This window comes from Streptomyces durhamensis (assembly GCF_000725475.1).
In the GTDB taxonomy this organism is placed as follows: Bacteria; Actinomycetota; Actinomycetes; order Streptomycetales; family Streptomycetaceae; genus Streptomyces; species Streptomyces filipinensis.
The window spans coordinates 1-96,355 of sequence record NZ_JNXR01000028.1 but is presented as its reverse complement, the minus strand read 5'-3'; the positions used below and the strand labels follow the sequence as shown (position 1 = coordinate 96,355).

General features: G+C 71.0%; 89 protein-coding genes and 1 pseudogene. 54 read left to right on the top strand and 36 right to left on the bottom strand.

Going from position 1 to position 96,355, the window contains the following annotated elements; genetic code table 11:
- From IO33_RS0133275 to IO33_RS0133155, 25 genes are all read left to right on the top strand, one after another.
- On the top strand, positions 1 to 261 hold a 261-nt coding region (locus tag IO33_RS0133275; RefSeq protein ID WP_031171958.1), incomplete at its 5' end, for a DALR anticodon-binding domain-containing protein.
- A gap of 53 nt (positions 262 to 314) precedes the next feature.
- Positions 315 to 1,706, top strand: a complete 1,392-nt coding sequence (lysA, locus tag IO33_RS0133270; protein WP_031171956.1) for a diaminopimelate decarboxylase — start codon at positions 315 to 317, stop codon at positions 1,704 to 1,706.
- A gap of 146 nt (positions 1,707 to 1,852) precedes the next feature.
- Positions 1,853 to 3,145 (top strand): homoserine dehydrogenase, encoded by a 1,293-nt coding sequence (locus IO33_RS0133265; RefSeq protein ID WP_031171955.1) that lies wholly within the window; start codon positions 1,853 to 1,855, stop codon positions 3,143 to 3,145.
- A gap of 6 nt (positions 3,146 to 3,151) precedes the next feature.
- Complete coding sequence (gene thrC / locus IO33_RS0133260; RefSeq protein ID WP_031171954.1) at positions 3,152 to 4,210, top strand: threonine synthase; 1,059 nt, start codon at positions 3,152 to 3,154, stop codon at positions 4,208 to 4,210.
- A 282-nt stretch (positions 4,211 to 4,492) separates the two neighbouring features.
- A complete protein-coding gene (gene thrB, locus IO33_RS0133255; protein ID WP_031171952.1) occupies positions 4,493 to 5,410 on the top strand; it encodes a homoserine kinase in 918 nt (305 codons plus the stop codon).
- Positions 5,411 to 5,814: 404 nt separating this feature from the next.
- Positions 5,815 to 7,797, top strand: a complete 1,983-nt coding sequence (gene rho, locus IO33_RS0133250; RefSeq protein WP_031171950.1) for a transcription termination factor Rho — start codon at positions 5,815 to 5,817, stop codon at positions 7,795 to 7,797.
- A gap of 149 nt (positions 7,798 to 7,946) precedes the next feature.
- A complete protein-coding gene (locus tag IO33_RS0133245; RefSeq protein WP_031171948.1) occupies positions 7,947 to 9,731 on the top strand; it encodes a trypsin-like serine protease in 1,785 nt (594 codons plus the stop codon).
- A 197-nt stretch (positions 9,732 to 9,928) separates the two neighbouring features.
- Positions 9,929 to 11,065 (top strand): LCP family protein, encoded by a 1,137-nt coding sequence (locus tag IO33_RS0133240; protein WP_031171946.1) that lies wholly within the window; start codon positions 9,929 to 9,931, stop codon positions 11,063 to 11,065.
- Between the two features lie 168 nt (positions 11,066 to 11,233).
- Positions 11,234 to 11,455, top strand: coding sequence for a 50S ribosomal protein L31 (gene rpmE / locus IO33_RS0133235; RefSeq protein WP_030740744.1), 222 nt, complete (start codon positions 11,234 to 11,236; stop codon positions 11,453 to 11,455).
- 109 nt (positions 11,456 to 11,564) lie between these two features.
- On the top strand, positions 11,565 to 12,632 hold the full coding sequence (gene prfA / locus IO33_RS0133230; RefSeq protein WP_031171942.1) for a peptide chain release factor 1: 1,068 nt from the start codon (positions 11,565 to 11,567) through the stop codon (positions 12,630 to 12,632).
- A 51-nt stretch (positions 12,633 to 12,683) separates the two neighbouring features.
- Entirely contained in the window at positions 12,684 to 13,529 is an 846-nt protein-coding gene (gene prmC / locus IO33_RS0133225; protein WP_031171939.1) for a peptide chain release factor N(5)-glutamine methyltransferase, read from the top strand.
- A gap of 61 nt (positions 13,530 to 13,590) precedes the next feature.
- Positions 13,591 to 14,238 carry an L-threonylcarbamoyladenylate synthase gene (locus IO33_RS0133220; RefSeq protein WP_031171937.1) on the top strand — a complete coding sequence of 216 codons (648 nt, stop codon included), beginning with the start codon at positions 13,591 to 13,593 and terminating at the stop codon, positions 14,236 to 14,238.
- Positions 14,235 to 14,915 carry an arsenate reductase/protein-tyrosine-phosphatase family protein gene (locus IO33_RS0133215; RefSeq protein ID WP_031171935.1) on the top strand — a complete coding sequence of 227 codons (681 nt, stop codon included), beginning with the start codon at positions 14,235 to 14,237 and terminating at the stop codon, positions 14,913 to 14,915. The genes IO33_RS0133220 and IO33_RS0133215 overlap by 4 nt, the downstream gene beginning before the upstream one ends.
- A 107-nt stretch (positions 14,916 to 15,022) precedes the next feature.
- The gene (locus tag IO33_RS0133210; RefSeq protein WP_031171932.1) at positions 15,023 to 16,261 is read left to right on the top strand and encodes a serine hydroxymethyltransferase; all 1,239 of its coding nucleotides are present in this window, start codon (positions 15,023 to 15,025) and stop codon (positions 16,259 to 16,261) included.
- Between the two features lie 150 nt (positions 16,262 to 16,411).
- Positions 16,412 to 17,734, top strand: coding sequence for an MraY family glycosyltransferase (locus tag IO33_RS0133205; RefSeq protein ID WP_031171930.1), 1,323 nt, complete (start codon positions 16,412 to 16,414; stop codon positions 17,732 to 17,734).
- Between the two features lie 302 nt (positions 17,735 to 18,036).
- Positions 18,037 to 18,474, top strand: coding sequence for a Cg1360 family ATP-synthase-associated protein (locus IO33_RS0133200; RefSeq protein ID WP_031171928.1), 438 nt, complete (start codon positions 18,037 to 18,039; stop codon positions 18,472 to 18,474).
- A 207-nt stretch (positions 18,475 to 18,681) separates the two neighbouring features.
- The gene (gene atpB, locus IO33_RS0133195) at positions 18,682 to 19,518 is read left to right on the top strand and encodes a F0F1 ATP synthase subunit A (RefSeq protein WP_483414657.1); all 837 of its coding nucleotides are present in this window, start codon (positions 18,682 to 18,684) and stop codon (positions 19,516 to 19,518) included.
- 76 nt (positions 19,519 to 19,594) lie between these two features.
- A complete protein-coding gene (gene atpE, locus IO33_RS0133190) occupies positions 19,595 to 19,840 on the top strand; it encodes an ATP synthase F0 subunit C (RefSeq protein WP_031171923.1) in 246 nt (81 codons plus the stop codon).
- Between the two features lie 39 nt (positions 19,841 to 19,879).
- Positions 19,880 to 20,431, top strand: a complete 552-nt coding sequence (locus IO33_RS0133185) for a F0F1 ATP synthase subunit B (RefSeq protein ID WP_031171919.1) — start codon at positions 19,880 to 19,882, stop codon at positions 20,429 to 20,431.
- Positions 20,428 to 21,243: a F0F1 ATP synthase subunit delta gene (locus tag IO33_RS0133180; RefSeq protein WP_031171917.1), complete on the top strand. Its 816-nt coding sequence runs from the start codon at positions 20,428 to 20,430 to the stop codon at positions 21,241 to 21,243. The genes IO33_RS0133185 and IO33_RS0133180 overlap by 4 nt, the downstream gene beginning before the upstream one ends.
- A 140-nt stretch (positions 21,244 to 21,383) precedes the next feature.
- The gene (gene atpA / locus IO33_RS0133175; RefSeq protein WP_031171915.1) at positions 21,384 to 22,976 is read left to right on the top strand and encodes a F0F1 ATP synthase subunit alpha; all 1,593 of its coding nucleotides are present in this window, start codon (positions 21,384 to 21,386) and stop codon (positions 22,974 to 22,976) included.
- Positions 22,977 to 22,997: 21 nt separating this feature from the next.
- Positions 22,998 to 23,915: a F0F1 ATP synthase subunit gamma gene (locus IO33_RS0133170; RefSeq protein ID WP_031171913.1), complete on the top strand. Its 918-nt coding sequence runs from the start codon at positions 22,998 to 23,000 to the stop codon at positions 23,913 to 23,915.
- Positions 23,915 to 25,351 (top strand): F0F1 ATP synthase subunit beta, encoded by a 1,437-nt coding sequence (atpD, locus tag IO33_RS0133165; protein ID WP_031171911.1) that lies wholly within the window; start codon positions 23,915 to 23,917, stop codon positions 25,349 to 25,351. The genes IO33_RS0133170 and atpD overlap by 1 nt, the downstream gene beginning before the upstream one ends.
- A gap of 118 nt (positions 25,352 to 25,469) precedes the next feature.
- Positions 25,470 to 25,844 carry a F0F1 ATP synthase subunit epsilon gene (locus IO33_RS0133160; protein WP_031171909.1) on the top strand — a complete coding sequence of 125 codons (375 nt, stop codon included), beginning with the start codon at positions 25,470 to 25,472 and terminating at the stop codon, positions 25,842 to 25,844.
- 145 nt (positions 25,845 to 25,989) lie between these two features.
- Entirely contained in the window at positions 25,990 to 26,436 is a 447-nt protein-coding gene (locus tag IO33_RS0133155) for a DUF2550 domain-containing protein (protein WP_031171908.1), read from the top strand.
- Positions 26,437 to 26,508: 72 nt separating this feature from the next.
- Here the strand turns inward: IO33_RS0133155 and IO33_RS0133150 are convergent, their stop codons facing one another.
- The 3 genes from IO33_RS0133150 to IO33_RS0133140 all read right to left on the bottom strand — a co-directional run bounded on the left by IO33_RS0133150 (position 26,509) and on the right by IO33_RS0133140 (position 30,297).
- A complete protein-coding gene (locus IO33_RS0133150; protein WP_031171906.1) occupies positions 26,509 to 28,329 on the bottom strand; it encodes a glycoside hydrolase family 18 chitinase in 1,821 nt (606 codons plus the stop codon).
- Positions 28,330 to 28,462: 133 nt separating this feature from the next.
- Entirely contained in the window at positions 28,463 to 29,104 is a 642-nt protein-coding gene (locus IO33_RS0133145) for a response regulator (protein ID WP_031171904.1), read from the bottom strand.
- Positions 29,101 to 30,297, bottom strand: coding sequence for a sensor histidine kinase (locus tag IO33_RS0133140; RefSeq protein ID WP_031171903.1), 1,197 nt, complete (start codon positions 30,295 to 30,297; stop codon positions 29,101 to 29,103). Before IO33_RS0133140 ends, IO33_RS0133145 begins: the two co-directional genes overlap by 4 nt.
- Before the next feature lie 151 nt (positions 30,298 to 30,448).
- Between IO33_RS0133140 and IO33_RS0133135 the strand changes: the two genes are divergently transcribed.
- Positions 30,449 to 30,982 carry a hypothetical protein gene (locus IO33_RS0133135; protein WP_031171901.1) on the top strand — a complete coding sequence of 178 codons (534 nt, stop codon included), beginning with the start codon at positions 30,449 to 30,451 and terminating at the stop codon, positions 30,980 to 30,982.
- Here IO33_RS0133135 and IO33_RS0133130 read toward each other — a convergent pair.
- From IO33_RS0133130 to IO33_RS0133120, 3 genes are read right to left on the bottom strand one after another with little or no spacing between them, the layout of a single operon-like run.
- Positions 30,979 to 31,551 carry a cob(I)yrinic acid a,c-diamide adenosyltransferase gene (locus IO33_RS0133130; RefSeq protein ID WP_031171899.1) on the bottom strand — a complete coding sequence of 191 codons (573 nt, stop codon included), beginning with the start codon at positions 31,549 to 31,551 and terminating at the stop codon, positions 30,979 to 30,981. The two genes, IO33_RS0133135 and IO33_RS0133130, sit on opposite strands and share 4 nt — an antisense overlap.
- 13 nt (positions 31,552 to 31,564) lie before the next feature.
- Positions 31,565 to 32,314, bottom strand: coding sequence for an ABC transporter permease (locus IO33_RS0133125; protein WP_031171896.1), 750 nt, complete (start codon positions 32,312 to 32,314; stop codon positions 31,565 to 31,567).
- Positions 32,315 to 32,334: 20 nt separating this feature from the next.
- Entirely contained in the window at positions 32,335 to 33,120 is a 786-nt protein-coding gene (locus IO33_RS0133120) for an ABC transporter ATP-binding protein (RefSeq protein ID WP_031171895.1), read from the bottom strand.
- Positions 33,121 to 33,216: 96 nt separating this feature from the next.
- Between IO33_RS0133120 and IO33_RS0133115 the strand changes: the two genes are divergently transcribed.
- From IO33_RS0133115 to IO33_RS0133100, 4 genes are all read left to right on the top strand, one after another.
- Entirely contained in the window at positions 33,217 to 33,858 is a 642-nt protein-coding gene (locus IO33_RS0133115) for a TetR/AcrR family transcriptional regulator (RefSeq protein ID WP_031171892.1), read from the top strand.
- 203 nt (positions 33,859 to 34,061) lie between these two features.
- Positions 34,062 to 34,910, top strand: coding sequence for a 3-hydroxyacyl-CoA dehydrogenase family protein (locus IO33_RS0133110; RefSeq protein ID WP_031171890.1), 849 nt, complete (start codon positions 34,062 to 34,064; stop codon positions 34,908 to 34,910).
- Positions 34,911 to 35,102: 192 nt separating this feature from the next.
- Complete coding sequence (locus IO33_RS0133105) at positions 35,103 to 35,426, top strand: STAS domain-containing protein (RefSeq protein WP_031171888.1); 324 nt, start codon at positions 35,103 to 35,105, stop codon at positions 35,424 to 35,426.
- Between the two features lie 300 nt (positions 35,427 to 35,726).
- Positions 35,727 to 38,147 (top strand): ATP-binding protein, encoded by a 2,421-nt coding sequence (locus tag IO33_RS0133100; RefSeq protein WP_031171885.1) that lies wholly within the window; start codon positions 35,727 to 35,729, stop codon positions 38,145 to 38,147.
- Positions 38,148 to 38,202: 55 nt separating this feature from the next.
- On the opposite strand, the gene nucS is transcribed toward IO33_RS0133100, so the two are convergent.
- The gene (nucS, locus tag IO33_RS0133095; RefSeq protein ID WP_031171882.1) at positions 38,203 to 38,874 is read right to left on the bottom strand and encodes an endonuclease NucS; all 672 of its coding nucleotides are present in this window, start codon (positions 38,872 to 38,874) and stop codon (positions 38,203 to 38,205) included.
- A gap of 276 nt (positions 38,875 to 39,150) precedes the next feature.
- On the opposite strand from nucS, the gene IO33_RS0133090 reads away from it, so the two are divergent.
- Positions 39,151 to 39,543 (top strand): SCO5389 family protein, encoded by a 393-nt coding sequence (locus tag IO33_RS0133090; RefSeq protein WP_031171880.1) that lies wholly within the window; start codon positions 39,151 to 39,153, stop codon positions 39,541 to 39,543.
- Between the two features lie 117 nt (positions 39,544 to 39,660).
- On the opposite strand, the gene IO33_RS0133085 is transcribed toward IO33_RS0133090, so the two are convergent.
- A complete protein-coding gene (locus tag IO33_RS0133085; protein WP_031171878.1) occupies positions 39,661 to 40,689 on the bottom strand; it encodes an LLM class flavin-dependent oxidoreductase in 1,029 nt (342 codons plus the stop codon).
- A gap of 221 nt (positions 40,690 to 40,910) precedes the next feature.
- On the opposite strand from IO33_RS0133085, the gene IO33_RS0133080 reads away from it, so the two are divergent.
- On the top strand, positions 40,911 to 41,243 hold the full coding sequence (locus tag IO33_RS0133080; RefSeq protein WP_031171876.1) for a hypothetical protein: 333 nt from the start codon (positions 40,911 to 40,913) through the stop codon (positions 41,241 to 41,243).
- 13 nt (positions 41,244 to 41,256) lie between these two features.
- Here IO33_RS0133080 and IO33_RS0133075 read toward each other — a convergent pair whose 3' ends face one another.
- The 7 genes from IO33_RS0133075 to mce all read right to left on the bottom strand — a co-directional run bounded on the left by IO33_RS0133075 (position 41,257) and on the right by mce (position 51,176).
- The gene (locus IO33_RS0133075) at positions 41,257 to 42,138 is read right to left on the bottom strand and encodes an ABC transporter permease (protein WP_031171874.1); all 882 of its coding nucleotides are present in this window, start codon (positions 42,136 to 42,138) and stop codon (positions 41,257 to 41,259) included.
- Positions 42,135 to 43,487, bottom strand: a complete 1,353-nt coding sequence (locus IO33_RS0133070; protein WP_031171872.1) for an ABC transporter ATP-binding protein — start codon at positions 43,485 to 43,487, stop codon at positions 42,135 to 42,137. The genes IO33_RS0133075 and IO33_RS0133070 overlap by 4 nt, the downstream gene beginning before the upstream one ends.
- 131 nt (positions 43,488 to 43,618) lie before the next feature.
- Positions 43,619 to 44,392 carry an ABC transporter permease gene (locus IO33_RS0133065; protein WP_031171870.1) on the bottom strand — a complete coding sequence of 258 codons (774 nt, stop codon included), beginning with the start codon at positions 44,390 to 44,392 and terminating at the stop codon, positions 43,619 to 43,621.
- A complete protein-coding gene (locus IO33_RS0133060) occupies positions 44,392 to 45,348 on the bottom strand; it encodes an ABC transporter ATP-binding protein (RefSeq protein WP_031171867.1) in 957 nt (318 codons plus the stop codon). The genes IO33_RS0133065 and IO33_RS0133060 overlap by 1 nt, the downstream gene beginning before the upstream one ends.
- A gap of 116 nt (positions 45,349 to 45,464) precedes the next feature.
- Positions 45,465 to 46,400, bottom strand: coding sequence for a coiled-coil domain-containing protein (locus tag IO33_RS0133055; protein WP_031171865.1), 936 nt, complete (start codon positions 46,398 to 46,400; stop codon positions 45,465 to 45,467).
- A gap of 182 nt (positions 46,401 to 46,582) precedes the next feature.
- Positions 46,583 to 50,530, bottom strand: coding sequence for a polarized growth protein Scy (scy, locus tag IO33_RS0133050; RefSeq protein ID WP_031171863.1), 3,948 nt, complete (start codon positions 50,528 to 50,530; stop codon positions 46,583 to 46,585).
- Positions 50,531 to 50,735: 205 nt separating this feature from the next.
- Entirely contained in the window at positions 50,736 to 51,176 is a 441-nt protein-coding gene (mce, locus tag IO33_RS0133045) for a methylmalonyl-CoA epimerase (RefSeq protein WP_031171862.1), read from the bottom strand.
- A gap of 150 nt (positions 51,177 to 51,326) precedes the next feature.
- On the opposite strand from mce, the gene IO33_RS0133040 reads away from it, so the two are divergent.
- The 3 genes from IO33_RS0133040 (at position 51,327) to IO33_RS0133030 (ending at position 54,920) form a co-directional block, all read left to right on the top strand.
- Positions 51,327 to 52,526, top strand: a complete 1,200-nt coding sequence (locus IO33_RS0133040) for an acetyl-CoA C-acetyltransferase (protein ID WP_031171861.1) — start codon at positions 51,327 to 51,329, stop codon at positions 52,524 to 52,526.
- 51 nt (positions 52,527 to 52,577) lie between these two features.
- A complete protein-coding gene (gene meaB / locus IO33_RS0133035) occupies positions 52,578 to 53,534 on the top strand; it encodes a methylmalonyl Co-A mutase-associated GTPase MeaB (protein WP_031171859.1) in 957 nt (318 codons plus the stop codon).
- A gap of 147 nt (positions 53,535 to 53,681) precedes the next feature.
- On the top strand, positions 53,682 to 54,920 hold the full coding sequence (locus IO33_RS0133030; protein WP_031171857.1) for an MFS transporter: 1,239 nt from the start codon (positions 53,682 to 53,684) through the stop codon (positions 54,918 to 54,920).
- 145 nt (positions 54,921 to 55,065) lie between these two features.
- On the opposite strand, the gene IO33_RS0133025 is transcribed toward IO33_RS0133030, so the two are convergent.
- From IO33_RS0133025 to IO33_RS0133010, 4 genes are all read right to left on the bottom strand, one after another.
- A complete protein-coding gene (locus IO33_RS0133025; protein WP_031171854.1) occupies positions 55,066 to 55,542 on the bottom strand; it encodes a MarR family winged helix-turn-helix transcriptional regulator in 477 nt (158 codons plus the stop codon).
- A 92-nt stretch (positions 55,543 to 55,634) separates the two neighbouring features.
- On the bottom strand, positions 55,635 to 56,435 hold the full coding sequence (locus tag IO33_RS0133020) for an AIM24 family protein (protein WP_031171852.1): 801 nt from the start codon (positions 56,433 to 56,435) through the stop codon (positions 55,635 to 55,637).
- Positions 56,436 to 56,449: 14 nt separating this feature from the next.
- Complete coding sequence (locus IO33_RS0133015; protein WP_031171850.1) at positions 56,450 to 57,100, bottom strand: AIM24 family protein; 651 nt, start codon at positions 57,098 to 57,100, stop codon at positions 56,450 to 56,452.
- Between the two features lie 2 nt (positions 57,101 to 57,102).
- The gene (locus tag IO33_RS0133010) at positions 57,103 to 57,735 is read right to left on the bottom strand and encodes an AIM24 family protein (RefSeq protein ID WP_031171848.1); all 633 of its coding nucleotides are present in this window, start codon (positions 57,733 to 57,735) and stop codon (positions 57,103 to 57,105) included.
- A 181-nt stretch (positions 57,736 to 57,916) separates the two neighbouring features.
- Here IO33_RS0133010 and IO33_RS0133005 point away from each other — a divergent pair, with 181 nt between their 5' ends.
- Together IO33_RS0133005 and IO33_RS0133000 are read left to right on the top strand one after the other, a co-directional pair.
- Positions 57,917 to 58,267, top strand: a complete 351-nt coding sequence (locus IO33_RS0133005; RefSeq protein ID WP_031171846.1) for a DUF3817 domain-containing protein — start codon at positions 57,917 to 57,919, stop codon at positions 58,265 to 58,267.
- Positions 58,264 to 58,554: an MTH1187 family thiamine-binding protein gene (locus IO33_RS0133000; RefSeq protein ID WP_031171845.1), complete on the top strand. Its 291-nt coding sequence runs from the start codon at positions 58,264 to 58,266 to the stop codon at positions 58,552 to 58,554. The genes IO33_RS0133005 and IO33_RS0133000 overlap by 4 nt, the downstream gene beginning before the upstream one ends.
- On the opposite strand, the gene IO33_RS0132995 is transcribed toward IO33_RS0133000, so the two are convergent.
- Positions 58,514 to 59,548, bottom strand: a complete 1,035-nt coding sequence (locus tag IO33_RS0132995; RefSeq protein ID WP_078963996.1) for an ArsR/SmtB family transcription factor — start codon at positions 59,546 to 59,548, stop codon at positions 58,514 to 58,516. The two genes, IO33_RS0133000 and IO33_RS0132995, sit on opposite strands and share 41 nt — an antisense overlap.
- 77 nt (positions 59,549 to 59,625) lie before the next feature.
- Here IO33_RS0132995 and IO33_RS0132990 point away from each other — a divergent pair, with 77 nt between their 5' ends.
- The 4 genes from IO33_RS0132990 to icmA all read left to right on the top strand — a co-directional run bounded on the left by IO33_RS0132990 (position 59,626) and on the right by icmA (position 63,561).
- Positions 59,626 to 60,864 (top strand): MFS transporter, encoded by a 1,239-nt coding sequence (locus IO33_RS0132990; RefSeq protein WP_031171839.1) that lies wholly within the window; start codon positions 59,626 to 59,628, stop codon positions 60,862 to 60,864.
- A gap of 11 nt (positions 60,865 to 60,875) precedes the next feature.
- Positions 60,876 to 61,385: a MarR family winged helix-turn-helix transcriptional regulator gene (locus tag IO33_RS0132985; protein WP_031171837.1), complete on the top strand. Its 510-nt coding sequence runs from the start codon at positions 60,876 to 60,878 to the stop codon at positions 61,383 to 61,385.
- A 43-nt stretch (positions 61,386 to 61,428) separates the two neighbouring features.
- Complete coding sequence (locus IO33_RS0132980; RefSeq protein ID WP_031171835.1) at positions 61,429 to 61,767, top strand: DUF3817 domain-containing protein; 339 nt, start codon at positions 61,429 to 61,431, stop codon at positions 61,765 to 61,767.
- A gap of 93 nt (positions 61,768 to 61,860) precedes the next feature.
- Positions 61,861 to 63,561, top strand: a complete 1,701-nt coding sequence (gene icmA / locus IO33_RS0132975) for a coenzyme B12-dependent isobutyryl-CoA mutase large subunit (RefSeq protein WP_031171832.1) — start codon at positions 61,861 to 61,863, stop codon at positions 63,559 to 63,561.
- On the opposite strand, the gene IO33_RS0132970 is transcribed toward icmA, so the two are convergent.
- Complete coding sequence (locus tag IO33_RS0132970) at positions 63,558 to 64,238, bottom strand: TetR/AcrR family transcriptional regulator (RefSeq protein ID WP_051927111.1); 681 nt, start codon at positions 64,236 to 64,238, stop codon at positions 63,558 to 63,560. The two genes, icmA and IO33_RS0132970, sit on opposite strands and share 4 nt — an antisense overlap.
- A 211-nt stretch (positions 64,239 to 64,449) precedes the next feature.
- Between IO33_RS0132970 and IO33_RS0132965 the strand changes: the two genes are divergently transcribed.
- The 4 genes from IO33_RS0132965 to IO33_RS0132950 all read left to right on the top strand — a co-directional run bounded on the left by IO33_RS0132965 (position 64,450) and on the right by IO33_RS0132950 (position 68,766).
- A complete protein-coding gene (locus tag IO33_RS0132965) occupies positions 64,450 to 65,418 on the top strand; it encodes a tetratricopeptide repeat protein (protein ID WP_031171826.1) in 969 nt (322 codons plus the stop codon).
- Positions 65,419 to 66,040: 622 nt separating this feature from the next.
- Entirely contained in the window at positions 66,041 to 66,679 is a 639-nt protein-coding gene (locus IO33_RS0132960; RefSeq protein WP_031171824.1) for a DUF6230 family protein, read from the top strand.
- 115 nt (positions 66,680 to 66,794) lie between these two features.
- Positions 66,795 to 67,382, top strand: coding sequence for a DUF6114 domain-containing protein (locus tag IO33_RS0132955; RefSeq protein ID WP_031171822.1), 588 nt, complete (start codon positions 66,795 to 66,797; stop codon positions 67,380 to 67,382).
- Positions 67,372 to 68,766 (top strand): hypothetical protein, encoded by a 1,395-nt coding sequence (locus IO33_RS0132950; protein ID WP_031171820.1) that lies wholly within the window; start codon positions 67,372 to 67,374, stop codon positions 68,764 to 68,766. The genes IO33_RS0132955 and IO33_RS0132950 overlap by 11 nt, the downstream gene beginning before the upstream one ends.
- 98 nt (positions 68,767 to 68,864) lie before the next feature.
- Here IO33_RS0132950 and pyk read toward each other — a convergent pair whose 3' ends face one another.
- The 3 genes from pyk to pta all read right to left on the bottom strand — a co-directional run bounded on the left by pyk (position 68,865) and on the right by pta (position 73,684).
- Complete coding sequence (pyk, locus tag IO33_RS0132945) at positions 68,865 to 70,292, bottom strand: pyruvate kinase (RefSeq protein WP_031171818.1); 1,428 nt, start codon at positions 70,290 to 70,292, stop codon at positions 68,865 to 68,867.
- 84 nt (positions 70,293 to 70,376) lie between these two features.
- Positions 70,377 to 71,585, bottom strand: coding sequence for an acetate kinase (locus IO33_RS0132940; RefSeq protein ID WP_031171816.1), 1,209 nt, complete (start codon positions 71,583 to 71,585; stop codon positions 70,377 to 70,379).
- A 23-nt stretch (positions 71,586 to 71,608) separates the two neighbouring features.
- On the bottom strand, positions 71,609 to 73,684 hold the full coding sequence (pta, locus tag IO33_RS0132935; protein WP_031171814.1) for a phosphate acetyltransferase: 2,076 nt from the start codon (positions 73,682 to 73,684) through the stop codon (positions 71,609 to 71,611).
- 192 nt (positions 73,685 to 73,876) lie between these two features.
- Between pta and IO33_RS0132930 the strand changes: the two genes are divergently transcribed.
- Positions 73,877 to 74,902 carry an ATP-dependent 6-phosphofructokinase gene (locus tag IO33_RS0132930; RefSeq protein ID WP_031171812.1) on the top strand — a complete coding sequence of 342 codons (1,026 nt, stop codon included), beginning with the start codon at positions 73,877 to 73,879 and terminating at the stop codon, positions 74,900 to 74,902.
- On the opposite strand, the gene IO33_RS0132925 is transcribed toward IO33_RS0132930, so the two are convergent.
- The 6 genes from IO33_RS0132925 to IO33_RS0132900 all read right to left on the bottom strand — a co-directional run bounded on the left by IO33_RS0132925 (position 74,899) and on the right by IO33_RS0132900 (position 81,232).
- The gene (locus IO33_RS0132925) at positions 74,899 to 75,606 is read right to left on the bottom strand and encodes a hypothetical protein (protein WP_031171811.1); all 708 of its coding nucleotides are present in this window, start codon (positions 75,604 to 75,606) and stop codon (positions 74,899 to 74,901) included. The genes IO33_RS0132930 and IO33_RS0132925 overlap by 4 nt on opposite strands.
- A 140-nt stretch (positions 75,607 to 75,746) precedes the next feature.
- Complete coding sequence (locus tag IO33_RS0132920; RefSeq protein WP_031171809.1) at positions 75,747 to 76,574, bottom strand: carbohydrate ABC transporter permease; 828 nt, start codon at positions 76,572 to 76,574, stop codon at positions 75,747 to 75,749.
- Positions 76,574 to 77,437, bottom strand: a complete 864-nt coding sequence (locus IO33_RS0132915; RefSeq protein ID WP_031171807.1) for a carbohydrate ABC transporter permease — start codon at positions 77,435 to 77,437, stop codon at positions 76,574 to 76,576. Before IO33_RS0132915 ends, IO33_RS0132920 begins: the two co-directional genes overlap by 1 nt.
- The gene (locus tag IO33_RS0132910) at positions 77,434 to 78,807 is read right to left on the bottom strand and encodes an extracellular solute-binding protein (protein ID WP_107069446.1); all 1,374 of its coding nucleotides are present in this window, start codon (positions 78,805 to 78,807) and stop codon (positions 77,434 to 77,436) included. The genes IO33_RS0132915 and IO33_RS0132910 overlap by 4 nt, the downstream gene beginning before the upstream one ends.
- Before the next feature lie 104 nt (positions 78,808 to 78,911).
- Complete coding sequence (locus tag IO33_RS0132905) at positions 78,912 to 79,604, bottom strand: response regulator (RefSeq protein WP_031171803.1); 693 nt, start codon at positions 79,602 to 79,604, stop codon at positions 78,912 to 78,914.
- Positions 79,601 to 81,232: an ATP-binding protein gene (locus tag IO33_RS0132900; protein ID WP_031171802.1), complete on the bottom strand. Its 1,632-nt coding sequence runs from the start codon at positions 81,230 to 81,232 to the stop codon at positions 79,601 to 79,603. Before IO33_RS0132900 ends, IO33_RS0132905 begins: the two co-directional genes overlap by 4 nt.
- A 154-nt stretch (positions 81,233 to 81,386) precedes the next feature.
- On the opposite strand from IO33_RS0132900, the gene IO33_RS0132895 reads away from it, so the two are divergent.
- A complete protein-coding gene (locus IO33_RS0132895; RefSeq protein ID WP_031171800.1) occupies positions 81,387 to 82,775 on the top strand; it encodes a cation:dicarboxylate symporter family transporter in 1,389 nt (462 codons plus the stop codon).
- Positions 82,776 to 82,891: 116 nt separating this feature from the next.
- On the opposite strand, the gene IO33_RS0132890 is transcribed toward IO33_RS0132895, so the two are convergent.
- A complete protein-coding gene (locus tag IO33_RS0132890) occupies positions 82,892 to 83,509 on the bottom strand; it encodes a TetR/AcrR family transcriptional regulator (protein WP_031171798.1) in 618 nt (205 codons plus the stop codon).
- A 132-nt stretch (positions 83,510 to 83,641) separates the two neighbouring features.
- Between IO33_RS0132890 and IO33_RS0132885 the strand changes: the two genes are divergently transcribed.
- Positions 83,642 to 85,324: an MFS transporter gene (locus IO33_RS0132885; RefSeq protein WP_031171796.1), complete on the top strand. Its 1,683-nt coding sequence runs from the start codon at positions 83,642 to 83,644 to the stop codon at positions 85,322 to 85,324.
- A 112-nt stretch (positions 85,325 to 85,436) separates the two neighbouring features.
- On the top strand, positions 85,437 to 86,201 hold the full coding sequence (locus tag IO33_RS0132880) for a DUF2127 domain-containing protein (RefSeq protein ID WP_031171794.1): 765 nt from the start codon (positions 85,437 to 85,439) through the stop codon (positions 86,199 to 86,201).
- Between the two features lie 21 nt (positions 86,202 to 86,222).
- Here IO33_RS0132880 and IO33_RS0132875 read toward each other — a convergent pair whose 3' ends face one another.
- A complete protein-coding gene (locus IO33_RS0132875; protein ID WP_031171792.1) occupies positions 86,223 to 87,116 on the bottom strand; it encodes an aldo/keto reductase in 894 nt (297 codons plus the stop codon).
- Position 87,117: 1 nt separating this feature from the next.
- Positions 87,118 to 88,026: an NAD-dependent epimerase/dehydratase family protein gene (locus IO33_RS0132870; RefSeq protein ID WP_037686609.1), complete on the bottom strand. Its 909-nt coding sequence runs from the start codon at positions 88,024 to 88,026 to the stop codon at positions 87,118 to 87,120.
- Positions 88,027 to 88,071: 45 nt separating this feature from the next.
- Here IO33_RS0132870 and IO33_RS0132865 point away from each other — a divergent pair, with 45 nt between their 5' ends.
- The 5 genes from IO33_RS0132865 (at position 88,072) to IO33_RS0132845 (ending at position 92,534) form a co-directional block, all read left to right on the top strand.
- Complete coding sequence (locus IO33_RS0132865) at positions 88,072 to 88,587, top strand: Lrp/AsnC family transcriptional regulator (RefSeq protein ID WP_031171789.1); 516 nt, start codon at positions 88,072 to 88,074, stop codon at positions 88,585 to 88,587.
- 54 nt (positions 88,588 to 88,641) lie between these two features.
- On the top strand, positions 88,642 to 89,070 hold the full coding sequence (locus IO33_RS0132860; protein WP_031171787.1) for a MerR family transcriptional regulator: 429 nt from the start codon (positions 88,642 to 88,644) through the stop codon (positions 89,068 to 89,070).
- Positions 89,067 to 89,399 carry a thioredoxin gene (trxA, locus tag IO33_RS0132855; RefSeq protein ID WP_031171785.1) on the top strand — a complete coding sequence of 111 codons (333 nt, stop codon included), beginning with the start codon at positions 89,067 to 89,069 and terminating at the stop codon, positions 89,397 to 89,399. Before IO33_RS0132860 ends, trxA begins: the two co-directional genes overlap by 4 nt.
- A gap of 119 nt (positions 89,400 to 89,518) precedes the next feature.
- Entirely contained in the window at positions 89,519 to 91,816 is a 2,298-nt protein-coding gene (locus IO33_RS0132850) for a HelD family protein (protein WP_107069445.1), read from the top strand.
- A gap of 235 nt (positions 91,817 to 92,051) precedes the next feature.
- The gene (locus tag IO33_RS0132845; RefSeq protein ID WP_051927110.1) at positions 92,052 to 92,534 is read left to right on the top strand and encodes a CAP domain-containing protein; all 483 of its coding nucleotides are present in this window, start codon (positions 92,052 to 92,054) and stop codon (positions 92,532 to 92,534) included.
- 12 nt (positions 92,535 to 92,546) lie between these two features.
- On the opposite strand, the pseudogene glgB reads toward IO33_RS0132845, so the two are convergent.
- From glgB to IO33_RS44670, 3 genes and pseudogenes are all read right to left on the bottom strand, one after another.
- A pseudogene (gene glgB / locus IO33_RS44675) lies at positions 92,547 to 94,627 on the bottom strand (1,4-alpha-glucan branching enzyme).
- Positions 94,628 to 94,643: 16 nt separating this feature from the next.
- On the bottom strand, positions 94,644 to 96,017 hold the full coding sequence (locus tag IO33_RS0132835) for a maltokinase N-terminal cap-like domain-containing protein (protein WP_031171781.1): 1,374 nt from the start codon (positions 96,015 to 96,017) through the stop codon (positions 94,644 to 94,646).
- A gap of 91 nt (positions 96,018 to 96,108) precedes the next feature.
- Positions 96,109 to 96,355: alpha-glucosidase C-terminal domain-containing protein (locus IO33_RS44670; protein ID WP_037686591.1), on the bottom strand; the 247-nt coding region annotated here is incomplete at its 5' end.

Sequence of the window (96,355 nt, the reverse complement as noted above, 5' to 3'; positions counted from 1 at the left end):
CCCCAGCCCCCCCTAGGCCCCCTCGCCGATTACCCCCGCGTTCTCGCCGCGGCCGCCATCCACCGTGCCCCGGACCGGCTTGCCCGGCATCTCGTCACCGTCGCCGATGCCGTGCTGCCCTTCCTGCCCTGCGTGCTTCCCTGCGGTGAGGAGAAACCCTCGGCCGCCCACCGTGCCCGGCTCGCCCTTGCCGAAGCCGCCGGGACGGTGCTGGCCGGCGGCCTGTCCCTGCTCGGCATCGACGCACCCGAACACCTCTGAGGGCCCGGTGCACCGCCGCCCCGGAGAGAGACAGAGAGTCTGAGAGTCACGTCATGAGCCGTTCCGCCCACCCCGCCGGACCCCGTCACGCCGACGTCCTGCCCGAGGGGCACTACTCCGCGCCGCCCGCCGACCTCAACGTCCTCGACCAGAAGGTCTGGGCCCAGACCGTCGCGCGCGACGCCGACGGGGTCCTCACGGTCGGCGGCGTCGACGTCACCCGGCTCGCCGAGCTGTACGGCACGCCCGCCTACATCCTCGACGAGGCCGACTTCCGCGCCCGCGCGCGCGCCTGGCGTACCGCCTTCGGGGCCGACGCCGACGTGTTCTACGCCGGCAAGGCTTTCCTGTCCCGTGCCGTCGTGCGGTGGCTGAGCGAGGAGGGGCTGAACCTGGACGTCTGCTCCGGTGGCGAGCTGGCGACCGCCCTGTCCGCCGGGATGCCCGCCGAGCGCATCGCCTTCCACGGCAACAACAAGTCGGTGGACGAGATCGAGCGGGCCGTGCGCGCCGGTGTCGGGCGGATCGTGCTCGACTCCTTCCAGGAGATCGTGCGGGTGGCGCACATCGCGGAGTCCCTGGGCAAGCGGCAGAAGGTCCAGATCCGGATCACCGTCGGCGTCGAGGCTCATACGCACGAGTTCATCGCCACCGCCCACGAAGACCAGAAGTTCGGGATTCCGCTCGCCGGCGGGCAGGCCGCCGAGGCGGTGCGGCGGGCGCTTCAGCTCGACGGGCTGGAACTGATCGGCATTCACAGCCACATCGGGTCGCAGATCTTCGACATGTCCGGCTTCGAGGTCGCCGCCCACCGCGTCGTCGGGCTGCTCCGGGAGATCCGGGACGAGCACGGCGTCGAACTGCCCGAGATCGACCTCGGCGGCGGGCTCGGGATCGCCTACACCAGCGCCGATGATCCCCGTGAGCCGCATGAGATCGCCAAGGCGCTCACCGAGATCGTGAGTCGCGAGTGCGACGCCGCCAAGCTGCGTACGCCCCGGATCTCCGTCGAGCCCGGGCGGGCCATCGTCGGTCCGACCGCCTTCACGCTCTACGAGGTCGGCACCGTCAAGCCGCTCGACGGGCTGCGGACGTACGTGTCGGTCGACGGGGGTATGTCCGACAACATCCGGACCGCTCTGTACGACGCCGAGTACAGCGTCGCCCTCGTCTCGCGCACCAGTGACGCCGAGCCGATGCTCGCGCGTGTCGTCGGCAAGCACTGCGAGAGCGGGGACATCGTGGTCAAGGACGCGTTCCTGCCCGCCGACCTGGCACCGGGTGACCTGATCGCCGTACCGGCCACCGGCGCGTACTGCAGGTCCATGGCCAGCAACTACAACCATGTGCTCCGGCCGCCCGTCGTCGCCGTGAAGGACGGCGAGGCCCGGGTGATCGTCCGGCGTGAGACGGAGGAGGACCTCCTGCGTCTCGACGTCGGGTGACCGCGGGAGCCCCGGGGCGGAAGATCTCCGGTCTGCCACCCCTGTACAAATGAAATAGATGTCTCACGATCCGGACGAAGGGTAGAAACTCCCGTCCGGTGAGTGAGACTGGTCCAACCGTAGACGGTATGAGGAAACGAGGTCGGATGATGCGTACGCGTCCGCTGAAGGTGGCGCTGCTGGGCTGTGGAGTGGTCGGCTCAGAGGTGGCGCGCATCATGACGACGCACGCCGACGACCTCGCCGCCAGGATCGGCGCCCCGGTCGAGCTCGCCGGGGTCGCCGTACGGCGGCCGTCCAGGGTGCGTGAGGGCATTCCGGCGGAGCTCGTCACTACCGACGCCACGGCCCTCGTCAAACGCGGGGACATCGACGTCGTCGTGGAGGTGATCGGGGGGATCGAACCCGCCCGTTCCCTCATCACCGCCGCGTTCGAGCACGGGGCCTCCGTCGTCTCCGCCAACAAGGCCCTGCTCGCCCAGGACGGCGCCGCCCTGCACGCCGCGGCGGAGGAGAACAACAAGGACCTCTACTACGAGGCCGCCGTCGCCGGTGCCATCCCGCTGATCCGCCCGCTGCGCGAGTCCCTCGCCGGCGACAAGGTCAACCGGGTGCTGGGGATCGTCAACGGCACCACCAACTTCATCCTCGACAAGATGGACTCCACGGGCGCCGGCTACCAGGAGGCCCTGGACGAGGCCACCGCGCTCGGGTACGCGGAGGCCGATCCGACCGCCGACGTCGAGGGGTTCGACGCCGCCGCCAAGGCCGCCATCCTCGCCGGGATCGCCTTCCACACGCGGGTGCGGCTGGACGACGTCTACCGCGAGGGCATGACCGAGGTCACCGCGGCCGACTTCCGCTCGGCCAAGGAGATGGGCTGCACCATCAAGCTGCTCGCCATCTGCGAGCGCTCCAAGGACGGGGCGTCCGTCACCGCGCGGGTGCACCCCGCGATGATTCCGCTGACCCACCCGCTCGCCTCCGTGCGCGGCGCGTACAACGCCGTCTTCGTGGAGTCGGACGCCGCCGGTCAGCTGATGTTCTACGGCCCCGGCGCCGGCGGTTCGCCGACCGCCTCGGCCGTGCTCGGCGACCTCGTCGCCGTCTGCCGCAACCGACTCAACGGCGCAACGGGGCCCGGTGAGTCGGCGTACGCCGCCCTGCCGGTCTCGCCGATGGGCGAGGTCGTCACGCGCTACCACATCAGCCTCGACGTCGCGGACAAACCGGGTGTTCTCGCCCAGGTCGCGACCGTGTTCGCCGAGCACGGGGTGTCGATCGATACGGTGCGCCAGCAGGGCAAGGACGGCGAGGCCTCCCTCGTCGTCGTCACCCACCGCGCGTCCGACGCCTCCCTCACCGGGACCGTCGAGGCGCTGCGCAAGCTCGACACCGTGCGGGGTGTCGCCAGCATCATGCGGGTTGAAGGAGAGTAACCAGCAATGACTCACCAGTGGCGCGGAATCATCGAGGAGTACCGGGACAGGCTGCCGGTATCCGACACCACGCCGGTCGTGACGCTCCGCGAGGGCGGCACGCCCCTCGTGCCCGCGCAGGTGCTCTCCGAGCGCACGGGCTGTGAGGTCCACCTGAAGGTGGAGGGGGCCAACCCCACCGGCTCCTTCAAGGACCGTGGCATGACCATGGCCATCTCGAAGGCCAAGGAGGAGGGGGCGAAGGCGGTCATCTGCGCCTCCACCGGCAACACGTCCGCCTCCGCCGCCGCCTACGCGGTGCGGGCCGGCATGGTTTCGGCCGTTCTCGTGCCGCAGGGCAAGATCGCGCTCGGCAAGATGGGCCAGGCCCTCGTGCACGGCGCGAAGATCCTCCAGGTCGACGGCAACTTCGACGACTGCCTCACCCTCGCCCGCTCGCTGAGCGAGAACTACCCGGTGGCGCTGGTCAATTCGGTCAACCCGGTGCGTATCGAGGGCCAGAAGACGGCCGCCTTCGAGATCGTGGACATGCTCGGCGACGCGCCCGACATCCACCTCCTCCCGGTCGGCAATGCGGGCAACATCACCGCCTACTGGAAGGGCTACCGGGAGTACGCCGCCGACGGCATCGCCACGAAGACCCCTCGCATGTGGGGCTTCCAGGCCTCCGGCAGCGCCCCGATCGTGCGCGGTGAGGTCGTCAAGGACCCCTCGACCATCGCCACCGCCATCCGCATCGGCAACCCGGCCTCCTGGCAGTACGCCCTCGCCGCGCGCGACGAGTCCGGTGGCGCCATCGACGAGGTGACGGACCGTGAAATCCTGCGCGCCTACCGCCTGTTGGCCGCGCAGGAGGGCGTCTTCGTGGAGCCCGCCTCCGCCGCCTCCGTGGCCGGTCTGCTCAAGGCCGCCGAGCAGGGCAGGGTCGACCCGGGCCAGAAGATCGTCTGCACGGTCACCGGCAACGGTCTGAAGGACCCCGACTGGGCTGTCGCCGGCGCCCCGCAGCCCGTCACCGTGCCGGTCGACGCGGCCGCCGCGGCCGAGCGCCTCGGCCTCGCCTGACGGTCCCGTCCGCCGCTGACAGGCGGAGATCCCTGTGGAGGGTGCACAGGGGGCTTACGACACGCATCGTGCGCCTCCTGTGCGCCCTATGTCGCCACAGAACCTTCCTTCGATAGGCTGTACTGAACCCGCCCACCGCATATGCCCTCGCGTGTGGCACGGGGCCGCGCCGTCTCCGCGCCCCGACGGGTCTTCGTACGTCATCGGATGTCCACCGGGTGGCCGTCGAACTCGATCGATCACCACTCGACAGTCACGCAGCTCAAGGAGAGTCAACGAGCGATGGCCGGTCCAGCGTTCCGCGCCGCCGCCGTCCGGGTGCGCGTTCCCGCCACCAGCGCCAATCTCGGCCCGGGCTTCGACGCCCTCGGCCTGGCGCTGGGGCTCTACGACGACGTGGTCGTCCGGGTGGCCGACACCGGGCTGCACATCGACATCGCGGGGGAGGGCGGCGAGACCCTTCCGCGTGACGAGTCTCACCTGCTCGTCCGCTCCCTGCGCACCGCCTTCGATCTGCTGGGCGGCCAGCCCCGCGGCCTGGAAATCGTCTGCGCCAACCGCATTCCGCACGGCCGCGGCCTGGGCTCCTCCTCCGCCGCCATCTGCGCCGGCATCGTCGCCGCCCGCGCCGTGACCATAGGCGGCGAGGCCCGTCTGGACGACGCGGCACTGCTGGAACTGGCCACCGAGATCGAAGGCCATCCGGACAACGTGGCCGCGTGTCTGCTCGGCGGCTTCACCCTGTCCTGGATGGAGGCCGGCGCCGCCCGGGCGATCAGGATGGAGCCGAACGATTCCATCGTTCCGGTGGTTTTCGTGCCCGGAAAGCCGGTTCTCACCGAGACCGCGCGCGGTCTGCTGCCGCGCACCGTGCCGCACGTCGACGCCGCCGTCAACGCGGGCCGTGCCGCCCTGCTCGTCGAGGCCCTCACCCGGCGCCCCGAGCTGCTGCTGCCCGCCACGGAGGACCGCCTCCACCAGGAGTACCGGGCCCCGGCCATGCCGGAGAGCACGGCGCTGGTGCAGCGGCTGCGCGCGGAGGGCGTCCCGGCCGTCATCTCGGGCGCCGGACCCACCGTCATGGCCCTCGCCGACGCCGGCACCGCCGACAAGGTGGAGGCCCTGGCCGGCACCGACTGGGCCGCCAACCGGCTGAGCCTGGACCTGCGGGGAGCGAGCGTGCTGCCGCTTGCGACCTGACACACGGTTGCCGGATTTGGAGAGGGGGAATGTTTGTTGGATCCGGTAGTGTTAATCTCAAGTCTGCACCCGACCCCACCATGGCGAGGTGCCTCGTGTCCCAGTCCGGGACAGACATTCTTCCGGGAGCCTCCCACGCCACTCCGTGTTCCGTGCGCCGTACCTGGGCAGTACGTCGTATGCGGACACTGAGCGGGCCGCCGGGCACGCTCCGGAATCGGTGCTACCACGCCACGTGACACTGGGTGCCACGGCTCGCGGAAGCGCCAATCACCGTACATTTCTTCCGCCGCTTTGGCGGACCACCGCCCCGGCACGGTTCACGGAAGACAGGACCGTAGCCGGACAGCACAACCGGTCGCCGAGCCAGACAGGCCGACGTCCGCTCCAGGGAAGGACCCTTCGTGAGCGACACCACCGATCTGATGGGCGCACGTGTCGAGGAGACCGCTGCCGCGCCCGCCACGGACGCCTCCGCGCCTGCCACCGGTGCCGGCTCCCGGCGGCGCCGTGGTACCGGCCTCGAGGGCATGGTGCTGGCCGAGCTGCAGCAGGTCGCCTCGGGCCTCGGTATCAGGGGCACCGCGCGGATGCGCAAGAGCCAGCTGATCGAGGTCATCAAGGAGGCGCAGGCCGCCGGGGGCGCCGCCCCCAAGGCCGAGGCCACCACCGAGACCAAGCCCAAGCGCCGCGCCACCTCCAAGGCCCGTACGGGTGAGGCCGCCGTCGACGGCGAGAAGAAGGCCGAGGCCCCCGCCGAGCAGGCCGTGGCCCAGCAGCAGATCGAGATCCCCGGCCAGCCGGCCTCCGACGACGCCCCGACCGAGCGCCGTCGCCGCCGCGCCACCGCCGAGGCCGGCAGCCCCGCCGCGAGCGGCGCCGAGACGATCGCCGCCGAGGCGAAGACCGAGTCCAAGGCCGAGACGCCCGCGCAGCAGGGCGAGGCCAAGGGCGACGCCGGTGACGGCGAGGGCCGCGGCCGCCGGGACCGCCGCGAGCGCGGCCGTGACCGCGACCGTGACCGCCGTGGCAAGGGCGACGACCAGCAGGGCGGCGGCCGTCAGGACCGTCAGGACCGTCAGCAGCAGGGTCAGCAGCAGGGCGGCGGCCGTCAGGACCGCAACGCCGGCCCGCAGGACGACGACGACTTCGAGGGCGGCCGTCGTGGCCGTCGCGGCCGCTACCGCGACCGCCGTGGCCGCCGTGGCCGCGACGACATGGCAGTCGAGCCGCAGCTCGCCGAGGACGACGTCCTGATCCCGGTCGCGGGCATCCTGGACATCCTCGACAACTACGCCTTCATCCGGACCTCCGGTTACCTGCCGGGTCCGAACGACGTGTACGTCTCCCTCGCCCAGGTCCGCAAGAACGGCCTGCGCAAGGGTGACCACATCACCGGTGCGGTCCGCCAGCCGAAGGAGGGCGAGCGCCGCGAGAAGTTCAACGCGCTGGTCCGCCTCGACTCCGTCAACGGCATGGCGCCCGAACACGGCCGTGGCCGCCCGGAGTTCAACAAGCTGACCCCGCTCTACCCGCAGGACCGCCTCCGCCTGGAGACGGACCCGGGCGTGCTCACCACCCGCATCATCGACCTGGTCTCGCCGATCGGTAAGGGCCAGCGCGGTCTGATCGTGGCCCCGCCGAAGACCGGTAAGACCATGATCATGCAGGCGATCGCCAACGCGATCACGCACAACAACCCCGAGTGCCACCTGATGGTCGTCCTCGTCGACGAGCGTCCCGAAGAGGTCACCGACATGCAGCGGTCGGTGAAGGGCGAGGTCATCTCCTCGACCTTCGACCGTCCGGCCGAGGACCACACGACGGTCGCCGAGCTCGCCATCGAGCGCGCCAAGCGGCTCGTCGAGCTGGGGCACGACGTGGTGGTGCTTCTCGACTCCATCACGCGTCTGGGCCGTGCCTACAACCTGGCCGCGCCTGCTTCCGGCCGCATCCTGTCCGGTGGTGTCGACTCGACCGCCCTGTACCCGCCGAAGCGGTTCTTCGGCGCGGCCCGGAACATCGAGGACGGCGGCTCGCTGACCATCCTCGCCACCGCGCTGGTGGACACCGGGTCCCGCATGGACGAGGTGATCTTCGAGGAGTTCAAGGGCACCGGCAACATGGAGCTCAAGCTCGACCGGAAGCTCGCCGACAAGCGCATCTTCCCGGCGGTGGACGTGGACGCGTCCGGTACCCGTAAGGAAGAGATCCTGCTCGGCAACGAGGAGCTGGCCGTCGTCTGGAAGCTCCGCCGTGTCCTGCACGCGCTGGACCAGCAGCAGGCGATCGAGCTCCTGCTGGACAAGATGAAGCAGACCAAGTCGAACGTCGAGTTCCTGATGCAGATTCAGAAGACGACGCCGACGCCGGGTAACGGCGACTAGTCGAAGGGGACTTCCCCGCCGCGCCCCCGGGTCGCCGAGGCCGCCCCCCGTCCGTAAGTGACGGGGGGCGGCCTTTTGGCGCTGAGAGGTACGGGAACGCACCACGCGCCCCTTCCCTCACCTCTCCCCCTGGGGGTCCTCCCTTGCTCATGCCCCTGCCCGGGCGGCACAGACGGCGTATACGTGTCGGCCTGCCCCTCGCCGCGGCCGGTGTCGCCGCCGCCGTGACCGCCGCGCTGCTGACGGCCTCCGCCGGTGCCGCCACCGCGCTGCCGAAACCGGCCGGCAGCCCCGTCGTCAGTCAGCCGTCCCAGGCCACCCTGGCGCAGCGCATCGCCGGGGCCGACCGCACCAGCGCGCCGACGACGAGCGGCAGCCCGTCGCCCGTCTCGCCGAAGGTCGTCGGCGGCAACGAGACCACCATCTCCGCGGCGCCCTGGATGGCCCAGCTCTGGTACGACGACGACAAGGGCACCGCCGACACCAGCGACGACGTGGGCTTCTTCTGCGGCGGCTCGGTCGTGTCGCCGACGAAGATCCTCACCGCGGCGCACTGCGTCAAGGGCTACGACTGGAACAAGCACGGCGCCGTCGTCACGGGCACCGACCAGCTGCCCACCACCGGCTCCGGCGGCTCCGCGGACCTGCACGGCGGCCAGGCCACGGGGGTCCTGCGCCAGTGGAACCACCCGTCGTACAGCGCGACGGCCATCGACAACGACATCGCCGTCCTCACCCTGGACGTCCCGGTCAGCGCCCCGCCGATCCGGATGACCACGTCCGGCGACACCGCCTCCTACGCCGGCGGTACCAGCGCCACCGTCTACGGCTGGGGCCGCACCAGCTCCACCAGCGACGACATCTCCCAGACGCTGGAGACCGGCACGCTGACCCTGCACGCCGACAGCACCTGTACGGGGGTCTACGGCAGCGAGTACGTCGCGGGGCACATGGTCTGCGCGGGCACGCAGTCCGGCAGTGACACCGGTACCCGGGCGAGCTGCAACGGCGACTCCGGCGGGCCGCTCGTGGTGGGCGGCCGGATCGTCGGCGTCGTCTCCTGGGGCGTGAAGGATTGTGTGGAGAAGGGCTACTACAGCGTCTTCACCAAGGTCTCCACGTACGTCGGCGCCGCCTACCCGCAGATCGACGACACCAACCTGAGCGCCGGTGACGGCAAGGCCGACCTCTTCGTGCGCAGCTCCTCCACGAAGACCGGCTACGAGAAGGACTCCACCGGCAGCTCGTTCGGCGCCCGGACCTCGCTGGGCGACTGGAGCGGCACCGACCTGGTGCTCCAGGCCGACCTCGACCGCGACGGCTACCAGGACTTCGTCTACCGGGTCAGCTCGGCCGGTGACGTGTACTGGGACCACTTCGTCCTCAACAGCGCCCGCACCGACGGGTCATGGGCCACGACGAAGATCTTCGGCGGCTGGGGGACCCGCAAGCGGATCGTCGTCGCGGGCGACCTCACCGGCGACTACAAGCCCGATGTGCTCTCCGTCGACTCGGGCGGCACGATGTGGCTGTACCCGGGCAACGGCAACGGCACCTTCGGCTCGCGGGTCGAGGTCGGCACCGGCTGGAACCAGTACGACTCGGTGCGCGGACACGGGGACCTGACCGGCGACGGCAAGGCCGACCTGCTCGCCCGCCAGGCCGGCACCGACGACCTGTACCTGTACAAGGGCACCGGCAGGTCCGGCTCGGGCGCCTTCTCCGCCCGGATCAAGGTGCGCAGCGCCTGGACCGGCTACGACGCCTTCGACGCGGTCGGCGACGTCAGCGGCGACGGCAGGGCCGACTTCCTGGCCCGCACCCCGGGCGGCACCCTGTATCTGTACAAGGGCACCGGAAAGGCCACAAGCGAGATCTTTGCCACAAGGATCTCGGCCGGAACCGGCTTCCAGGCGTACGACATCTGGGGCTGAAACCGCAGGTGAGCGCGGTCCGCTCGCACGGAGTGACTACACAGGGTGCCCATCGCCGTACGCGATGGGCACTTTTGCGTCGTGCAACTCTTTCCCGAGTTTCTCCGTCTGACCCTGCGGAGCGACGATGGAGCGGTACCGACCGCGCCTGACCCTGAAAGCAGGGGGTATCCGACCGACGAGACCTAGGAGCGATGTTGTCCGCCCAGACCACGCCGGAGCCCGTCATACCCGAGCCGGGCGCGACCGGTTCCCGCACGCGAGGCAAGGGCCGCCGCCGCAAGGCCCGCAGCAAGGGCCGCAAGGCCCTGCTGGCCACGGCCTGGACGGCCGCGGGTGTGGTGGTGCTGGGGGGCACGGGCGTCGGGTACCTGTACTTCAAGCTCAACGGCAACCTCAAGAGCGTGGACATCGACCAGGCCCTCGGCAACGACCGGCCCTCGAAGATCGACAACGGCTCCGAGAACATCCTGGTCCTCGGCTCGGACACCCGCTCCGGCTCCAACAAGAAGCTCGGCGGCGGTGTCGACGACGGCAGCGCCCGCTCCGACACGGCGATGATCGTCCACGTCTACGAGGGCCACAAGAAGGCCAGCGTGGTCTCCGTCCCGCGGGACACCCTGATCGACCGGCCCCGGTGCACCGACACCAAGGGCACGACGCACCCGGCCGCGTCCGGCGTGATGTTCAACGAGGCCTACGGCACCGGCGGCGCGGCCTGCGCGGTGAAGACCGTCGAGTCGATCACCGGTATCCGCATGGACCACTACCTGGAGGTCGACTTCGCGGGCTTCCAGAAGCTGATCGACGACCTCGGCGGAGTCCCGGTCACCACGACCAAGCGCATCGACGACCCGCAGAGCCATCTGAAGCTGCCGGCCGGCACCCACACCCTGAGCGGGCAGCAGGCCCTCGGTCTGGTCCGCACCCGGCACGGCGTCGGCGACGGCTCCGACCTGGGCCGGATCCAGCTCCAGCAGGCCTTCGTCAAGGCGCTGATCAACCAGGTCAAGCACGTCGGCGTCTTCACCAGCCCGAAGAAGCTGTACGACCTGGCCGACACCGCCACCAAGACCGTCACCACCGACTCCGAGATCGGCTCGGTCAACTCCCTGATCGACTTCGCCAACGGTCTCAAGGGCATCGGCCCCAAGAAGATGACCATGGTCACCATGCCGGTCGAGTACGACCCGGCCAACCCCAACCGGGTCCTGATGCAGAAGGCGAAGGCCCAGCTGGTGTGGGACGCCCTGAAGAACGACCGCCCGATCCCGAAGTCGGCCACAAAGGGCACGGCCACGGGCGAGGCCAAGGGCGTGGTGGACGCGCCGTGAGGGGCGCGGAGCCGTACCGGTATGCGGCTCACCCGCGGGAATAGAACATCCGCACCCCTGGTTTGGGTGGATGGCCCCAGTCCTGGCAGACTGGTACGTCGGCTCCGGTTCACGTTCCCGCATCCCGCGGCAGCGACCCGGCGCCCTCCCGAAATCCTAGGAGACACCTTGAAGCGCGACATCCACCCCGCGTACGTCGAGACGCAGGTCAGCTGCACCTGCGGCGCGTCGTTCACCACCCGCAGCACCATCGAGTCCGGCACCATCCGGGCCGAGGTCTGCTCCGAGTGCCACCCGTTCTACACGGGCAAGCAGAAGATCCTCGACACCGGTGGCCGTGTGGCCCGCTTCGAGGCCCGCTTCGGCAAGGCCGCCGGCTCCAAGAAGTAGCGAGCCCCATTTCGCCGGTCCACGGCCGCACGCCCCCGCTTCGGGCGTGCGCCGGGACCGGCGTTTTTGGTCGCCCGCCAGCCCTTCACCCGCAGTACAGGAGCCCAAGATGTTCGAGGCCGTCGACGAACTCGTCGCCGAACACGCCGATCTGGAGAAGAAGCTCGCCGATCCGTCGGTCCACGCCGACCAGGCGAACGCGCGCAAGCTGAACAAGCGCTACGCCGAGCTCACCCCGATCGTCGCCACGTACCGCTCCTGGAAGCAGACCGGCGACGACACGGAGACCGCGCGCGAGCTTGCCGCCGAGGACCCCGACTTCGCGGCCGAGGTCAAGGAGCTGGAGAAGCAGCGCGAGGAGCTGACCGAGCGCCTGCGCTTCCTGCTGATCCCGCGCGACCCGAGTGACGACAAGGACGTCATCCTGGAGATCAAGGCGGGCGCGGGCGGCGACGAGTCGGCGCTGTTCGCCGGCGACCTGCTGCGCATGTACCTGCGCTACGCCGAGCGCGCCGGCTGGAAGACCGAGATCATCGACGCCACCGAGTCCGAGCTGGGCGGCTACAAGGACGTCCAGGTCGCGGTGAAGGCCCGCGGCCAGCTCGAACCCGGCCAGGGCGTGTGGGCGCGGCTGAAGTACGAGGGCGGTGTGCACCGCGTGCAGCGCGTGCCGGCCACCGAGTCCCAGGGCCGTATCCACACCTCGGCCGCCGGTGTCCTCGTCACCCCCGAGGCCGAGGAGGTGGACGTGGAGATCAACCCGAACGACCTGCGGATCGACGTCTACCGCTCCTCCGGCCCGGGCGGCCAGTCCGTCAACACCACCGACTCCGCGGTGCGCATCACGCACCTTCCGACCGGTGTCGTCGCCTCCTGCCAGAACGAGAAGAGCCAGTTGCAGAACAAGGAGCAGGCTCTGCGTATCCTGCGCTCCAGGCTGCTCGCGGCGGCGCAGGAGGAGGCCGAGCGGGAGGCCGCCGACGCCCGCCGCAGCCAGGTCCGCACGGTCGACCGCTCCGAGAAGATCCGCACCTACAACTTCCCGGAGAACCGCATCTCGGACCACCGCGTCGGCTTCAAGGCGTACAACCTGGACCAGGTCCTGGACGGCGACCTCGACCCGGTGATCCAGGCCTGCGTCGACGCCGACTCGGCGGCGAAGCTGGCGGCCGCGTAAGACACGTACGCACGTACGAACACGAGTACGAGTACGACACGGAGGACTCGCGTGAACCTGCTGCTCGCGGAGGTGGCCCAGGCCACCCAGCGGCTGGCCGACGCCGGCGTGCCCTCGCCGCGCACCGACGCGGAGGAGCTCGCCGCGTTCGTGCACGGCGTGAAGCGCGGTGAACTGCACTCCGTGAAGGACGCGGACTTCGACGCCCGGTACTGGGAGGTCATCGCCCGGCGCGAACAGCGCGAGCCGCTGCAGCACATCACCGGGCGGGCCTACTTCCGCTACCTGGAGCTGCAGGTCGGGCCGGGCGTCTTCGTACCGCGCCCGGAGACCGAGTCCGTGGTCGGCTGGGCCATAGACGCCGTGCGCGCCATGGACGTGGTCGAGCCGTGCATCGTCGACCTGTGCACCGGCTCCGGCGCCATCGCGCTGGCCCTCGCCCAGGAGGTCCCGCGCTCGCGCGTGCACGCCGTGGAGCTCTCCGAGGACGCCCTGGTGTGGACCCGCAAGAACGTGGCGGGCTCCAGGGTGGACCTGCGCCAGGGCGACGCCCTGACCGCCTTCCCGGACCTCGACGGCCAGGTCGACCTGGTCATCTCCAACCCGCCGTACATCCCGCTCACCGAGTGGGAGTACGTCGCCCCGGAGGCCCGCGACTACGACCCCGAGCTGGCGCTGTTCTCGGGCGAGGACGGCCTCGACCTGATCCGGGGCATCGAGCGCACCGCGCACCGCCTCCTGCGCCCCGGCGGGGTCGTCGTGATCGAGCACGCCGACACCCAGGGCGGCCAGGTGCCGTGGATCTTCACCGAGGAACGGGGCTGGGCCGACGCGGCCGACCACCCCGACCTCAACAACCGCCCCCGGTTCGCGACCGCCCGCAAGGCGCTGCCGTGACCGCCCCGACGGCAGTGATTGCCGAAGCCCCGCATTCCGTGTACGAGGAGGCCCGCTAGACATGGCACGGCGATACGACACCAACGACGCGACCGACCGCGCGACGGGTCTGCGCGAGGCCGCGTCCGCCGTCCGCCGGGGCGAGCTGGTGGTGCTGCCGACCGACACGGTGTACGGCATCGGCGCCGACGCGTTCTCCTCGGAGGCCGTCGCCGACCTGCTGGCCGCCAAGGGCCGGGGCCGCAACATGCCCACCCCTGTCCTGATCGGCTCCCCGAACACCCTGCACGGCCTTGTCACGGACTTCTCCGAGCTGGCCTGGGAACTGGTCGACGCCTTCTGGCCGGGCGCCCTCACGCTGGTCGCCAAGCACCAGCCGTCCCTGCAGTGGGACCTGGGCGACACCCGGGGCACGGTGGCCGTCCGCATGCCCCTGCACCCGGTCGCGATCGAGCTGCTGACCGAGGTCGGCCCGATGGCCGTCTCCTCCGCCAACCTCACCGGGCACCCGGCGCCGGAGGACTGCGACGCCGCGCAGGAGATGCTCGGCGACTCCGTCTCCGTCTACCTGGACGGCGGTCCGACCCCCGGCAACGTCCCGTCCTCCATCGTCGACGTCAGCGGCCGGGTGCCGGTCCTGCTGCGTGAGGGCGCGCTGTCGCCGGAGGAGCTGCGCAAGGTCGTACCCGACCTCGAGGTGGCGAATTGACGGCCCCTGAGGCGGGGCGTGGCATAGGCAACGGGGAGCGCACGGCGGAGATCACGACGACGTTCGTCGGGCTCCCGCGCGACAGCTTCCGCATCCTCCACGTCAGCACCGGCAATGTGTGCCGCTCGCCCATCACCGAGCGGCTGACCCGGCATTTCGTCGCCGAGCGGCTCGGCGTGCTCGGCGGCGGGCTGATCGTGGAGAGCGCGGGCACCTGGGGCCACGAGGGCGCACCGATGGAGGCCAACGCGGAGACCGTGCTGGCCGAGTTCGGCGCGGACACCTCCGGCTTCGTCGGCCGGGAGCTGCTGGACGAGCACGTGATCATGGCCGACCTGGTGCTGACCGCGACCCGTGACCACCGCGCCCAGGTCATCTCCATGGGCCACTCGGCGGGCCTGCGCACCTTCACGCTGAAGGAGTTCACCCGCCTGGTCCGCGCGATAGACCCCGCCACGCTGCCGCCCCTGGAGGACGGGGTGGTCGCGCGGGCGCGTGCGCTGGTGCGCGCCGCGGCGGCTCTACGCGGGTGGCTGCTCGCGCCCACGGCCGAGGCGGACGAGGTGTACGACCCCTACGGCGCGCCGCTGCCGTTCTTCCGCTCCGTCGGCGACGAGATACACCAGGCGCTGGACCCGGTGGTGACGGCGCTGACGGGGATCGCGGCGCGGGCGTAGGCCCGCCCGGCAGCCCCCGCGTCCCCATGCGGCCCCATGACCGGGCGTACCGGACATACCCGGCCTACATTGGGAACACGTCACCACCGACCGTCCGGGAGCCCGTCATGTCGGTCACCCCTACCCTCGAGACCGACGTCCTGCGGCGGCAGGACCCGGCGATGGCCGAGCTCCTGCTCGCGGAACGCGACCGGCAGTCGACCACGCTGCAGCTGATCGCCGCCGAGAACTTCTGCTCCCCGGCCGTGCTCGCCGCCCTCGGGTCGCCGCTCGCCAACAAGTACGCCGAGGGCTACCCCGGCGCCCGGCACCACGGCGGCTGCGAGATCGTCGACGTCGCCGAACGCGCCGCCATCGACCGGGCCAGGGAACTCTTCGGCGCCGAACACGCCAACGTCCAGTCCCACTCGGGCTCTTCGGCCGTCCTGGCCGCCTACGCGGCCCTGCTGCGCCCCGGGGACACCGTCCTCGCCCTCGGCCTGCCCTACGGCGGCCACCTCACCCACGGCTCGCCCGCGAACTTCTCCGGCCGCTGGTTCGACTTCGTGGGGTACGGGGTGGACGCCGAGACCGGGCTCGTCGACCACGACCAGGTGCGGCACCTGGCCCTGGGCCACCGGCCCAAGGCGATCGTCTGCGGCTCCATCGCCTATCCCCGGCACTTCGACTACGCCTTCTTCCGCGAGGTCGCCGACGAGGTCGGGGCCTACCTGATCGCGGATGCCGCCCATCCGATCGGGCTGGTCGCCGGCGGAGCGGCGCCGAATCCGGTGCCGTACGCCGACATCGTGTGCGCGACCACGCACAAGGTGCTGCGCGGGCCGCGCGGCGGGATGATCCTGTGCGGGAGCGATCTGGCCGAGCGCGTCGACCGGGCGGTGTTCCCGTTCACCCAGGGCGGTGCGCAGATGCACACCATCGCCGCGAAGGCCGTCGCGTTCGGCGAGGCGGCAACCCCGGCGTTCGCCGCGTACGCCCATCAGGTGGTCGCGAACGCGCGGGTGCTGGCCGGTCACCTGGCCGCCGAGGGCCTCGCCGTCATCACCGGCGGCACGGACACCCACCTGATCACCGCCGACCCCGCCCCGCTCGGCGTGGACGGCCGCACGGCACGCGGCCGGCTCGCCGCCGCCGGGATCGTACTGGACTGCTGTGCGCTGCCGCACGGCGACGGCCGCGGGCTGCGGCTGGGCACGGCGGCGGTGACCACGCAGGGCATGGGGGAGGCGGAGATGGTGCGGATCGCGGCGCTGATGGCGGCCGTGCTGCGCGGCGAGAGCGACCCGGCCCCGGCGCGGGACGAGGTGCGCGCGCTGACCGCCGGTTTTCCGCCGTATCCGGGCTGAACGGGGGTAGGCGGGTCTCGTACATCCGGATGTGGGCCGTGGTCCACAGCCGCCCGTGCAACCATCGTGGCTACCCGGAAGTCCCCATCCGTATACGTGCATCGCTAGGGTGTGGGGCTGTGATGGCCAGCGAGACCTGTGGGGAAGCCCGTGCGTGAATACCTGCTGACGCTCTGTGTCACGGCCGCGGTGACGTATCTGCTGACAGGGCCGGTACGCAAGTTCGCGATCGTGGCCGGGGCGATGCCGGAGATCCGGGCGCGTGACGTGCACCGGGAACCCACTCCGCGCCTCGGCGGTATCGCCATGTTCTTCGGCCTGTGCGCGGGCCTGCTGGTCGCGGACCACCTGACCAACCTCAACGAGGTCTTCGCGAAGTCGAACGAGCCGCGGGCGCTGCTCTCCGGCGCGGCCCTGATCTGGCTGATCGGCGTCCTGGACGACAAGTTCGAGATCGACGCGCTGATCAAGCTGGGCGGCCAGATGATCGCCGCGGGTGTGATGGTCGTCCAGGGTCTGACGATCCTGTGGCTGCCCATCCCCGGCGTCGGCAACGTGGCGCTGACCCAGTGGCAGGGCACGCTGCTGACCGTCGCGCTCGTCGTCATCACGATCAACGCGGTGAACTTCGTGGACGGCCTCGACGGTCTCGCGGCCGGCATGGTCTGCATCGCCGCGGCCGCGTTCTTCCTGTACGCCTACCGCGTCTGGGTGTCGTACGGCATCGAGGCCGCCGCCCCCGCCACGCTGTTCGCGGCCATCCTGATGGGCATGTGCCTGGGCTTCCTGCCCCACAACATGCATCCCGCGCGGATCTTCATGGGCGACTCCGGCTCCATGCTGATCGGCCTGGTGCTGGCCGCCGGCGCGATCTCGATCACCGGCCAGCTCGACCCGGACGCGCTGAACCTGTACGCGGGTTCGGAGAAGGCCGCGGTGCACCAGACGGTGCCGGTGTACATCCCGCTGCTGCTCCCGCTGACGATCATCGCGGTGCCCGCGGCGGACCTGGTCCTGGCGATCGTCCGCCGTACCTGGCGCGGCCAGTCGCCGTTCGCCGCGGACCGCGGGCATCTGCACCACCGCCTGCTGGAGATCGGCCACTCGCACAGCCGGGCCGTGCTGATCATGTACTTCTGGTCGGCGCTGATCGCCTTCGGGACGCTGGCGTACTCGGTCAACTCCGCGTCGATGTGGATCGTGCTCGGTGTGGTGTTCCTCAGCGCGATCGGTCTGATCCTGCTGCTGCTCCCGCGCTTCACCCCGCGTGTGCCGGTGTGGGCGCAGCGGTTCGTGCCGCCGCGCTACCGCCGCCGGCGCGCTGCCGTGCAGGGCGCCGCCGTGGCCGCGGAGGCGGCTGCGCCGGAGGTGGCGCGGGAGACCGGGGAACGGGCCCCTGTCACCGCCGGAGTGGCGGGCGTCAACGGAGCGACCGCCATCGGCCCCCGATCGCGTTTCCTTGATCGCGGCTAAGCCGGTCAAGGTAAGAATCTGACGAGAGCATTGCCAACTCGTGGGGGTGCAAAGCTCCCAATACCAGACAAGTGGGCGCGGTTTTTGCACAGACGGGCACTGTCACTCTCATGTGTGACAGCAAGCACACCTAGCAGGTAAAGACCTCATCAAATAGTTTGTGATACGGTTCACGAGAACCCCGGATAGAGCCGAAGGATCTGAGTGCGACGGTCCATTGGTGTGAGGTCTCGATCACTCAGCCCGGGACTACGCTCGTCCATGACGACACCCTGCCCCCTTGTGAAAGCGGAGTTGCCGCCATGCCGTCCAAAGACGCCCGGAACCTTCTGCAGATCGCTGTGCCCACAGCGGCTGCGGGTGCGATCGCCGTCGCCGTGAGCGCCGCGGTCGCGGGGGGCAAGGGTGCGCTCGGCGCGGCCGTCGGCACGGTGCTGGCCATCCTGTTCATGGGTATCGGCCTGTACGTGCTGCAGTGGACGGCAAAAACGCTCCCGCAGCTGTTCCAGATGATGGGGCTGATGCTCTACGTCGCCCAGCTGCTGCTCCTCCTGATCTTCGTCGCCGTCTTCAAGGACACCTCTCTCTTCAATCCGAAGACGTTCGCCGTGTCGCTCGTCGTCGCGACCGTCGTATGGATGGCCGCGCAGGCTCGTGCGCATCTGAAGGCCAAGATCTTCTACATCGATCCGGACTCGGAGAAGAGCGAGAAGCCCGAGAAGACAGGGCCGTCGTCGTGAGGGGTAGGGGCGGGATAAAGGCTTGTGAGATCTCCTGCTATCGTCCGGTGCCAACTGCGGCATCGCGGGCGCGGGCATCTGAGCTGACGCCTGCTCGATCGCGAGGCTCGATGCCCCCCAGCCGCCCCCACATCCGTAACACCAGTCCGGTGCCGATCCGCGGCCGTGTGCCGCGCCGACACAACGAGGTTGCCGTACCCATGCGTCATGCCGAAGGAGCCCGCGGTGAGTGCTGACCAGACCCAGCTCGCCTTCGACTGGAGTTGTCGGATCATGTCCGACAACGGGTGCGGTTTCCCGGCCCCGGGCCTGCAGTCCTTCCTCTTCAAGCCATTGGTCACGGTCGGCGGCTTCGAGTTCAACAAGGTGATGCTGCTCGCGCTCATCACCACCGTGCTCGTCATCGGCTTCTTCTGGGCCGCCTTCGGCAAGGCCAAGGTCGTCCCGGGCAAGCTGCAGATGATCGGCGAGGCCGGCTACGACTTCGTGCGCCGCGGCATCGTGTACGAGACCCTCGGCAAGCGGGAGGGCGAGAAGTACGTCCCGCTCATGGTCTCGCTGTTCTTCTTCATCTGGATCATGAACATCTGGTCCGTGATCCCGCTGGCCCAGTTCCCGGTGGCCTCGGTCATCGCCTTCCCGGCGGTGCTGGCTGCGCTCGTCTACGTCACCTGGGTCGTGCTCACCTTCAAGAAGCACGGCTTCGTCGGCTTCTTCAAGAACGTCACGGGCTACGACAAGTCGCTGGGCGGCGTGCTGCCGCTCGTCATGGTCATCGAGTTCTTCTCGAACCTGCTGGTCCGGCCGTTCACGCACGCGGTGCGACTCTTCGCCAACATGTTCGCCGGTCACCTGATGCTGGTCATGTTCACCGTGGCCTCCTGGTACCTCCTGAACAGCTGGCTGATCGTGGGCGCCGGCGTCTCCTTCGTGATGACGATGGCCATGATCCTCTTCGAGCTCTTCGTCCAGGCCGTCCAGGCATACGTCTTCGTGCTGCTGGCCTGCTCCTACATTCAGGGCGCTCTCGCCGAGCACCACTGAGCCGTACCACCCCGCCAACCCCCAGACGTCCGGTGGCCAACCCCCACCGGTCCAGTAAAGAGAAGGAAGAACCGGCATGTCCGCTCTCCAGACCCTTGCCGCCACCGCTGGTGTCCACGGTTCCCTCGGCTCCATCGGCTACGGTCTCGCCGCGATCGGCCCCGGCATCGGCGTCGGCATCATCTTCGGTAACGGCACCCAGGCGCTGGCCCGTCAGCCCGAGGCGGCCGGTCTGATCCGTGCCAACCAGATCCTGGGCTTCGCGTTCTGTGAGGCGCTCGCCCTCATCGGCATCGTTATGCCGTTCGTGTTCGGTCGGTAATCAACCACCCACCGACACGTTTCGACGAAAGGCACTGATGTGATCGCCAACCTGGCACAGCTGGCGGCCGAGGAGACCGAGCAGAACCCGCTCATCCCGGCCGGTCCCGAGCTGCTCGTCGGCACCATCGCCTTCGCCATCGTGTTCTTCTTCTTCTGGAAGAAGCTGCTTCCGAACATCAACAAGGTTCTGGAGGAGCGCCGCGAACACATCGAAGGCGGCATCGAAGAAGCCGAGCGCATGAAGGTCGAGGCCCAGGGCGTCCTGGAGCAGTACAAGGCCCAGCTCGCCGAGGCACGGCACGAGGCCGCGCGTCTGCGCCAGGAGGCGCAGGAGCAGGGTGCCGCGCTCATCGCCGAGATGCGGGCCGAGGGCCAGCGGCAGCGCGAGGAGATCGTCACCGCCGGTCACGCCCAGATCGAGGCCGACCGCAAGGTCGCCGCGTCCGCACTGCGTCAGGACGTCGGCAAGCTCGCCACCGAACTGGCCGGCAAGCTCGTCGGCGAGTCCCTTGAGGACCACGCCCGGCAGAGCCGTGTGATCGACCGCTTCCTCGACGAGCTCGAGGAGAAGGCCGAGGCCACGCGATGAACGGAGCGAGCCGCGAGGCCCTGGCAGCCGCACGGGAGCGTCTCGACGCGCTGACGGACTCCACGTCCGTGGACGCCGTGTCGCTCGCCGACGAGCTGGCGGCCGTCACCGCGCTGCTCGACCGCGAGGCCGGCCTGCGCCGGGTCCTCACCGACCCGGCGCAGCCCGCAGAGGCCAAGGCGCAGCTGGTGGAGCGTCTGATCGGTGGACAGGTCAGCGGTGCCACCGCCGACCTGGTGGCCGGCATGGCACGCACGCGCTGGTCGCAGTCCCGCGACCTGGTCGACGCGCTGGAGGAGCTGGCGAGCATCGCCGACCTCACCGCCGCGGAGAAGACGGGCACGCTCGACGACGTCGAGGACGAGCTGTTCCGGTTCGGCCGGATCGTCGCCTCGAACACCGAGCTGCGCGCCGCGCTCACCGACCGCGCCGCCGGCGGCCAGGCCAAGACCGAGCTGCTGCACCAGCTGCTGGGCGGACGGGCCAAGCCCGCCACCGAGCGTCTGGTCGCGCGCCTCGTGACCGCGCCGCGGGGACGTAGCCTGGAAGCGGGACTGGAGTCCCTGTCCAAGCTCGCCGCCGAGCGCCGGGACCGTCTGGTGGCGATCGTCACCTCGGCGGTGCCGCTGAGTGACCCGCAGAAGCAGCGCCTGGGTGACGCCCTCGCGAAGCTCTACGGCCGCCGGATGCACCTCAACCTGGACGTGGACCCCGACGTGATCGGCGGGATCCGGGTACAGGTCGGCGACGAGGTCATCAACGGCTCCCTCGCGGACCGTTTGGACGACGCCGCCCGCCGCATGGCGAGCTAGCAGTAACTCGACCGTTCGAGAAAAGCAGTACGTAATTACGGCCCTGGTTGGGCCGTGCAGAGGATTCACCTCTTACAGGGGGGAGTCCCCATCCCCCCCAAGTGAAACTTCGGGCCCAACAAGGAGAGCAGGGAACCCAGATGGCGGAGCTCACGATCCGGCCGGAGGAGATCCGGGACGCGCTGGAGAACTTTGTCCAGTCGTACAAGCCGGACGCGGCCTCGCGCGAGGAGGTCGGTACGGTCACCCTTGCCGGCGACGGCATCGCGAAGATCGAGGGTCTTCCCTCGGCCATGGCCAACGAACTGCTGAAGTTCGAGGACGGCACCCTCGGCCTCGCCCTCAACCTCGAGGAGCGCGAGATCGGTGCCATCGTCCTCGGTGAGTTCAGCGGCATCGAGGAGGGTCAGCCGGTGCAGCGCACCGGTGAGGTCCTCTCCGTCGCGGTCGGCGAGGGCTACCTCGGCCGTGTCGTCGACCCGCTCGGCAACCCGATCGACGGCCTCGGCGAGATCGAGACGTCCGGCCGCCGCGCCCTCGAGCTGCAGGCCCCCACGGTCATGCAGCGCAAGTCGGTGCACGAGCCGATGGAGACCGGCTACAAGGCCGTCGACGCGATGACCCCGATCGGCCGTGGTCAGCGTCAGCTGATCATCGGTGACCGCCAGACCGGCAAGACCGCCCTGGCCGTCGACACGATCATCAACCAGCGCGACAACTGGCGCACCGGCGACCCGAAGAAGCAGGTCCGCTGCATCTACGTCGCCATCGGCCAGAAGGGCTCCACCATCGCCGGCGTGCGCCGCGCGCTGGAGGAGAACGGCGCCCTGGAGTACACGACCATCGTCGCCGCCCCGGCGTCCGACCCGGCCGGCTTCAAGTACCTGGCGCCGTACACCGGTTCGGCCATCGGTCAGCAGTGGATGTACGAGGGCAAGCACGTCCTCATCATCTTCGACGACCTGTCGAAGCAGGCCGACGCCTACCGCGCCGTGTCCCTGCTGCTGCGCCGCCCGCCGGGCCGTGAGGCCTACCCGGGTGACGTCTTCTACCTGCACTCCCGGCTGCTGGAGCGCTGCGCCAAGCTCTCCGACGACATGGGTGCCGGTTCGATGACCGGTCTGCCGATCGTCGAGACCAAGGCCAACGACGTCTCGGCGTTCATCCCGACCAACGTCATCTCCATCACCGACGGCCAGTGCTTCCTGGAGTCGGACCTGTTCAACGCCGGTCAGCGTCCCGCGCTGAACGTCGGTATCTCCGTCTCCCGAGTCGGTGGTTCCGCCCAGCACAAGGCGATGCGCCAGGTCTCCGGCCGCCTGCGTGTGGACCTCGCCCAGTTCCGTGAGCTGGAGGCGTTCGCCGCCTTCGGTTCCGACCTGGACGCGGCCTCCAAGGCCCAGCTGGAGCGCGGTTCGCGCATGGTCGAGCTGCTCAAGCAGGACCAGTACCAGCCGATGGCCACCGAGGACCAGGTCGTCTCCGTCTGGGCCGGCACCAACGGCCGCATGGACGACGTGCCGGTCGCCGACATCCGCCGCTTCGAGAAGGAACTGATCGACTTCCTGCACCGGAAGCACCAGGGCCTGATGACCTCCATCAAGGAGGGCGCGAAGATGTCGAACGACACGATCCAGGCGATCGACGACGCGGTGGCCGAGTTCAAGAAGCAGTTCGAGACCTCGGACGGCAAGCTGCTCGGCGAGGACGTTCCTGCCGCTGCCGCCAAGTGACGTAAGGAAGGGACCTGACTCATGGGAGCCCAGCTCCGGGTCTACAAGCGTCGCATCCGATCCGTCAGCGCGACCAAGAAGATCACCAAGGCGATGGAGATGATCGCCGCCTCGCGCGTCGTCAAGGCGCAGCGCAAGGTGGCGGCCTCCACGCCCTACGCGACCGAGCTGACGCGCGCGGTCACGGCGGTCGGCACCGGTTCGAACACCAAGCACCCGCTCACCACGGAGACGGAGAACCCGACCCGTGCCGCGGTCCTGCTCCTCACGAGCGACCGCGGCCTGGCCGGCGCCTTCAACTCCAACGCCATCAAGACGGCGGAGCAGCTGACCGAGCGCCTGGAGCGCGACGGTAAGCAGGTCGACACGTACATCGTCGGCCGCCGCGGTGTCGCCCACTACAACTTCCGCGAGCGCAAGATCGCGGAGTCGTTCACGGGCTTCACCGACGAGCCGTCGTACGCGGACGCCAAGAAGGTCGCGGCGCCCCTGATCGAGGCGATCGAGAAGGACACGGCCGAGGGTGGTGTGGATGAACTCCACATCGTCTTCACCGAGTTCGTCTCGATGATGACGCAGACGGCGCTGGACGCCCGGCTGCTGCCGCTGCGCCTCGAAGAGGTCGCCGAGGAGGTTCACCCCAAGGGTGAGATCCTCCCGCTGTACGACTTCGAGCCGTCGGCGGAGGACGTCCTCGACGCCCTGCTGCCGCGCTATGTGGAGAGCCGGATCTACAACGCGCTGCTCCAGTCGGCCGCTTCGAAGCACGCCGCCACGCGGCGCGCGATGAAGTCGGCCACCGACAACGCGGGCGAGCTGATCAACACGCTCTCCCGTCTTGCCAACGCGGCCCGCCAGGCCGAAATCACCCAGGAAATCAGCGAGATCGTCGGTGGCGCGAGCGCCCTGGCCGACGCGACCGCGGGGAGTGACCGATAATGACCACCACTGTTGAGACCGCGACGGCTACGGGCCGCGTCGCCCGGGTCATCGGCCCGGTCGTCGACGTGGAGTTCCCCGTCGACGCGATGCCGGAGATCTACAACGCCCTGCACGTCGAGGTCGCCGACCCGGCGAACGCGGGCGAGAAGAAGACGCTGACCCTGGAGGTCGCCCAGCACCTGGGTGACGGCCTGGTCCGCACCATCTCCATGCAGCCGACCGACGGTCTGGTCCGCCAGGCCGCGGTGACGGACACCGGCAACTCCATCACGGTGCCCGTCGGCGACTTCACCAAGGGCAAGGTGTTCAACACCCTCGGTGAGGTGCTGAACGTCGACGAGCAGTACGAGGGCGAGCGCTGGGGCATCCACCGCAAGGCGCCGAACTTCGACGAGCTCGAGTCGAAGACCGAGATGTTCGAGACCGGCGTCAAGGTCATCGACCTGCTGACCCCGTACGTCAAGGGCGGCAAGATCGGCCTGTTCGGCGGCGCCGGCGTCGGCAAGACGGTGCTCATCCAGGAGATGATCTACCGTGTCGCCAACAACCACGACGGTGTCTCCGTGTTCGCCGGTGTCGGTGAGCGCACCCGTGAGGGCAACGACCTGATCGAGGAGATGTCGGACTCCGGCGTCATCGACAAGACCGCGCTGGTCTTCGGTCAGATGGACGAGCCCCCGGGCACCCGTCTGCGCGTCGCGCTGGCCGGCCTCACCATGGCCGAGTACTTCCGTGACGTCCAGAAGCAGGACGTGCTGTTCTTCATCGACAACATCTTCCGCTTCACGCAGGCCGGTTCCGAGGTCTCCACGCTGCTCGGCCGTATGCCGTCCGCGGTGGGTTACCAGCCGAACCTGGCCGACGAGATGGGCCTCCTGCAGGAGCGCATCACGTCGACCCGCGGTCACTCGATCACCTCGATGCAGGCGATCTACGTCCCCGCGGACGACCTGACCGACCCGGCCCCGGCCACCACGTTCGCCCACCTCGACGCGACGACGGTTCTGTCCCGTCCGATCTCCGAGAAGGGCATCTACCCGGCCGTGGACCCGCTGGACTCCACGTCCCGCATCCTGGACCCGCGCTACATCGCGGCGGATCACTACAACGCGGCCATGCGCGTGAAGACGATCCTCCAGAAGTACAAGGACCTCCAGGACATCATCGCGATCCTCGGTATCGACGAGCTCGGCGAGGAGGACAAGCTCGTCGTCCACCGTGCCCGTCGTGTGGAGCGCTTCCTGTCCCAGAACACCCACGTCGCCAAGCAGTTCACCGGCGTGGACGGCTCGGACGTGCCGCTCGACGAGTCGATCGCGGCGTTCAACGCCATCTGCGACGGCGAGTACGACCACTTCCCGGAGCAGGCGTTCTTCATGTGCGGTGGTCTTGAGGACCTGAAGAACAACGCCAAGGAGCTGGGCGTCTCCTGACTCCAGGCACCTGCCTGAGTCGTGAGGGGGCGGGTCCGTCCCGCCCCCTCTCCCACGCCCTTTAGAATTGACCCCAACACCCGGCAGAACCGCCGGGTGGTGACCCGAGGAGCCACTCTTGGCTGCTGAGCTGCACGTCGAGCTGGTCGCCGCCGACCGCCAGGTCTGGTCCGGCGAGGCCACCCTGGTCGTCGCGCGCACCACGTCCGGCGACATCGGCGTCATGCCCGGTCACCAGCCGCTGCTCGGTGTGCTGGAGTCGGGCCCGGTGACCATCCGGACGAGTGACGGTGGAACGGTCGTCGCCGCGGTGCACGGCGGTTTCATCTCGTTCGCGGACAACAAGCTGTCGCTGCTGGCCGAGATCGCCGAGCTGTCGGACGAGATCGATGTCCAGCGCACGGAGCGGGAGCTGGAGCGCGCGAAGGCGGAGGGCGACGCCGCCGCCGAGCGTCGCGCGGACGTCCGCCTCCGCGCGGCGGCGGCGCGCTGAGTCCAGCGCGCGGTATGACGTCACTCAGCCGCGGCCGGCCCGGAGCAATCCGGTGCCGGTCGCGGCTGAGGCAGATGTAGGTGTTTTTTCCGTTTCATTACGAAGTCACAGAAGCAGTTCCTAGGAGACGAGGAGGTCGGTGCCGATGGTCCTCGCTCTGACTGTGTGCGGGATCGTGGTCGCGCTCGTGGTGGTGGGACTGTTTCTGTTCGGCCTGCGCCGCAGACTCATCCAGCGCTCCGGCGGGACCTTCGACTGTTCCCTGCGCTGGGACGTGGCCGAGAAACCGGACGCCAACGGCAAGGGCTGGTCCTACGGCGTCGCCCGCTACAACGGTGACCGCATCGAGTGGTACCGCGTCTTCTCCTACGCCTTCCGCCCGCGCCGCACCCTGGAGCGCGCCGCCATCGAGGTGGCCGGCCGCCGGCTGCCCGAGGGCGAGGAGGAACTGGCGCTGCTCTCCGACGCGGTGGTCCTCGCCTGTACCCATCGGGGCACGCGCCTCGAACTCGCCATGAGCGAAGACGCGCTGACCGGATTCCTCGCGTGGCTGGAGGCAGCCCCGCCCGGACAGCGAGTGAACGTGGCGTAGCCACCTTCACTCGCTGGGTGGGGGTCCCCCGGACGGAGTCCGGGGGAGTGTCAACGTCGCTCGGCGGCTCTTCTACAGGTTGCTGCTGATGGCGTTCACCAGTTCACCGTTGCTGGTGTCGCCGCTGAACTCCCAGAAGAACGCGCCGCCGAGCCCCTGGGACCTGGCCCAGCTCATCTTCCCGGCGATGGTCGACGGGGTGTCGTACGACCACCAGTTGCTGCCGCAGTGGGCGTACGCGGTGCCCGCGACGGTGCCGGTGACCGGGCAGGACGACTTCAGGACCTTGTAGTCCTCGATGCCCTGCTCGTAGGTGCCGGCCGCGGGACCCGTGGCCGTGCCGCCCGGGGCGTCCTGGGTGACGCCGGTCCAGCCGCGGCCGTAGAGGCCGATGCCGATGAGCAGCTTGGAGGCGGGGACCCCGGCCGACCTGTACTTGGCGATCGCGTCGGCCGTGTCGAAGCCGGCCTTCGGGATGCCGTTGTACGAGGTGAGCGGGGAGTGCGGGGCGGTCGGGCCCTGCGCGTCCCAGGCGCCGAAGAAGTCGTACGACATCACGTTGTACCAGTCGGCGTACTGGGCGGCACCGGCGTAGTCCGCGGCCTCGATCTTTCCGCCGGAGGAGCCGTCGGCGGTGACCGCGGCGGTGACCAGGGCCTTGGAGCCGAACTTGGCGCGCAGTGCGGCCAGCACGTTCTTGAAGGCCGCCGCCCCGCTGGTGTCGCAGGACAGGCCGCAGGCGTTCGGGTACTCCCAGTCGATGTCGATGCCGTCGAAGACGTCGGCCCAGCGCGGGTCCTCGACCAGGTTGTAGCAGGACTGGGCGAACGCGGTCGGGTTGGCCGCGGCCTGGGCGAAGCCGCCGGACCAGGTCCAGCCGCCGAAGGACCACAGGACCTTGATGTTCGGGTACTTGGCCTTCAGCTCTCGCAGCTGGTTGAAGTTGCCGCGCAGCGGCTGGTCCCAGGTGTCGGCGACGCCGCTCACCGACTGGTCGGCGGTGAAGGCCTTGTCGTAGTCGGCGTAGGAGTCGCCGATGGCGCACTGGCCGCCCGTGACGTTGCCGAAGGCGTAGTTGATGTGTGTGATCTTCGCGGCGGAGCCGGAGGTCACCAGGTTCTTGACGTTGTAGTTGCGGCCGTAGATGCCCCACTCGGTGAAGTAGCCGAGTTTGACCTTGTCGCCGCTGGGCGGGGGAGTGGTGCCGCCGCCGGTGGTGTGCACCTTGACCGCGCCGCTGACCGGGCCGGTCTGGTCGGCGGTGTCGCGGGCCTGCACGGTGTAGGAGTAGTCGGTGCCGGCGGTCAGGCCGCTGTCGGTGTACGAGGTCGTCGTCACCGTGCCGACGACCTTGCCGTCGCGCAGGACGTCGTAGTTCTTCACGCCCTTGTCGTCGGTGGCCGCGCTCCAGGACAGCTTCGCCGAGGTGTCGGTGATGTCCGAGGCGGCCGGGGTGCCGGGCGCGGAGGGCGCGGCGTCACCGGGGGCCGTCGTACCGTCGCAGCTGTCGCCGTTCAGCGTGCAGTGGGACGGGGAGCCGGGGCCCGAGCCGTTGAAGCCGAAGGAGACGGAGGCGCCGGGGGCGATGGTGCCGTTGTAGGACTTGTTCTTGGCGGTCCAGTGGTTCCCTGAGTGGGTGACGTCGGCGTCCCAGGCGGAGGTGACGGACGTACCGGAGGGGAAGTCCCACTCGACGGTCCAGGAACTGATGCCGCTGGTGCCGCTGTTCTTGATGGTCCACTGGCCGCCGAAGCCGGTTCCCCAGTCGCTGGTCTTGGTGAAGCTCGCCGTCGTGTCGGCCGCGGCCTGGGCGGGGCCCGCGAGGCCGACGAGGCCGGCCAGGGGGAGCAGCAGGGTGGCGAGGCCTGCCGCGGCTCTGTGTCTGAAGCGCATGCTGCGCCTCCTCGGTAGGGAGGGGTGTCAGGGACGGCGTGGGCATGACTGAGCCTCCACGCCCACGGTGCTGCGAGAGTAGAAAGGTCTGGACCACAGGTCAATAGGTCTGGACCAGTTGTCCGGTGGCTCGCTAGATCCCCAACTCCTGCGCGAGGACGGCCGCTTGGACCCGGCTGCGCAGCCCCAGCTTGGCCAGCAGCCGGCTGACGTGGGTCTTCACCGTGCCCTCGGCCATCCGCAACCGCTCGGCGATCTCGGCGTTCGCCAACCCCTGGCCGACGCAGGACAGCACCTCCCGTTCGCGCCGGGTCAGCGGTTCCAGCACGGCCGGATCGGCCTTCGTCTCCCGTGCCGGACCGGCCGCGAACTCGGCGATCAGCCGCCGGGTCACCGCCGGCGCGACGACGCCCTCGCCGCGCGCCACCGTCCGCACCGCCTCCAGCAGATCCCGCGCCTCGGTGTTCTTCAGCAGAAACCCGGCCGCCCCGGCCCGCAGCGCCCCGAACACGTACTCGTCCAGGTCGAAGGTGGTCAGCACGAGCACGTCCGCGACCCCCTCCGCCACGATCTGCCGGGTCGCCGACACCCCGTCCAGACGCGGCATCTGCACGTCCATCAGCACCAGGTCCGGCCGCAGCTCCCGGGCCAGCTGCACCGCCCGCTCCCCGTCCGCCGCCTCCCCGGCCACCTCGATGTCGGGCGCGCTGCGCAGGATCAGGACGAGCCCGGCGCGGACGGCTGACTGGTCCTCGGCGACCAGGACACGGATCACGAGGGCTCTCCTTCGGTTGCTTCGTCTGCGGTGCCTTTGGTGAGCGGAAGCCGGGCGCGTACGGCCCACACGCCGTTCTCGGGACCGGCCAGGAAGCCGCCGCCGAGCAGGCCCGCCCGTTCCCGCATCCCGGTGAGCCCGGATCCCGAGCCGGGGGCGCGCGGGGTGTCACCGGGCCGGTAGGGGCTCGTGACCTCCACGTGCAGGGTGCCGTCGGCCTGCCGCACGGTGACCCCGACCGGGCCCGGCGCCGCGTGCTTGAGCGCGTTGGTCAGCGACTCCTGCACGATCCGGTAGGCGGCCAGCTCCACCGGAGCCGGCACCCGCCCGTGCCCGGCGTCCAGGCGCACGTCCAGACCGTTGGCGCGGGCGCCCCCGACCAGGGCGGCGAGGCCGTCGAGCGTCGGTGTGGCGGCCGGCTCCAGATCACCGCCGCTGTCCCGCAGGATGCCGATCAGCCGCCGCATCTCGGCCAGCCCCGCCACGCTGTTCTCCCGGATCACCGCCAGGGCGTCCCGGGAGGTCCGCGGCTCGTCGAGGGACAGCGCGGCCGTGGAGTGGATGGCGATCGCGGACAGGTGGTTGGCCACCATGTCGTGCAACTCCCGTGCCATCCGCGCCCGTTCGGCGGTCACCGCCTGGGTGCGGTCCATCTCGGCGAGCAGCGCGGTCTGTTCCGCCCGCAGCCGGGCGGCCTCGGCCGCGTCCCGGTGGTCGCGCACCAGCGAGCCGGTCGCGGCGGGCGCGAGCGCGACCACACCGATGCCGACACCGATCAGCAGTGCCTGCGGATCGCGCCACAGGGCGGCCGGTACGACCCCGCCGAGCACCGTCAGCATCCCGGTGATCCAGGGGATACGGCGGGCGGAGGCCGGGGTGCCGTACAGGACGGCCGCGTACACCAGGTCGGTGTACAGCACGACGGTGACGACGTTGCCGAGGGTCACCGTGTCCAGGGCCAGCGCGAGCGTGCCGACCAGCAGACCGGTGCGGGGCCGGGTGCGGCGCAGCGGCTCGCACGCGACCGTCACCGCCAGCGGCACCAGCGGGGCCCAGGGCGCCGCCCACAGCACGAGCGGGTCCGTGGGCACCCGCGGGTGGAGGCCGAGCGCCCACAGCAGCACTCCGCCGAGCAGTCCGCCCACGGCGATCCGCATGTCGTCGCGGTGGGGGCGGGGGAGTGCGAGGGTCATGTCCCCATCCAACACGGCCCGCGGGCGGCCCGCGTGCTCCCGGGGCAGGGTCCTGGACTGCAACTTTCGCTTACGCCCGGTTCGCCCGCGCCGACGATGATCCGCGCCCCGGCCGCCGGGAGGCTTGAGGGGTGAAGGAGGGGAGTGAACCATGATCGTCGGGCTGATCATCGCCTGTGAGGTGGCGTTCTGGGTCCTGCTGGCGGGCGGACTGACCTTCCGCTACGCGCTGCGCATGCCCCGCACCGGCCTCGCGCTGCTGCTGTGCGAGCCGCTGCTGGAACTCGTGCTGTTCGTGGTGACCGCGGTCGACCTCAAGCACGGGGCCGCACCCGACTGGCGCCACGGGCTGGCCGCCGTCTACATCGGGTTCACCGTCGGCCTCGGCCACTCCACGATCAAGTGGGCGGACGCCTGGGTGGCCCACCGCTTCGCCGGCGGTCCCCCGCCGCCCCGGCGCCCGGAGCACGGCACCGCCCGCACCGTCCACGAGTGGAAGGTCGCCGGCCGCTGGATCCTGGCCTGCGTGGTCGGTGCCGCGCTGCTCCAGGCCGCCGTCTGGTACGTGGGCGACGGCCGGAACACCGACCCCCTGCGGGCCTGGCAGCTCCGGCTGCTCGCGGTGCTCGGCATCAACGTGCTGATCGGGCTCAGCTACACGCTGTTCCCCAAGCGCGCACGCTAACGCTCGCCGCCCGGCACCCACAGCACGTCGCCGGTCTCCGTGTTCGCCACCCTGGCCAGGATGAACAGCAGATCGGACAGCCGGTTGAGGTAGGTCGCGGTGAGCGGGTTCATCGTCTCGCCGTGGGCCTCAAGGGCCGTCCAGGTGGCGCGCTCGGCCCGGCGTACGACCGTGCAGGCCTGGTGCAGCAGGGCCGCGCCCGGGGTGCCGCCGGGCAGGATGAAGGAGCGCAGCTTCTCCAGCCGCTCGTTGAACCGGTCGCAGTCCGCCTCCAGCTTGTCGACGTAGAACTGCTCCACCCGCAGCGGCGGGAACTCCGGGTTGTCCACCACCGGCGTCGACAGGTCCGCACCCACGTCGAACAGGTCGTTCTGGACGCGGGTGAGGACCGCGACGACCTCCGCCTCCAGGCCGCCCAGCGCGATCGCGGTGCCGATCACCGCGTTCGCCTCGTTGGCGTCCGCGTAGGCGGAGATCCGCAGGTCCGTCTTGGGCACCCGGCTCATGTCCCCGAGGCTGGTGGTGCCCTTGTCGCCGGTCCTGGTGTAGATACGCGTCAGATTGACCATGTGGCCAGCGTAGTTACGCCCCGGCCGTCCGGAACACCCGTGTGCCCACCATCACGGTCAGCGCGGCGAAGCCGACGGCGACGAGGACGCCGTAGAGCATGTGCGCGGTGGCGTAGTGGCCGACGTACGCGTCGCGCACCGCGTCCACCAGGTAGCGGAACGGCACGAAGTGCGACAGCACGTTCAGCCAGGCGGGCGCCAGGGTCATCGGCAGCATCAGGCCGGACAGCAGCATCGAGGGCATCGACACCATGTTGATCAGCGGACCGAACTCCTGCGGGGTGCGGACCTTCATGCCGAGCGCGTACGACAGCGAGGCCAGCGACAGCGTCAGCAGGGCGACGAACCCGAAGCCGATCAGGATGCCCGCGAGCGGCGCGCGCAGGCCCATCACCAGCGCGGCCCCCACCAGCAGCACCGCCTGGAAGACGAACACCGTGGCGTCCCGCAGCACCCTGCCGAGCAGCAGGGCGAGCCGGCTGACCGGGGTCACCCGCATCCGCTCCAGCACCCCCTGCCCCTTCTCGATGATGACCGTGAACCCGGCGAACAGGGCGCCGAACAGGCCGAGTTGGAGCAGCAGGCCCGGTACGAGCACCTGCCAGGAGCTGCCCGCGCCGCCGAGCGGCAGACCGGTGAGCAGCGGCCCGAAGAAGAGCAGGTAGAGCAGGGGAGTGAGCACGCCGAAGAGCAGGGCGAAACGGGAGCGCAGGGACTGGCGGAGATAACGGCCGTAGATGAGGGCCGTGTCGTGAAGAAGCATGGGTGTGGATCCCTCTGCGGCTATACGGCGACGGGGGCGGTGTCGGCCGGGGCGGGCCCGCGGCCGGTGACGGCGAGGAAGGTGTCCTGCAGCGAGGCGTCGATCGAGCCGCCGTAGGCGAGTTTCAGCGCGCTCGGGGTGCCCTCGGCGGCGACCGTGCCCTGGTCGACGATCACCAGACGGTCGGCGAGGGCGTCGGCCTCGTCCAGGTAGTGGGTGGTCAGGAAGACGGTCGTGCCGTGGTCGTCGCGCAGCCGGCGGACCAGGTCCCACAGGTCGGCGCGGCTGCCCGGGTCGAGGCCGGTGGTCGGCTCGTCCAGGAACAGCACCTTCGGCCGGTGGGTGAGCGCCATCGCGATGTCCAGCCGCCGGCGCTGACCGCCGGACAGGGCCCCGGCCCTGCGATCGAGGAACCCGGTGAGGTCCAGCTCCCGCGCCAGCTGCTCGGCGCGCTCGACGGCCGCGTCCTTCGACAGCCGGTACATCCGCCCCTGGGTGACCAGCTCCTCCCGCACGGTGATCTGCGGATCGACCCCGCCGGACTGGGCGACGTACCCGCTCACCGCGCGCACCCCGGCCGGATCCGCCGCCAGGTCGTGCCCGGCGACGGTGGCCGCGCCGCCGGTCGGCCTCAGCAGGGTCGTGAGCATCCGCAGGGTGGTCGTCTTGCCGGCGCCGTTGGGTCCGAGGAAGCCGAGGATCTCGCCCTCCTGGACGGCGAGGTCGATGCCGCGCACCGCCTGCACGGGCCCGGTCCTGGTCTGGAAGGTGCGGGCGAGTCCCGCCGCGCTGATGACTGCTGCCATGCCCACAGAAAAACAGAGTCCCTGAATTTTTGCAACGTCACCAAATTTTGGCTTCCATCAACTTTTCACGACCTCCAGCGAAGTTAGGATGCGGGCATGGCAGAGGGGCTCAGGGAGCGGAAGAAGCGGCAGACCCGGCAGTACATCTCGGATGTCGCCACGGGCCTGTTCGTCGAGCGAGGCTTCGACGCGGTGACGGTCGCGGAGATCGCCGAGGCGGCGAACGTCTCCGTGAACACCGTCTACAACTACTTCCCGGCCAAGGAGGACCTCTTCTTCGACCGCTCCGCCGGGGTCGTCGACCGGCTCGCCCGCTGGGTCCGGGGCCGCCCCGAGGGAGAGTCGGCCGCCGCCGCGGTCATCCGGGAACTGCGCGAGGAGGTCGAGGCCGTCTCCCCCCGGGTCGGCCTGCTCCCCGGATACGCCGCCTTCATGAAGGTCATCGAGGAGGCCCCCGCCCTGCGCTCCCGCCTGTGGGCCCTCGCCCAGGAGGTCCAGGCCCACCTGGAAGAGGCCCTGCGCGAGGAGACCGGCGCGGCCCCCGACGACGAACTGCCTCATCTGATGGCGGGTCAGATCGGCTGGATCCACAGCACGGTCGTCGCGGTCATCGGGCGCGAGATGGTCAAGGGGCGCGAACCGCGCGAAGTATCCCGAGAGGTCCTGGCGCTGCTGGACGACATCGAGGACTTGTTGGCGGAAAAGGTCCTGAACTACGCCGTCCGAGCCGCCGGCTGACGGTTTCCGGCCAGGCCCGGCGACGCCGGCGCCGACGGGTCCACGGAGCGTCAACCGGCGCGACCCCAGAAGGAATCGAGACGTGACACGCGTCTCACGCCCTGAGACGCGTGACACGCGTTACTTCCCGCTCACTCAGCGCCGCCGGAGCGCTATGGTCCGCCGGAGAAGCAGACTTGGAGCGCGTTCAAAGGGGAGTCGGAGTGGCACGGAAGCTTGCGGTCATCGGGGCCGGGCTCATGGGATCCGGTATCGCTCAGGTCGCCGCGCAGGCGGGCTGGGATGTCGTCCTGCGTGACGTCACCGACGAGGCGCTCAAGCGTGGCACCGACGGCATCAAGGCCTCGTACGACAAGTTCGTCAGCAAGGGGAAGATGGAGGCGCACGACGCCGGCGTCTCCCTGGCCCGCATCACCGCGACCACCGACCTGGACGCCGCCGCCGACGCCGACGTCGTCGTGGAGGCCGTCTTCGAGAAGCTGGAGGTCAAGCACGAGATCTTCCGCACGCTCGACAAGATCGTGAAGTCGGACGCGGTGCTCGCCTCCAACACCTCCGCCATCCCGATCACCAAGATCGCGGCGGTCACCGAGCGCCCCGAGCGGGTCGTCGGCGTCCACTTCTTCTCGCCGGTGCCGATGATGCAGCTCGTCGAGCTGGTCCGGGGCTACAAGACCAGCGACGAAACCCTCGCCACCGCCCGGGAGTTCGCCGAGTCCGTCGGCAAGACCTGCATCGTCGTCAACCGGGATGTCGCCGGGTTCGTGACGACCCGGCTCATCTCCGCCCTCGTCGTGGAGGCGACCAAGCTCTACGAGTCCGGCGTCGCCACCGCCGAGGACATCGACCTGGCCTGCAAGCTGGGCTTCGGTCACGCCATGGGCCCGCTCGCCACCGCCGACCTCACCGGCGTGGACATCCTGCTGCACGCCACCGGCAACATCTACACGGAGTCCCAGGACGAGAAGTTCGCCCCGCCGGAGCTGATGCGCCGGATGGTGGACGCCGGTGACATCGGCCGCAAGAGCGGGCAGGGCTTCTACAAGTACTGAGAACCAGCCGTGCCAAGTGCGGAGACCCGCCCGTACGCACGCAACGCCGGACATTCACCCCGGGAACATCACCCCCCGGGGTGAATTCGGTATCGGTTCGCTTACAAGCAGCAACCGCACCACCACTCACGCAGTCAGACGGTGCACAGCACCGTCACCGAGTACGCCAACCGCACTCAACGGGGAGCGCTTATGTACATCAGGGGCGACCATGCCGAGCTGGTCGTCGGGGGCCGCCTCGACGTCCGGAGCGCGGCGGACGCCCGTACGGCCCTGCACTCGGCCGTCGACGACGGAGTCGGCGATCTGGTGCTCGACCTGTCCGAACTGGACTCCTGGGACGCCACCGGACTCGGGGTGATCATGGGCGCCCATCGGCGGGCCGGCCGCTGCGGTCGCCGTCTGGTGCTGCGCGGTGTTCCGCCGCAGATGCAGCGCCTGCTGGTGGCCACCCGGCTGCACCGCATCCTCGCCATCGAGGGCGGGATCGGGGTCGAGTCGCTGCCCCGGGTGTGACCCGCCGGCCGGACGGGGTGCAACGCCGCGAGCGGGTGGGAAAGGGGCGACGGGGGAGACCCGGGCGCAGCCGCCGAAGCGCACGTCGGGGGCAATCCTCACCGGACTGTGACGTCTCGGACCGCACGGCACCCCGCCCTGTCGGAGATACTGACCGAAGGTTTAGGGTTCGGTCGCCCGCCGCCTCGCAACCCTCGACCGAGCGGGCCCGGACCAGAAGCGACAGCGCGGTGCGACAAGGCCGGGAGGGGCCGGAATCCGGGCACACGACGCTTTTGGGGGTTTGAACCCATGGAACCCATGGACCCGATCGACCGGGGACCCGAGGAGCACGGCCAGGCGGCGAGCCGCCGCCCGCCCCGGGAATCCCTCACCTCCGACTTCGGTCAGAGCGCGCCCGCGCTCGCCCGTACGGCGCAACTCGTCTCCGGCGACCTGCTGCTGACCGTCAACCCCGTCGACGGCAGCGAGATAGAGCTCTGCCCGCCGGTCCGGCGGCCGGACAGGCCCCGCAAGCGCACCGCCGCCGAGCGCGCCGCCCGCCCGCCCGTGCCGCCCGGCCCCGCCCAGCCGGCGCTCTCCCTGGTGGAACGACAGGACGAACGCGAGCGCCTGGTCCGGCTGCTGGCCCGCGGCCGCTCCGTGCGGCTCACCGGCCCCGGCGGCTCCGGCCGTACCGCGCTGCTCGACCTCGTCGCCGAGGACTGCCTGGACCTCGCCCCCGACGGAGTGGTCCGGCTCACCGGATTCCACCGCACCACCGCCGACCTCCTGCACGAGCTCGTCCAGGCCGTCTACGACGCCCCGCGGTACCGCCCGGATCCGGACGAACTGCGCGCGCTCACCCGGGAGATCGGCGCGGTCGTCGTCCTGGACGACATCGAGTTCGGCGGCACCGCCCTCGACGAACTGCTCGACGCCACCCCCGAGTGCGCGTTCCTGATCGGCGCCACCCCCGAGGTGCCGGCGCCCTCCGACGGGTCCGCCGTCGAGGAGGTCTTCCTCAGCGGCCTCGACCGCGCCGGCGGCGTGGAGATCCTGGAGCGGACCGTCGGCCGGGTCCTCACCGAGGATGAGGCCAACTGGGCCGGCGACCTGTGGTTCGAGTCCGAGGGGCTGCCCCTGCGGTTCGTCCAGGCCGGCGCCCTGCTCCGGCAGCGCGACGAGCTGCGGGCCGACGCCGGGGCGGTCGACGAGTACGGCGTCTTCGAGGGCGTCCGCGAGCCGGCCGAGCTGCCCCTGGACACGGCCGACGAGGTCCCCCTGCCCTCGCTCGGCGAGGCCGCCGCGCCGGCCCCGCTGCTCGCCTCCCGGCTCAGCGCGTCCGCCCGCGCCACCCTGCGCTTCGCCGTCGCCCTCGGCGGCGAGGTGCCCCACCAGGCGCACCTGCCGGCGTTGATCGGCGACACCCACGCCGACGCCGCCCTCGGCGAGCTGACCGCCTGCGGACTGGTCTCCCCGGTCGGCGCCCGCTACCGCCTCGCGGCCGGCGTGCAGGCGCAGCTGGAGGCCGCCGACTACACCGAGGGTGCCGAGGAGCGGGCCCTCGCCACCGCCGAGCACTACACCTGGTGGGCCGGTCATCCGTCGGTCACGGCGGAGCGGGTGTGCGCGGAGGCCGACGCGGTCCTCGCCGCGCTCGCCGCGACCGTCCCGCAGACGGCCCCGTCCGCCGAGGGCGGGGAGAGCTGCGCGGTACGGCTCGCCCGCACGGCCGCACCCGCCTTCGCCGCCGCGCTGCGCTGGAGCGCCTGGGAACGGGCCCTGCGCTCCGGAGCGGAGGCCGCCCGGCTGGCCGGCGAGGTGCATGAACAGGCCTACTTCCACCACGAGTTGGGTGTCCTGGCGCTGTGCGGCGGACAGCTCGACCGGGCCCGCGCCGAGCTGGAGGCGTCCATCGGGCTGCGCGGGGCGCTCGCCGACAAGCGGGGCACCGTCGCCGGCCGACGGGCCCTCGCGCTGGTCGCCGACCGCTCCGGCGAGGTGCCCGGGATCGCGGCCACGGCGGGGGAGGAGCTGCCGGAGGTACGGCACGAGGAGTCGGCGCCGCCGCCGTACGTGCCCTTCGCCGACCCGCTGGTCACCGACCGGTTCCCGGCCGCCACGGCGCAGCGCGGGGGCCTTGTGCGGCTGGCCCGCCGCAACCTCGTGGCGATCGGCTCGGGAGCGCTGCTCGCCGCCGTCCTCGGCACGGTCGTCACGCTCGGCATGACGTCCGACGACGACGCCGGCAAGAACCCGGCCGGCAAGGTGGACGTCAATCCGTCGGTGAGCCAGGGCCCGGACGACGGCAGCCTCGGCGCGGACCCGAAGAAGGACCCTGCGGGGCGCACCGGTTCGGCCCCGAGCGCAGCCCGCCCGGCGGACCCGGGATCCGCCGGCACGTACGGCACGACCGGCGGGCCGACGCCGGCCCAGCCGGCCACGTCGCCGTCGGCCGCCCCGAGCCACACCCGGGGCACGGGAGGCGGGAGCGCGTCTCCGACCCCGTCCAGGTCGAGGTCGACCGAGCCGGGTTCACCGACGCCGAGCAGGTCGACGCCCACGGGCGGCACCACGCCGCCGGCCTCGCCGTCCACTTCGCCCACGACTCCCACGCCGACCCAGACGGGTACGACCCCGTCCACGACGGACACGGCGAGCGGCCCGACGGCACCGCGGAGTTCGGTGAGCTCGGCGATGTCGCAGAGCCCGTCGGAGTCTCCGGACCCGCTGATCTAGCCCCCGCACGGCCGGCGGCGGAACGGAACGAACGTGCCGCCGGCCGCGGGCTCGGTCAGAACAGGCGCAGCTTGTCGTCCTCGATGCCGCGCATGGCGTCGTAGTCGAGGACCTGGCAGTTGATGCCGCGGTCGGTGGCGAGGACGCGGGCCTGCGGCTTGATCTCCTGCGCCGCGAAGACACCGCGGACCGGCGCCAGGTGCGGATCGCGGTTCAACAGCTCCAGGTAGCGCGTGAGTTGCTCCACGCCGTCGATCTCGCCGCGCCGCTTGATCTCGACCGCGACCGTCTGGCCGTCCGCGTCCCGGCACAGGATGTCCACCGGGCCGATGGCCGTCATGTACTCGCGGCGGATCAGCGTGTACCCCTCGCCGAGCGTCTCGATGCGGTCCGCGAGGAGTTCCTGGAGGTGCGCTTCCACACCGTCCTTGATCAGGCCGGGGTCCACGCCGAGTTCGTGCGAGGAATCGTGGAGGATCTCCTCCATCGTGATGATCAGTTTTTCGCCCGCCTTGTTGACGACGGTCCAGACGCCCTCGTCCTCGCCCGTCCCCTCCTTCAGCGTGCAGGGCGGCGACATCCAGTTGAGGGGCTTGTAGGCCCGGTCGTCGGCGTGGATGGAGACGCTGCCGTCCGCCTTGACCAGGATCAGGCGGGGCGCCGAGGGCAGGTGGGCGGTGAGCCGGCCGGCGTAGTCGACCGAGCACCGGGCAATGACGAGACGCATGGTCGGCAACGCTACTCGACGCGCGCCGGTGCACGCGATTCGCCCATCGCGCTCCCTGTGTATCGCCCCAATTGTCCCTGGAAACTCTTGTTCATCCCTGGCCGATTGTGCCCGTAACGGGACCGTTCCATATACCCGTTCTGCTGGTGTGGTCACCGACGGTTGCCTACCGTAGAGAACGGGAGGTCGCGGTGTGTGTACTGAGCGTGTTCGAAATCGCGAACTCCCCTACCTGTCCGGCGACCCCTGCTCCGCGGGGGTGCGAGAGGAGTACCCATGTCGCTCGACGTCTCACCGGCCCTACTCGAACAGGCCGAGCGAGGCGAGGTCGACGAAGCAGCATTCGTCGACTGCGTCCGGACCTCCCTGCCCTACGCATGGGAGATGATCAGCTCCCTGGTGGCCCAGCTGAAGGTCGATGGCGGCCCGTTCGCCGACAACCAGACGCCCCCGCCGGACGAGCAGGCGCGCGGTCAGCTGCTGCGTGCGCTCGCGAGTGACGCCATACGCGGCGCGCTGCAGCGGCACTTCGGTGTGCGGCTGGCCTTCCAGAACTGCCACCGCGTGGCGGTGTTCCCGCTGGACGCCTCGGCGGACGAGACGTTGGCCCGCTTCACCTCGGTGCGCAACCAGTTGCTGAACCAGTCGCCGGAGCTTCGGGACTGCTGACGCGCAGCCCCGGCCCGGCAGAGGCAGTGAGCCGCTTGCTTGCCGCTCCACCCGCGGGAGGTGCATTCAGTGCTGGGGCGGCAAGCCTCCAAGGCGGCCGGGGAGTCGGAGGGCGGCTCAGCGCAGCTGAGGCAGCACCTCGGTGCCCAGCCGCCGGAGGTTCTCCTCCGTCGAGGCGAGATCGCCCGAGCCCTCCACGAGGAGGGCGAAGCGGGAGATGCCGGTGCGCTCCGAGGTGGCCGCGAGCCGGTCGGCGGCGAGCCGCGGGGTGCCGACCGGGTGCAGGCCGCACAGCAGCTCGGTGTAGGCGTGCGGGTCGCGCATCGCGCGCTCCCGCCCGTCGACCGTCACATGCGCCTCCAGGCCCTGCTTCAGCCAGCCCGGCATCGCCTTCAGGAGGGTCTCCGCGGCGTCCGTGCGGCGGTCGGCGAGCTGGCACACCCCGGCCGAGACATGAGCGGCGCCCGCGATCTCGTCGGCCGGCCGGCCCGCCGCGCGGGCCGAGCGCCGCCACAGGGCGACCATCTCGGCCTTCTCCTCGTCCCCGACGTGCATGCCGAGCAGCATCGGCAGCCCGCGCTCGGCGGCCAGCCGCACGCTCGACGGGGAGGTGCAGGCGACGACGACCTCCGGGCCGGGCGTCTCCGTCAGCGCCTCCGAGGGGCGCGGTACGACGGGCACCTCGCGGAACGCGTACCGCTCGCCGGAGGCCGCCACGCGTGGCTCGCGCAGCCAGCGCAGCAGCAGATCGAGTGACTCGGGGAACCCCTGTTCGTACGCCTCCAGGCCCGTGCCGAAGACCTCCAGGTCCACCCAGGGCCCGCCGCGGCCCACGCCCAGCGTGAACCGTCCGCCGCTCGTCAGGTGCAGCAGCGCGGCCTGCTCGCCGAGGGCGACGGGATGGGTCGTGGGCAGCACGCTGACCGCCGTGCCGACGCGGATGCGACGGGTGCGGCCGAGCAGCAGGGCGGCCAGGGTGACGGCGGACGGGCAGGTGCCGTACGGCACGAAGTGGTGCTCGGCCAGCCACACCGCGTCCAGCCCGGCCTCCTCGGTCACCTCCGCCGAGCGGACCGCCCGGTGCAGGGCCTCCCCGGGGCCTTGGCCCGGGAACTGGGCGCCCAGCACAAAACTACCTACGTACATCGCGTTTCCTGCTTCCTTGGCTCCGACCCGGAGCTCCCCCACCCGCATAACCGTCTGACACGTGCCCAGGACACGGCCTGGCGGAGAGATTTGCCGATTGTCTGCAGAATGGGGCCCCGTGGAGGGGGACTTGTACGGGTTGGTTCCGTACGCGTACCCCTGTCGGCGGAGCGTAGGCTGGATGCAGTCCGTGCTTCCTGTATAGCCCCGAGAGGTGTCCCGTGTCCCCGCGTCGCAACCGACCGAAGGCAGCCGGATCGTCGGGCCGGAGCGCCGAGGACGACCGCACCGGCCGGTACGGCGGGTGGCAGTCGACCGAGAACTGGCAGGGCGAGGAGTGGAGCGTACGGCATGTCGCCGGGGCGAGCTCCGAGGGCAAGAGCTATCGCTGCCCGGGCTGCGACCAGGTGATCCCCTCCGGCGTCCCGCACGTGGTGGCCTGGCCCGGGCACGCGGGCGTCGACGACCGCCGCCACTGGCACAAGGCGTGCTGGAACGCGAAGGACCGCCGCACCACGCGGGTGCAGCGGTCCCGTAACGCGCCGAGGTTCTGAAAGCCCCCCGCCGCTACACGTCCCGCTTCTGCAGGAGCGCGTAGGCGCCGGCGAACGCGGCCGCCGTCAGGCCCAGCATGATCCACAGCGGGTCCCAGCCCGTGGGGCCGGAACGGCTCAGGGTGTTGTCGTAGAAGCAGCTCATCTGGCTCGGGATCGAGTACTCCAGCAGCCACTCGCGGACCTTCTCCAGCGACTGCGAGGCCATGAACAGAGCGATCACCAGAGGGGCCAGCACGGCGCCGATCATGATCGTGATGGCGCCCGCGGAGTGCCGGATGATCGAACCGATGAGCAGCGAGAGCAGTCCGAGCAGGGCGATGTAGAGGCTGATGCCGAGGGTCGCCTTGGCCCACTCGCCGCCGGTCGGGCTGGCGGCGCCGGAGCCGCTCAGCATGGACACCTGGACCATGGCCACGAAGGACGACGTGGCGAGGGTGACCACGAAGGCGAGAGCGAAGAAGACGACGGACTTCGCGGCGAGCACCCGCACACGGCTCGGGCACGCGGTCATCGTCGTACGGATCATGCCCGTGCCGTACTCCGAGGCGGTGGTCAGCACCCCGAGCGTGATGATGCACATGCTGCCCAGGAGCAGACCGAAGAACCCGAACTGCAGCGCGTTCTGGCCGTCCACGCCGTTGGAGGAGTTCGCGTTGACCACCGAGGCGGTCAGCACGCCTATACCGACGACGAGCAGCACGAACACACCGAGCGTCCACACCGTCGAGCGTACGGACTTGATCTTCGTCCACTCGGAGGCCAGGGCGTGCCCGAGGTGGGTGCGCACGACCGGGATCGGCGAGGTGTAACCGGGGTACGACCCGCCGGGCGCCGCCTGCCAGTCGGGCGCGGCTGCGGGGGCCTGCGGCATCGGGGGCTGGTGGGTGCTCATCGGGCGTCCTCGGGCTTGGTCAGGTCGGCGGGGGCGGAGGGAGCGGCCGCGGGCGCCTGCTGCGGCGCGGGCGGTGCCGCGGGGGCCGTGACGGCGGGCTGCTCCTGCGGCGCCGGAGCGGCCGGCTGCGCCTGCGGCGTCAGGATCGCCGTCCGGTCCTTCGGGGCCTGCTGCGCCTGCGGGACCGGCTGGGCCTGGGGGGCCGGCTGGGCGTACGGGTTGGCGGCGTCGGCGCCCGGGGCGCCGGGAGCGGCGTAGGCGCCCGGCTGCGCGCCGCCGTACGGTCCCGAGGGTCCCTGCGGCATCGCGAAGGGCTGCCCGCCCTGCTGGGGCGGCGGCGGGGCGTACCAGCCGGGCTGGCCCTGGCCGGGCACCGGCACGGGCGGCTGGGCGCCGGGCGGCAGCGGCTGCTGCAGGCCCGCCTTCTGGTCGATGGTCGAGCGGTAGTCCACGGCGCCCTGCGTCATCCGCATGTACGCCTCCTCCAGCGAGGCCTGGTGCGGCGACAGCTCCCACAGCCGTACGTCCGCCTCGTGCGCGAGGTCGCTGATCCGGGGCAGCGGCAGCCCGGTCACGCGCAGCGCGCCGTCCTGCTCCGGCAGCACATGGCCGCCCGCCTCGGTGAGCGCGGTGCCGAGCTTCTCGCGCAGCTGGGGCTCGCTGTCGGGGGTGCGCACGCGCGCGAAGTCGGCGGAGTTGGCCGAGATGAAGTCCTTCACGCTCATGTCGGCGAGCAGCTGGCCGCGCCCGATGACGATGAGGTGGTCGGCGGTCAGCGCCATCTCGCTCATCAGGTGCGAGGAGACGAAGACCGTACGGCCCTCGGCGGCGAGGGCCTTCATCAGGTTGCGGACCCAGAGGATGCCCTCCGGGTCGAGGCCGTTGACCGGCTCGTCGAACAGCAGCACCTGCGGGTCGCCGAGCAGTGCGGCGGCGATGCCGAGGCGCTGGCCCATGCCGAGCGAGAAGCCCTTGGAGCGCTTCTTCGCCACCTCCTGCAGGCCGACGACCCCGAGCACCTCGTCCACCCGCCGGGCGGGAATGCCTGACAGCTGGGCGAGGCTCAGCAGGTGGTTGCGGGCGGACCGGCCACCGTGCACGGCCTTGGCGTCGAGCAGCGCGCCGACCTGGCGGGGGGCGTTGGGCAGCCTCCGGTACGGGTGGCCGCCGATCGTCACCGACCCGGACGTCGGGTTGTCCAGGCCGAGGATCATCCGCATCGTCGTCGACTTGCCCGAGCCGTTCGGCCCGAGGAAGCCGGTGACGGCTCCTGGCCGCACCTGGAAGGAAAGGTTGTACACGGCGGTCTTGTCGCCGTAGCGCTTGGTCAGGCCGACAGCCTCGATCATGCTCCGCACCCATCGAAAGGTTCAGGACAGCGGGGCACACGCCCCCGTAAGGGTTAGGAGGATATCGAGTCGCTGACGGTTCCACCCAAAGGAAAGTAAAGCCAGAGCACTACGGTACGTGCGGATATCGCCTACTGAGCGTCTCTGCGCTTGAGGAGGACGTACCCGCCGGCGACCGCGGCGAGCACCCACAGCGCCATGATCCCGAGCCCGCCCCAGGGCCCGTAGGGGGCGTCGTCCCCCACCCTGGGCACCACCTGCATGATCCGGCTGCCCGCCTGGTCCGGCAGGAACCGGCCGATCTTCTTCGTGGCGTCCACGTTGCCGAGGATGTTGGAGATCAGGAAGAAGAACGGCATCAGGATGCCGAGCGACAGCATCGGGGAGCGCAGCATCGCGGCGACTCCCATGGAGAACACCACGATCAGCGTCATGTACAGCCCGCCGCCGAGCACCGCCCGCAGCACCCCGGGGTCGCCGAGCCGCGCCCGGTGGGAGCCGAGCATCGCCTGACCGAGGAGGAACGCGGCGAAGCTCGTGGCCATGCCGACCACCAGCGCGAGCCCGGTGGCCACCGCGATCTTGCTGAACAGGAAGGTGGCGCGCTGCGGAACGGCCGCCAGCGAGACCCGGATCATGCCGGTGCTGTACTCGTTCGAGACGACCAGCACCCCGAACACGATCAGCGCGAGCTGGCCGAGGGTCATGCCCGCGAAGGACACGAAGGTCGGGTCGAACGACAGCCGCTGCCGCGCCGGCATCGAGTCGAACTGGCTCCGCGTCAGCCCGCAGAGCAGCGTCCCGACGGCGATGGTGACGAACCCGGCCAGCGACAGCGTCCACACCGTGGACGCCACCGACCGGATCTTGGTCCACTCGGAGCGGATCACCCGCACGGCCGTCATCACTCGGCCCCCTTCCAGCCGGCCCCCCAGGCCTGGGGGGCGGGATCCGGGCCGGTGTGCGCGTGGTACTCCACCGCCTGGGCCGTCAGCTGCATGAACGCCTCCTCCAGCGAGGCCTGCCGCGGACTCAGCTCGTGCAGCACGATCCCGTACCGCGCCGCCAGCTCGCCGATCCGCCCGGCCTTGTCGCCCTCCACCTCCAGCGCGCCCGCACCCGCCTCCACGACGGTGATCCCGTCCTCGTGCAGCACATCGAGCAGCCGCTCGCGCTGCGGCGACCGGATCCGGACGTAGGACCGCGCGTTCTGCCGGATGAAGTCCGCCATGGAGGTGTCCGCGAGCAGCCGTCCCTGTCCGATGACCACCAGGTGATCGGCGGTCAGCGCCATCTCGCTCATCAGATGGCTCGACACGAACACCGTCCGCCCCTGCGCGGCCAGCGATTTCATCAGGTTGCGGATCCAGTGGATGCCCTCCGGGTCCAGCCCGTTCACCGGCTCGTCGAACATCAGGATCCGCGGGTCCCCGAGCAGGGCCGCGGCGATCCCCAGCCGCTGGCCCATGCCCAGCGAGAACTCCTTGGCCTTCTTCCGCGCCACGGCGGTGAGCCCGACGGTGTCCAGCACCTGGGCCACCCGGCGCTCCGGGACGCCGTTGCTCTGCGCGAGGCACAGCAGATGGTGGTAGGCGCTGCGCCCGCCGTGCACGGCCTTGGCGTCCAGCAGCGCGCCGATGCGGGTCAGCGGGTCCTTCAGCCGCTGGTAGTGCACCCCGTCGACGCGCACGTCGCCGGCGGTGGGGTGATCGAGCCCGAGGATCATCCGCATGGTCGTGGACTTCCCGGCACCGTTGGGGCCGAGGAAACCGGTGACGATGCCGGGTCTGACCGAGAAGGTGAGGTCGTCGACCGCCACCTTCTCGCCGTACCGCTTGGTCAGCCCCGCCAGTTCGATCATGCGGCCACGCTATGACCGGCTCCGGACCTCTGCCACTTGAGAGGCGGGCGGGCACGCCGAAAGGGGCGGGGGGACCAGGTCCCCCCGCCCCTGAGGGCGTCGACGTGCCGTACGGCCTACCGGGACTGCTGCGCCGGCACCCCGCGGGAAATGGGCTCGTCGTCGGTCGTCGTGCCCGCGGCGGCGACCGCCGCACCGGTCAGCGTGGCCAGCATCTCGCGGACGTTGGTCAGCTGCGCGTTGATGCTGTCGCGACGGTTGGTGAGCGCCGCCAGCTCGCGCTCGGATTCCGAACGGATCCGGTCGGCCTTGGCGTTGGCGTCGGCCACGATGTCCTCGGCCTGGCGCTGGGCCGTCTCCACCGTCTGGCGGGCGCGGCGCTCGGCGTCCGTGCGCAGCTTCTCCGCCTCCAGACGCAGCTGCTCGGCGCGGTGCTCGATCTCCGCGAGCCGCTTCTCGGCCTTCTGCTGACGCGAGGCCAGGTCGCGCTCGGACTGCTCGCGACGCTTGGCGAGGTTCGTCTCGAAGTCGGCGGCGGCCTGCGCGGCCTTGGCACGGGTCTCCTCGAAGAGGGCGTCCGCCTCCTCGCGCTTGGACTGCGCGTCCTTCTGCGCCTCGGCACGCAGCTGGGAGGCGTCGGCCTTGGCCTTCTCGACGATCCGGACGCCCTCGTCCTCGGCCTTGGCCTTGCGCTCCGCGGCGTAGGTCTCGGCGTCGTTGCGGACCTGCTGGGCCGCCGACTCGGCGAGGTCGCGGTGCTGTTCGGCCGCCCGCCGGGCCTCCTCACGGAGCTCCTTGGCCTCTTCCTCGGCCAGGCGCAGGATCTTCTCGACCCGCGCGCCGAGACCCGCGTACGACGGCTCGGCGTCGGTGACCTGGGCCTGGGCGTTCTGCGTCTCGAGGTGCAGTTCCTCGATGCGCTTCTCCAGGGCGGTGATGCGGGCGAGAGCGCTGTCACGGTCGGAGACGAGCTTGGAGATACGTTCGTCCACCTGAGCGCGGTCGTACCCACGCCGCACAAGCTCGAAGCCGTAGGGGGAAGTGTCGCTCATGGGGTTCCTGTCGAATGAGACCGGTGAGGTGATAGGGGAATCCTAGGGGCCGAAGCGGTGTGTCATCGAGCGGATACGGTTTTGATCTGGAGAATGGCACCACTTTTGGGTGGCTGACCGCAGGACGGCTTGCCAGTGAGTGGGGCAAAGCCCCCAGAAGACACCGGAACGTACCCCGAGCGCTAGCCCTCTGACGACTTGCCACCCGATCGGGGGGCACCGATCGTCGCACCGGCCTTGACTCCGCCCTCCTTGCCGGCCGCCGGGGCCTCGAAGGATTCGAGCGCCTCCAGCACGTCCTGGACCCGGGAGATCTCGGCGTTGATGTCCTCGCGCCGGCGCACCAGGATCTCCAGCTCGCGCTTGCCCTCCTCGACCGTGCGCCGCGCCTCGCGGATCGCCTCGGCCTTCAGCTCCTCGGCCTCCTTGACCAGGCTGGCCTTCTTCTGCTCGGCCTCCTTGAGCAGCCCCTCCGCCTTCTTGACGGCGGCGATGCGCACCTTGCCCGCCTCGGAGCTGGCCTCCGACACCAGCTCCTTGGCCTTCGCCTCCGCCTTGGCCAGCTGCTCCTCGGCGGCCTGGATGAGCGCGTCACAGCGGTCGCCGGTGGACTTCATCGTCTCGGCGGCCTCGCGCCGCGCCCGCTCGTGCAGCTCCTCGATCTCGGTGGTGATGCGGTCGCGCAGCTCCTGCGCCCGCTCCCTGATCGCGGTGGCGTCCCGGCGGGCACCGACCAGCAGCTCGTCGGCGTCCGTGCGGGCCTTCTCCACCGCGGTGTTGCCCTCGATGGTCGCCTCGGCGACGATCCGCTCGGCCTCGCTGCGCGCCGCGCCGACCATCGTGTCGGCCTGCGACTCCGCGTCCGCGGTGGTCTTCAGCGCCTGCTGCTGGGCCTCGGTGAGCAGCTTGTCCGCTTCCGCCGCGGTCTCGGTGATGAGCGTGTCGACCTGCTCGGCCGCCTCCGAGCGCCGCTTGTTGGCCTCCTTGCGGGCCTCGTCCAGGGTCCGCTCGGCCTCCTCGCGCGCGGAGTTGACGAGCCGTTCGGCCGTGGCCTCCGCGTCCGCCTTCAGCTGCTTGGCCTCCGCCCGCACCCGCTCGGCGTGCTGCTGCGCCGAACCGACGGTCTCGGCGGCCTCGGCCCGCAGCCGCTCGGCGTCGCCGGTGGCGTCCCCGATGAGCTGCTCGGCGTTCGCCAGCGCCTCCGCGCGCACCCGGTCCGCCTCGGCCAGGGCCTCGGTGCGCACCCGCTCGGCCTCGGCCACGGTCTCCGTCTGCAGCCGCTCGGCCTCGGTCAGCGCCTCGGTGCGCACCCGGTCGGCCTCCGCGACCGTCTCGGTCGTGAGCCGCTCCGCCTCGTTGCTCGCCTCGGTGATGAGGGTGTCCGCCTGGGTCGCCGCGTCCGAACGGATCCGGTTGGCGTCCTCGCGGGCGTCCGCCCGGGTGCGGGCCGCCGCCTGGTCGGCCTCGGCGAGCGCGTCCGACGCCTCGGTGCGTACCCGCTGGGCGTAGTCGGACGCGTCCGAGCGCAGCCGTTCGGCCTCCGCCATCGCCTCCGTGACCGTACGCTCGGCCAGCGCCTTGGCGGCCTCCGACTCCTCGTGCGCGGCGCGCCGGACCCGGCCGGCGTCCTCGCTCGCCCGCTCCCGCTCGGCGTAGGCGTCGGCGCGGACCCGGTCCGCCTCCTCCTCGGCCTCCCGCTTCGTACGCTCCGCGGCGTGCTCGGCGGCCGAGCGCAGCCCGGTGATCTCCTCCTGCGCCTGCTCGTGCAGCCCGGCGACGGAGTCCCGCACCTGCTGGGCGTGCTGCTCGGCGGCGGACACCATCTCGGTGGCGCGCCGGTCGGCCTCCTCCACCAGCCGGGTCGCCTCGGCCTGCGCCTCCTCGACCCGCCTGCGGGCCGAGGCCAGCAGCTCCTCGCTCTGCTCGCGGGCCCGCCGGCGTTCCTCGTCGGCCTCCTCGCGGGCCGCACCGAGGAGTTCCTCGGCCTCGCGGCGGCGCCGGGCGGCCTCCTCCTGGGCGGCGGCCAGCGTCTCGGACGCCTCTGCGGCGAGCCGCTCGGCGGCGGCCTGCGCCTCCGCGCGCACCCGGTCCGCGGTGTCCTGCGCCTCCGCCTTGAGCCGCTCGGCCTCGGCGGCGGCCTCGGAGCGCAGCCGTACGGCGACGGCCTCGCCCTCGGCGCGGAAGGCGGACGCGTCGGCCGCGGCCTCGGTCCGCAGCCGGTCCGCCTCGGTCTCGGCCTGCTGCTGGAGCGTACGGATCCGTTCCGCCGACTCCGTGCGCAGCCGCTCGGCCTCCTCGGCGGCCTCCCGGCGGATCCGGGCGGCCTCCTCGCGGGCGTCCGTCAGGGCCTGCTCGGCCGACGCGAGCCGCTCCTGCGCCTCCGTCTGCAGTCGCGTCAGCTCCTCGGCGGCCTCGGTGCGGCGCGCCTCGATGATCCGCTCGGTCTCCTCGCGCAGCTCGCGCGCGGCGGTCTCGGCGTCCGTCCGGACCGTCTCGACCTGCTCGTCGGCCTCGGCGCGCAGCCGCTCGGCCTCCTTGCGGGCGCGGTCCAGGGTCTCGTCCGCCTGCCGGCGCAGGCCGGTGGCCCGCTCGATGGCCTCGGTGCGGACCTTCTCGCTGTCGGCGGTCGCGGTCTGCCGCAGCTCGTCGGCGTCCGCCTTGGCCTTGGCCAGCAGCTCCTCGGCGGACCTGGCCGCCTCCTCGATCTGCGCGACCGCCTCCCGGCGGGCCTCCGCACGGATCGACTCGCCCTCGGCGACCGCGTCGGCGCGCAGCTGCTCGGCCTCGCCGCGCAGCCGGCGGGCCTCCTCCTGCAGCTCGACCGTCTTGGCGCGGTACTCCTTGGTGTCGTCCTTCGCCGCGCCCTTGAGCTGCTCGGCGATGTCGTGCGCCTCGGCGCGCAGCCGGTCCGCCTCGGCCTCGGCCTCCGTGCGGATCCGCTCGGCTTCCTCGGCGGCGGCCTTGGTGGTCCGCTTGGCTTCCTCGGATGCCTTGTTGAGCACGTCCTCGGCGGTCTTGGCCGCCTTCGACAGCTGGGTCGCGCTCTCCTCGGCGGTGACCGTCCGGGCCTTCTCGGACGCCTCCGCGAGGATCTTCTCAGCCTCGGCACGGGCGTCCGCGACCAGCTGCTCGGCCTCGGACCTGGTCTGCTCGGCCTCCTTGGTGGCCTCCTCGACCAGCCGGGCGACCTGCTCCTTCGCCGTGCGCGTACGCGTCTCGTTGGCGGCCTCGGCGGCGGCGAGCGCCTTGGCGGCGGCCTCCTTGGCCTCCGTCTGCAGCTTCTCGGCCTCGGCCTGCGCCTTGCGCAGCGCCTCCTCGGCCGCCGTCATCCGCTCCTCGGCGGCCCGGCTCAGCTCGGCGGCCTGCCGGCGCGCGGCGTCCGACTCGGTGACGGTGGTGGTGCGCAGCTGCTCGGCGTGGTCGGTGGCCTCCTGGGCCTGCGTGGAGGCCGCGTTCAGCAGGCGCTCGGCGTCCGTGCGGGCGCGGCGCAGCAGCTGCTCGGCCTCCGCGCGGGCCGCCTCGGCGTCGCTCTGCAGCCGCTCCCGGGCCTCCCGGGTCAGCCGCTCGGCCTCGGCGCGGGCGGTGGCCATCGCCTGCTCGGTCTCGGCGCGGGACTCCTCCAGCAGCCGGCGGGCCTGCTGCTCGGTGCGGGCGCGCAGCTGCTCCGCCCAGGCCACGTTCTCGTTGACGTGCGACTCGACCGTGGCGCGGCGCTCGGCCAGCTCCTGGTCCAGCTGCTGGCGCCGGGTCACCGCCTCCTGGTGCAGCTCCGCCTGGAGCCGGGCGGCCTGCTCGGCGTGCTCCTGCAGGATGCGCTGGGTCTGCGCGCGGGCCTGGCTGAGCTCCCGTTCGGCGTCCTGACGCAGCTGGTCGGCCTGCATCTGGGCATTACGGAGCAACTGCTCGGCCTGATAGCCGATGTCGCCGCCGTCGAAGGCGGGCCTGGTCATCAGGGTGCGGCGCGCCTCGTGCAGCTTGGCGCGCAGCACCTCGACCTGGTAGCCGAGGTCCTCGGCGTGCTGGATCGCCTTCTCCCGCTCGGTCCTCAGCCGCTTCATCTCGGCCTCGAACCGAGAGAGGTGGTCGACGTCAGCCGCCGGCTCTCGCTCCTGGCTCTCGTAGCCCCGCACTGCGCGGTCCCATCCGTCCCCTGGTCAGCTTCTCCAACGAGCCTCGTCCTCCGCCGAACGGGGCCCCCGGGGAATGGTGTCAGATCAACGGCGGAGCACGGGCTGCTGCCCCGACGCTCGTCCCCCGAAACCCGGACCCCGGCATGCGGTCGCCCCGGTTGAAAGGACGACCGCCCCCAACCCTACCGGCCCTTATGTACGGGGGTCAGTGCTCGGGCGACTCAACAGGGGCGGAAGTGACCAGTTCTGTCAGGACACCATGGCAGTCCTTGGGGTGCAGGAAGGTGATCCGCGAGCCCATCGAGCCGCGCCGGGGCTCGTCGTACAGCACGCGTACGCCCTTGTCCCGGATGTCCGTGGACTCGGCGTCCACATCCGCCGTACCGAAGGCGATGTGGTGGACGCCCTCCCCGTTCTTCGCGAGCCACTTGGCGACCGTGGAGTCCTCGCGGGTCGGCTCCAGCAGCTGGAGGTAGGAGGCGCCGCCGTCCGAGGTCTCGTTGATCTTGAGCATGGCCTCGCGCACGCCCTGCTCCTCGTTGACCTCGGTGTGGAACACCTCGAAGCCGTACGTGGCCCGGTAGAACTCGACGGTCGCGTCGAGGTCGTGACAGGCGATCCCGATGTGGTCGATTCGCGTCAGCATGGATTCAGTGCAGCGCTCCTCGCCTGGTTACGCAACGTGCGCGCGATCACACCGTAAGGCCGATGACGGCGCGCTCTACCGCTCAGTACATTCGAAGTAAACCCTCGTTCACTCCTCGGCCTGTGCAGGCCGGTAAGGGGATCGCAGCTCATGCCTTCTGGAACGACCAGCTCGGTGATCGTCGCGGGCGCGCGCACGCCCATGGGACGACTGCTGGGCTCCCTCAAGTCCTTCTCCGGCGCCGACCTGGGCGGCTTCGCGATCAAGGCCGCCCTCGACCGTGCGGGGATCGGCGGCGACCAGGTGCAGTACGTGATCATGGGCCAGGTGCTGCAGGCCGGCGCCGGCCAGATCCCGGCCCGGCAGGCCGCCGTGAAGGCCGGCATCCCGATGAACGTCCCGGCGCTCACCATCAACAAGGTGTGTCTGTCCGGCCTGGACGCCATCGCGCTCGCCGACCAGCTGATCCGCGCCGGCGAGTTCGACATCGTCGTGGCCGGCGGCCAGGAGTCCATGACCAACGCCCCGCACCTGCTGCCGAAGTCCCGCGAGGGCTTCAAGTACGGCGCGGTCCAGATGCTCGACGCCATGGCCCACGACGGTCTGACCGACTCCTTCGAGGGCATCGCCATGGGCGAGTCCACGGAGAAGCACAACACCCGCCTGGGCATCGCCCGCCCCGAGCAGGACGAGATCGCCGCCCTGTCCCACCAGCGGGCCGCCGCCGCACAGAAGAACGGCCTGTTCGAGGCCGAGATCACCCCCGTGGAGATCCCGCAGCGCAAGGGCGACCCGGTGCTCTTCAGCAAGGACGAGGGCATCCGCGGCGACACCACGGCCGAGTCGCTGGGCAAGCTGCGCCCGGCCTTCTCCCGCGAGGGCACGATCACCGCGGGCTCCTCCTCGCAGATCTCGGACGGTGCGGCGGCCGTGGTCGTGATGAGCAAGGCCAAGGCCGAGGAGCTGGGTCTGCACTGGCTCGCCGAGATCGGCGCGCACGGCAACGTGGCGGGGCCGGACAACTCCCTGCAGTCCCAGCCGTCCAACGCCATCCGGCACGCCCTGAAGAAGGAGGGCCTGGAGGTCTCCGACCTCGACCTCATCGAGATCAACGAGGCCTTCGCCGCCGTCGCCGTGCAGTCGATGAAGGACCTCGGCGTGTCCACCGAAAAGGTGAACGTGAACGGTGGTGCGATCGCCCTGGGTCACCCGATCGGCATGTCCGGCGCCCGTCTCGTGCTCCACTTGGCACTCGAGCTCAAGCGCCGCGGCGGCGGTGTCGGCGCGGCCGCGCTGTGCGGTGGCGGCGGCCAGGGCGACGCGCTCATCGTGCGGGTGCCGAAGGCCTGATCTCCCTGTACGTCGTTGACCGTACGTCGCAGAAGTGAACGGAGCTGTTTGATGCAGGACGTCTCCTCTCTGGTGGCCCTGGCCAGGGAAGGCCGGCCGCGCGCCGTGGCCCGGCTGATCTCCCTCGTGGAGGGGGCGTCCCCGCAGCTCAGGGAGGTCATGGCGGCGCTGGCGCCGCTGACCGGCAACGCCTACGTGGTGGGTCTGACGGGCTCACCGGGTGTCGGCAAGTCGACCTCGACCTCCGCGCTGGTCACGGCGTACCGCAAACAGGGCAAGCGGGTCGGCGTCCTGGCCGTCGACCCGTCCTCGCCGTTTTCGGGCGGCGCCCTGCTCGGTGACCGCGTCCGCATGTCGGAGCACGCCTCCGACCCCGGCGTCTACATCCGCTCCATGGCCACCCGGGGCCACCTGGGCGGCCTCGCCTGGGCCGCGCCGCAGGCGATCCGCGTCCTCGACGCGGCGGGCTGCGACGTGATCCTGGTCGAGACCGTCGGCGTCGGCCAGTCGGAGGTCGAGATCGCCTCCCAGGCGGACACGAGTGTGGTACTGCTGGCCCCCGGCATGGGCGACGGCATCCAGGCGGCGAAGGCGGGCATCCTGGAGATCGGCGACGTGTATGTCGTCAACAAGGCGGACCGGGACGGTGCCGACGCCACCGCCCGCGAGCTGAACCACATGCTGGGCCTCGGCGAGTCCCGCGGTCCCGGCGACTGGCGCCCGCCGATCGTGAAGACGGTCGCGGCCCGCGCCCAGGGTGTCGACGAGGTCGTCGAGGCCCTGGAGAAGCACCGCGCGTGGATGGAGGAGCACGGCGTGCTCGCCGAGCGCCGCGCGGCCCGCGCGGCCCGCGAGGTGGAGACCATCGCCGTCACCGCCCTGCGCGAACGCATCGGCGACCTGCACGGAGACCGCCGCCTCAGCGCGCTCGCGGAGCGCATCGTCGCGGGCGAACTGGACCCGTACCGCGCGGCGGACGAGCTGGTCGCGGGCCTGACGGAGGGCTGAGGGCCGCCGATGTGCCGCTCATGCTGCTAGGTTGACCGGCATGTTCCTCTTCATGGCGTAGAGCACGCACCGGACCGCGGGGCCCGACACACGGCCGCCGCGTCCCTCGGCGTCCCCTCTTCCGCCTCTCACAGAGGAACCTTCAGCGTGTCCACGCACCCTTCGCCAGGGCCCAGGCCCTCGTACGCCGCCGTCCTGCGCGTCCCGCACGCGCGCCGCACCTTCGCCGCCGCCCTGCTCGGCAGGCTGTCGTACGGCGTCGTCCCGCTGGCCCTGATGCTCGCCGTGACCCGGGCCTGCGGCTCGTACGCCGTGGCGGGCACCGTCATCGCCCTGTTCTCCGCCACCAGCGTCTTCCTGTCGCCGGCCCGGGCGGCGCTCATCGACCGGTACGGGCCGCGGCGCGCGCTCGTGCCCATGGCCGCGGCCCACACCGCCCTCCTGGTGCTGCTGGCCGTGCTGCTCTGGCGCCCGGGCGCCGTCCCGCCGCTCGTCCTCGGTGCCGTGACGGCCGCCGCCGGGACCTGTACGCCGCCGCTCGGGCCCACCATGCGGGCCGTGTGGGGGCGGCTCGCCCCGGACCGGGCACTGCTGCAGCGTGCCTACAGCCTCGACGGCGTCGCCGAGGAACTGCTGTTCGTGTCGGGGCCCCTGCTGGTCGGCGGGGTCGTCGGGTTCGCTCCGCCGGCCGTCGGCGTCCTCGCCGGGGCGGGGCTGATGGCGGTGGGGACGGCGGGGTTCGTGTCGTCCCCCGCGGTGCGGGCGGTACCGGCCGGCGAGCGCACACCGGACCGGCCCCCCGTCGGGCGCCGGGTGCTGCGGGGGCTGGGGCGGCCGGTGGCCGCCGCCGCGGGGGCCGGACTCGCGCTGGGCGTGGTCGAGCTGCTGGTGGTCGCCTTCGCCCAGGCACACGGCCGTGACGGCGGCGCGGCCTGGGTGCTCGCCGCCCTGTCCGCCGGGAGCGCCGTCGGCGGGCTGCTCAACGGGGCCGTCGCGTGGCGGGCCGCCGCCGGGACGCGGCTGCCCCTGCAGGCGGCCGGACTCGGACTGGTGCTGTGCGCCGCCGGGCTGGCGACCGGGGTGGGCACGCTCGCCCTGGCGGTGGCGGCCGGGGGACTCTTCGTCTCCCCGCTGCTCACCACCGCGTACCTCATCGCCGACGAGGCCGCGGCGCCTGAGGCCCGGGTCCGGGCCGGGGCGTGGGTCAACACGGCCGTCAACGCGGGGGGCACGGCGGGTGCCGCGGTCGCCGGGGTGCTGGTCGGGTGGCTGCCACCGGGGCCGTGCTTCGCGGTGACCGGTGGGGTGATGCTGCTGACGGCGCTGGCCGTGGCGCGGGGCACGGGCGGCGCGAGGGGTCCGGAGCGTGCCGTGCCCCAGGAGTGAGGCCCCGCGTCGGTCGTCGCCGCCCCCGCCGGACGATGCCCGGCGGGGGCCGTGACGGTGCGGTGCCGGCCAGGTGGTGGCCGGGGCGGGCGGAGCGCTGTCCGCTCCGCCCGCCGTCGGCTCCCCTGGTGCCGGGCGCCCGCGGTTACGGGCGTCCGCGCTGACCGCGCAGGTGCTCGGCGATCGGCTTGAGTGCCTTGTCCAGCTCTATCAGTGCCTCCGGTGACAGCAGATCGATGAAGTGCCGCCGCACGGACGCCACATGGTGCGGGGCCACCTTCTTCATCGTCTCCATACCGTGCTCGGTCAGTACGGCGTACAGCCCGCGCCGGTCGGACTCGCAGTTCTCGCGGCGCACCAGGTTCGCGTTCTCCATCCGTGTGATCTGGTGCGAGAGCCGGCTTTTGGACTGCAGGGTCGCGGAGGCGAGATCGCTCATCCGCATCCGTACGTCGTCCGATTCGGACAGATTGACGAGGATCTCGTAGTCGTTCATCGTCAGGCCGAACGGCTGCAGATCCTTCTCCAGCTGGTACGTCAACAGCCTGTTGACCTCCAGGTGGGTGCGCCAGGCGCACTGCTCCGCATCGGTCAGCCAGCGCGTGGCCGTCTCGGTCTCCATGAATGAAGTCTACCTAAGAAGTTGAATGACGAACTACTTCGGGTGGTGTGACAGTGCGCACGCGTTCGACGTCACACTCCGCAGACTACCGCTCACAGCCCGAAGCGACGCTGGAGGTCCCCCAGCTGTCCGGGAAGGCGCGGTGCGCCCGATGGTTGCGGACCGTGTCCGACCGCTCCCGTTCCGCCACCGCCGGGCACCCCCGGTTCGGACGGAACGACCCCCGTCGCCGCCTCGCCCATGAGGGTCTCCGTCGACTGCAGCAGGACCGTTCCGGCGCCCACGAACTCGAACTGGTGCTCCTCCCCGGACACCCCGCCGAGGCCCGTCATCGCACGTAGACCGCCCAGTACACCCGTCAGATAGCCGTGGTCGTAGTGATGGCACGGGGACGGGCAGTCGGCCCACCCGACGAGCGCCTGCGGGTCGACCCGGATCGGAGGTTCCATGAACACCACCGGCCCGTTAGATGCGGCCACAAACTTTCCGGTTCCGATAAGGGTCAGAAAACCCGGCACGATCGATTGCTTGAGCGCGAGACTTGGCTGAAAAGCGAGCAGGTTGCCCGCGCGAATGGTCAAGTTCCCGTCGTCCAGGTCATAGGAGTTGACGTCGAAGGCCCGGTCGGCCAGCAGCATCTTGCCGGAGCCCGACGCCACGACCCAGTCGCTCGCGTGCAGTGGCGAATGGAACGAGGTACGGACAAGTCGGTCGAGTCGGCCGTGCCCGATGCCGTTGAACTCGATCGCCCCGTAGTAGGCGATCATCTTCCCCTTCTGCAGGAACCACTCCCCGCTCTTGAGCTCGACGCAGAACGTGTACGCGTTCACGTTGTCGTCGACGGGCAGCGTCATCGGGTCGTACACCACCGGGCCGCCGGGGGTGCCGTACATGCCTCCGTGCGCGCTCACAGCTTCTCCTCCGAGGCCTGGACGTACACCGTGCCGCTGCCGCTCAGCTCCAGCTGGAAGGCCTCGCCGGAGCCGCGGCCCACCATCTCGCGCCAGCCGATCGCGGTGGACAGCTTGTTGCGGACCTCGCCGTGGTGGGCGACGTACGCCTGCGGGTCGACGTGGACCGGGCGCTGGGGGGTGATCGGGATCTCGAAGACGCCGCCGTGCGCCATCACGGCGACGGAGCCCTGGCCCTGCAGGGTCGTGGTGAACAGCCCCTGCCCGGTGACCTGGCCCCGGACCAGGCCCATCACCCCGCCCTGGGAGCCCATGAACATCGTGCCCTGCCGGAGCGTGCCCTCGAAGGCGAGCAGGCGGTCGGCCTCCACGTAGAGGGTGTCGCCGGTGAGGTGGATGACATGGACGTGGTGGCCGCCGTGCCCGAAGAAGACGGTCCCGCTGCCCTCGACGGTCATCAGCGGGGTCGCCTCGCCCGTCACCCGGCGCCCGACCATCGACATCAGCCCGCCCTGGCCGCCCTGCAGGTTCGGGGTGAAGGACACGTCCCCCTGGTAGGCGAGCATCGCGCCGCGCTGGCTGAACAGCCGCTGGCCGGGCAGCACGGTCGCCTCGACCATCTTGGAGTTGACCTCTCGGAAGGCCATGGCTACAGATCCCCCGCGATCGTGTTCCGCTCGCTCGGCTGCACGTACACCAGTCCGTCGCCCTCGAAGCGGATCTGGAAGGCCTCGCCGCCGCCCTCCCCGAGGAACGTGCGGAACGTCACGCCCGACTGGAAGGACTGCCGGACGTTGCCCTGGTGGGCTATGTAGGCGCCCGGGTCGACGATCAGCGGGTACTGCGGGGCGACCCGGAGCGCGACCGCCGGCCCGTCGGACATGATCGCGGCCTGCCCGTGGCCCTCCACGGTCGTCGTGAACAGCCCGTTGCCCTGCGAGGCGCCGCGCAGCCCGGTGAACGTCGTACCGGTGCGCAGCCCCGTGTCCGTCGCGAGCAGGTTGCTCGACTCCACGTACAGCTTGTCGCCCTGGAGACCGACCAGGTTGATCTCCGAGGCCCGGTCCGCGAACCAGCACGTGCCGTGCCCCTTCACCTCCATCACCGCCATCTGCTCGCCGGTGAGCCGCCGCGTCACCATGCCGCGCAGTCCCTCCCCGCCACCGCTCAGCTTCTTGAAGCTCATCTCCCCGTCGTACGCGACCATCGAGCCGTTCTTCGCCTTCACCGTGTCCCCCGTCATGTCGACGGCGAGCACCTTGCTTCCCTGCAGTCGGAACATCGCCACGGAGTGAAAGTAGCGGCGCCTTGGGTGGACGGAACAGGTCCCCCGGATGGACACGGACCCTGAGCGCACCCTTACGGGCGTCGTTTGCCACAATGGCGGGGCGTTTGTGCTTCCGTTCACAAACCGGATCACGAAGCGATCGCGCCGTCAGCGACTCTCCCACCGAAGGTGACCCGTGGACCTCAAGACAGCCTCCGCCATCCGCCGCCTCCGACTGATCTCCGTTCCGGAGGGCATTTCCTGGATCATCCTCGCGACCTGCACCGTCATCAAGTACACGGTCGACAGCGCCTTCGACGTGGCGCCGGTGCTGGGTCCGATCCACGGCGTGCTGTTCGTCCTCTACGTGCTCTTCTGGGCGGACGCCTGGAACCGGACCAAGTGGGCCAAGGGCAAGGGAGCCCTCTACTTCGCGTACTCGGTCATCCCCGGCGGTGGCTTCGTCATCGAGCGCGCGCTGCGCCGGGAGGCCGAGGACGCCGTCATCGCCGCCCGCGCCCGCAAGGAAGGAATCGTGAACGCATGATCGTCGCCTTCTCCGTGACGCCCCTGGGCGTCGGCGAGGACGTGGGGGAGTACGTCGCCGAAGCCGTCCGCGTGGTCCGCGCGTCGGGCCTGCCCCATCGCACCGACGCGATGTTCACCAGCATCGAGGGCGAGTGGGACCAGGTCATGGACGTGGTCAAGCGCGCCGTCGCGGCGGTCGAGGAGCGGGCACCGCGCGTCTCCCTCGTCCTCAAGGCCGACATCCGTCCCGGGGTGACCGACGGGCTCACCTCCAAGGTGGAGACGGTCGAGCGGCATCTGGCCTAGGCGTCGGGGGCGTGGCCGGTGACACGGTGAGTGCCATGCCCAGCGGCGTGCGTTCGTACAGCACCTGGTGCCCGTAGCGGCGGGCCGTCAGCAGGCCCGCGTCGCGCAGCACCGTCAGGTGCGACGACACCGACGACGGGGCCAGCCGCAGCCGGTGGGCGAGCGCCGACGTGGTCGCCGGTTCGTCCAGCGCGGCCAGGACCGCCGCCCGGTTGCGGCCCAGCAGCCGTACCAGCGCATCCGGGGTCCCGGCGCCCGGCTCGGTCCACAGGCCCGCGATGCCGCGCGCCGGGTAGACCAGCGTGGGCTGCCACGGGGGCTCGAAACCCGTGATCACGTCGGGCCACGAGAACACGCTCGGCATCAGCACCAGGCCCTGGCCGTCGAGGTCGCGCGCGTGCTCGGTGTGCAGCGCGAGCGTCAGCGTACGGCCGTCCCAGGACAGCCGGCTGTCCAGCTCCGGCAGCAGGGTGCCGAGCCCCACCTCGGCCAGCCGCCGCGAGTGGAAGGCCACGTCCGCCTCCAGCAGCGCCCGCAGCCGCGGCCAGTCCGGCGCGATCAGCACCCGCCAGGCCGCCTCCACGGCGTCCGCCAGCTCCTCGATCATCCGCGCCGGGTCGGCGAGCCAGGCCCGGCCCCGCGGTGACCGGAGCGCGCCCGGGGTGCAGGCCAGCGCCAGGGCGGTGTCCTCGCGGGCCGCTTCCGGATCCGACGCCCGCACGGCCGCGATCTCCTCCTCGAAGGTGGCCGCCGGTCCGATCGGCGGTGCGCCGAGCCAGTCCGGTGAGTGGCCGCGCCGGGGCATCAGCAGCCACAGCGGAGCCAGGTCGAGCCCGGCCGCCGCGTCCCTGATCCTGCGCAGCCAGGGCGCCTGATAGGCGTGCCGGTCGGGGCGGCTCAGGGTGCGCACCGCCTCCTGCGTCTCCCACAGCGGCGAGATCGCGAACCGGCAGCGCAGGAAGTCGTCGTCGCCGAAGTGCAGCCGGGAGGGCACGGCCCACCTCCAGGGGAAGATTCGGCTGGAGCCGAAACTCTACGGCGTCCCGCCCGGAACCCGGCACGCTGCCCGGCATGTCCGCACCACCGCAGGCCGCCCCGGCGCCCGCCGGCTACGGCCGTGTCCTCGCCGTGCCCGAGTTCCGGGCCGTCTTCGCCGCCCATGTGCTGTCCATGCTCGGCGTGATCGTCAGCGAGATCGCGCTGTCCGTCCTCGTCTACGACCTCACCCGCTCGCCCCTGCTCAGCGCGCTCACCTTCGCGCTGGGCTTTTTGCCGTACGCCGTCGGCGGCACCCTGCTCGCCCCCGTCGCCGACCGCTTCCCGGCCCGGAGGGTGCTCGTCACCTGCGACCTGGTGTGCGCCGGCTGCGTGGCCGTGATGACCGCCCCGGGCGCCGGCATCGGACTGCTCCTCGCGCTGCGCTGCGCCCTGGCCGTCGTCGCGCCGGTGTTCTCCGGCACCCGCATGGCCACCCTGGCCGACGTCCTCGGCGACGGCGAGCTGTTCGTGCTCGGCCGCTCCCTGCTGCGGATCGTCGCCCAGAGCACCCTGCTCGTCGGCTACGGACTCGGCGGCCTGCTGCTCACGGCGGTCAGCCCGCGCCACGCCCTGCTGATCACCGTCGGCACCTTCCTCGCCTCCGCCGGGCTGCTGCGCTGCGGCACCCGGCAACGCCCCGCCCGCACCCGCCGGCGCACGGACACCCCGCCCGGTCTGCGCCCGCTGTTCGCCGACCGCCGGGTGCGCGTCCTGCTCCTGCTGTTCTGGATCCCGGCGGGGTTCTCGGTCGTCCCCGAGGCGCTGGCGGCGCCGTACGCGGACGAGCTGGGCAGCGGCTCGGCGGGCCTCGGCCTGCTGATGTGTGCCCTGCCCGTCGGCACGGTGGCCGGCGAGCTGTTCGCCGGGGCCAGGCTCGCACCCGTGGCCCGCGAACGCGTCGCGCTGCCCCTTCTGTGCCTGACGCTGCTGCCGTACCTCGGTTTCGCCCTGCGGCCCGGGCTCGCCGTCTCGCTGCTGCTCCTGCTGCTGTCCGGGGCCGGATCGGCGTACACCCTGGGCCTGGACCAGTGGTTCGTCCGGGCGGTGCCGCAAGAGCTGCGCGGACGGGCCATGACCGTGCTGAGCGCGGGCCTGATGACCGTCCAGGGCGTCGGCATGGCGCTGGCCGGCGTGTCGGCGCAGGTGGCGGGCGTACGGACGGCGGTGGCGGGGGCCGGCGCGGCGGGCGTCCTGTGCTGCTGCGGTCTCGCCGTCGCGGCCCGGGCGACCGAAAGCCGAGACGGGGCTGACCGACATATGACCGGCCGGTAGGGTCTGATGACGTGCCGAAGCCACTCAGCCTTCCCTTCGACCCCATCGCCCGTGCCGACGAGCTCTGGAAGCAGCGCTGGGGAAACGTGCCGTCCATGGCCGCGATCACCTCGATCATGCGGGCCCAGCAGATCCTGCTCGCCGAGGTGGACGCGGTGGTCAAGCCGTACGGACTGACGTTCGCGCGGTACGAGGCGCTGGTGCTGCTCACCTTCTCCAAGGCCGGCGAGCTGCCCATGTCCAAGATCGGTGAGCGGCTGATGGTGCATCCCACGTCCGTCACCAACACCGTCGACCGGCTGGTGAAGTCCGGGCTGGTGGCCAAACGGCCCAATCCCAACGACGGGCGTGGCACCCTCGCCGTCATCACCGACAAGGGGCGCGAAGTGGTCGACGCGGCCACCCGCGACCTGATGGCCATGGACTTCGGGCTCGGGGTGTACGACGCGGAGGAGTGCGCGGAGATCTTCGCCATGCTGCGCCCGCTGCGGGTCGCGGCACACGACTTCGACGAGGAGTGACCCCGGGCAAGATCTCCCGGAACGGGTGGTTACGCTCGTCTCCATGAAGAAGAGCGTGCTGACCCGCTACCGCGTCATGGCCTATGTCACCGGTGTGCTGCTGGTCCTGCTGACCCTGGGCGTGATCGCCAAGTACGGGCTGCACATCGACGGTGCCGACACCTTCACCACCTTCATCGGTATCGCCCACGGCTGGCTGTACGTCATCTACCTGATCTTCGCCTTCGACCTGGGCTCGAAGGCGAAGTGGCCCGTCGCCAAGCAGCTGTGGGTGCTGCTCGCCGGGACCATCCCCACCGCCGCCTTCTTCGTCGAGCGGAAGGTCAGCCGCGAGCTGGAGGCCGGCACCACGGACGCGGCACCGGCCGTCGCCAAGGCCTGAGCCCGGGTCCGAGCCCCGGCTCGACCGCCGTACGAGCGCCGTGCGGCGGTCTGCCATCGACATTTACTAGGACGTCCAAGTAAATTCGAGGGTATGGACGCTCACGCCATCGAGGAAGGCCGCCGGCGCTGGCAGGCCCGCTACGACGCCGCGCGCAAGCGCGACGCTGACTTCACCACGCTCTCCGGCGATCCCGTGGAGCCGGTCTACGGGCCCCGGCCGGGTGACACGTACGAGGGATTCGAGCGGATCGGCTGGCCCGGGGAGTATCCCTACACCCGCGGCCTCCATCCGACCGGCTACCGCGGGCGTACCTGGACGATCCGGCAGTTCGCCGGCTTCGGCAACGCCGAGCAGACCAACGAGCGGTACAAGATGATCCTGGCCGCCGGCGGCGGGGGCCTGTCCGTGGCCTTCGACATGCCCACGCTGATGGGGCGCGACTCCGACGAACCCCGCTCGCTCGGCGAGGTCGGGCACTGCGGCGTCGCCATCGACTCGGCCGCCGACATGGAGGTCCTGTTCAAGGACATCCCGCTCGGCGATGTGACGACGTCCATGACCATCAGCGGCCCGGCCGTACCCGTCTTCTGCATGTACCTGGTCGCCGCCGAGCGGCAGGGCGTCGATCCGGGGGTGCTCAACGGGACCCTGCAGACCGACATCTTCAAGGAGTACATCGCGCAGAAGGAGTGGCTCTTCCAGCCCGAGCCCCATCTGCGCCTCATCGGCGACCTGATGGAGTACTGCGCCGCCGGCATCCCCGCCTACAAGCCGCTGTCCGTCTCCGGCTACCACATCCGGGAGGCGGGCGCGACGGCCGCGCAGGAGCTGGCGTACACGCTCGCCGACGGTTTCGGGTACGTCGAGCTGGGGCTCAGCCGGGGCCTCGACGTGGACGTGTTCGCGCCGGGGCTGTCCTTCTTCTTTGACGCGCACGTGGACTTCTTCGAGGAGATCGCCAAGTTCCGGGCCGCCCGCCGGATCTGGGCGCGCTGGATGCGCGACGTGTACGGCGCGAAGAGCGAGAAGGCGCAGTGGCTGCGGTTCCACACGCAGACCGCCGGGGTCTCGCTGACCGCGCAGCAGCCCTACAACAACGTGGTCCGTACGGCCGTGGAGGCGCTGGCGGCCGTCCTCGGCGGGACCAACTCGCTGCACACCAACGCGCTGGACGAGACGCTCGCCCTGCCCTCCGAGCAGGCGGCGGAGATCGCGCTGCGCACCCAGCAGGTGCTGATGGAGGAGACCGGCGTCGCCAACGTGGCCGACCCGCTGGGCGGCTCCTGGTACGTCGAGCAGCTCACGGACCGGATCGAGGCCGACGCGGAGAAGATCTTCGAGCAGATCAAGGAGCGCGGTCTTCGGGCGCACCCGGACGGACGGCACCCGATCGGGCCGGTCACCTCCGGGATCCTGCGCGGGATCGAGGACGGCTGGTTCACCGGGGAGATCGCCGAGTCCGCGTTCCGGTACCAGCAGGCGCTGGAGAAGGGCGACAAGAGGGTCGTCGGCGTCAACGTGGCCACCGGGTCCGTCACCGGGGATCTGGAGATCCTGCGGGTCAGCCACGAGGTCGAGCGGGAGCAGGTGCGGGTGCTCGCCGAGCGGAAGGCGGCACGGGACGAGTCCGCGGTGCGCTCCGCGCTGGACGCGATGCTGGACGCCGCCCGGAACGGCTCCAACATGATCGGGCCCATGCTGGACGCGGTGCGGGCGGAGGCCACCCTGGGCGAGATCTGCGGGGTGCTGCGGGACGAGTGGGGCGTCTACACGGAGCCGGCCGGCTTCTAGGGGGTGTCGTCGCCGCACGGGGGTGTACCGGGGGGCGCTGCCCCCTGGACCCCCGGCTCGGCCGGCTGGGAGGCGAGGCCCAGCAGCAGGACGCGGGTGAAGCTGCGCACCCACTCCTCGTCCGCCGGCTTGCCGCTCACCAGGGTGCGGTGGACCACCGCGCCCGCGACCATGTCGAAGATCAGGTCCACCGTGCGGGCGGACTCCTGCGGATCGGGTTCCGGGGGGAGTTCGCCCCGCTGCTGTGCCCGCGCGCGGCCCTCCAGGACCAGGCGCATCTGACGCTCCACGATGGAGGCGCGGATGCGTTCGCGCAGGGCGTCGTCGCGCGTGGACTCGGCCACCACCGCCATCAGGCCACTCTTCGCCTCCGGGCGGGCCAGGATCGCCGCGAACTGCAGGACCACGCCCTCGATGTCGGCGGCCAGACTGCCCAGGTCGGGGAGTTCGAGCTCGTCGAAGAGCTCCGCCACCGCGTCGCACACCAGCTCCGGCTTGCCGGCCCAGCGGCGGTACAGCGTCGTCTTCGCAACGCCGGCGCGTGTCGCCACGTCTCCCAGGGTGAGCTTGGACCAGCCCAGTTCCACCAGCGCCTGCCGGGTCGCGGCCAGGATCGCGGTGTCCGCGGCGGCGCTGCGCGGACGGCCGGTACGGCCGGCGGGAGTGCGGCTCTGCATCCCTTGACCATAACCGGCGGGATCTGTGCGGTCGTGAGGGAGATCACCGGGGGGTGGTGTCGCGCGGGGGCCGCATGGCATTACGCTACGACTCGTAGCGAAAGCTCGTGAGGGACGTACACGAGCGACGACCACGCGGCGTGGGGTGGGGACCCGGCGCCGGCGCACACGACTTTTTCATTCAGGCGCGGGATCGGGGGAGGATAGACGCATGCAGCCACGGAACATGTCCATGAGCGGCGTCGTCGACCTCGCCGCGGTGAAGGCGGCCCAGGAGGCCAAGGCCAAGGCCGAGCAGACGCGCGCCGAAGCCGCCCGGCAGGGCGGCACGGGGGCCGTAGCCCCGGCCGATCTCGTCATCGACGTCGATGAGGCGGGCTTCGAACGCGATGTCCTGCAGCGGTCCGCCGAAGTCCCCGTCGTCATCGACTTCTGGGCCGAGTGGTGTCAGCCCTGCAAGCAGCTGAGCCCGGTCCTGGAGCGGCTGGCCGTCGAGTACGGCGGGCGCTTCCTCCTCGCCAAGATCGACGTCGACGCCAACCAGATGCTGATGCAGCAGTTCGGGGTGCAGGGCATCCCGGCGGTGTTCGCCGTCGTCGCGGGCCAGGCGCTGCCGCTGTTCCAGGGAGCGGCCGGTGAGGAGCAGATCCGGCAGACCCTGGACCAGCTGGTGCAGGTCGCCGAGCAGCGGTTCGGCATCACCGGCCTGAACGTCGACCCGGACGCGCAGCCGGGCGCCGCCGCGCCCGTCGAGCACGCGGGCCCCTACGACGCCGCGCTGAACGCGGCCGCCGACGCCCTGGACGCCGGGGATCTGGCCGGTGCCGTCCAGGCCTACAAGAACGTGCTGGCCGACGACCCGGCGCACCCCGAGGCCAAGCTGGGCCTGGCGCAGGCCGAGTTGCTGCAGCGGGTGCAGGGCTTCGACCCGCAGAAGGTCCGTCAGGAGGCCGCCGAGAAGCCGAAGGATGTCGACGCGCAGATCGCCGCCGCCGACCTGGACCTGGTGGGCGGGCATGTCGAGGACGCCTTCGGCCGTCTGATCGACACCGTGCAGCGCACCGTCGGTGACGACCGGGACACGGTACGGCGCAGGCTGCTGGAGTTGTTCGAGGTCGTGGGGCCCGAGGACCCGCGCGTGATCGGCGCTCGAAGGGCGCTCGCGCGCGCCTTGTTCTGACCAGTCACTAAACGCCACGGCTTGTGATGCCGGGGTGAAAGATTTGCCGACGAAGCGTCAGGGCGGCTGCGCTTTACCAAATCTTGGTCATTGCGCAAACTGTTACTCCGAGTAAATCGAGGCCGTTGATCTGTCTGGTTTCGTCCAGGGATCAACGGCTTTGCTCTGCCCACAGTTGCCACCCAGCGTCGCATTCCGAGACCGGGCGGTCGTCCTCCGGTTATCCGGCCGTTACTAGCCAGTAACGAACCCCCTTGTGTCCGGCGCGAGAATGCACCACGATCGGCGACGCTCGGTCCGTTTCCACACCCCGGCATCCGGTCGGGTCACGAGAGAATCTGGGTCCCCACCGAGCAGAGCCGGCGGCAGTGGCGCGGGCTCTAGGACAGGGGGGTCTTCGTCCTCGGGCGAAGCCTGTCCAGCAGGGTTGTGCGTGATGTGTGTCAGGCGCGACCAGTGGTTGTCGCTCGGGGGTGATCGCCGGTGATTCGGGCGCGGTTCGCGCCTCCGAGCATGGGCGCTCTCCTTCCCGAGGACGTAGCACTTCTCCCATCCCTGCCCGACTGAGCCGCCGACTGGGGCGAGTCCGGGCCAGGAGATGTACGTCCGAGAAGGAGGAAATATGGAGTCCCAGGTGCGTGGCGGGACCAGATGGAAGCGGTTCGCTGTGGTCATGGTGCCCAGCGTGGCCGCCACGGCGTGTATAGGTGTCGCCCTCGCGCAGGGCGCTCTCGCCGCCTCGTTCAGCGTGTCCGGCCAGTCGTTCAAGGTGTCCGCCGACGAGCTCCAGGGCACCGGCTTCGAGCAGTACGGCGCCATCGACAGCGGCTACACGATGGACGGCAAGAAGACGGCCCACCCGGTGGCCGTCTCGGCGTTCAAGCACGCGGAGATCACCAACCTCTGCCAGTCCGTGGTCACGCCGGACGTGCCGATCTTCGGCAACGTCAGCCTGATCCTGCGGGCCGGCGGCGCGGGCCACGACAAGGTCCAGGCCGACAACATCTACATCGACGTTGCCGACCTGAACGCCGACGCGACCTTCAACAACATCGACATCGGTGTGGCCGCCAAGGACGCCGACAAGGGTCCGGGCCTGAAGGGCGGGAGCGAGCAGACCAACCCGTACGGCTTCGCGCAGCAGGCCGACTCGGCCACGCTGAAGGACGTGAAGCAGACGGCGTGGGCGACCACCGCCGGCACCTTCAAACTCAGCGGCCTTCACATGTCGCTGTCGACGGGTGTCAAGGAGTGCTACTAAGCACTCGCTGACGGGCGGGGGAGCCGGTGGCGCCCCCGCCCGTCCCCTCTCCGGCCGCGTTTCACACGCGGCACACATCACCACCACAGCAACGCCGCACCAGGGAGCTGTTTCCATGAGCGCCGAGACTCCTGCCGCCGCACCCGGCCAGTTCACCCGCCGGAGGCTGCAGTTCCGCGCCTGGCGGGGCACACGTCCGTTCTGGGCCGGACTGTTCGTCATGCTCGGCGGCTTTCTCATCCTGTACTTTCCGTACGCCCACCTGCAGCTGGGCCACCTCACGATGACGATGGGGACGCCCGGCGGCTCCAGCTCCCTGATCATCGGCGCGCTGCTCATCGTCCTGGGCGTCACCCTCTGGGTCCAGCAGCACATCCGGGTCTTCGCGGGTATCGCGGCGATCCTGCTGGCGCTGGTGTCCATCCCGCTGTCCAACATCGGCGGCTTCATCGTCGGCTTCCTGCTCTCGCTGATCGGCGGGGCGCTGGCCGTGGCCTGGAGTCCGGGCGCGCCGCCGCAGCAGCAGCCGCCGGCCGAGGCGGCGCCGGGCGAGGGCGGCGCCCCGCAGACCGCGCCGCTGCCGGAGCAGCGCGCCGACGCGCCGGGCGATGTCCCCTTCCAGGGCTTCGCCGCGCCCGGGGAGAACGACCTGTCAGGAACGAGCCCGGCCAACGGGGCGAACGGGAGGCACAGTGCCGGCTGACGAGGTGACCCGCGGGACCGATGTGGACGGGTCCCGCGGGAGAACCGGCCCGCGCCACGCGGCCCCCAGAAAACCGTTGTTCACCAGGTTCCACATGCCGGCCGGCAAGGCGATCGCCTCCGTGGCGATGCCCACCGCGGTGCTGATGGGCATGGGCTTCACCTCCACGCTGGCCCTCGCGGCCGGCGGCGGCAGCCCGTCCCCGTCGACGACGGCCAAGAGCCTGACGGCCGACGAGTACAAGGACTGCGTCAAGGCGCTGGACGGCTCCAAGGACACCTCGTCGTCGCCCTCGCCCTCCGCCTCGGAGAGCGCGTCCGGTGACAAGGCCACGCCGTCGCCCTCGGCGAGCGCGGACGCCAAGGACGCCAAGAACTCCAAGGACACGAAGTCCGGCCACTCGGGCACGTCCTCTTCGCCGGATTCAGGTTCCGGCGACAAGGCCACGCCCGAGCCGACCGCGACCTCCGGCTCGTCGGGCTCCGGCTCGGACTCGGGCTCGTCGTCCTCCAGCGGTGACACGGCCACGCCGACGCCGTCCGCGTCCAAGAGCAGTGGCGGTCTGCTGGACACCATCGGCGACACGCTGGGCGGCATCCTCGGCGGCGGCAAGGACTCCGGCGGCTCCTCCGCGAGTGCGACGCCGTCCGCGACCCCGTCGGCGAGCGCGTCCTCGGACGCGTCCAAGGCGGACTCGTCCTCGTCGGACTCGTCGTCCGGTTCCAAGGCCGCCGACACCGTCGGCGACACCGTCTCCAAGGCCACCGAGACGGTCGGGGACACGGTGAAGAAGACCACCGACACGGTCTCCAAGACCGCCGAGACCGTCCAGGACACCGCCAAGACGGCCCAGGACGCGGCCGGCTCGGCCACGCCCAGCCCGTCCGCGAGCGACTCCGCCTCGGCGGAGAACTGCCCCAAGGCCACGGACGACGTCAGCGGCGTCGACAACAAGGTGCCGGTGGCCGACGACCCCTGGTACCTGGACGCCAGCTCGCTCCTGCTCAAGGGCTCCGACTACCAGGGCATCGTCGAGGTGAAGACGGCGTCCGGCACCACCAAGAAGGTCCTGAAGTACGTCATCTCCAACGGCACGGACATCGGCGACCTGCACCAGACGGTCAAGGACAAGCTGTCCGGCAAGACCTACCACGTGCAGGCGGCCAAGGGGTCGACGTCCACCATCCGGGGCGGCGACACGACGATGTACACGGAGAAGATCTCGGGCAACCTGTTCGGCCTGATCCCGATGACGTTCAGCCCCGACAGCCCGCCCCCGCTGAACCTGCCGCTGATCTACTTCACCAACGTCAAGGTGGTCCAGGCCGCCCAGTTCGGCGGCAACCTGCACGTGCCCGGCATGCACGTGTACACGACCGACTGACCGGTCCTGCAAGCCCGTTCGGGAGCCGCACACAGCTGAGGGCGCCCCCTGGTTCCAGGGGGCGCCCTCAGCGCCGTACAAGGCCCTTGTGAGGCCTGTCAGTTGCCCTGCGTGCCCAGGTGGTGGACGCGGAGCATGTTCGTGGTGCCGGGGACGCCGGGGGGCGAGCCGGCGGTGATGATGACCGTGTCGCCCGCGTTGAAGCGGCCGAGCCGGGCGACCTCCTGGTCCACCAGGTCGACCATCTCGTCGGTGGTGTTCACGAACGGCACGACGTGCGGCTCCACGCCCCAGCTCAGGGTGAGCTGGTTGCGGGTGCCCTCGTCGGTGGTGAAGGCGATGATCGGCGGGGTCGCGCGGTAGCGGGACAGGCGGCGCGCGGTGTCACCGGACTGGGTGAAGGCGATCAGGCCCCGGCCGCCGAGGAAGTCGGCGATCTCGCAGGCCGCGCGGGCCACCGAACCGCCCTGGGTGCGTGGCTTCTTGCCCGGCACCAGCGGCTGCAGGCCCTTGGAGAGCAGCTCCTGCTCGGCGGCGGCGACGATCTTCGACATGGTCTTGACCGTCTCGACCGGGTAGGCGCCCACGCTGGACTCCGCCGACAGCATGACCGCGTCGGCGCCGTCCAGGATCGCGTTGGCCACGTCGGAGGCCTCGGCGCGGGTCGGGCGCGAGTTGGTGATCATCGACTCCATCATCTGGGTCGCCACGATCACCGGCTTGGCGTTGCGCCGGCACAGCTCGATCAGGCGCTTCTGCACCATGGGGACCTTTTCGAGCGGGTACTCGACGGCGAGGTCGCCACGGGCCACCATCACGGCGTCGAACGCCGCGACGACGTCCTCCATGTTCTCCACCGCCTGCGGCTTCTCCACCTTGGCGATGACGGGGACCCGGCGGCCCTCCTCGTCCATGACGCGGTGCACGTCCTGGACGTCCTTGGCGTCCCGGACGAAGGACAGCGCGACCAGGTCGCAGCCCATGCGGAGGGCGAACCGCAGGTCCTCGACGTCCTTCTCGCTCAGCGCGGGCACGTTGACGGCCGCGCCGGGCAGGTTGATGCCCTTGTGGTCGGAGACGACACCGCCCTCGATGACGATCGTCTTCACCCGCGGGCCCTCGACGTCCAGCACCTTCAGCTCGACGTTGCCGTCGTTGATGAGGACCTGGTCGCCGCGCGAGACGTCACCCGGCAGCCCCTTGTAGGTCGTGCCGCAGATCTGCTTGTCGCCGGGCACGTCCTCGGTCGTGATGACGAACTCGTCACCGCGTTCGAGCTCGACCGGACCCTCGGCGAAGGTCTCCAGGCGGATCTTCGGGCCCTGCAGGTCGGCGAGGACGCCGATGGGCCGGCCGGTCTCCTTGGACGCGGCCCGGACGCGGTCGTACCGCGCCTGGTGCTCGGCGTGGGAGCCGTGGCTGAAGTTGAACCGGGCCACATTCATGCCCGCCTCGATCATGGCGACGAGCATCTCGTGGGAGTCGACCGCGGGGCCGAGAGTACAGACGATTTTCGAACGGCGCATGGGGCGATCCTATCGGTTTGTTTCGCTACGGAATATTCCGTCTGGCGGAAGATACAAATGAGTGCCACACCGCTCAGGTGCTATTCAGTTGTTCTTTCCGACCAGTGCGTAGGTCTGCGTCGCGATCTCCAGTTCTTCATCCGTCGGCACCACCGCGACCGCGACACGCGCACCCTCTGGCGAGACGAGCCTCGCCCGGTCCGCTCGCACGGCGTTCAGCTCCGGGTCGACCGCGAGGCCCAGCCCCTCCAGGCCCGCGATCGCCGCCTCCCGCACGGGCGCCGCGTTCTCGCCGACCCCGGCCGTGAACGCGACCGCGTCCACCGTGCCGAGTACGGCGTAATAGGCCCCGATGTACTTCTTGAGCCGGTGAATGTAAATGTCGAACGCGAGAGCGGCCTCTTCGTCACCCTCGTCGATCCGGCGGCGGATCTCCCGCATGTCGTTGTCCCCGCACAAGCCGAACAGACCGCTCCTCTTGTTGAGAAGAGTGTCGATCTCGTCCATGGACATTCCGCCAACCCGGGCCAAATGGAAGATGACGGCCGGATCCAGGTCTCCGGAGCGCGTACCCATCACGAGCCCCTCCAAAGGCGTGAGTCCCATGGAGGTGTCCACGCACCGGCCCCGCCGGACCGCCGAGGCGGAGGCGCCGTTGCCCAGGTGCAGCACGATCACGTTGACCTCGGCCGGGTCCTTGCCGAGCAGCCGCGCCGTCTCCCGCGAGACGTAGGCGTGGGAGGTGCCGTGGAAGCCGTAGCGGCGGATGCGGTGGCGGTCGGCGATCTTCGGGTCGATCGCGTAGCGCGCCGCCGGCTCCGGCATCGTCGTGTGGAACGCGGTGTCGAAGACGGCCACCTGCGGCAGGTCGGGGCGCAGCGCCCGGGCGGTGCGGATGCCCGTGAGGTTGGCCGGGTTGTGCAGCGGGGCGACCGGGATCAGCCGCTCGACCTCGGCGAGCACGTCGTCGTCGATGACGGTCGGGTCGGTGAAGAACATGCCGCCGTGCACCACCCGGTGCCCGATCGCGGCCAGTTCCGGCGAGTCGAGGCCCAGCCCGTCCCGGCCCAGCTCCCCGGCGACCGCCTTGAGCGCCGCGTCGTGGTCGGCGATCGGGCCGGTGTGCTCACGGGTGTCGCCGGAGGCCAGGCAGGTGTGCCTGAGCCGGGAGGTCTGCTCGCCGATGCGCTCCACCAGGCCGACGGCGAGCCGGCTCCGGTCGCGCATGTCGAGCAGCTGGTACTTCACCGACGAGGAGCCGGAGTTGAGGACGAGGACACGGGTCGCGGTCACGGTGAATCGGGTGCTCTCTGTGGTCAGTTGGCGGGCGTCTGGGCCTGGATCGCCGTGATGGCGACGGTGTTGACGATGTCCTGCACGAGCGCGCCCCGGGACAGGTCGTTGACCGGCTTGCGCAGGCCCTGCAGGACCGGTCCGACGGCGATCGCCCCCGCCGAACGCTGCACGGCCTTGTAGGTGTTGTTCCCCGTGTTGAGGTCGGGGAAGATCAGCACCGTCGCCTGCCCGGCGACATCGGAGTCGGGCAGCTTGGTCGCGGCGACGGACGGCTCCACGGCCGCGTCGTACTGGATCGGCCCCTCGATCTTCAGGTCCGGCCGGCGCGAGCGCGCCAGCTCGGTCGCCTCGCGCACCTTGTCGACGTCGGCGCCCGAGCCGGAGGTGCCGGTGGAGTACGACAGCATCGCGATCCTGGGCTCCACGCCGAACTGCGCGGCCGTACCGGCCGACTGGACGGCGATGTCCGCGAGCGCCTGGGCGTCCGGGTCCGGGTTGACCGCGCAGTCGCCGTAGACCAGCACCTTGTCGGCCAGGCACATGAAGAACACCGACGAGACGATCGACGACTCCGGCGTGGTCTTGATGATCTCGAAGGCCGGGCGGATGGTGGCCGCCGTGGAGTGCACCGAGCCGGACACCATGCCGTCGGCCAGGCACTCCTGCACCATCAGGGTGCCGAAGTAGTTGACGTCCGAGACGACGTCGTAGGCCAGCTCGACCGTGACGCCCTTGTGGGCGCGCAGGGCCGCGTACCGCTCGGCGAAGGCGTCGCGCAGTTCGGAGGAGGCCGGGTCGATCAGCTGGGTGTCGCCGAGGTCGATGCCGAGGTCGGCGGCCTTCTTGCGGATCTGGTCGACCGGGCCGAGCAGGGTCAGGTCGCACACGCCCCGGCGCAGCAGCACCTCGGCCGCGTGCAGCACCCGCTCCTCGGTGCCCTCGGGGAGGACGACCCGCCGCTTGTCGGAGCGGGCCTGCTCCAGCAGCTTGTGCTCGAACATCATCGGGGTGACCCGGTCGCTGCTCGGCGCCGAGACCCGGCGAGCCAGCTCGGCGGTGTCGGCGTACCGCTCGAACAGGCCGAGCGCGGTCTCCGCCTTGCGCGGGGTGGCCGCGCCCAGTTTGCCCTCCAGCGAGAACAGCTGCTCGGCGGTGGGGAAGCTGGTGCCGCTCACGGACAGCACCGGGGTACCCGGGGCGAGCCGGGCGGCGAGGGTGAGGATCTCGTCGCGCGGCACCTCGTTCAGGGTGAGCAGCACGCCGGCTATCGGCGGGGTGCCGGCGCTGTGCGCGGCCAGCGAGCCGACGACCAGGTCGGCGCGGTCGCCCGGGGTGACGACCAGACAGCCCGGGGTCAGGGCGCCGAGGAGGTTGGGCAGCATGGCGCCGCCGAAGACGAAGTCCAGCGCGTCCCGGGCGAGCCCGGAGTCGTCGCCGAGCAGGACCCTCGCGTCGAGGGCGTGGGCGATCTGGGAGACGGTCGGCGCGGACAGCGCGGGCTCGTCGGGCACGACGTAGCAGGGGACCGGCAGCCGGGTGGCGAGCCGCTCGGCGATCTCGTCGCGGTCCTCGCGGGCCACCCGGTTGGTGACCATGGCCAGCACGTCGCAGCCGAGGCCGTCGTACGCCCGGAAGGCGTTGCGGGTCTCGGCCAGCACCGACTCGGCCGGCTGCTTGCGGCCGCCGACGACGGGGATCACGGAGGCGCCGAACTCGTTGGCCAGGCGGGCGTTCAGGGACAGCTCGTCGGGGAGCTGGGTGTCGGCGAAGTCGGTGCCGAGGACGAGTACGACGTCGTAGTCGCGGGCCACCAGGTGGAAGCGGTCGACCAGCGTCGAGACCAGTTCGTCGGTGCCCTGCTCGGCCTGCAGCGCGGACGCCTCGTGGTAGTCCATGCCGTAGACGGTCGCCGGGTCCTGCGCGAGGCGGTAGCGCGCCCGCAGCAGCTCGAACAGCCGGTCGGGGCCGTCGTGCACGAGCGGACGGAAGACGCCCACCCGGTCGACCTGCCGGGTCAGGAGCTCCATGACTCCCAGCTCCACGACCTGGCGGCCGTCACCGCGGTCGATCCCGGTCACGTACACGCTGCGCGTCACGTGTCCACTCCGTTTCTCATCGTCTTCGGCGTCATCGTCGGCATAAAAATCGCCCACCAAGGTGAGCAGAACCCTCTTGACAATACCCCTGGCCCCGGATAAGGCGCCCGTCAAGTGGCTCACGGCCCCGGCGGACGTGGAACAATCGACAGTGGCTCACCGGCACCGACAGCGAGCAGGAGACACAGCACGATGCGCATCGGAGTTCTCACCGCAGGCGGCGACTGCCCCGGCCTGAACGCCGTGATCCGGTCGGTCGTGCACCGGGCTGTGGCGCAGTACGGCGACGAGGTCATCGGGTTCGAGGACGGCTACCGGGGCCTGCTCGACCGGCACTACCGCACCCTCGACCTGGACGCGGTCAGCGGCATCCTGGCCCGCGGCGGCACCATCCTCGGCTCCTCCCGCCTGGAGCGCGACCGGCTGCGCGAGGCCTGCGACGGGGCCGCCGACATGGTCGAGGAGTTCGGCATCGACGCGCTGATCCCGATCGGCGGCGAGGGCACCCTGACCGCGGCGCGCATGCTCTCCGACGCGGGCCTGCCGGTCGTCGGCGTCCCGAAGACCATCGACAACGACATCTCCTCCACCGACCGCACCTTCGGCTTCGACACCGCCGTGGGCGTGGCGAGCGAGGCGATGGACCGCCTGAAGACCACGGCCGAGTCCCACCAGCGCGTGATGGTCGTCGAGGTCATGGGCCGGCACGCCGGCTGGATCGCCCTGGAGTCCGGCATGGCCGCCGGCGCCCACGGCATCTGCCTGCCCGAGCGCCCCTTCGACCCGGCCGACCTGGTCAAGATGGTCGAGGAGCGCTTCTCCCGCGGCAAGAAGTTCGCCGTCGTCTGCGTCGCCGAGGGCGCCCACCCCCTCGACGGCACCATGGACTACGGCAAGGGCGACATCGACCAGTACGGCCACGAGCGCTTCCAGGGCATCGGCACCGCGCTGGCGTACGAGCTGGAGCGGCGCCTGGGCAAGGAGGCCAAGCCGGTCATCCTCGGCCACGTCCAGCGCGGCGGGGTCCCCACCGCCTACGACCGCGTCCTGGCCACCCGCTTCGGCTGGCACGCCGTCGAGGCCGCGCACCGCGGCCAGTTCGGCAGGATGACCGCGCTGCGCGGCACCGACATCGTGATGGTGCCGCTCGCGGAGGCGGTCACCGAGCTGAAGACGGTGCCGAAGCACCGGATGGACGAGGCCGAGTCGGTCTTCTAGGGGGTCCTGTCCCCGACGGCCAGCCAGAAGTTCTCCACGATCTGGTCGAGGAACTCCTTCCCGGAGTCACTGGCGCTCCTGCTGCCGCCACCCCAGCTGAGGGTGGCGGCCATGTGCCCCTGGTAGTCCTCGTACAGGCCCTGCAGCACCTCCTCCACGACCCCGCGCTCCAGGGGTGCCAGCCGCATCACCGGCCGCACATAGGCCTGCCAGCGGGTGGTGACGGCGCTGTTCAGCAGGTCGGCGAGCCTGGTCTCGCGGCCCGTGACGGCCACGAAGTCCGGCAGGGCCAGATCGAGCAGCCGGGCCAGCGCGGCCGACTGGCGTTCGTTGCCCCGCCACTGCCCGCTCTCCTCCATCCGCAGATAGCCGCGCAGGTCCATGTCGACGGCGTGGGCGACGTCCTCGGGCGCGACGCCCCGGGACATCCGGTGCTCGCGCAGGGTCCGCGGCCGGCTGATGAGTTCGCCCGGGGAGCACCACAACACGCCGGCCAGGGCGGCGAGTTCGGAACTGTGGGGCGCGGCGGCGCCGCGTTCCCAGGCCATGACGAGGTCGGGGGTGACGTAGGGCAGTCCGTACGAGACACGCATCCCGTACGCGACGTGCTCGGAGCCCATGCCGAGCGCGGCGCGGAGCCTGCGGGCGGCCGGCGCGTTGAACGGCAGAGCCGGATGGTTCGGTTGAGGTGAGGGTTGGCGCACCTCGCACAACGTAGAGGCGCGCCCGCGCCCTGACTACGGTCGGTTCGCCCGAGATCACGGATCGTAGAAACGTACGGATTGATCGCGCAGAGTGATGTGACACTCGGTGTCACCCCGCCGTGACCTGGGGTTACCCCACGTTACCCCTTCATCGCGCCGCCCAGCGCGAAGCCCCCTCCCAGCCGGCGGGCCACCAGAACATACAAAGAGATCACCGGTGTCGAATAGATGACGGAGAACGCGGCGAGCTGGCCGTACGCCACCATGCCCCGGTTGCCGAAGAAGTCGTTGATGCTGACCGAGGCCGGCATCTGGTCCGGGGTGAGCAGCAGCATGAACGGGACGAAGAAGTTCCCCCACATCATCACGAACGAGAACACCGTCACCACGGCGAGCCCCGGCCCCATCAGCGGCAGCACGATCCGGACCAGGGACTGCAGCGCGTTCGCCCCGTCGGTCCAGGCCGCCTCCTCCAGCTCCCTGGGCACCCCGTCCATGAAGTTCTTCATCAGCCAGATGGCGAACGGCAGCTGGGAGGCGGCGAAGAAGAGGATCGTGCCCTGCAGGGTGTCGATCAGGTTCACCCGCACGAACAGCGCGTACACCGGCACCATGATCGCGGTGATCGGCAGGCTCGTCGCGAACAGGATCGACAGCAGGAACGGCCGGTTGAGCCGGGAGCGGAACCGGGAGAGCGGATAGGCGGCGAGGGCGGCGCAGCCGACGGTCAGGGCCGTGGCGCCCCCGCACAGGATCAGGCTGTTGAGCAGCGGGGTGTAGGTGATGTCCGGGGTCAGGATCGCGTCGAAGTTGCCCAGGGTCAGCTCGTGCGGGACCTTCACCCGCAGACCGGCGTGCGCGTCCACGGAGGACAGCAGCACCCAGGCGAGGGGCAGCGCGAAGGCGGCGGCCGCCACCAGCAGGCAGGCGTCCGCGACGAGCCGCCGGGAGGCGCGTGTACGGGGCATCAGACCTCCGTCCGCAACAGCCGCAGATAGACGACCGAGAACAGCGCCCCGACGAGCAGCAGGAGCAGGGCGACCGCGGTGCCGTACCCGATCATGCTGTTCTGGAAGGCCTGCTCGTACATGAACAGCGGCAGCGTCTGGCTCCTGTTGCCGGGGCCGCCCCGGGTCATCACCCAGATCAGCCCGAAGACGGAGAGCGTCTGCAGGGTGTTGAGCATGAGGTTGGTGCCGATGGACCGGCGGATCATCGGCAGGGTGATGTGCCACATCCGGCGCCACCCGCCGGCCCCGTCCACCTCGGCGGCCTCCGTGATCTCGGCGGGTATCCCGTCCAGCGCCGCGGAGTAGACGAGCATCGAGAACGCCGTACCGCGCCAGACGTTGGCGAAGGACACGGCGAGGACAGGGAGCGTGAACAGCCAGTTCTGGCGCGGCAGATGCAGCCAGTCCAGGATGGCGTTCAAGGTCCCCTCCCGCCGGAAGAAGGCGTACAGCAGAAACCCGGCGACGACCTCCGGCAGCACCCACGCCGTGACGACGACCCCACCGGCGAGCGTGCGCACCGGCTTGGAGGCGCGTTTCATGAGCGCGGCCAGGGCGAGCCCCAGGGTGTTCTGCCCGAGGAGCGAGGACAGCACGGTGAAGACCAGGGTCAGCCAGACGGCGTTCAGGAACGCGTCGTCCCGGAAGGCGTGCCGGAAGTTGGCGAACCCGACGAACGACGCGTGCGCCTGACCGGTCAGCTGCAGATCGGTGAAGGCGATGTAGACGCAGTAGGCGATCGGCCCGGCGAGGAAGAGCAGCAGGAGGACGACTGCGGGGGCGAGGGGGAGGGCGCGGACGAGCCGGCGCCGGGCGCTCACGGGTGGACCACTTGGCCGCCGGTGACGTCCCTGAGCGTGTCGTCGTACCCGCTCGCGGCCTTCGCCACGGACCGGTCGCCGGTCGTCACGGCCTCCATGGCCTCCTGGATGGCGGTCGACACCCTGGGGTACGCCGGGTACGCGGGCCGGTAGTGCGTGTGCGACACCAGGCCGGTGAAGAACGTGATGCCGGGCTGGGCGGTGGCGTACGAGGGGTCCTCGGCGACGTCGCTGCGCACCGAGATGCCGGAGTTCGCGATGTACCACTTCTTGGCGTTCGCCTCGGTCTGCATCGTCCTGATGAAGTCGAAGGCGAGGCCGGGGTTGCCGGCCTTGGCCGGGACGGCCCAGGTCCAGCCGCCGGACATGCTCACACTGCCGGGCGCCTGCCCGTTCTGGGTGGGCATGTACGCGAGGCCCAGCTGCCGTGACCAGTCGGGCCACTCGCGTCCGCTGCCCGGCAGCCACGCCTGGGGGAGCCAGGAGCCGTCGAGGTCGATGCCGAGCTTGCCCTGGGGGAGGAGCTCGCTGTTGACGGTGGTGGCGTAGTTGGGATCGAGGGCGTCGGAGACGTCGGGCCCGAGTTTCTCCCCGTACACGGTCTCGACGAACTTCAGCGCGTCCCGGAAACCCGCACCCGCCGTGAACCACTTCTTCGCCGTGCTGTCGTAGAGCGGATCGGAGGTGCCGTCGCCGGTGCCGTACAGCAGCATCTCGAAGCCCTGCATCGTGGACCGCTCGCCCGCCGGCTTGCCGGTGTACACGTTGAGCGGGGTGACACCGGGCACCTTCCGCTTGATGGTCCGGGCGGCGGCGAGGATGTCGTCCCAGGTCCTCGGCTGCCAGTTCAGCGGCAGCCCGGCCTGCTTGAACACCCGCTTGTCGAACCACAGCCCGCGGGTGTCCGTCCCGTCGGGGACGCCGTACGTCTTCCCGTCCTGCCCCTTCGCGGCGGCCTTGGCGGTGCCGATGAACCGGCCCCAGTCCGGCCACTTCGCGAGATACGGGTCGAGCGGTGCGAGGTAGCCGCTCGTGATGTCGGAGTTGATCAGGAAGGTGTCCTCGTAGACCAGGTCCGGCGCGGTCCTCGGGGAGCGCAGCATCTGCTGCAGCTTGGTGTAGTACTCCGAGTCCGGCGCCTTGATCGGCACGAACTCCACCTTCTTGCCGGGGTACTTCTTCTCGAACTCCTTCTTGATCCCGGCGAGATAGGTGTCCATCACCTTGATGGAGTTGTCGGTGGACTGCTTGTACGACACCTTGACCGTGTCAGGGCTGCTGCCGGATCCCGAGCCGCACGCGGTGAGGGCGGTGGCGGCGAGAGCGGCGGCGAGGAGGGCGGAGTAGGCGGCGGTGGGGCGCACGGGCATGACCTCCTGCGGACGCACTTGTTCGTGGCCGGGTGGGTGCCGTGTGAAGGTATGAGCGGTCCTCCGGTCAGGTCAATGCGTGTGCACGGGATCGGGCGGCGTCCTCACCGCCCTGTCGAGACCCACCGGTACACCAGCTCGGGCCTGCCCACCTGCCCGTACAACGGGCTGCGGCCGGCCCGCCCCGCCTCCACCAGGTGTTCCAGATAGCGGCGGGCGGTGATCCGGGAGATGCCCACCGCCTCGGCCACGCCCGCGGCCGTCAGCCCTTGCGCGGCCCCGCGCAGCGCACCGGTCACCCGCTCCAGGGTGGGCCCGCTCAAGCCCTTCGGCAGCGCCGCGGGCGACGGCGCACGCAGCACCGCCAGCGCCCGGTCCACCTCGTCCTGGCCGCTGGCCTCGCCCACCGCCGCGTGGAACTCGGCGTAGCGGATCAGGCGGTCCCGGAGCGTGGCGAAGGTGAACGGCTTGAGCACGTACTGGACGACGCCGAGGGAGACGCCCTCGCGGACCACCGCCAGATCACGCGCCGACGTCACCGCTATCACGTCCGCGTGATGCCCCGCCGCCCGCAGCGAACGGGCGAACTGCAGGCCGTGCACATCGGGCAGGTGCAGGTCGAGCAGCAACAGGTCCACGGCCGTACGGTCCATGACGCGGCGGGCCTCCGCGCCCGTGTGGGCCTGGCCCACCGCGACGAACCCGGGCACCCGGCCGACGTACATCACATGGGCGTCGGCGGCGACCGGGTCGTCCTCCACCACGAGGACGCGGATCGGATGCTGTTCCTGCGTCATCTGCCGTCTCCCGCCGCCGGCCTCAGCGGCAACCGCACCTCGAACACCGCTCCGCCCTCGCCGTCCTCGTCGGACTCCGCCACCGTCAACGTGCCCTCGTGGCGGCTCACCGCCTGCCGGACCAGGGCCAGCCCGAGGCCCCGGCCGCCGGGCCCGGCCGGCTTCGTCGAGAACCCCCGCTGGAATACCAGGTCGGCATGGGCGGGGTCGACCCCGGGGCCCGAATCGGACACCCGCAGGACCACCTCGGCGTCCGAGGCGTACGCCGTCACCGTCACCCGGGCCCCGACGCTGCCCTGCGCCGCGTCCACCGCGTTGTCGATCAGGTTGCCGAGGATGGTGACCAGATCACAGGCGGGCAGGCTCTCGGGGAGCAGCCCGTCGTCCAGGCGGCTGTCCCGCGACACCACGAGCTCCACGCCCCGCTCGTTGGCCTGGGCCGTCTTGCCGAGCAGCAACGCGGCCAGCACGGGTTCCCGTACCGCCGCCACCACCTGGTCGGTCAGGGCCTGGGCCAGCTCCAGTTCCGCCGTGGCGAACTCCACCGCCTCCTCGGCCCGGCCCAGCTCGATCAGGGACACCACCGTGTGCAGGCGGTTGGCGGCCTCGTGCGCCTGCGAGCGCAGGGCCTGGGTGAAGCCGCGCTCCGAGTCCAACTCGCCCATCAGCGACTGGAGTTCGGTGACGTCCCGCAGGGTGACCACGGTGCCGCGGCGCTCTCCGCCCGACACCGGGGAGGTGTTCACCACCAGGACCCGGGACGCGGTCAGATGCACCTCGTCCACCCGGGGCTCGGAGGACAGCAGCGCGCCGGTCAGCGGGGCCGGCAGGCGCAGCTCGGCCACCGAGCGGCCGACCAGCTCCGTGTCCGGGACCGCCAGGCCCAGCAGCTCCCGGCCGCCGTCGTTGATCAGCGCCACCCGGTACTGGCCGTCCAGCATCAGCAGGCCCTCGCGCACCGCGTGCAGCGCCGCCTGGTGGTAGTCGTGCATGTGGCTCAGCTCGGCGGCGTTCATGCCGTGGGTGTGCCGGCGCAGCCGGGCGTTGACGACGTAGGTGCCGACCGCACCCAGCAGCAGTGTGCCGCCGGCCACCCCGAGCAGGGCCGTGACCTGGTCCTGGACCCGGGCGCTGATCTCCTCCACCTTGATGCCGGCGCTCACCAGACCGATGACGCGGCCGTTCTCCTCGACCGGGGTCACCGCGCGGACGGAGGGGCCGAGGGTGCCGGTGTAGGTCTCGGTGAAGGTGTGGCCGTGCACGGCGGGGCCGATACGGCCGAGGAAGCGCTTGCCGATCTGCGCGCGGTCGGGGTGGGTCCAGCGGATCCCGTCCGTGTTCATGATCGTGACGAAGTCGACGTCCGTGTCCCGCATGACCTGCAGCGCGTACGGCTCCAGGGCCGCCGTGGGGTCCGGGGTGCGGATCGCCGCGCGGACCGAGGGGGCGTCCGCGATCGAGCGGGCCACCGCCGTGACCTGGCGGACCGCCGCGTCCTCGGCCTGCCCCTGGTCGCTGACGTAGGTGAACAGCGCGTACCCGGCCACGACCAGCGCTATCAGCACGGCCTGCATCGCGAACAGCTGGCCCGCCAGGCTGCGGGGTCGGGGGAGGCGGGGAACGCGCATGTCAGCAGTGTGCCTCCGCGGTCGAGCGTGAACTAAATGAACGGAAGGGTGACCGCCCTCACAGGGCGGGAGATAGTCACGGCATTCCCCAGTAACGCCCGGACGTGAGCCGCACGCCGGTTGTTCGCCGACGAAGACGTCAAGGAGGGCAGTCGTGGCCGCCAGCACCCCCGACACGGCACCTGCCGCACCCCGCGTGAAGCGGGACCGGACCCACTACCTGTACATCGCCGTCATCGTGGCGGTCGCGCTCGGCATCGCCGTCGGCCTCATCTGGCCCGACGCGGCGGTGCAGCTGAAACCGCTCGGTGCCGGATTTGTGAACCTGATCAAGATGATGATCTCGCCGATCATCTTCTGCACGATCGTGATCGGTATCGGGTCTGTACGCAAGGCCGCCAAGGTCGGTGCCGTGGGCGGTATCGCCCTCGGCTACTTCCTCGTGATGTCGCTCGTCGCGCTCGCCATCGGGCTCGTCGTCGGCAACGTGCTCCACCCGGGTGACGGGCTGCACGTGACCGACGCGATCAGGCAGACCGGTCACGCCCAGGTGGACAGCAAGGCGCTCGGGCCCGTCGACTTCGTGCTGTCGATCATCCCGACCACCTTCGTCTCCGCCTTCACCGGGGACCAGGTCCTGCAGACGCTGCTGATCGCCCTGCTCGCCGGCTTCGCGCTGCAGGCCATGGGCCCGGCCGGGCAGCCGGTGCTGCGCGGTGTCGAGCACATCCAGCGGCTCGTCTTCCGCATCCTGTCGATGGTCATGTGGGCGGCGCCGATCGGCGCGTTCGGCGCCATCGCCGCGGTGGTGGGTTCGGCCGGCCTCGACGCGCTCAAGAGCCTCGCCGTGCTGATGCTCGGCTTCTACGTCACCTGTGCGCTGTTCGTCTTCGTGGTGCTGGGCGCCATCCTGCGGATCGTCGCAGGACTCAACATCTTCCTCCTCTTCAAGTACCTGGCGCGCGAGTTCCTGCTGATCCTGTCCACCTCGTCCTCCGAGTCCGCGCTGCCGCGGCTGATCGCGAAGATGGAGCACCTGGGCGTCAGCAAGCCCGTCGTCGGTATCACCGTGCCGACCGGTTACTCCTTCAACCTCGACGGCACGATGATCTACATGACCATGGCGTCGCTGTACATCGCGGACGCGCTGGGTACGCCGATGTCGGTGGGCGAGCAGATTCCGCTGCTGTTGTTCCTGCTGCTGGCGTCCAAGGGCGCGGCGGGGGTCAGCGGGGCGGGTCTGGCCACCCTGGCCGGCGGTCTGCAGTCGCACAAGCCGGCGCTGGTCGACGGGGTCGGTCTGATCGTCGGCATCGACCGGTTCATGAGCGAGGCGCGGGCGCTGACGAACTTCGCGGGCAACGCGGTCGCCACGGTGCTCGTCGGCACCTGGACCAAGGAGATCGACAAGGTGCGCGTGCGGCAGGTGCTGGCGGGTGAGCTGCCGTTCGACGAGACCACGCTGCTGGACGAGGACCAGCGGACGGTCGCCGAGGTCCCCGAGGCCCGTGAGGACGGGGAGAAGGAGCTGGCCAAGGCCTGATCCACCCGAAAGAACTCCGGACGTCCGGCCCCGCCTGAACCCGGGCCGGGCGTCCGGGATCCACGGCCGGGCGGCCGAGTCTCCCCCGTACCTCGGCCGCCCGGCTTCTCCTTCGTCTACGCACTCACCCTGGCCACCAGCGCGGCGGCCGGCGAGGCGGGCACGCCCGCCGCGGTCAGGACCGTGACTGTGGCCGAGCGGCCCGCCTCCTGTGCTGTCACCAGACCGTCGTTCACCGCCTCCATCACGGCGAAGAGCATCTGCTCGTGCACGTACGCCAGCGCCTGCGCCGGCAGCGGGGAGCTGAACACGCCCTCGTCCAGGCCCTGTTGGAGCAGCCGCACCTTGTTGGCGCGCAGCGGGGCGAGGCGTTCGCGGATGCCCTGGACGGTGACCGTGCGCTGCGCGAGCGCGATCAGCAGGCGGTAGCGGTCGGCGATCGCCCAGATCGCGAGGACCGACCGGGCCACCGCCTCCGCCGGGTCCGTCACCCCCTCGCGCACCGTCGCGTCCGCGTCCGTCAGGGCCTGCACCGCCTCGTCGACGAGGGTGCTGATCAGGGCCTCGCGGCTGGGGAAGTGGCCGTACACGGTCCGGCGTACGACTCCGGCCGCGCGCGCGATCTGGTCCATGGAGGCGTCGGGGTCGCGCAGCAGTTCGGCGAGGGCGACGTCGAGGATGCGGCGCCGGTTGGCGTCGGCGCGGCTGGGGTTACCCGTGGTCATGGCAGTCATTCTGCACGTCCTCTCGCGAGTTGCACGGCACTGTGCAACGGCGTACATTGCACATGGTTGTGCAATTGCACGCCACTGTGCAAGTTCTGGACTGTACGTCCCGTCGCGTATCCGAGGAAGGCGACCCCTGCCATGCGACTCGTCATGACCGAACCGGTCGAGAAGATGGAGCGCCCCTACGCCCGGCGCTGGTGGGCACTGCTCGTGCTCTGCCTGAGCCTGCTGATCATCGTGATGGCGAACACCGCCCTCACGGTCGCCGCGCCCGACATGACGAAGGACCTCGGGCTGACCAGCGCCGACCTGCAGTGGGTGATCGACGGCTACACCGTCCCCTACGCGGCGCTGATGCTGCTGCTCGGCGCGATCGGCGACAAGTACAGCCGGCGCGGGGCGCTCGTCCTCGGGCTGGTCGTCTTCGGCGCGGGCGCGGTCTTCGGATACCTCGCCGACAGCGCGGCGACCGTCATCGCGGCCCGCGCCGTGATGGGCGTCGGGGCGGCGCTGATCATGCCCGCCACGCTCTCCCTGCTGGCCGCGACCTTCCCGCGCGCCGAACGCGCCAAGGCGATCGTCCTGTGGACCGCCACCGCCGGGCTCGCCATCGCCGCCGGACCGGTCGTCGCCGGAGCCCTGCTGCGCGACCACGGCTGGTCCTCGACCTTCCTGATCAACGTGCCCATCGCGGCCGTCGCGATCGTTGCCGCCTTCGTGCTCATCCCGCCGTCCAGGGCCGGCCACCACGACCGCATCGACTACGTCGGCGGCCTGCTGTCGGTGATCTGGACCGGCTCGCTCGTCTACATGATCATCGAGGGCCCGCACTTCGGCTGGGGTGTCAAGGCGATCACGGCGGCCGTGGTCGCGGGCGTCGGCCTGGTCGCCTTCGTCGTCTGGGAGCTGCGCCACCCCCGCCCGATCCTGGACGTCCGCCGTTTCGCGCACCGCCGCTTCGCCGGCTCCAACCTCGCCGTCGCCCTGTTCTTCCTGGCCGTCTTCGGCGCCTTCTACTACCTCACCCAGCACCTGCAGTTCGTCCTCGGCTACGACGCCCTGCAGACCGGCGTACGGATGCTCCCGCTGGCCGGCGCGGTCTTCGTCGGCTCGGCCCTGACCGGCTTCCTCACCCCGCGCATCGGCATGAAGATCACCGTGACCGCGGGCATGGTCGGCGGCACCACGGCGCTGGCACTGCTGACCCGGGTCGACGCGGGCTCGACGTACACCGACTTCGTGGCTCCCCTGATCATCCTCGGCCTGGCCATCGGTCTCGCCCTCTCGCCCTGCACCGACGCCATCATGGGCGCCTTCCCCGAGTCCGAGCTGGGCGTCGGCGGCGCGGTCAACGACACCTCGCTGGAACTCGGCGGCTCGCTCGGCATCGCCATCCTCGGCTCGCTGCTCGCCACGTCGTACGGCAACCACCTCTCCGACGCCACCGCCGGCAGCAAGCTCCCGGCGAGCGCCCTGGACACCGCGCAGGACTCCGTCGGCGCCGGATACGCCGTCGCCCAGGGCATCGGCGACAAGGCGCAGCAGCTGGCGGCGAAGGCGGCCCACACCAGCGACCCGCAGCAGGCCGCCCAGTTCAAGCAGCAGGCCGGCGAACTCGCCGCCGGCGCCCGGCAGATGGCCGACGCGGTCGGCTCCTCCTTCTCCGACGCCGTCGCCCACACCAGCCTGGTCGGCGCGGTGGTCCTCGGCATCGGCACGGTCCTCGTGGGCTTCCTGCTGCCGCGCCGTGAGGCCGTTGTGGCGGAGGTGAAGAAGGAGGAGAAGGAGGAGAAGGAGCCGGCGAAGGCCGGAGCCAACTGATCTCCGCCCGCTCCCATCCACTAACGTGCCGTTCCGTACCAACCGGAACGGCACGTTCGTGCGGGGCGTCCGTACGTGTGACGAGCCAGTACGTGTAATGGAGGCACGGGGGATGAAGATCGACTGGGACCGGCGGACCTGCGCGCGCAAGGGCCATGTGACCTACGCGCCCGACGACCCCCGGCTGCGGATCCGGCTGCGCGCCGAGACCGCGCTCGGGGACGTGTGGCGCTGCCTGCGCTGCGGGGACTTCGTACTGGGCGAGCCGCACGGCTCGGGACCGGCCGCCGACGCCCCGCTGGTGCCGCGCGGCAAGGTGCTGCGGGACCTGTTCATCCTCCGCTTCCTGGCGATCGAGCGGGCCGTGCGCGGGGTGTTCATCGTGCTGGTCGCGGTGGCGGTGTGGAAGTTCAGCAACAGCCAGGACGCGGTGCGCCGGCTGTTCAACGAGAACCTGGACGTCTTCCGCCCCGTGTTCAGGCACTTCCACTACGACCTCGACCACTCACCGGTCGTCGGCTCCATCCAGAAGGCGTTCGGCTACAAGCACTCCACCCTGCTGCTGGTCGCCGCCCTGCTGCTCGCCTACGCCCTGATCGAGCTGGTCGAAGCGGTCGGCCTCTGGTACGCCAAGCGCTGGGCGGAGTACCTGACGGTCGTCGCCACCGCCGCCTTCCTCCCGCTGGAGATCTACGAACTCACGGAGAAGGTGAGCTATCTGAAGATCGCCACGCTGGTCCTCAACATCCTCGCGGTCCTCTACATCGCCCTGGCCAAGCGCCTGTTCGGGCTGCGCGGCGGCCGCCGCAAGTTCGAGGAGGAGCGGCACAGCGCCTCCCTGATGGAGGTCGAGGAGTCGGCCGGGCTGACCGTCTGACCCGCGCCGGGGGCCCGGGCCTCACCGGGCCCGGGCGGACGGCGTCAGCCGTGCCAGCTCCTCCCGCGTCAGCACCAGCTCCGCGGCCCCCGCCGAGTCCTGGATCGTCTGCGGACGGCTCGCGCCCGGGATGGGGACGACGGTCGGGGAGAGCGACAGCAGCCAGGCGAGACACACCTGCTGGGGACTGACCCCGCGCTCCCGGGCCAGCTCGTGGAAGGCGCGGTGGCGCGCACCGGTGCTCTGCCGCGACGGGCCGTCCAGGGAGCTGCGGGAGATTCCGCCGAGAGGGCTCCAGGGCAGGAACGCCAGGCCGAGTTCCGCGCACAGCCGCAGCTCGGGCTCGCTGTCACGGACGTCCGGGGAGTAGCGGTTCTGCACGGAGACCAGGCGGTCGCCGAGGACGGCTCGGGCCCGCAGGATCTGGTCGGCGGTCACGTTCGACAGACCGGCCAGGCGGATCTTGCCCTCGTCGAGCAGGTCGCGCAGGGCGCCGACCGACTCCTCGAACGGGACGGCGGGGTCGGGCCGGTGCAGCTGGTAGAGGCCGATCGCCTCGACGCCGAGCCGCTTCAGGGAGGCCTCCGCGGCCGACCTGAGGTGCCGGGCCGTGCCCGTCGTCGTCCAGCTGCCGTCGCCCGGACGGCCCCGGCCGCCCTTGGTGGCCAGCAGCACCCCGTCGGTGTCGCCGCCGTAGGCCGCGAGGGCGCGGGCGAGGAGGAGTTCGTTGTGTCCGGGTTCCTGGCCCGGCAGGTGGTAGGAGTCGGCGGTGTCCAGCAGGGTCACGCCCGCGTCCAGCGCCGCGTGGACGGCGGCGAGGGCGCGGGCCTCGTCCGGCCGGCCCTCGATCGACAGCGGCATGGCACCGAGTCCCACCGCGCTCACCTTCAGATCACCGATGTCGCGGTACCGCACCTCAGTCGTCCTTTCCCAGGGTCTCGGCCACGGCCTTCGGCAGCCACTGCCGTACGTCGTCGAAGGGGAAACCGAGCCCCGCGGCCCGGGAGTTGTCCATGGCGTAACGGCGGCGGAAGGCGAAGGGGGAGAGCTCGCCGGCCCCGGTCACCTCGATGCGCACCTCGCCCCCGGGCAGGTGTGCCGCCACCGCGGCGCACAGCTCGTCCAGGGTGAGCAGGCCGTGGGAGGCGGCGTTCACCGGGCCCGTGAAGTCCGCCCCGGCCGCCCAGAACAGGAAGTCGGCGATCTCCTCGACGTGGATGTACGTCGCCGGGTGCGCGACCGGCGGCACGGCGATGGGCGCGCCGGTGCGCACGCGGTGGGCGTAGTGCTCCAGCCGGCCGGTGAAGTCGTCGTCGCCGCCCAGCACATGGGCGACGCGCACGGACACGAACGGGAGGCCGGAGCCCGTGAACACCGCCTCGGCCTGCCGCTTGCCCTCGCCGTAGTGCGCCTCGGCGAACTCCGGCTCTTGCCAGGGGAGTTCCAGGTCCACGGCGACCGTGCGCGGATCGACCGCGCTCTCCGGTACCGGCACCGGCGAGTCCTCGCGCTCGTACACCTCCACCGTCGACGTCATGACATAGCGGCCGGTGCGGCCCGCGAAGACCCGGCGTGCGGTCATCGCCTGGCGCGGGGTGTAGCAGACCTGGTCGACGACGACGTCGAAGGTCCGGCTGCCGATCGCGCCCCGCAGCGCCTTCTCGTCGTCGCGGTCGGCCACCAGATGCTCCGCGCCCGGCGGCGGCGCCGACGAACCCCGGTTCAGGACCGTGACCCGGTCGCCGGCCGCCAGCAGTCGCGCGATCAGCCGCTTGCCGAAGTAGCGGTTGCCGCCGATGACCAGTACCTCACGCGCCTTTGTCATGATCATAATTTTCCGGGCCGGACGGGCCGCTCTGAAGGGGGAGACATGGGAGATCAGGCGACCTCGCCGAAAGAACAGCGCCATCCGCGCGCCATCGCCGCCGAAACACCGGTCGCCTTCGACGGGGTGGACCGGCGGATTCTCGGACTGCTCCAGACCGACGGGAGGATCAAGCTCAGCGAGCTGGGCCGGCGGGTCAGTCTGAGCCCGGCGGCCGTGGCCGAGCGGGTGCGCCGGCTGGAGGCGGCCGGCGTGGTCGAGGGCTACGGCGCCCAGGTCGTGCCGGCCCGGCTCGGCTACGGCATCCAGGCCTTCATCCGGGTGAACCCGCACGGCGGCTACACCCTCAAGCACCCGAGGACCCTGGAGCTGACCGGCCGTCCGGAGATCATCGAGGTCCACCACGTGGTGGGCGAGGACTGCTGGATCCTCAAGGTCGCCGTCACCGACACCGTCCACCTGGAGGAGATCCTGGAGCAGACCTCGGCGCTGGGCCGGACCACGACGTCGGTCGTGCTGTCCTCACCGGTGCGCCGCAAGCCGCTGCTGCCTCCGGCCTGAGGGGGACGACCACCGCTTGCCCTGACGCCGACGTCAACCCCTACGGTCGTGGACATGCGAATCGGCGAGCTGGCCGCACGGGCCGGGACCACCACCCGCGCCCTGCGCTACTACGAGGCACGCGGGCTGCTGCCGGCCCGGCGGGACGGCAACGGACACCGCACGTACGACGAGGCCGACCTCCGGCTGCTGGACCAGATCCGCACGCTGCGGGACTTCGGGTTCGAGCTGGAGGAGACGCGGCCCTTCGTGGAGTGCCTGCGCTCCGGGCACCCGGAGGGCGATTCCTGCCCGGCCTCGCTCGCGGTCTACCGCCGCAAGCTGGACGAGCTGGACGCGCTCATCGGGCAGCTGTCGGCGGTGCGGGAGACGGTCGCCGGGCAGCTGCGGCGGGCGGAGTCGGCCCGGGACGCGCTGGCCGCCGAGGCGCTGGTTCCGGGTGGCCCGGAACCCGGGTGCGAGCTGGGAGGGCTTTCGCGATGAGCTTGGTGAGCGGACTGGCCGAGGTGACGGACGCGGATTTCGAGGCGGAGGTGAAAGGATCGGATCTGCCCGTGCTGGTGCAGTTCACCGCCGACTGGTGCGGGCCGTGCCGGCAGCTCGCACCGGTGCTGAAGGACATCGCCTTCGAGGAGGGCGACCGGCTGAAGGTCGTACAGCTCGACGTGGACCGCAATCCGCAGACGACCATCGCCTACGGCGTGCTGTCCACGCCGACCCTGATGGTCTTCCGGGCCGGTGAGCCGGTGCGGTCGATGGTGGGGGCGCGGCCCAAGCGGCGGCTGCTGGAGGAGCTGGCCGACGTGCTGTAAAGCGGTCCCCGTACGGAAAAATCCCCTGAGCAATTGCGCTCGGGGGATTTCTGTGCGTATATTCAGTGGTTCGCGACTTCATTTTCGAATGGTCGCGGGAAGTTCACTGTGCACAGTATATGCGGGCGGGAGCGGAATTGTCAAACAGCGACGTGGCGAACACCGAATTTCCAGACGACGAATTGCGGAACGAGCAGCAATTCATCGACGGACTGTACGCGCGCGTGGACGTGCTGCGCGGCGCGGCCGAGACGTCGGTCACGGACGCGCTCGCCCAGGGGGACAAGCCCATGCAGGCCCGGCTCGAACGGGACATCCTGGTCGCCGAGCGCTCGGGGCTGCTGGCGGCCCTGAACGCCGTCGACGGCTCGCTCTGCTTCGGCCGGATCGACCCGGCCGACGGCGCCGCCCACCACATCGGCCGGATCGGGCTGCGCGAGGACGACGCCGAGCGCACCCCGGTCCTCATCGACTGGCGGGCCGACGTCGCCCGCCCCTTCTACCTGGCCACCGGGCACACCCCGATGGGCCTGCGCCGCCGCCGGCACATCACCACCCAGGGCCGGACCGTGACCTCCCTGCACGACGAGATCCTCGACCTCGGCGACGCCACCCGCACCGGCTACGAGGACCACGACGCCGACGCCGTGCTGCTGGCCGCGCTGAACTCGGCGCGCACCGGCCGCATGAGCGACATCGTGCAGACCATCCAGGCCGAGCAGGACGAGATCATCCGGGCGCCGTACCGCGGTGTGCTGGTGGTCGAGGGCGGTCCCGGCACCGGCAAGACGGCGGTAGCGCTGCACCGGGCGGCCTATCTCCTCTACGAACACCGGGAGCTGCTGGCCCGCCGGGCCGTGCTCATCGTCGGCCCCAACCCCGCCTTCCTCGGTTACATCGGCGAGGTGCTGCCCTCCCTCGGGGAGACCGGCGTGCTGCTGGCCACGGTCGGCGAGCTGTTCCCCGGGGTGAGGGCGAGCGCCGCCGACACCCCCGAGGCGGCCGCGGTGAAGGGCCGCGCCGACATGGCGGACGTGCTGGCGGCCGTCGTCCGCGACCGGCAGGCCCTGCCCGACCCGGTCATCACGGTCGAACACGACCGCGAGGTCCTCATGCTGGACGACGGCCTGGTGAGCGTCGCCCGCGAGCGCACCCGTGCGGCGCGGCTGCCGCACAACGCGGCCCGCGAGTACTTCGAGGGCCACATCCTCAACACCCTCACCGAGCTGTACGCCGAGCGCGTCGGCACCGACCCGTACGACGGCAGCAGCATGCTCGACGCCTCCGACATCACCCAGATCCGCGACGAACTCGCCGAGAACCCCGAGGTCTGGTCCGCCGTCGACCGGCTGTGGCCGCGGATCACCCCGCAGCGGCTGGTCGCCGACTTCCTCGCGGAGCCGGAGGGATATCTGAGCGACGAGGACGCGGCCGCCGTCCGGCGCCCGGTGACCCGCGCCTGGACCGTGGCCGACGTCCCGCTGCTCGACGAGGCGGCCGAACTCCTCGGCGAGGACGACCGGTGGGCGCGGGCCCGCGCCGAGCGCGAGCGCGAGACCCAGGTGGCCTACGCGCAGGGCGTCCTGGACGTCTCCTACGCCTCCCGGACCTACGAGTTCGAGGACAAGGAGGACAGCGATCCCGAGGCGTCCGAAGTGCTGTCGGCCCACGACATCATCGACGCGGAGCGGTTCGCCGAGCGGCACGAGGAGGCGGACCACCGCAGCGCCGCCGAGCGGGCCGCGGCCGACCGGACCTGGGCGTTCGGGCACATCATCGTGGACGAGGCGCAGGAGCTGTCGCCGATGGCCTGGCGGCTGCTGATGCGGCGCAGCCCGACCCGCTCGATGACCCTGGTCGGCGACCCGGCCCAGACCGCGGAGGCGGCGGGCGTCGGCTCCTGGTCGGACATCCTCGCCCCCTATGTCGAGGACCGCTGGGAACACACCCGACTCGGCGTCAACTACCGCACGCCGTCCGAGATCATGGAACTGGCCGCCGCCGTGGTCCGCGCCGAGCACCCGGACTTCGAGCCGCCCAGCTCGGTGCGTTCGACCGGGGTGCGGCCCTGGGTGCGGCGGGCGCACGACGACCTGCCCGGCGCGGTGGCCGAGGCCGTCGCCGAACTCGTCCCGGCGGAGGGCCGGTTGGCGGTGATCGCCCCGCGCGAGCTGCACCGCCGGCTGGCGGCCCGGCTGGACGGCGTCACCGCGGGCGCCGAACCCGACCTGACGCAGAAGGTCGTCCTGCTCGATCCGCGCCAGTCCAAGGGGCTCGAGTTCGACTCCGTCCTGGTGGTCGAGCCGGGGCGGTACGGCACCAGCGACCTGTACGTGGCCCTGACCAGGGCCACCCAGCGCCTGGGTGTGGTGCACGCCGGGGAACTGCCGAAGGCACTGGCCGAGGCGTTCGGGTAACGCGCGGCCGGCGGGAGGCGACGGAGGGTGCCCCGGCCGTCCGACTCGTGAGTCCACCGTGACGGGCGTACGGTGGACAGGTGCGAGCGCAGGCGCGCCGGGCACCGAACCGCCGGTGCCCCAGGGTTCTCCGGGCGCTCGCTCGCAGTGTCCGCGCCAGTGCGCGAACCCTTCACGCACCTGACGGAGTTCCGGGGGGCCTTCTCGCCGCTACTTCCCGATCGAAGGGATTCCCATGCGGATCACGACCACACTCACGCGCCGTCTGTGCGCCACCGCCTGTGCGGTTCCCCTGCTGCTCACCGGAGCGGCCGGCGCCGGGGCCGCGGTGAACCTCGCCCCCGCCGCCTCGCCCGGCGAGATCCTGCAACTGGTCAACGCCGAGCGGGCCAAGGCCAACTGTCCCGCCCTGCACGAGAACGCGCAGCTGACCAAGGCCGCCCAGACGTTCGCGGACGACGCGAGCAAGAACCACCTGACCAGCCACACCGGTTCCGACGGCTCCAGCTACACCCAGCGCATCAAGGACGCCGGCTACAACGCGGGGCCGTCGTCGGAGAACATGTCCTGGGGGACCACCGACGCCAAGACGATCGTCGACGGTTGGATGAACAGCCAGAAGGGCCACCGCGAGACCATCCTCAACTGCTCGTACAAGGACACCGGCGTCGCCGTCAGCGGCGACTACGCCGTCCAGCTCTTCGCGTCGCCCGGGTGACGCGGGCCGCCCCTAGGCCGGCCGCAGCCACACCGTGGCCAGCGGTGGCAGCGTCAGCCGGATGCTCGCAGGGCGCCCGTGTGCGCCCTGCGGCTCCGGTTTGACCGGGTCCGGGTGGACCACGTCGCTGCCGCCGTAGCGGGCCGCGTCGGTGTTCAGGACCTCCAGCCAGGCCGGGACGTCCTCGGGGACCCCCAGGCGGTAGTCGTGGCGGACCACCGGTGCCAGGTGGGAGACCGCGAGCAGCGGTGAGCCGTCGGCGTCCAGGCGCAGGAAGGCGAAGACGTTGTCGTCCGCCGCGTCCCCGGTGATCCACTGGAAGCCCGCCGGGTCGGTGTCCCGCTGCCACAGGGCCGGGGTCGCCCGGTACAGCCCGTTCAGGTCCCGGACGAGATCCCGTACCCCCCGGTGGTCGGCCCCGGCATCGTAGGCGGGGTCGAGCAGCCACCAGTCGGGGCCGTGCGCCTCGGACCACTCCGCTCCCTGGGCGAACTCCTGCCCCATGAAGAGCAGCTGCTTGCCGGGGTGGGCATCGAGAAGGTCATCTCGTGGTGGTGGTACCTGCGGTGCACCGGCTCCTTCTGGATGTACTGCAGCGAGTCGTGCATCCAGCCCATGTTCCACTTCAGGCCGAAGCCCAGCCCGCCGAAGCCGCTCGGACCCTTGTGGTGGGTCGGGCGGGTGACGCCGTCCCAGGCCGTCGACTCCTCGGCGATGGTGACCACGCCCGGGCAGCGCCGGTAGACCGTGGCGTTCATCTCCTGCAGGAAGGCCACCGCGTCCAGGTTCTCCCGGCCGCCGTTCTCGTTCGGCGTCCACCGGCCCGGCTCGCGCGAGTAGTCGAGGTAGAGCATCGAGGCGACCGCGTCCACGCGCAGGCCGTCGATGTGGAACTCCTCGCACCAGTACACGGCGTTGGCGACCAGGAAGTTGCGCACCTCACGGCGCCCGAAGTCGAACTCCAGCGTGCCCCAGTCGGGATGCGCGGCCCGCAGCGGGTCGTGGTGCTCGTACAGCGGGCGCCCGTCGAACTCGGCCAGCGCCCAGTCGTCGCGCGGGAAGTGTGCCGGGACCCAGTCCATCAGCACCCCGATGCCGGCCTGGTGCAGCCTGTCCACCAGGTACCTGAAGTCGTCCGGGGTGCCGAGCCGGGCCGTCGGCGCGTAGAAGCCGGTGACCTGGTAGCCCCAGGAGCCGCCGAAGGGGTGCTCGGCGACCGGCATCAGCTCGACGTGGGTGAAACCCATCTCCTGGACGTACGCGGGAAGTTGCTCTGCCAGCTGGCGATAGGTCAGGCCGGGCCGCCAGGAGGCCAGATGGACCTCGTAGACGGAGAACGGCGCCTCGTGCACCGGGGTGTCGGCCCGGTGCGCCATCCACTCCGCGTCGGCCCACTCATGGTGCGAGGCGTGCACGATGGACGCGGTGGCGGGCGGCACCTCGGTACGGCGGGCCAGCGGATCGGCGCGCAGGGTGCGCGAACCGTCCGGGCGGGTGATCTCGAACTTGTACACCTCGCCCTCGCCGATCCCCGGCACGAACAGCTCCCAGACCCCCGACGAGCCCAGTGAGCGCATCGGAAAGCCCGTCGCGTCCCAGCAGTTGAAGCCGCCGGCGACCCGCACCCCGCGCGCGTCGGGCGCCCACACCGCGAACCGGGTGCCGGTGACGCCCTGGTGGGTGGTCACATGGGCGCCGAGGGCCTGCCACAGCTGCTCGTGCCGGCCCTCGCCGATCAGGTGCAGGTCCAGCTCGCCGAGGGCGGGCAGGAAGCGGTAGGGGTCCTCGGTCTCCAGGACGCCGCCCTCGTAGGCCACCAGCAGCCGGTAGTCCGGTACGTCCGCGAGCGGCAGCGACCCCGAGAAGAACCCGTCGCCGTCGTCGTGCAGTTCGGCCCGCAGTGCGCCGGCGACGACCGTGACGGACCGCGCGTACGGCCTGAGGACACGGAAGGCGACGCCCTTCTTCACCGGGTGCGCGCCGAGCACGGCGTGCGGGTCGTGGTGGGTGCCGTGCAGCAGCCGCTCGCGGTCGGCGCGGCAGACGGCGGCATCCGGGGTGTTCCTCAAAGTGGCCGGCTTCTTGGTCGTCACGGACGAGCCTCCTGGTCTACGCGGCGAGGCGACGGATCGCCGAGAGCGGTACGGGGAGCCAGTCGGGGCGGTGCCGGGCCTCGTAGACGACCTCGTAGACCGCCTTGTCGGTCTCGAAGGCCCGCAGCAGCACCGGATCGGTGCGCGGGTCGCGGCCGGTCACGTCCGCGTACCCGGAGCAGTAGGCGGCCCGGCACACGCGCGCCCAGTCCGGCGCGGGCGGGCTCACCGAGTGGGCCGCGTAGTCGAAGGAGCGCAGCATCCCCGCGATGTCACGCACCGGCGGCTGCGGCATGCGCCGTTCGGCGGGCGGCCGGGCCGGTTCCCCCTCGAAGTCGATCAGCGACCAGTCGCCGGAGGCCGAGCGCAGACACTGGCCCAGGTGCAGATCGCCGTGGATGCGCTGGGCGGTCCAGGTGCGGCCCTCGGTGGCGAGCCCGGCCAGGGCCTGGTAGGCGGAGCGCAGCCCGCTCTCGTAGGGCCGCAGGCCGGGCACGGCCTGGACGGCGGCCTCCAGCCGCTCGGTCATCCCGCCGACCAGCGACTGCAGCTGGGTGTGGCCCAGCGTGACGGTCGGCAGGGCGCGGGCGAGCGCGGTGTGCACCTCGGCCGTGGCCCGGCCCAGCGCCCGCGCCTCGGCGGCGAAGTCCTCGCCCTTGGCCAGCTCGCGCAGCGCCAGCTCCCAGCCGTCGCTCGCCCCGCTGACGAAGGGCTGCAGCACCGCCAGGACGTACGGCTCCGTCCCCAGCTCGGCGTGCAGCCAGGCGGTCGGCGCCGGCACCCGGGGGCATCCCTCGCGGGCCAGCGCCAGGGGTATCTCCAGGTCCGGGTTGATGCCGGGCACCACCCGGCGCAGCAGCTTCAGGATGAACGTATCGCCGTAGACCACCGACGAGTTGGACTGCTCGGCGGTCATCAGGCGGGCCACGAGACCCTCGCGGATCTCCTGGCCCGGGTCCCGCTCGAAACTCAGCCCGCCGATGCGGGCCCGGGTGCGCAGGGCCTCCAGCAGCACCTCGGCGGGCCGGGGGTCGTACAGGGCCTCGTACACCGTGCGTCCGGCGAGCGGCCCGTCCTCCACATGTCCGATCAGCGCGGGCGCCAGCCGGGGCGGCAGCGCCTCGCGCACGCCTATGAGGAGCTGGTAGCAGTCGCCCGGATGGGGCTCGGCGCCCAGCGCGGACGGCTGGTGGACGCGCAGGAGCAGGTGGTACAGGCCCAGCCGGCTGTCGGGTGGCAGCAGTTCGGTGGCGGCCACGGGGGTGAACCCGGTGACCGGCCGGCCCTTGCCGGCGAACCAGCGCTGCCTCGGCAGCCACTCGCGCAACAAAGGGTCCAGCGAAGCGAGGAGGGAGCTGGTGGTGCCGGAAGAGGTGACCGTTTCCGCCATGGGCGTCACGTCCTTTCCCCGGAACGCGAGGGGGGGTGTCACTTCTGCGTGCCCCGGGTGGGGCGGGGGAAACCGCCCCACCACAAGGGTTCTACGCCGCGTCCCGGCGCAGCCGGAACCAGTAGAAGCCGTGCCCCGCGAGGGTGAGCAGGTACGGCAGCTCGCCGATCGCCGGGAAGCGGACCCCGCCGAACAGCTCGACCGGGTTCCGCCCGCCGAACCGGCTCAGGTCCAGCTCCGTGGGCTGCGCGAAGCGGGAGAAGTTGTGGACGCACAGCACCAGGTCGTCCTCGAACTCGCGCAGGAAGGCGAGCACCGCCGGGTTGGAGGACTGCAGT

Bases quoted from the DNA above. Each gene is read 5' to 3' on its own strand.
- lysA (WP_031171956.1), top strand. From the start codon at position 315: ATGAGCCGTTCCGCCCACCCCGCCGGACCCCGTCACGCCGACGTCCTG.
- IO33_RS0133265 (WP_031171955.1), top strand. From the start codon at position 1,853: ATGATGCGTACGCGTCCGCTGAAGGTGGCGCTGCTGGGCTGTGGAGTG.
- thrC (WP_031171954.1), top strand. From the start codon at position 3,152: ATGACTCACCAGTGGCGCGGAATCATCGAGGAGTACCGGGACAGGCTG.
- thrB (WP_031171952.1), top strand. From the start codon at position 4,493: ATGGCCGGTCCAGCGTTCCGCGCCGCCGCCGTCCGGGTGCGCGTTCCC.
- IO33_RS0133245 (WP_031171948.1), top strand. From the start codon at position 7,947: ATGCCCCTGCCCGGGCGGCACAGACGGCGTATACGTGTCGGCCTGCCC.
- prfA (WP_031171942.1), top strand. From the start codon at position 11,565: ATGTTCGAGGCCGTCGACGAACTCGTCGCCGAACACGCCGATCTGGAG.
- IO33_RS0133220 (WP_031171937.1), top strand. From the start codon at position 13,591: ATGGCACGGCGATACGACACCAACGACGCGACCGACCGCGCGACGGGT.
- IO33_RS0133210 (WP_031171932.1), top strand. From the start codon at position 15,023: ATGTCGGTCACCCCTACCCTCGAGACCGACGTCCTGCGGCGGCAGGAC.
- IO33_RS0133200 (WP_031171928.1), top strand. From the start codon at position 18,037: ATGCCGTCCAAAGACGCCCGGAACCTTCTGCAGATCGCTGTGCCCACA.
- atpB (WP_483414657.1), top strand. From the start codon at position 18,682: ATGCCGAAGGAGCCCGCGGTGAGTGCTGACCAGACCCAGCTCGCCTTC.
- atpE (WP_031171923.1), top strand. From the start codon at position 19,595: ATGTCCGCTCTCCAGACCCTTGCCGCCACCGCTGGTGTCCACGGTTCC.
- IO33_RS0133180 (WP_031171917.1), top strand. From the start codon at position 20,428: ATGAACGGAGCGAGCCGCGAGGCCCTGGCAGCCGCACGGGAGCGTCTC.
- atpA (WP_031171915.1), top strand. From the start codon at position 21,384: ATGGCGGAGCTCACGATCCGGCCGGAGGAGATCCGGGACGCGCTGGAG.
- IO33_RS0133170 (WP_031171913.1), top strand. From the start codon at position 22,998: ATGGGAGCCCAGCTCCGGGTCTACAAGCGTCGCATCCGATCCGTCAGC.
- atpD (WP_031171911.1), top strand. From the start codon at position 23,915: ATGACCACCACTGTTGAGACCGCGACGGCTACGGGCCGCGTCGCCCGG.
- IO33_RS0133155 (WP_031171908.1), top strand. From the start codon at position 25,990: ATGGTCCTCGCTCTGACTGTGTGCGGGATCGTGGTCGCGCTCGTGGTG.
- IO33_RS0133150 (WP_031171906.1), bottom strand. From the start codon at position 28,329: ATGCGCTTCAGACACAGAGCCGCGGCAGGCCTCGCCACCCTGCTGCTC.
- IO33_RS0133140 (WP_031171903.1), bottom strand. From the start codon at position 30,297: ATGACCCTCGCACTCCCCCGCCCCCACCGCGACGACATGCGGATCGCC.
- IO33_RS0133135 (WP_031171901.1), top strand. From the start codon at position 30,449: ATGATCGTCGGGCTGATCATCGCCTGTGAGGTGGCGTTCTGGGTCCTG.
- IO33_RS0133130 (WP_031171899.1), bottom strand. From the start codon at position 31,551: ATGGTCAATCTGACGCGTATCTACACCAGGACCGGCGACAAGGGCACC.
- IO33_RS0133125 (WP_031171896.1), bottom strand. From the start codon at position 32,314: ATGCTTCTTCACGACACGGCCCTCATCTACGGCCGTTATCTCCGCCAG.
- IO33_RS0133120 (WP_031171895.1), bottom strand. From the start codon at position 33,120: ATGGCAGCAGTCATCAGCGCGGCGGGACTCGCCCGCACCTTCCAGACC.
- IO33_RS0133115 (WP_031171892.1), top strand. From the start codon at position 33,217: ATGGCAGAGGGGCTCAGGGAGCGGAAGAAGCGGCAGACCCGGCAGTAC.
- IO33_RS0133105 (WP_031171888.1), top strand. From the start codon at position 35,103: ATGTACATCAGGGGCGACCATGCCGAGCTGGTCGTCGGGGGCCGCCTC.
- IO33_RS0133100 (WP_031171885.1), top strand. From the start codon at position 35,727: ATGGACCCGATCGACCGGGGACCCGAGGAGCACGGCCAGGCGGCGAGC.
- nucS (WP_031171882.1), bottom strand. From the start codon at position 38,874: ATGCGTCTCGTCATTGCCCGGTGCTCGGTCGACTACGCCGGCCGGCTC.
- IO33_RS0133090 (WP_031171880.1), top strand. From the start codon at position 39,151: ATGTCGCTCGACGTCTCACCGGCCCTACTCGAACAGGCCGAGCGAGGC.
- IO33_RS0133085 (WP_031171878.1), bottom strand. From the start codon at position 40,689: ATGTACGTAGGTAGTTTTGTGCTGGGCGCCCAGTTCCCGGGCCAAGGC.
- IO33_RS0133075 (WP_031171874.1), bottom strand. From the start codon at position 42,138: ATGAGCACCCACCAGCCCCCGATGCCGCAGGCCCCCGCAGCCGCGCCC.
- IO33_RS0133070 (WP_031171872.1), bottom strand. From the start codon at position 43,487: ATGATCGAGGCTGTCGGCCTGACCAAGCGCTACGGCGACAAGACCGCC.
- IO33_RS0133065 (WP_031171870.1), bottom strand. From the start codon at position 44,392: ATGACGGCCGTGCGGGTGATCCGCTCCGAGTGGACCAAGATCCGGTCG.
- IO33_RS0133060 (WP_031171867.1), bottom strand. From the start codon at position 45,348: ATGATCGAACTGGCGGGGCTGACCAAGCGGTACGGCGAGAAGGTGGCG.
- IO33_RS0133055 (WP_031171865.1), bottom strand. From the start codon at position 46,400: ATGAGCGACACTTCCCCCTACGGCTTCGAGCTTGTGCGGCGTGGGTAC.
- mce (WP_031171862.1), bottom strand. From the start codon at position 51,176: ATGCTGACGCGAATCGACCACATCGGGATCGCCTGTCACGACCTCGAC.
- IO33_RS0133040 (WP_031171861.1), top strand. From the start codon at position 51,327: ATGCCTTCTGGAACGACCAGCTCGGTGATCGTCGCGGGCGCGCGCACG.
- meaB (WP_031171859.1), top strand. From the start codon at position 52,578: ATGCAGGACGTCTCCTCTCTGGTGGCCCTGGCCAGGGAAGGCCGGCCG.
- IO33_RS0133025 (WP_031171854.1), bottom strand. From the start codon at position 55,542: ATGGAGACCGAGACGGCCACGCGCTGGCTGACCGATGCGGAGCAGTGC.
- IO33_RS0133020 (WP_031171852.1), bottom strand. From the start codon at position 56,435: ATGTACGGCACCCCCGGCGGCCCGGTGGTGTACGACCCGATGACGCTG.
- IO33_RS0133015 (WP_031171850.1), bottom strand. From the start codon at position 57,100: ATGGCCTTCCGAGAGGTCAACTCCAAGATGGTCGAGGCGACCGTGCTG.
- IO33_RS0133010 (WP_031171848.1), bottom strand. From the start codon at position 57,735: ATGTTCCGACTGCAGGGAAGCAAGGTGCTCGCCGTCGACATGACGGGG.
- IO33_RS0133000 (WP_031171845.1), top strand. From the start codon at position 58,264: ATGATCGTCGCCTTCTCCGTGACGCCCCTGGGCGTCGGCGAGGACGTG.
- IO33_RS0132990 (WP_031171839.1), top strand. From the start codon at position 59,626: ATGTCCGCACCACCGCAGGCCGCCCCGGCGCCCGCCGGCTACGGCCGT.
- IO33_RS0132980 (WP_031171835.1), top strand. From the start codon at position 61,429: ATGAAGAAGAGCGTGCTGACCCGCTACCGCGTCATGGCCTATGTCACC.
- icmA (WP_031171832.1), top strand. From the start codon at position 61,861: ATGGACGCTCACGCCATCGAGGAAGGCCGCCGGCGCTGGCAGGCCCGC.
- IO33_RS0132970 (WP_051927111.1), bottom strand. From the start codon at position 64,238: ATGCAGAGCCGCACTCCCGCCGGCCGTACCGGCCGTCCGCGCAGCGCC.
- IO33_RS0132965 (WP_031171826.1), top strand. From the start codon at position 64,450: ATGCAGCCACGGAACATGTCCATGAGCGGCGTCGTCGACCTCGCCGCG.
- IO33_RS0132960 (WP_031171824.1), top strand. From the start codon at position 66,041: ATGGAGTCCCAGGTGCGTGGCGGGACCAGATGGAAGCGGTTCGCTGTG.
- IO33_RS0132955 (WP_031171822.1), top strand. From the start codon at position 66,795: ATGAGCGCCGAGACTCCTGCCGCCGCACCCGGCCAGTTCACCCGCCGG.
- pyk (WP_031171818.1), bottom strand. From the start codon at position 70,292: ATGCGCCGTTCGAAAATCGTCTGTACTCTCGGCCCCGCGGTCGACTCC.
- IO33_RS0132930 (WP_031171812.1), top strand. From the start codon at position 73,877: ATGCGCATCGGAGTTCTCACCGCAGGCGGCGACTGCCCCGGCCTGAAC.
- IO33_RS0132920 (WP_031171809.1), bottom strand. From the start codon at position 76,574: ATGCCCCGTACACGCGCCTCCCGGCGGCTCGTCGCGGACGCCTGCCTG.
- IO33_RS0132910 (WP_107069446.1), bottom strand. From the start codon at position 78,807: ATGCCCGTGCGCCCCACCGCCGCCTACTCCGCCCTCCTCGCCGCCGCT.
- IO33_RS0132905 (WP_031171803.1), bottom strand. From the start codon at position 79,604: ATGACGCAGGAACAGCATCCGATCCGCGTCCTCGTGGTGGAGGACGAC.
- IO33_RS0132900 (WP_031171802.1), bottom strand. From the start codon at position 81,232: ATGCGCGTTCCCCGCCTCCCCCGACCCCGCAGCCTGGCGGGCCAGCTG.
- IO33_RS0132890 (WP_031171798.1), bottom strand. From the start codon at position 83,509: ATGACTGCCATGACCACGGGTAACCCCAGCCGCGCCGACGCCAACCGG.
- IO33_RS0132885 (WP_031171796.1), top strand. From the start codon at position 83,642: ATGCGACTCGTCATGACCGAACCGGTCGAGAAGATGGAGCGCCCCTAC.
- IO33_RS0132880 (WP_031171794.1), top strand. From the start codon at position 85,437: ATGAAGATCGACTGGGACCGGCGGACCTGCGCGCGCAAGGGCCATGTG.
- IO33_RS0132870 (WP_037686609.1), bottom strand. From the start codon at position 88,026: ATGACAAAGGCGCGTGAGGTACTGGTCATCGGCGGCAACCGCTACTTC.
- IO33_RS0132865 (WP_031171789.1), top strand. From the start codon at position 88,072: ATGGGAGATCAGGCGACCTCGCCGAAAGAACAGCGCCATCCGCGCGCC.
- IO33_RS0132860 (WP_031171787.1), top strand. From the start codon at position 88,642: ATGCGAATCGGCGAGCTGGCCGCACGGGCCGGGACCACCACCCGCGCC.
- trxA (WP_031171785.1), top strand. From the start codon at position 89,067: ATGAGCTTGGTGAGCGGACTGGCCGAGGTGACGGACGCGGATTTCGAG.
- IO33_RS0132850 (WP_107069445.1), top strand. From the start codon at position 89,519: ATGCGGGCGGGAGCGGAATTGTCAAACAGCGACGTGGCGAACACCGAA.
- IO33_RS0132845 (WP_051927110.1), top strand. From the start codon at position 92,052: ATGCGGATCACGACCACACTCACGCGCCGTCTGTGCGCCACCGCCTGT.
- IO33_RS0132835 (WP_031171781.1), bottom strand. From the start codon at position 96,017: ATGGCGGAAACGGTCACCTCTTCCGGCACCACCAGCTCCCTCCTCGCT.